Source organism: Chryseobacterium sp. CBSDS_008, from assembly GCF_049959325.1.
Taxonomy (GTDB): Bacteria; Bacteroidota; Bacteroidia; order Flavobacteriales; family Weeksellaceae; genus Chryseobacterium.
This window is the reverse complement of record NZ_CP188202.1, coordinates 4,264,923-4,380,265: the sequence shown is the minus strand read 5'-3', so window position 1 is coordinate 4,380,265 and position 115,343 is coordinate 4,264,923. Positions and strand designations below refer to the sequence as shown.

Below are 115,343 nucleotides of genomic sequence, written 5' to 3'. Positions count from 1 at the left end.
ACAAATTCCATTGGCTTTAGCCAAAACTTATTACAACCTCTGATTATTTTATTGAAATACAAGAAACTGTAAGTTTTGGCTAAAGCCCCAGAAACACGGTAAAAGAGAAAGCGGGCTAAAGCCCGCTCCTATTGAATTTTATTATCTAAGCTAGATTAAAATTGTTCTTTATCAAAAACATTAAACTCTAAACCTTGAACTTTAAATTTTAAATCTTATTATGGATTCGTAGAGAAAATAGAACCGTTGGCAATTAACGCTCTTCTGTTCATTTTCAGGATATCTCTTACCCATTCTGCAAAGTCTTCCGGCTGTAATACTTTATCAGGATTTCCGTCTGTAAGTCCACCCTGAATGCTCATATCAGAAGCAATGGTACTTGGAGTCAGAGTGATTACACGGATATTCTGTTTTCTCCATTCTGCCATCATCGATTGGGATAAAGATACAACTGCTGCTTTTGAAGCGGCATATGCGGACATATTCGGACCTCCTTTAAGACCTGCAGTAGATGCTACGTTTACAATATCCCCCTCTCCTTTAGCTTTCATAAATGGATGAGCTGCTTTGGCTGCGTAATACACTCCGAATAGGTTGGTTTTAATAACCTGCTCCCATGTTTCAGAAGGCATTTCTTCAATACTTCCGAAGTCTCCTATCCCTGCATTGTTGATCAGAATATCAATACCTCCCAATTGCTCTGCTAAAGATTCTATTCCAGCTTTTACCTGAATTTCATTGTCTACAGAAAAAACGGCGTATGCTGAGTTTACACCCAGTTTCTTGATCTCTTCAACCGTCATTTTAAGATTTTCCTCGTTTCTTCCTGTAATGGCAACGTTTACTCCTTCATTGGCTAAAGCCAGTGCTACAGCTTTCCCTAGTCCTCTTCCGCCACCTGTTACGATGGCATTTTTTCCGTTTATATTCATAGTAATGATACTTTTCTTGATACAAAGTTACGAAAGAACATTTTTACGAAACGGTGAAAACACAGATTTAATTTATCATATAAGATGAAAACGTGTATTTTTTTATAAAACTTAAGTGTACTTCTTATACTCAAATTTATAGCTTAAAAAAATTGAGTGCTTAAAACTTTTGTGACTTTTGTGGTTAATCTAGGCCTCAGCAAAAAATTAAAACCGGCTCATGAGAACCGGCTTCAAAATCTAAAAAAGGGTATAGTAAAAAAAATAAAATGCTTAAGGAATCTGAATGGCGTTCTGAACTTCAAATTCTTCTGAGGCTGAGAATTCGTTTCCATACATATCAACAGCCTTCACCTCAACGGTGTGCTTTCCTAATGATAATTTTTTAGGAAAATCTGCTTCCCAGATGTGTTTTGACATTTCAGGGTTGGAAGGCCTTCTTCCCGGAAAAATTGTCTCTGTGGCATCCCATTTGAAAACGGAAAGGGCAAAATTCGGATCTATGGTTTCATCATACTCCATTTCTTCCCATTTTCCACCATCTATTCTGTATTCTACCTTGTCTTTTTTGCTTCCCATAAAGAAGTTGGCCAATACTTTTGCAGAAGTTCTTGATGTAGGAATTACTTTCGGAACATATAGTTTGATCTGATAATCTTCCGGTTTTCCGGCTGTTCTGTATTTAACTTTATACTGATTGTCTGTAAAGCTGATGAAAGAATATCCTTTTGCAGTACCGTCTCTCATCGTGGAAGTAGGAAGTCCGGCATCATCCGGTGTTCCCGAGTACCAGTCGCCACAAGTAGTTCCTACGTTATATTCGTGCAGTTCTTTTATCCCGTTCCAGCCTGCTTTTTTGCCGTAGAAAATCTGCTGCTGGATGTGAGTATGTGCCGACAAAAGCAATACATTCCGGAAAGGATTCAGAAAATCAAATAATTTCTGACGGTCCGCATTTCTGAAGTTGTCTTCATTATTATGTTCCAATGGAATATGAAAAGAAATGACGATCAGTTTATTTTTATCAACCAGTTTCAGGTCGTTTTCAATGAACTGAAGCTGGTCTTCACGGAATCCGCCCCAATATCCTTTACCATCTCTCGGATCCGGATAAAGGATATCATCCAGAATGATGAAGTGCACGTTCCCATAATTGAAGGAATAATTGGCAGGGCCAAAATTGGATTCAAATGTTTCATCGGAAAGCCTGTCTTCTTTTGCATCATAGTTCATGTCATGATTTCCCATCACATTATACCAGGGAAGCCCCACTTCTTTCATAACGTCTGCATAAGGTTTCTGAAGGCTTAAGTTGTCTCCCACCAAATCTCCAAGACTGATTCCCAACACTGCATTTTTCTTTGTATTCTTCACTTCGTTTACAATTCCTCTTTTGAAATAATCCAGTTCTTTTTCTGTGTAAGGCTGCGGATCACCAAAAACAAGGATATCAAAGTTTTTATCTTCTTTTTGCGGGTAAAGCGGGAAGTTCAGCTCTTTGGGAAGATCTCCTGTGGCAGCTACTCCTTTGTATTTAAAATCTGCCGGCGAACCTTTTGGTTTATGATGATAATAAAACTGTGGAAGGTTGTTCGCATTTAAAGCAGTCTGATAACCTGAAGGTTTGATCACAAAAACAGTCTGATCTTCCTGAACCGGCAGGCTGTATCTTCCGTATTTATCGGTAAGAACCACCTGAACACCATTGGAAACAGATACACCTTCTATTCCTTTCTCGCGGTTTTCTTTCTTTTGGTTTTTGTTGCTGTCTTCGTAAACATATCCGGAAACAGAAGCTTGTGAGAATGCCATCGCTGATACCAGCATACAGGGCATTAAAAATTGTATATTGATACTCATTATCTTTTAATTTTTAAATTATTTTAATCTTTAAATTCCAACTTATTTATTCCACCACATTTTTACATTGATGTTGTCTCCTCCCATCGATTGTACGGCTGCATTATAATTATCTGTATTCATTACTTTTGTAGTGGTAGGATACATAAACCTTACAGGCATCTGCCCGCCGTTCTGAAGTCCGCCGTTATTGGGCAATACCGGCAGCTTTGTGCGTCTGTATTCGTACCATTGCTGATGGTCTACAAAAAACAGGGAAATGTATTTCTGAAGCATAATTTTTTCCAGGGAACCATCATATGCTACTTTAGGATTGCTGAAATAATTGGACGGAACTGTTGCTCCCCACTGCTCAATGATAGATTTCACTCCGGTTTCGTAGTAAGTTTGCTGGTTTCCTGCGATGATTCCTTTATTGGCTAATTCTGCCAGGATAAACTGAACTTCAGAATAAGTCATGATTAAAATCTTTAAAGGTGCTTTCGCCAGATTCTGATTAAGGTTGGAAGGCTGATAGTTGAAAGATGTTCCCAAGGCGTATCCTGAAGGAGCTCCTTTATAACCAAGATCTTCTCCTGTTCCTGCTTTCGCTTTCGTGAAAAATAGGCTCAGTCTTGGGTCATTATTGTCTTTCATGGCATTCACAAAGAATTCACCTGCAGCCCTGGAAGCTGTAAAATCCTGTGGACGGGCTATTGGCGGCAGATAGGGAGATATTCCGGAAAGCGGCAGCACCGCACTATCTGTATTATTCTGAAAAATGGGATATTGAGCCGGATTATTGATAATTTCCTGAATTCTTTCATACACATTTACTTCTCCGTTTCGGTTTAGAATTCTTGTTAATAATCTTAATGAAAGAGAATTACAGAATTTTTTCCATCCTAAAATCCCCGTCTGGCTGTTGGTGTTGGCATTATAAAACAGATCGGTTTCCGTTAATGTCTGATTGGTATTGAACAACGAGTTGGCTGTTTTCAGATCATTTAACAGCTGAATGTAGATCTCTTTCTGCTTATCATATTTTGGTCTTAAAATATTTTCTTCAACTTTAAGTGCTTCAGATAAAGGTATATCTCCGAAAGCATCGGTAAGGTTGGAGGCAATCCATGCGCTCAGGACCATTGAAATAGCGAGGTAATTATTATTCTGTTCTTTGTCTGCATATTTTCTGAGATCATTTACCTGCTTAAGCCATCTGTAAGAAGTATTCCAATAGCCATTGCCACTTTTTTCGTCCATGTAATATCTGCTGTAGGAATTTCCTTCATTGGGAAAGTCTAAAGCAATCTGCATCATATCAAAAGTGAAATCATCTGCCCTGTTGTAGCCGTAGCTCGCCATTTCATACTGGATGGGAGCAAGAAGGCTTCCTACTGACGGATCTTTGATCTTGCTGGTATCTGTATTGATTTCTTCAAATGTTCTGTCGCAGGACTGAAGCATGAAAACAGAAACTGCCAATGTCAGATTTATAATTATTTTTTTCATTTTTAAAATTTAGAATTTAAGATTTAACTGAAAACCAACTGTTCTTGCTGCCGGAAGTTGTCCCATTTCCACTCCGGGAGTAATGGTTGCATTATCCAACGTAGCCACTTCGGGATCAAACATTGGAAATTTGGTCCACATCCACAGGTTCTTTCCGAAAATGGCAATGGTAAGATCATCCAGACCTATAGATTGTATGGTTTTTTTCGGGAAAGAATAGGCAATTCTTGCGTCTCTCAGCTTAATAAAGTCTGTACTGAAGCTGTTGGTTTCCACATTGGCCCTTCTATAATAATCTCCGTAATAAGAAGATACCAGTACTCCTTTTGTATTGGTACTGAAGGATCCGTCAGGATTCTGAACTACTCCATCTCCTACAATCATTCCGCCAGGATTGTCTCTTCCCGGAAGGGTAGATTTCAGCTTACCCTGTTCAGACATTTTATGATGTGACTGAGAATAAGCAATACCACCATACTGACCGTCAAATGAGAAACTGATCGTAAAGTTTTTAATTCGGAAATCATTCTGAAGACCGGCTCTCCATTTCGGAAAAGCATTTCCTACTTTTTCAATATCTGCTGGTCTTGCAGGAAGTCCGTTATCGCCATAAATTACTTTTCCATCCGGAGTCCTTAGTAATTTAAAGCCATACATATCGCCCAATGAACCTCCTACTTCCATTTTATAGAATACTACATCTCCTACGTTGGAAACAATACCATCGAATCCTTCCGGTAAGGTCATCACCCTGTTTTCGTTGGTAGACCAGTTTCCGCCAACTTTCCATGAGAAGTCTTTACCTTTTATGGCTAAGATATCCGCTGAAAGTTCAAGACCTCTGTTTCGGATTTTTCCGGCATTGATGATCCTTTTGGAATATCCGCTTTCTGTAGGCATCGATACCGGAATAATCTGGTTTTCACTGAAATTCTGATAGGCAGTAAGATTAAGGTTCAATCGGTTTTTGAAAAGGCTGAAATCCATACCGGCTTCAATATTGGTATTTTTTTCAGGCTTAAGAGATGGATTATTAAAAGTTGTAGGCGCCACCACACTCCCTGTAATATTGCTTGCTGTATAATAGTTATCCAAAAGATAAGGATCACTGTCTATCCCTACTTTTGCCCATGAAGCTCGCAGTTTCCATAAGTTCAGATTATTGCTTTTCAGATTAAAAATATCTGAAAGAATGAAACTGGTACTCACCGAAGGATAAAAGAAAGATCTGTTTTGCTTTGGAAGTGTAGAGCTCCAGTCGTTTCTTCCGGTAACGTCCACAAATATTTTATTGTCATATCCCAGGGTAAGTAACCCGTACACACTGTCTACATGTTTATCTCTTGGCGCCGGATATTTAACAGGAATATTAAGCGCATTGGTAAGGCTGTATTCCCCTGCTGTTTTCAATCCGATGGCCTGATAATCATTCAGCAGGTATTCATTATAACGGATGCTTCCCCCTGCTGATGCTGAAATACTGAATTTATTCCAATCGGCTTTATAAGAAAATAAAAGGTCGTTATTATATTCCTGGTTTTTGATAAACTGTTCTCTGTAGAAACCTTTCAGGTAATTGGCAGAGCTCCAGGGTCTTTTGGTCGTTCTTTTTTCGTTCAGGATTTCAATACCGGACCTCAGCATTACACTGAAATTCTTATTAAACTGATAATCCGCTGTGATATTTCCTGTAATAGTCTTCTTTCTGACTCCATTCAGCATTTCATAAGCAATCATATATGGATTGTCAATATAGGAGCTGAACGGATGGATTTGGTCAACCTGCTCCTGCCCCGGCTTCCAGATCGGCTTATACCACTCCAGATCTACATTGGGATTCTGGAAGATCATGAAATAGGAAATCGACTGGTTGTTGTATCCTGTTGCAGGAAGGTTATCACTGGAAGTAGTGTTATAGGCAAATTTTGTTGATATTTTTAATTTTTGGGTAAGCTGATGGGCAAATGATAAAGCAAAATTGAATCTGTCGAAGCCTGTATTCGGCATCATCCATTCGTTATTAAGATAGGTAAGCGAAGATCTGAAACTTGTTTTCTCGTTGGAGCTTTCTACTGAAATACTGTTCGAGTAAGTAGAACCTGTTCTCCAGAAACCTTTGATATTATTTTCATAAGGTCTCCATAATTGTCTTTCCTTGCTCTGTCCCATTACAGTAGGATCGTATTGGAAATAATACTGCCCGGCAAATTTTGGTCCGAAAGCACTACTTGTGCCGCCCGTACTTGGTCCATCAGGAGAAAGACCATAGGAGTAATAAAAACTACCATTGTTTGTTGCCAGTGTTCCCTGTCCGTATTCATATTGCCAGTCCGGCCATTTCAAGACGGAATCAAAGCTTGAGGAAGAGTTAAAAGTTACTCTTAATTTTCCATTCTTTGTTTTTCCGGATTTTGTGGTGATCATTAAGGCACCATTGGCAGCACGGGAACCATATAATGCAGCTGCAGAAGCTCCTTTCAGTACAGTTACAGATTCAATATCATCAGGATTGATACTGTTTAATCCGTTTCCAAGGTCAATAGGAACATCACCTCCGGAACCGGCTCCATACGCTGCCGTACCGGAACCTGTGGTAGAATTTCCCAATGGCACTCCATCCACTACAATCAGAGCATAGTTATGATCCATCATAATGGATTTTTCTCCTCTTAATGTAATTCTGGAAGTTCCCAACGGCCCTGCTCCGGCCGTCTGGATTTTAAGACCAGCCACTTTTCCTTCCATCGACTGTGCCCAGTTATTATTCTGGGTTTCTTCAAATGTTTTGGCATCTACTTTCTCAGCAACATACCCTAAGGCTCTATCATGCCTCTTGATTCCCAAAGCAGTCACTACTACTTCATCAAGTCCTTTAATGGTATCTTTTTTAGCTTTCTGCTGAGCTGCCAGATTAACGCTGACAAATCCTAACAGTGACAAAACCAACAGTTTTTGTGTCTCTTTACGCATTTCCTTTTTGTTTGCGCAAAATTAAAACGACATTACAAGGATGGTCTTAACACAGTTTTAACGTTTCTTAAAAATTTATTAAACCATATGTTAATCAAGTCTTAATAATATTGGATAAAAACCTCAATAGTAAACACTTAAGCAATTAAGTATTTTTAATACGGTTCCAAAGATTCATTTATGTATCTTTATTGTCTTGCTTTGAGATAATACCATATAAAACACACAAAAAAATGATTTTCAGTAACATATACTACATTCAATTATACTCTATCTTTCGATATTATTAAAAAGATTTGGTTAACGTCAAAAAAGAAACAGTCTGCCCTTTTAAATAAGGCAGACTGTGTAAATTATGATTGTTATTGGTTTAACCGAGATGTCTTTTAAACCACCCCGTCAAAAATTCAAAGAATTTTTGCCACCCCTCCAAGGAAGGGGAATATTTCATCCTTCAGTTGTATTATTGGTGAAGGATATTCAATCGTTATTTATTCTTTAGCTGATCTGGAATATTGGTTGTTACAAACCCGATTCCCTGCTTTTTTAATTCATCATATACGGCAACGTCATTTACAGTCCATGAGTTGGTAATTAATCCTAAAGCTTTTGCATCAGCAATCCAGGTAGGATTTTTCTGGAAAACGCTGTAATGATAATCCATACCGTCTAAGCCTTCTTTTTTGATCTGCTCAGGAGACAGCTCACCGTTCAGATATTGAACTTTAAAGGCAGGAGCCAGCTTTTTAATCTCTTTACAGATATTAAGACTGAAAGAAATAAACTCACTCTGAGATTCCAGCCTCATATCTTTGATCATTTTGATGGTTTTCTGCGTAATCTCGTTTTCAATTTCCGGAGTCTTGGCCGGTTTGATTTCAACAATTAATTTCAGAGATTTGTCTTTTTTCCCCTGTTTCAAATAATCTTTTAATGTAGGAAAGCTTTCTCCGTTGGATAATTTCAATGCTTCTAATTCTTTGAAACTTGTTTCCGAAATTTCCATTTTACCATGGTGTTCATCATGGTTGATGACCAATACACCATCTTTGGTCATTCTTACATCAAATTCAGACCCATATATTTTTAATTTCTGGGCATTTTCCAATGATTGAAGTGAGTTCTCCGTGGTAGGAGGCTGAGTCTGGAAATATCCTCTATGGGCAATGATCCGCGTTTGTGCTTTCATCATAACTGTACTTAAAACTGCTAACCCTAAGATAAAATTTTTCATAATATAATTTAGATAATTAAAAATAAAGTCTTGGAACTTTCTGATAAAGGTAGTTATTAAAAAATTGAAACTACAAAGACATACAAGGTTTTTAGAGTAAAGCCAGGTCAAGAGCAGCTTACTTTCCTGTATGTCTTCTGTAGTTCAAAAAAGATATTAGAAGGAATACTTCGCTCCTATCTGGATCTGGTATGGATTTCCGGACATTGGAACCAAACCGCCACCGCTTACGTTTTTGGTGTATTCATACTGCATGGTATCTTTATTAAACTTGGTCACTTTGTACAGAGAGGTATTTCCGTATGAGTTGTTTACACCCCATTCTTTGTTTAGCAGGTTTGCAACGTTGAAGATATCTACAGAAAGTTCAAAAGCACCTACTTTATCAAATTTTATTTTCTTTGCCACACGCAGATCCCAAACTCCATAGAATCCGTTTTTACCTCCGTTACGTTCTGCAATTTTACCATTGTACTCGTTGATGTAATCTTTCAGAGCTTGTCCCACTTGCGGATCATCCAGAATAGATTTAGTGATATTCGGGAAGATAAAAGCAAGATCATTGGAGTCTACGAAGTCACCGTTGATGTTTCCGCCTGTGGTTGCAGAGAAACGAGTTCCTCCGATCCCTGAATATCTGATTCCTAAGGTAAATCCCGCAATGGTAGGAGAGTTCCCGTAGATCACTACTTTGTTACGGAACTGGTTATCAGAATAGGTCATTCTCAAATCTCTCGGATCACTTTGAATCATCGTAGACAATGTTGCAGAGTTGGCTACGTTTCCGTTGTACGAGGTATTATCTTTGATATCAGACCATGTATAACTTGCGGTGATCTCTCCGTCTTTCCAGTAACGGTAACTTGTATCTATGACAAATGAAAACTGGTTTACTTTACCATCACTCACCAGTTCCAATACTCTACCGAAATTATTATTGATTCTTCCCTGTTTCCAGTCGAAACTTACACTATTATTGGCATTATTGGTAATAGCACCTGTAGGGATAAACACGCCTCGTCCGCCTTCATTGGCTAAGGTAAAGAAAGGATTGGCCACCATGTTTCTGTCGTAGTAATAGTAATTATTTCTACCTAAAGCCATGTATCCTGCAATTCCTGCCCTGAATCTTTCATTGAAGAAATGGGTATAAGAGATATTCGCTTTATAAACGATTGGAATTTTTGCGTCCTTACCGGTATAGTTAATAGTTGGAATCTGATACTGAGAAAGTGAAGGAACTGAATTATAATCATTTCTATAACTGTTAAAATCAGGAGTAAGCCCAATTGCTGTAGGATTGACATCCACTGTAGCAAGATGTTTCCCGTCGAATACAAGGTTGTTAATGATCATATAATTGTTGATATCGGAAGAGAAAATTCCGGCACCGAACTTAAGGAAGTCTTTATTTCCTTCATTGATATTCCAGTCAAACTGGAATCTTGGCTGAATTACAAATGATTTGATCTGGTTATCGGTTCTTATTCCCATTTCATCAAACAGTTTCTGGTTGAATTCTGCTTTCGGGTAACCTCCGTAGTCTAATCTTAAACCGGCCATTAAATCAAGACCTTTTGCCACTTTGGTCTGGAATTGCCCATATAGACCGATGTTCCAGATGTTTGATCTTACAGACGGGTCTTCCATCAAAGGAACTTCCCTGTAGAACCGGTAAGGGGTCATCGCATCAAAGTTACCCATTCCCTGGAAATGGAATCTTCCGTTCACTTCACTTCCATACACAGATTTTGCTGTTGTATACATAAGATCTGCTCCGAAAGTATATTTTACTTTATCGGTATTGTAATATAAGTTATCTACGATCTGGAATACATTGTTCCTAAAGCTTTCCTGAGCAAAACGGTGTCCTCCGATCTGAATATTGGTAGACCCCACGCTTGAAGCCACTCCTTCCACAATAGCTCTTGGAACAGGTTTCCCCAATTGATTGTTCTGGTAACTGTCCTGGAAAGTGTAAAGATACTGAGCTTTTAATTCATTGGTTAAATTAGGCTTCAGATTTGATCTTAAAGTCAACAATAAACTGTTGTCAAGGTTTTTATCATTTCCATAGGATTCGAAGAAATTGATATTGGTATTATCCCCCAATCCGTTTTTATTAAGATCGTATGTAAAGTTATTTCTTAATGTCAGTAAGTGCTTCTCATTGATCTGCCAGTCTAAACGCAAGAATCCGGCATCCGAGTTTCTCACCTTATCAAACGTTCCAAATTGCGGGCTGCTACCTACCCCATATTTTGATCTTGCAATATCCAGAAACTGATTAAGGGTCTGCGTGGTAGTATTGAATCTCTTCTCATCATCCGGAGATTTGATATCTGCAATCACCAAAGGTCTTGAATCCAGCTGGTGGTCCCAAGCCACGAAGAAATGAAGTTTATTTTTAATAATAGGTCCACCCAAGGAAAATCCGAACTGGGAAGTGGAGAAATCATTATCTCTTTTGTTTCCCCTGATATCATACGGACTGGAAAGCCAGTTGGTTCTTAAATATTCCCAGGCGCTTCCTGAAAATTTATTGGTTCCTGATTTGGTAACGGCACTTACGGTTCCTCCACCGCTTCTTCCCAATGTTACATCATATTGGTTGGTTGTGATTTTGAATTCACGTACGGCTTCAATGGAGATTGAAAACGGTGCACCGCTCCGGCTGGTGGTAGATCCTGCAGAAGTTGGGTTTTTTGCAGTCATTCCGTCAATCGTAAAGTTGGTGGAAGATCCCAACTGCCCGGAAAGATTTCCTCCCTTTCCGCTAAGCGGAGATAGCTCGGTAAGATTGGTAAAGTTTCTTCCGTTTACGGGAAGCATACTGATATTTTTAGCAGAAATTGCTGTAGCAGCTCCCAGGTTTCCGATTTTGTTTTTAAGGTTTCCGGTAATCTTTACTTCTTCAATCTGTTTTTCATTCCCAAGATCCACATTGACTGTAACCTGATCACCAAAATTGACATTGTACCCTTCTTTTTTATCATCATTGACAATAACTGTATAAGGCCCTCCAAGAGGAATTTCCTTAAAAATATATTCCCCTTTTGAGTTGGTTTCCGTTTCGGTCCTGAATCCTGTGGACTCATTCACGATCGTTACTTTCACTTTTTCCTGAGCCGTACTTCCCGGCCCGGTAACTTTCCCTACAATAGAAGCCTGTGTGGTCTGTGCATACGCCATAGTCCCAAGCCCTAAAAACAATAATCCCAGTACAATCTTTACTTTTTTCATTCTTCCGAAGATCTATATTTATTAATTTTTTGATGATCACCAGGAAACCTCTTTGATTTTCATGTCACTAGATCATGTTGAGGTTTCTTTAATTGATGTGCAAAGGTATTTTGACTTTAATAGCAGGTGTTTAATAAAGTTTTAACATTTTTTTAATTAAATCAGAACGTTATGTTAAATTACTTTAAACACAGGATGTATTTCCTACAGAACCAACCTGTTAAAGCATATTACGGATTTTTAATTTTCCCATACTATTTAATTCTGTTATTTTTTAAATGCGATTACTTTAGTTATTTTTGCTTAAAAGATAGAAAAGCAATGTCTGAAAACATTCAACAAAAGATAGAACAGCTCCGCAAAGAGCTTCACCAGCATAACGAAAATTACTACCAGCTGGATACGCCCACTATTACAGATTACGAGTTCGACATGCTTTTGCAGGAGCTTCAGGATCTGGAAGTCAAGCACCCCGAATTTTATGATGAAAACTCTCCTTCAGTACGCGTAGGTGGTGGTATTACCAAGGTTTTCCCTACGATTCAGCATAAATTCAGAATGTATTCACTGGATAATTCCTATGATTTTGATGATCTGGAAGACTGGGAAAAAAGGATCATCAAAACGATTAATGATCCGGTAGAATTTGTTGCTGAACTGAAGTATGACGGTGCTTCTATTTCCATCCTTTATGAAAACGGAAAACTGTCACAGGCAGTTACCCGCGGTGATGGTTTCCAGGGAGACGAAATTACCCCGAACGTAAGAACCATTTCAGATATTCCCCTGACTTTAAAGGGTGATTTCCCGACTCACTTTTTCATGCGCGGAGAAATTTATCTGACCAGAAAAAACTTTGACAAAATCAATAAGCTTCGTGAAGAAGAAGGTCTTGATCCTTTCATGAATCCCAGAAATACAGCCAGCGGAAGTTTGAAAATGCAGGACAGCGCTGAGGTAAGAAAACGCGGACTTTCTTCTGTACTGTATCAGTTTATTTCTGATGAAGTTCCTACACAAACCCACTGGGAACTGCTTCAGAAAGCGCAGCGCTGGGGCTTCAAAACCTCACAGCAGGCCAAATTATGTAAAACAATGGCAGAGGTGAAGGAGTTTATCACGTTCTGGGATATGGAACGCCATAACCTTCCTTTTGAAATTGATGGTATTGTATTAAAGGTTAATTCATTGCAGCAGCAGAGGCAGCTTGGGTATACAGCCAAGTCTCCGCGTTGGGCAATGGCTTATAAATTTAAAGCAGAAAAGGTAGAAACAGAACTTCAGAGCGTGTCTTATCAGGTGGGAAGAACGGGTGCCATTACTCCTGTTGCCAACCTTAAGCCTGTTTTGCTGGCCGGAACTATTGTAAAAAGAGCTTCTCTTCATAATGAGGATATCATCAAGAAGCTGGATCTTCATGAACATGATTTTGTATATGTAGAAAAAGGAGGCGAAATTATTCCTAAGATTGTAGCCGTAAACACGGATAAAAGAACAGAAGAGAGCAAAGAAATAGAATACATCAAACATTGTCCTGAATGTGGTACCGAACTGGTAAAAATTGAAGACCAGGCAATTCATTTCTGTCCGAACGAACTTCACTGTCCGCCACAGGTAGTAGGAAGAATGATTCACTATGTTTCCAGAAAAGCATTGAATATTGACAACCTTGGAAGTGAAACTATTGAACAGCTGTACAGAGAAAAACTCATCGAAAATCCCGCTGATTTCTATGTTTTAACCAAAGAACAGCTTCTTCCGCTGGAAAGAATGGCTGAGAAATCTGCGCAGAATATCATCACAGGAATCGAAAAGTCTAAAGAAATTCCTTTTGAGAAAGTATTATATGGAATCGGGATCAAACACGTAGGAGAAACAGTTGCCAAGAAACTGGTGAAAAACTTCCCAACGATTGAAGAGTTGAAGAGTGCAACTGTAGAAGAACTTTGTCAGGTAGAAGATATCGGGGCTAAAATTGCAGTAAGTATTGTAGAGTTTTTCCAGAATTCTGAAAACGTTCTGATGATCGAGCGTTTAAAATCTTACGGAGTACAGCTTGAAAAAGGAGAAAGTACGAATGAAGTTTTATCTAATGTTTTAGAGGGAAAAACATTTCTTTTCACCGGAAAATTGTCTTTATTCACCAGAGAATCTGCTGAGGAGATGGTAGAAAAGCATGGCGGGAAAAATATTTCTGCGGTTTCGAAAAACCTTAATTATCTAGTAGTAGGTGAAAAAGCAGGAAGCAAACTGAAAAAAGCTCAGGATATCGGAACAATCCATATTTTAGATGAGCAACAGTTTCTGGATTTGATTGAGAAACAATAAGTTTTAACAATATTTTCACAAAAAAACCATTGATTTTTTCCAATGGTTTTTTTAATATTTTTTGACCGTACTCAATATTTTACTTGAAAACAATAATCGTATACGGATTTTTCTTCCCTGCTTTAGGCAGGATCAACCTGATATGTTCTTTATTCTTATAGTAATCTACATAAGGTTCTTTAGTAATGATCTTCCTTTTTCAGTTTCTTCATAGCCACCTGCCAAGATCAGTTTAAGATATTGATCATATTCTTTTTTATCTTTAAACTCAAATTCAATCCTGTCTTCTGATTTTTCTTCTGCATATTCAAATTTTCCGATTTTCGAGGTGTAATCGGGGAATCATAAACCGCCACAGCGGCCAAAGGGAGATAGATAAACTAATCCATTGATTTAAATGAACAGAATTACAAGTTTTTAATTAAGAAAATCATATATTTTCTTACATTACTGTCCGATAAAAAGTATAAATACATTGAAAATATCAATATTTACGGCATGTATTAACAGGTCGCTCCTCTGGAGCTATTTTTACGGGGATTTCATTTTTTTCTACTAACAGTAGATCCCGATGGGATCAAATCCAGCTCCAATGGGAGCTAACTGTTAATAGGACGTATTTGTTTTAAAATTATAGCTCCGGAGGAGCGACCTGTTAATTATGCTTTAATTTAATCGGTCAAGAATGATTTTCTTATTCAAAGATATAACAAATACTTATGAAACCGGCAGTCTGAAGTAAAACGTACTTCCGTTATTCAGGGAGCTTTTCACTCCTATTTCTCCGTGTTGTTTTTCAATAAAGTTTTTTGAAATGGCCAACCCTAATCCTGTCCCGTTCTGATGTTCTCCCGGAACCTGGAAATAGCGGTCAAAGATCTGACGGTGGTATTTTTCATCAATCCCGCTTCCGGTATCGATAATACTGAACTGAATGAATGAGTTCTGCTTTTCTACCACAATCTGTATTTTTTCATCCTGAAAAGAGTGCTTTACGGCATTGGTCAGGAAATTATTCATCACCCAGACTGTTTTATCAAAATCTGCAGTTACACCATCAGTTTCTTCCAGAAGATATTCTGTGCTGATGGAAATATTTTTCTGTTCGGCCAGTTTTTCAACATTCTTTACAGCCGTCTGTACAATTTCTTTAGGAGAACATTTATCTACGGTCAACCTGATATTTCCGGACTCTACCTGAGAAAGATTAAGCAATTCACCTGTGATATCCAGTAAACGCTGTCCGTCTTCATTGATGCTTTTTAACAATTCCTGCTGCTGCTCATTCAACTCCCCGAACTTTTGGTTTCCAAGAAGCTGAACTCCCATTTTGATAGCTGAAATTGGGGTTTTCAGTTCATGGGAAATGGTTGCAATGAAATTGGTTTTCGCAAAATCAAGTTCTTTAAAAGGGGTAATATTTCTCAGCAAAATTACCTTTCCGATATATTTCTTCTCTTTTTCTCCTGTTTTTACAATATTGATGGGAACAATATCCTGTTCAAAATAATTCTCTTTATTATCACGGACAATCTTAATCGGATCTTTTACCGGGTGGTCAACATTTTTTAGCAGTTCACGTATCAGATCGTTGTTGATTGCCACTTCATGAGCCGTTTTTCCAATAATATCTTCTTTATGAAGATTCGTGATTTTCAGAGCTTCATCATTAATCATGTAAATAAAATGATTCTCGTCCAGACCGATAACTGCATCATGCATATTGTTGACCAGTGTTTCGATTCGTTTTTTATCCATCAGCTGTTTAGAAAGCGTACTGCTTTCGTACTCCTGAAGTTTCTCCGCCATCGTATTGAATGAATCTGCCAGACTGCTGAACTCTTCACTTCCTTTGAAATGAACTCTTTCATTATAGTTTTTATCAGCAATCTGTTTGATACTGAAAGTAAGCTGATTGATGGGCTCTGCAATTGTTTGTGGTAAATTGAAAAGCAGAATAAAAGCAATCAGAAAGCATACGGTTCCTAAACTTACGATCCAAAAGGTGGCATTTTCTGCTGTAATAATCGCAATATCACTTTTCCGTTCTATGCCTTTCATATTCAAAGACATAATCTTGGCAAGATCCTCACGGATGAGTTTTTCTTTATGGATATCCGGTGTTTTCAGATAACTGCTGAAATGCATATTGAGGTTCTGAGTGGCTTCTCTTTCTCCAAATTCTGTAAGGTTTTTTTCCTGCAGCTTATTATTTTTTCGAAAATCTGCTATCGCAACAGTACTGTCTGTACTGATGTTATCCAGCGCCAGAAGCATATTTTTGGAAAATTCCAGACTGTTATAATTGGCAGTAAGGATCTTTTCAGTATCGGATTTTAATTTATTGATGTATACAGAACCTATCACTGAAAGCAGAACGATCAGCAGAAATAAAAGGCCAACGCCTAAGGTAAGTTTCGTTTTAAGTTTCATTATTTTTATGATAAAATAATAATATCTATCTGTCTTTCATTCAGCCTGTTCATAAGGGTATAAATCCAGCTGTATCCGAGCATTCGCTGCCAGAAACTGGCATGAGGCTTTCCAATGCAGACTGTTGTGATATTATGGGCAATCACAAATTCAAGAATTCCGTTGTGAACACTGCTTTCTTTGATCCGGACTACTTTGGCACCCAATTCCTGTGCTAAATTAAAATTATTAATTAAATACCGCTGTTTATCGAGTGCAATTTTTTCCGGATTTTCAGATGGCTTCTGAACGTACAAAACAGTCCATGGACTGTTATAATAGCTGGCTAATCTTGCTGTTTTCCGGATAATTGTTTTGGCAATTTTCTCGTTGCTGCTGATGCAGGCGAGGAATTTTATGGGTTTAAAATTTTCGGTTTTGATTTCTGTTTCTACCTTTTTTTCTACATGAGTGGCTACTTCTTTTAAAGCCAGCTCACGAAGCTGTAGAATATGCCCGCTTTGGAAGAAATTACTGAGTGCTGTCTGAATTTTTTCTTTTTTATAGATTTTCCCTTCTTTTAGACGGGTCAGCAGCTCATCAGTCGTTAAGTCAATATTGACTACTTCATCGGCGAGTGCCAATATTTTATCCGGAACACGCTCTGTTACTTCTACGCCAGTGATTTTCTTTACTTCTTCATTCAGGCTTTCGATGTGTTGGATATTCATGGCACTGATGACATTGATTCCATTATCAAGGATTTCCAGTACATCCTGCCATCTCTTTTTATTTTTGGAACCTTCTACATTGGTATGAGCCAGCTCATCTACCAAAACTACTTCAGGATGTTCATTAATAATGGCCTGAAGATCCATTTCCTCAAGGTTTTTTCCTTTGTAAAAAACCGATTTTCTTTCAATTTCAGGAAGACCTTCTGCAAGGGCTACGGTTTCTTCCCGGCCATGGGTTTCAATATAGCCAATTTTTACATCAATGCCATTTCGCAAAAGAGAATGCGCTTCCTGAAGCATACGGAAAGTTTTTCCTACGCCTGCACTCATCCCTATATAAATTTTGAATTTTCCTTTACGGGATTTTTGAATCAGTTCTAAAAAATCTTTTGCTGATGACATTGATTTTATTCTTTTTAATTTTACTTTAAACACTTTTAAATGTGGTTAAGCTGATCATTAAAACCAGGCTGCAAGACTTGTTGTAATGAAGAAATTTCCTTTTTTAAATTCATCATTTTTCGTAAAAATGGCATCTTTAGCTGTAAAACCTCTAGCTTCTGTACGAAAAACTACATTTTTAAAGATCGCATAATCTACATTGAGAGAATATCCGAAGGTCTGAAATCCATTAGAAGTTCCGGTATTGATAATCACTCCGTTTTTATCATTGTAATATTCTAATCTTCCTGCCAGTGCCCATTTGTTATCGAATTGGTATTTCATCAGAACATTCGGGCTGTACCAGATATTATACTGCTCACTTCCTTTTGATTTCTGCTCTGCTCCGATATCAAATCCCAATACCGCAGAAAACTGATCTGTCAGCTGAAAGCTTCCATACAAATCATGAAAATAGCGCATTCTTTTATCTTCTTTTGCTTTATCATTCCCGATAAATGAGCTGCTGTTCAGGGTAATTTTATCATTGGGTTTATAAGTCACCTGATGCCCAAAAGAAATACTCTGGTTTCCTTCAGGTTTGGCAATTCGCTGCCAGCCGTTTAATACCAGCCCGCTTAAAAACCATTTCCCGTTATCTGAGGTGTAGGAAATTTTAGCTCCGGTTTCAAAATATGGCGAGTTTTCAGCGGCTAAACTTCTTGTCAGATTGATATTATCTTTTCCTATAGCACTTTCCCAGCCGATATGAGACGGCATGATCCCTGCATCAATCCATAAATTTTTATTTTTTGATATTTTGATCCCAATATTAGCTTCATTTACATAGCATAAAGCATTTTGTTCAGCGGCCATATTATCCTGGGCATAAGTTCCGGCCATTAAAGCTACATTAGCACGAAGATTTTCATTCTGATAGTTGGCTTTAACCAGTCCCAGGTTAAGATTCACTTCATTGTGTCTGTTATATGAGTAGAGAAAATTCTGACGCATATGATTTCCAGGTTCATTAAAATCGTAGGTGTAAAAGAGTTCTGCATAAGCGGAAAATGTCACTTTATTTCCTGTTTTCAATGAATCTGATGATTGTGCTTTAGCTAAAAACAGCCCTGACAGCACACCTATAGCTAGATATTTTTTCACGTTAGTTTAAAGGTGTATTAATCCTGTCAAAATTTAAAATCCTGACATGATTATCGGTTATTAAATTTATTATTTTAATTGATCCAAAGCGATATTAAGCTTCAGAACATTTACTTTGGACGGCCCGAAAAGTCCTAGTAACGGCTTCTCAGTTTGAGTACTAATTAAGCTTTTGATCTGCTCTTCTGAAAGGTTTCTCACTTTTGCAATTCTCTTTGCCTGATACAACGCTCCTTCTTCAGAAATATCTGGATCCAGTCCGCTTCCACTGGCAGTTACCAATTCTACCGGGACTTTGATATTTCCCATTTCAGAATTATTCATTTTTAAAGTATCAATTCTTTTCTGTACAATTTCCAGATATTCCTTGTTACTTGGACCTTTGTTGCTTCCCCCACTTCCTGCTGCATTATAATTGACAGAGGAAGGACGGCCGTGAAAGTATTTTTCAGATTTAAATTCCTGTCCGATATTGGCATAGAACTTCTGCCCTTTATTGTAAACGATTTCTCCGTTTCCTTTGTTGGGAAGTATTTTAGAACCTGCATATACAACTGCCAGATAAATTCCTGTAACCACCAGCATTACAAGAGTTAATCTGAATGCTGAAACAATATGATTTTTCATTTTTTAAATTTTAATAGAATAAACTGATTGCCAGATCAATGATTTTGATCCCGATGAACGGAACAATCACCCCGCCAAGGCCATAAATCAAAAGGTTTCTTCTCAATAATGCACTTGCACCAATCGGTTTGTAAGCCACTCCTTTCAACGCCAGCGGAATCAGGAACGGAATAATAACCGCATTGAAAATAACTGCTGATAATATAGCCGTTTCAGGACTGTGAAGATTCATAATATTCAGCTTCTGAAGCGAAGGAATAAAAGTGATAAAGAGTGCCGGAATAATGGCAAAATACTTCGCCACATCGTTCGCAATACTGAAAGTGGTCAATGTCCCTCTTGTCATCAGTAGCTGCTTCCCGATTTCTACAATTTCGATCAGTTTTGTTGGGTCGTTATCAAGGTCTACCATGTTCCCGGCTTCTTTTGCAGCCTGTGTTCCACTGTTCATTGCTACACCTACATCTGCCTGAGCCAGCGCCGGAGCGTCATTGGTACCGTCACCCATCATCGCTACCAGCTTACCTTCCTGCTGTTCTTTTTTGATGTAATTCATCTTATCTTCAGGTTTAGCTTCAGCAATAAAATCGTCTACTCCTGCTTTTTCTGCGATAAATTTGGCAGTCAGAGGGTTATCTCCGGTTACCATTACTGTTTTCACACCCATTTTTCTCAGTCTTTGAAAACGTTCCTGGATTCCTGTTTTGATGATATCCTGAAGTTCAATAACACCCCATACTTTTTCATTAACCGATACTACCAGAGGCGTTCCTCCGTTTTCAGAAATTTTGGTCACCGCATCCTGGGTTTCCTGTGGGAAGATATTCCCGGCTTTTTCAGTCAGTTTTTTTATCGTATCATAAGCTCCTTTACGGATTCTTGTTTCGTCAAAATCAATCCCTGAAGTTCTCGTTTCCGCTGTAAAATCAATATACGTAGGATTGGCAACCAGCAAATCTTCAGATTTCAAAGCGCTCAGTTCAATGATGGATTTTCCTTCCGGTGTTTCATCCGCTACAGAACTTAATGCAGAAGCTTTAATGAATTCTTCAAGCTGAATTCCATTGGCAGGATGAAATTGAGTTGCTTTACGGTTTCCGATCGTGATTGTTCCGGTTTTATCAAGCAACAGAACATCAATATCTCCCGCTGTTTCTACGGCTTTACCACTTTTTGTAATTACATTTGCTCTCAAAGCTCTGTCCATCCCCGCAATCCCGATTGCAGAAAGCAGACCGCCGATGGTTGTCGGAATAAGACAAACGAAAAGAGATATAAATGCCGCAATAGTAATCGGAGTCTGCGCATAGTCTGCAAAAGGCTTTAAAGTGAGGGTAACAATAATAAATGTAAGGGTAAATCCTGCTAAAAGTATAGTTAATGCGATTTCGTTAGGTGTTTTCTGTCTTGATGCTCCTTCTACAAGGGCAATCATTTTATCTAAGAAGGATTCTCCGGGTTTTGTAGTTACCTTTACTTTAATTCTGTCTGACAGTACTTTTGTACCTCCTGTTACAGAGCTTTTATCGCCTCCTGCTTCACGGATTACAGGTGCACTTTCTCCGGTAATAGCAGATTCATCAATAGTTGCAAGACCTTCAATAATCTCACCATCCATAGGAATCTGATCTCCGGCTTCACAAAGGAAAATATCACCTAAAGTCATTTCAGCAGACATTTTCAGTCTTGTTTCTACCTGAAATCCCGGTTTATTATCAAGCACTAATTTAGCAGGAGTTTCTTCCCTTGTTTTTCTGAGGGTATCAGCCTGTGCTTTTCCTCTTGCCTCTGCAATAGCTTCTGCAAAATTGGCAAACAGAACGGTGAAAAATAAAATAATAAATACTAAAAAGTTATAGGAAAAGCTTCCCTGGGATTGATTACCAGTAAGGCTGAACATGCTTACGATAAACATGACAATGGTTCCGATCTCCACCAGGAACATTACCGGATTTTTAAACATAATTTTCGGATTCAGTTTTACGAAGGACTGTTTGATTGCTTCGTTGACCAAATCTCTTTGAAACAATGTTTGTGACTGATTTTTCATTTTTTGAAAGAGTTTATATCATTGTAAATCAATAATCACCATCAAGGTCTGCCAAATAATAAGGAGAGTTACGGATAATATAAGTGAACGTTTCAGTAAGTGTCAGACTAGCTTCCTCAAACTTTTCAGCTTTCTTAATGGTTGAATATTGATTCTAATTTTTAATGTTCACATTTATTTTGAGAAATACTGAATCTGCTCTGCAATTGGACCTAAGGTCAATGCTGGGAAGAAAGACAGTGCTGCAATCAGTAAAATCACCGCCAGGGTCATAAAGCCGAAAGTAGCCGTATCTGTTTTCAGTGTTCCGGAACTTTCCGGGATATATTTCTTCTGTGCCAACAGACCTGCAATGGCTACCGGTCCTATGATCGGGATAAATCTTGAGAGTAACAGTACAATCCCCGTTGAGATATTCCACCAGGGTGTATTGTCTCCCAATCCTTCAAATCCGGATCCGTTATTGGCTGCAGAAGAAGTAAACTCGTACAACATTTCACTGAAACCATGGAAACCTGGGTTATTCAATGTCTTTGCTCCGAATTCCGGTAAATAAGCCGTTAAAGCTGTTCCTGCAAGAATTAAAAAAGGGTGGAATAAAGCGACAATCATAGCAATCTTCATTTCCTTCGCTTCAATCTTTTTACCCATAAATTCCGGAGTTCGTCCCACCATAAGACCACTGATGAATACAGCCAGGATGATAAAGATGAAATAGTTCATAATTCCAACTCCACAGCCTCCGTAGAAGCAGTTGATCATCATGGCAAGCAGTTCATTCATCCCCGAAAGAGGCATAGTACTGTCATGCATAGAATTCACAGATCCTGTAGAAATAACAGTGGTTGCAATACTCCAGTAGCCGGACGCTGCACTTCCGAAACGGATTTCTTTACCTTCCATTGCTCCCAGGCTGCTTTCTGCTCCCATTTTTGTGATCAAAGGATTTCCTCCTGTCTCATTCACTATATTCGGAATGGTAAGTGCCAGAAAACCGACCGTCATTACCGTAAAGATTACCCATGAAAGTTTTCTTTTATTCAGATAAAATCCCAGTGCAAATACCAATGCAAACGGAATGATCATCTGAGCAATCATCTCTGTCATATTGGTTATATAATTGGGATTTTCAAGCGGGTGTGCTGAATTGGCTCCGAAAAATCCACCGCCATTAGTTCCCAGGTGTTTAATCGCAACAAATGCAGATACAGGACCTCTGGAAACATCTGCTTTCTGGCCTTCAAGTGTTATGACATAATCTTTACCTTCGAAAGTCATCGGACTTCCATTGATAGAAAGAATTAAAGCAACAATTACACTGATTGGCACCAGGATTCTGATCATTGATTTTGTGAAATAATCGTAGAAATTTCCTAGTTCTGTACTTGTTCTTTCTTTAAAAGCTTTGAAAAGAACCGCCATCGCAGCCATACCTGTTGCAGCCGTTACAAACTGTAAAAACATCAGATAAAGCTGGCTCAGATAGCTTACTCCTGTTTCTCCTGAATAATGCTGTAAATTACAGTTGACTAAAAATGAAATGGTAGTATTAAAAGCCAGATCAGGCGACATATTCGGATTTTCATCAGGATTTAAAGGAAGCCAGGCCTGATTCAGCAAAAGAAGAAAACCAATGATGAACCAAACCAGATTGATTGCCAGCATGGCATACATATTCTGTTTCCAGTTCATCTGGCGGGCAGGATTAATTCCCGAAACTTTATAAATTAACTTTTCAATAGGTTCGAAAACCGGATCCAGAAAAGTCTTTTTGTATCCATAAACATTAGCTATGTATTTACCTAAAAATATTCCGATAACTAATGTAATAGCAAACATTGCTATAATGCCTAAAATTTCTGTATTCATGACCAATTAAAATTTTTCAGGTTTAATTAAAACATAACAGATATACACAAAGGCAAGTATTGAGAGGAAAAATAAACTCCACATAATTTATATTCTATCAAAAAATTCAACTGATTTATATAAAAGCCAAAACAATACTGCAAAAAGCAGCATTAAACTGATGAGCATCATATCTTAATCATTAGGGTTAAAAGAGTCAACAATACGAACGATACAATCAGCAAACTAAAAATTGAGTGCCTCCGTTTTTTTAACATTTTTCTTGAAATTGTCATTTTTAAATATTTTATTCAGAGACTATATGCCAAAAGAAAGCCCACTTTGAACAATGAAGAATCAAACAACTGATAAACAACACATTACAAACAAAAAAATAATTGTTATAAAACAACAAAAGCCTATCAAAATGATAGGCTCTTTATTAAAATGATAAATAATTATTTTACTCCGTATTCTTCCAGTTTACGGTATAGCGTGGCAATACCAATCTCAAGTAACCGGGCTGCTTCTGCTTTATTTCCTTTGGTATACTGCAATACTTTTTGGATATGTATTTTTTCCAGCGATCGAATGCTTAATGAATCACTTTCTGGAACTGTTTTTTCAGAATAATGAGGAAGACTTTCAGCATCCAGGATATTGTTATCCATTAAAATTAAACTGCGTTCTACAGCGTTTCTGAGTTCACGTATATTTCCTTTCCAATCATTTTTTTCCAGGGCTTTATAATAGTCGGGATCTACCTGAACTGCTGTCAGATGAAGTTTATGGGAAAAAATATCTATAAAATGCCTGGCAATCGCCTTTAGATCTTCTTTTCTTTCTCTTAATGCCGGAAGAGTGATTTCAAATACATTCAGTCTGAAATAGAGGTCTTCCCTGAAGTTTCCCTGCTTTATTTCATCTTCCAAATCTCTGTTAGTTGCTGCAATCAATCTGAAATCAGACTTTGAAACCTTTGTTTCACCCATTTTGATAAATTCTCTGGTTTCCAAAACCCTGAGCAGCTTTGCCTGAAGTTCTATAGGCATCTCACCAATTTCATCCAGAAACAGCGTTCCTCCGTTAGCTTCTTCAATCAATCCTTTTTTATCTTTCACAGCACCGGTAAAAGCACCTTGCTTATGACCAAAAAGCTCACTTTCCAGGATCTCTTTACTGAATGCAGAACAGTTGATAGCTACAAAGCTGTTTTTCTTTCTGTCACTTCCCTCATGAATAGCGCTCGCAAAGACCTCTTTTCCGGTTCCTGTCTCACCGGTAAGAAGAACTGCAGCATCCGTTAAAGCCACTCTTTCTGCCAACTTTTTAGCCTGTAAAATTAAAGGTGATTTACCTATAATCTGATCAAAGCCTTTGGTAACAACCTGCTGATCCATTCTTGACTTGTTATCTTTCACCTTATCCAGAGCCTTATACACCAATGGAATAATTTTCTCATTATCGTCTCCTTTCACCAGGTAATCGTAAGCCCCGTTCTTCATGGCCTGCACAGCATCTGTAATATTACCAAAAGCTGTCATCAGGATAATTTCAAGCTGTGGATATTTACTTTTGATAGACTTTACCAGCTCTACTCCAAAAGCATCAGGCAGACGAACATCGCTCAGAACAACATCAAATTCATATTGCTCCAGCATCGTCATTGCTGAACGTGCCGTAGAAGCTTCTTTTACATTAAAATTTTCTTGGGAAAGGATCATTCCTAACAGTTTAAGGAGCTTGATCTCATCATCGATGATCAGAATATTTCCTGACATTATAATTATTTTTGGAAAACTGCTACAAACTTATTGAATTTATTCGAGTAAAATACGGTTATAGAAGGAAATAGTTTCGTCAACCTTTTGAAATTTCAGGAGCTTTATCCCGCTATTCATTCATACTCCTCGCGCCTGCGCTCTCCCAAACTCAAACCCACTAACCCTCCAACGCAAGCTGCGGGGTAACCATTTCTATCGGGGCTAGAGGATAATTGATAATTGATAATTGATGATTGATGATTGATGATTGATGATTGATGGTTGATGATTGATGAGATTCTGGTTTCGGACATGAATATTCACATTCTGTATCTTCAGCACATTATTATATGGAATGAGAACAAACCATACTCCTGCCTTTTAGCCGAAACCATCCTGTTTTATCAAACACATATTCATTATATGCATAATCATCTGTGTCAATCTGTACCATCTGTGGTTAAAAATAAAAACAATTCAACAGGAACGGGCTGTAGCCAAAACTTATAATTGTTAATCCTATTAACCGAAGAAAAATAATAAGTACAATAATGCCAGTAAAGAATGGAAGCTGGAGGCTGGAAGCGGGAAGCGGGAAGCTGGAAGAAGATGGATGTATGAGCCTGGATTACTCATTACTCATTACTCATTACCCATTGCCCATTAAGTTGAGCGGTTTGGGTTGGGTATAAGCCAAAAAAAATCCTTTATCACTTAAGATAAAGGATTTTAAAAATAAAATAAAAACTGGCGGCGGCCTACTCTCCCGCGTTAGCAGTACCATCGGCGCTGGTGGGCTTAACTTCTGTGTTCGGAATGGGAACAGGTGAGCCCCACCGCTAAAACCACCCTAAAGAAGGTATATAAGATATCAGAGGCTGGATTTCAGATTTCAGACTTTAAGTCTGCTATCTGAGGTCTTATACCTGACATCTGGTTTATCGATAAAAACTTTCACAAAGACAAAACCTTCAATGCACATAAAGCACCTGGTTTAATAGTAACCATAGACTATAAATCTACGGGTAATTAGTACTACTTGGCTATGACATTACTGTCTTTACACCTATAGCCTATCAACGTCGTCATCTACAACGACCCTTAAAAGATGTCTCATCTTGAGGCGAGTTTCGCACTTATATGCTTTCAGTGCTTATCTCTTCCAAACGTAGCTACTCAGCGGTGCACCTGGCGGTACAACTGATACACCAGAGGTTTGTTCAATTCGGTCCTCTCGTACTAGAATCAAGCCCTCTCAAACATCTAACGCCCGCAATAGATAGAGACCGAACTGTCTCACGACGTTCTGAACCCAGCTCGCGTGCCACTTTAATGGGCGAACAGCCCAACCCTTGGGACCTTCTCCAGCCCCAGGATGTGACGAGCCGACATCGAGGTGCCGAACCTCCCCGTCGATGTGAGCTCTTGGGGGAGACTAGCCTGTTATCCCCGGAGTACCTTTTATCCTATGAGCGATGGCCCTTCCATACGGAACCACCGGATCACTATGTCCTGCTTTCGCACCTGATCGACTTGTAGGTCTCACAGTCAAGCACCCTTATGCCATTACACTCTACGCACGGTTACCAAGCGTGCTGAGGGTACCTTTGAAAGCCTCCGTTACTCTTTTGGAGGCGACCACCCCAGTCAAACTACCCACCACGCAATGTCCTTCTGAAAGAAGTTAGGCTCCAAGTAAGTAAAGGGTGGTATTTCAACGTTGGCTCCACAAACACTAGCGTGCCTGCTTCAAAGCCTCCCACCTATCCTACACATTACTTACTCAAAGTCAATACGAAGTTATAGTAAAGGTTCACAGGGTCTTTTCGTCCCATTGCGGGTAATCGGCATCTTCACCGATACTACAATTTCACCGAGCTCGTGGCTGAGACAGTGCCCAGATCGTTACACCATTCGTGCAGGTCGGAACTTACCCGACAAGGAATTTCGCTACCTTAGGACCGTTATAGTTACGGCCGCCGTTTACTGGGGCTTCAGTCAATGCCTTCGATTTAACTCTAAGCACCTTCCTTAACCTTCCAGCACCGGGCAGGTGTCAGACCCTATACAGCATCTTTCGATTTAGCAGAGTCCTGTGTTTTTGATAAACAGTCGCCTGGGCCTCTTCACTGCGGCCACCATTGCTGATGGCGTCTCTTCTTCCGAAGTTACGAGACTATTTTGCCTAGTTCCTTAGCCACGACTCACTCGAGCACCTTAGGATTCTCTCCTCGACCACCTGTGTCGGTTTTGGTACGGGTTGCTTCACTTCGGCTTTTCTTGGATCAGATTACACTACAGCAGCTTCGCCCGAAGGCTAGGCCTTGACTATTCCGTCAGTCTTTAGCAGCTACATCCAACCGTCCCCTTTTTAGTGTGAGCAAGTATGGGAATATTAACCCATTGTCCATCCACTACCCCTCTCGGGTTCGCGTTAGGTCCCGACTAACCCTCAGCTGATTAGCATGGCTGAGGAAGCCTTGGTCTTTCGGTGAGCAGGTTTCTCGCCTGCTTTATCGTTACTTATGCCTACATTTTCTTTTCTATCCGCTCCACAATACCTCACGATACTGCTTCGGCGCAAATAGAATGCTCTCCTACCAGATATATTTTAAATATAAATCCATAGCTTCGGTAATATGTTTATGCCCGATTATTATCCATGCCGGACCGCTCGACTAGTGAGCTGTTACGCACTCTTTAAATGAATGGCTGCTTCCAAGCCAACATCCTAGCTGTCAATGCAGTCCAACCGCGTTGTTTCAACTTAACATATATTTTGGGACCTTAGCTGTTGGTCTGGGTTCTTTCCCTCTCGGACATGGACCTTAGCACCCATGCCCTCACTGCCGCAGAACATTTATTAGCATTCGGAGTTTGTCAGGAATTGGTAGGCGATGAAACCCCCGCATCCAATCAGTAGCTCTACCTCTAATAAACTTTGTTGCGACGCTGCACCTAAATGCATTTCGGAGAGTACGAGCTATCTCCCAGTTTGATTGGCCTTTCACCCCTACCCACAGGTCATCCGAAGACTTTTCAACGTCAACCGGTTCGGTCCTCCACTCTGTGTTACCAGAGCTTCAACCTGCCCATGGGTAGATCACAAGGTTTCGCGTCTAATCCTACTAACTATGCGCCCTATTCAGACTCGCTTTCGCTCCGGCTCCGGTACTTAATACCTTAACCTCGCTAGTAAAATTAACTCGTAGGCTCATTATGCAAAAGGCACGCCGTCACAGCTTTACGCTGCTCCGACCGCTTGTAGGCGTACGGTTTCAGGTTCTATTTCACCCTTCTATTCGAAGTGCTTTTCACCTTTCCTTCACAGTACTTGTTCACTATCGGTCTTTCAGGAGTATTTAGCCTTGGAGGATGGTCCCCCCATATTCAGACAGGATTTCACGTGTCCCGCCCTACTCATTTATCATCAAAATATGCCTTTCATATACAGGGCTATCACCTTCTACGGCTGTTCTTTCCAGAACATTCTATTAAACATATAACGACTTTTGGGCTAATCCGCTTTCGCTCGCCACTACTTACGGAATCTCTTCGATTTCTTTTCCTCCGGGTACTTAGATGTTTCAGTTCTCCGGGTTTGCTCCTCCTAAGAGGTGACATATCTTCAATATGCCGGGTTGCCCCATTCGGACATCTGCGGATCTATTCGTGTGTGCCAATCCCCGCAGCTTTTCGCAGCTTACCACGTCCTTCTTCGCCTCTGAAAGCCTAGGCATCCGCCATACGCCCTTAACGATTTCTTTCCTATTGGTTACTCAAGCGCTTTATGCGCTCGGTTTTCTCTTTGTGATGTCTTTACCGTTAATGTCAATGATCTTAATGTCTTTCTTTTGGTTTAGTAAACAATTGTTGTTTTTGGCTCCAATCGTCACTTTCAAACTAAACCTCCAAAACTGTGGAGAATAAGGGAGTCGAACCCTTGACCTCCTGCGTGCAAGGCAGGCGCTCTAGCCAGCTGAGCTAATTCCCCCTCTAGTTGAGTGGGTGAGTGAAGGTCTTAGAGCGTTTGAGCCTTAAACCCTTATACTCTAATACTATCAAACTCCTGTACTCAAAATTAGTAGTCTCGGGCAGGCTCGAACTGCCGACCTCTACATTATCAGTGTAGCGCTCTAACCAGCTGAGCTACGAGACTTCATTATTAATTTTAAATTTTAAATTGAAAATTTTAAATGATTATTTAAATCTAAAATCTATAATTTATAATCTAAAATCTCTCTATCCCTTTACTAATTTCTAGTGGGTTTTGTATTTTTTAATATAACCAACCAAACAAAAAACTAAAGCTTTACTTTAAGTAAGTACTTGTATCTTGCGATACTAATTTTGTTTATCGTCCTAAAAGACGCTCTAAAATGAGATGTTCCAGCCGCACCTTCCGGTACGGCTACCTTGTTACGACTTAGCCCTAGTTACCTGTTTTACCCTAGGCAGCTCCTGTTACGGTCACCGACTTCAGGTACCCCAGACTTCCATGGCTTGACGGGCGGTGTGTACAAGGCCCGGGAACGTATTCACCGCGCCATGGCTGATGCGCGATTACTAGCGATTCCAGCTTCATAGAGTCGAGTTGCAGACTCCAATCCGAACTGAGACCGGCTTTCGAGATTTGCATCACATCGCTGTGTAGCTGCCCTCTGTACCGGCCATTGTATTACGTGTGTGGCCCAAGGCGTAAGGGCCGTGATGATTTGACGTCATCCCCACCTTCCTCTCTACTTGCGTAGGCAGTCTCACTAGAGTCCCCAACTTAATGATGGCAACTAGTGACAGGGGTTGCGCTCGTTGCAGGACTTAACCTAACACCTCACGGCACGAGCTGACGACAACCATGCAGCACCTTGAAAAATGTCCGAAGAAAAGTCTATTTCTAAACCTGTCATTTCCCATTTAAGCCTTGGTAAGGTTCCTCGCGTATCATCGAATTAAACCACATAATCCACCGCTTGTGCGGGCCCCCGTCAATTCCTTTGAGTTTCATTCTTGCGAACGTACTCCCCAGGTGGCTAACTTATCACTTTCGCTTAGTCTCTGAACCATAAAGCCCAAAAACGAGTTAGCATCGTTTACGGCGTGGACTACCAGGGTATCTAATCCTGTTCGCTCCCCACGCTTTCGTCCATCAGCGTCAGTTGTTGCTTAGTAACCTGCCTTCGCAATTGGTGTTCTAAGTAATATCTATGCATTTCACCGCTACACTACTTATTCCAGCTACTTCAACAACACTCAAGACCCGCAGTATCAATGGCAGTTTCACAGTTAAGCTGTGAGATTTCACCACTGACTTACGAGTCCGCCTACGGACCCTTTAAACCCAATAAATCCGGATAACGCTTGCACCCTCCGTATTACCGCGGCTGCTGGCACGGAGTTAGCCGGTGCTTATTCGTATAGTACCTTCAGCCAGATACACGTATCTGGGTTTATCCCTATACAAAAGAAGTTTACAACCCATAGGGCCGTCGTCCTTCACGCGGGATGGCTGGATCAGGCTCGCACCCATTGTCCAATATTCCTCACTGCTGCCTCCCGTAGGAGTCTGGTCCGTGTCTCAGTACCAGTGTGGGGGATCACCCTCTCAGGCCCCCTAAAGATCGCAGACTTGGTGAGCCGTTACCTCACCAACTATCTAATCTTGCGCGTGCCCATCTCTATCCACCGGAGTTTTCAATATCAAGTGATGCCACTTAATATATTATGGGGTATTAATCTTCCTTTCGAAAGGCTATCCCCCTGATAAAGGCAGGTTGCACACGTGTTCCGCACCCGTACGCCGCTCTCAAGTCTCCGAAGAGACTCTACCGCTCGGCTTGCATGTGTTAGGCCTCCCGCTAGCGTTCATCCTGAGCCAGGATCAAACTCTCCATTGTATGTTTGTCTGACTCACTCAAAGTTTTTTAACGCTTTAGTTTTTCCTTACTTGGTTGTTATATTGTATGTCAATGATCTTTTTATCTTTCGCTTTTCAACGAAGCACTCTTCTCTGTCAGTGGCGCTCCGCATTTGCGAGTGCAAAAGTAAAACTTTATTTTGATTTGACCAAATGTCCTGAAAGAAAATTTTAAAGTTTTTTAAGTAACCTTAACCCCTTCCATAACCCTCAATCGCTCTCTACTCCTGCGCTCCCTGTTTGGGACTGCAAAGATACAAACTCTTTTTTAACCCGCAACTTTTTTTGTGAAAAGTTTTTGATGTTTTTTTCGTCTGTTTCTTTTTGGAAGTAATATCGTCTCTGCCTATCTAAAGGCTCTTCTGCGCTACCGAATCTCTCTCGTTTTTCAGTGGGGCAAAGATAGCAACTTCTTACAACGCAAAACAAATTTATTTAACTTAAATTTCATATTCCCTTCATATGGAACCCTAACCAGCTGAAATAAAGTGAGAAAAATTTTAAACATTTGTTTGGAATGGGAGGATGGTGGGTAACAGGGTATGAGAGTGGGAGCGTTGGAGAGGGGTTGGGTGGTATAGGTTATAGCTGACAGGTTATAGGTTATAGGTTATAGGTAACGATAATGGGTAATGGTAATTATATTATATTATATATATGAATATATGCTTAACAATATAGGGTTGGGGTAAAGCCTAGAGGGCGGGTGCTTCTGGGGGAGACCGGGCTTGCTTCGTAAACTGGCGTTTGCAACCTGGCTGGGTATGCCAAGAAGGGTAGCCCGCTCTTATTGGATGTTTTTGTTGTGATGGATATAGGATGATATGGGTTTCCCGCAGATCACACGGATTTTCACAGATATAATGTATATAATAGAGGTATATAAAAAGAGAAAGCCTTTTTGAGGAGAACCGGATGAAGCTTGCTCCTACTTGTTTTTAAACCACAGATTACACAGATGTTCACAGATGATGATGGATATTATATACAAGCTTTTTTAATGTAAAAGGATAAACCTCCTTATAAATATAAAAAACTGCTGATGATACAGAATGGGATATTCCGGAACCCGGAAACCGAACCCGGGAACTTCATCATTCATCAATTATCGTTCATCAATTATCATTCATCAATTATCATTTATCATTCATCAACAGCTTCTTCCCTAGCCCTGGTAATATATAAATAAGCCGGAGTGATCTATCTTAATGTACTTCTAACATTGGTTTTCTTTTTATAATTCAAGTTTTCAACTGTAATAATAGATGTAATAATGATAAAAAACAGTCAACAGTTTTTTTGATTCCTTACATTTGTAGTGCATTCCGGTTTCTAAGGAATGAAATGAGTTTTATATGACAGACAGAAAATATAAGGAAACGGTTCATACAGATAAAAACCACTACGAATATATTACGGTAACACACGACGAAAATAACGTCAGAATTTATACTTTAAAAAATGGATTAAAGGTTTTTCTTGCTCAGAATTTTGACGCTCCAAGGATACAGACTTTTATTCCCGTAAGAACAGGAAGCAATAATGATCCGGCTGATAATACCGGACTGGCGCATTATCTTGAGCATATGATGTTTAAAGGAACATCCAAAATCGGGACTCAGAACTGGGAAAAAGAGAAAAAGCTTCTTGACCAGATCTCCGAATTATATGAAGACCATAAGGCCGAACAGGATCCTGAAAAGAAAAAGGAGATCTATAAAAAGATAGATAAAATTTCCCAGGAAGCCAGTCAATATGCCATTGCCAATGAATATGACAAAGCGATCTCTTCTTTGGGAGCGAGTGGTACGAATGCACACACCTGGTTTGATGAAACAGTTTACAAAAACACGATCCCGAATAATGAACTTGAGAAATGGCTGAAAATAGAAAAGGAAAGGTTCTCTGAAATAGTACTTCGTCTTTTCCATACCGAGCTGGAATCAGTATATGAAGAGTTCAACAGAGCGCAGGACAATGACACCAGACTTGTAAATTACGAACTGATGGATGCTCTTTTTCCTACCCACCCTAACGGACAGCAAACGACACTGGGAAAACCGGAACACCTGAAGAATCCTTCAATGAAGGCTATTCATAAGTATTTTGATGAATATTATGTTCCTAATAATTATGCTATGGTATTGGTTGGAGATCTTGATTTTGAAAAGACTATTCAATTAATTGATCAGTATTTTGGTACTTTACCTTATAGAGAGCTTCCTGAGAAGACACCGGTTGTTGAACAGCCTATTACAGAAGTTGTAGTCAGAACGGTAAAAAGCCCTACTACTCCACGTACTCAGCTTGCATGGAGAACAGATAGCTATGGAACAAGAGAAGCAATGCTGGCTGATGTAGTTGCCAATATTCTCAGCAACAGAGGAGAAGCCGGATTATTGGATTTACATATTAACCAGACTCAGAAGATGCTTTGGGCTCAAGCCTTTTCTGTGGGATTAAGACAGTATGGATATTTTTCCATTGTTGCGGTTCCTAAGGAAACACAGACCTTGGAGGAAGCAAAGAATATGGTATTGGATGAAATTGAGCTGATCAAGAAAGGAGATTTTCCGGACTGGATGCTGCCAGCCATCATCAATGATTTCAAGCTCCAGAGGATGAAAGGTCTTGAAACAGCAGAGGGACTTGCCACTACCCTTTATGATTCTTATATCAAAGGAATAACCTGGGAACAGGAACTGAATGAAATGGATGAGTACGCTGCTTTCACGAAAGAGGATGTTGTGAATTTTGCCAATGATTTTTTCAAGGAAAATTATGTGGTTATCAATAAAGAAAAAGGAGTCAATGACAAGTTGATCAGGGTTGAGAACCCGGGGATCACTCCTGTTAAGATTAACCGTGATACGCAATCTGAGTTTTTACAGGGGATTTTAGCCGATAAAACTGCAGCCATTAAACCTGAGTTTATTGATTACCAGAAAGAAATTATCACTGATCAGATTAACGGAAAGAAAATAAGCTTTGTAAAGAACAAGTACAATGATATTGCCCAGCTGCATTTTATTTTTCCTCTGGGAAGTGATCATGACAGAGATTTAGGAATTTCTACCCAGCTTCTGCAGTATCTGGGAACAGATACATTTTCTCCTGAAGATTTAAAAAAAGAATTTTTCAAAATAGGAATCAGCAATGATTTTAAAACGACGAACGATCAGCTGACCATTTCCTTAAGCGGACTGGAAGAAAATATAGAAAAAGGAATTGCTCTTCTGAAGCACTGGATGCAAGATGTAAAACCGGACCAGGAAATCTACAGTCAGTTTGTGGGCACAGTATTGGAAAACCGTCAGGCCATTAAGAAAGATAAAAACCGGATTATCACAGCTTTGAACAACTACACGAAGCTGGGCAGCAACTCACGTTTTACGGATGTTATTTCTAAGGAAGAACTTGAAAGCAGCAATTCTGAGGTATTCACAGACAGAATAAAAAAACTTTTCAAATATCCGTACCAGGTATTTTTCTATGGTAAAAATTTTGAAACCTTTAAAGATTACATCGGTGAGTACATAGAACCTGCAAGTCTTCAGATACCGGAAGCTAAGCAATATCCTGAACCTGCAACGGGAGGAAGTGTCAATTTCATCAATTACGATATGGTTCAGATGGAAATGAGCAAGATTGGGAAAGGAAACGATGTGAATCCAAATCATTTTGGGAAGATCAATGTTTTCAATGAATATTTTGGAAGAGGGCTATCTTCTATTGTTTTCCAGGAAATGCGTGAAAGTAAAAGTCTTGCCTACTCGGCCTATGTTTCTTACGCCGCGAATGCTGAACTTAACCACCCTGACTATGTGACTACCTATATCGGAACACAGCCTGATAAGCTCATGATTGCCGTAGATACCCTGAATGAGCTGATGAATGAGCTTCCGGAAGTGCCTATTCAGTTTGAGAACGCCAAAAATGCAGCGTTGAAACAGATTGCTTCAACAAGAGTTACCCGAAATAATATATTTTTCAATACCTTAAGATTGCAGAAACTGAATATCTATCATGATTTCAGAAAAGATATCTATGAACAGATCCAGAGCCTGAAGTTTGAAGATATCAAACATTTTTATCAGACAGAAGTCAAATCAATACATTTTAATACAGCCATTATCGGTAAAAAAGAGAATCTTGATATGGATGCTGTCAATAAGATGGGAACATTTAAAGAAGTAAGTCTGAAAGACATTTTCGGACATTAAAAACAAACCGCCCGGATAGAATTATCGGGCGGTTTGTTTTTTTATAAGTGTCCCGTCCTGAAATAGCGATACACAAAAAAACAATCGTTATGGAAGAAAACTTAGAAACGCGCTATGTCAAGCGTACCCAGAAAGATTACAGTTTGAATTTGAAACTTCAAATTGTAAGAGAAATAGAAACGGGAAAATCAGGAATTACAGACAGTCGGAAAAAATATGGTATACAAGCACGCTCAACAATTGTTAGTTGGTTGAGAAAATATGGTACCTTTGATTGGGAATACCAAACACCATTTACCATGAAAAAGACTCCTGAACAGCGTATCATGGAATTAGAGGCAGAAGTTAAAGTGCTTGAAAAACAGAAAGCATTTTTAGAGAAACAGGCTTACATTGCTGATAAAAAAGCTATATTTTTTGATATGATGATAAATCTTGCTGAGAAAGAATATGATATTGATATCAGAAAAAACTCATCACCCGAACAATCACCAACTTCCGCAGTGAAGAAAAAGAAACCATAGTTTTTACCTGCGAATTGTTCGGGTTGGATAGACAAGTCTATTACAGAAGTATCCGAGGATATAAACGCTCACAAAGCAAAGCATTAAAAGTAATAACCCTCGTAGAAGATATCCGCATAAAAATGCCAAAATTAGGAGGTCGAAAGCTATATTTTATTTTGAGGGAACCTTTAAGATCTCTGAAAATAGGAAGGGATAAGTTCTTTGATATTTTGAGAGCTAATCATTTATTGATCACATCAAAGAGAAGCTATCATATCACAACCAATTCTCATCATAGATTCAGAAAACATAAAAATCTGATTTTGGAGTACTGTATCAACAAACCCAACCAGGTGTGGGTAGCAGATATTACCTATATTGGAAACAGGAAAAAACCGAGTTACTTAAGTCTGATAACTGATGCTTATTCTAAGAAAATTGTAGGTCACTATGTTGCAGATAATCTCAATACGGAAAGTAGCCTGATGGCATTGAAAAAGGCATTAAAGAACAATAAAACTGATAAAGAATCATTGATTCATCACTCTGACAGGGGATTGCAATATTGCTCAAATGAGTATCAGAAAATATTGATAAAGCATAAGATAAAATGCAGTATGACACAGAACTCTGATCCTTATGAAAATGCTATTGCAGAGAGAGTAAATGGTATTTTAAAACAGGAATTCGATATTGATAAATATGATATTGAGACTTCAATGAGAAGAAAAATTGTGGAGCAATCCATTAGCATCTATAATGAGTTCAGACCACATTTTTCAAATCATTATTTAACACCAAATCAAATGCATGAACAGTCCAAATTAAAAATGAAAACTTATAAAACAAAAAACCAAAGCAAAAGTAAATTTACTCTGGTTTAATTATTTATTTTTATCCTTTAATTTGTATCATTATTTCAGGACTAGTCAAAGTGATAAATGATAATTGATAATTGATCACGTGTAGCTCATCATTCATCATTCATCATTCATCATTTATAATTCTATTACGTCATCATACAATCTCCGTCCCCATCCTGATAGTCTGGGTTAAAATTATCAGGAAGTAATTCTAACAGGTTTTTATGAAACAGATACTCTCTATTGAAATCACGTTCGTAAATATGGGAAAATACCTTTGACTGTTGTATTGTCTTATTCAATCTGGTTTGATAAGAAGTAAAACCTTTTATTTTATGGGTGATTATGAAGTAATTTAAAACCCGGACCACCTCATCTGAGCCATCATTCGAAAAAAGATAAGGGATTTTAAGATATCCATCGCGGAGCTGCAGCAGGAAGCAGGCCTTAAGCTTATTATTCTGATCAAAAATTTTAATCCAAAAGAATTTAAAGCTATTGGCAAAGCTTGAAAAAAGATATTTTTCATCTTTTTTACCTTCCAACACCCAGGGATTGTCTATAAAAGTATTAATTTCTTCTGCATTCCTTCTGTTGGAAAATCCATTGACAAAACCCACGCTTTCTTTATCAATCCGATCCAGCACTTCATAGTTGAAATCCGGTTTCTGTATTGCTACATTCTTTATGGAGATCAATCCATTGGCAGCAGCATCCAGCATCTGAAAAAGAGGTTTCAAAGGTTGTGTTACCGGCTTTTTTTCAGGAATCATTTTCGCGGCATCGGTTCTGAAGTAATATCTTTTCCCTTTTTTAGGAAAGACATACTCAAAAACACCCATAATATTGTAAAGGGCTTCTGCTTCTTTGGTAAATTCTGTAATGGCGATTCTTCCTTCGTACGCTTCAAAAGCTTTTTTCAGTAATGTCTTCGCGGGCCTTTTTTTTCTATACTCAGGATTTACATACAGGGTACTGAGCCACGCATAACGGATTTCTTCACCATTCATAACAAAATTATCCGGGAAACATCCTACATAGCCGACCAGTTTTTCTTCATATAAAGCCAGAATAAGAAGTATGTCTTCCTCTGATGCTTTTGGATTCTGAATATGAGACAGCGCACGGTGCCTGGTAACAGGGAGGAAATCATATTGCTGAAAAGCTCCGGATGATATAAAATCTTCCAGCTCTTTCCTGTTGTATGTTTTCAGCGCTATCATTTTCTCTCAATGGTATTTTTATTAATCAGCTTTTTCAGTCTGAAATAAGCCATTTCCTTTTTCAATATCTGTTCTCCGCTCTCTCCCATTTCCATGGGAATTCTTTGAAAGTTTCTTTTCACACTATCCAGCTTTACACCAGCACATCCAAAGCTGCAGTAGATTTCTTTATTTTTATAGAGTTCATCAAAAAAATCTTTCCTCACTTCAAAATCAGTGAACGGAAATGCAAAACTTTCATACAGAAACCCATTTTCTTTTAAATAAGCAAATGTCTTATCTGTTGTTTCCATCTGTTCTTTCAAAGATAAATCTCCATATTTCGGGTGGTCCCAGCTGTGCGAAGAAATTCCGAAACCTTTTCGGGTAAGCTCTTTTAGCTGTTCTGTACTTAAGTAGGGGTTGAATTCTTTTGAATACGCTTTAAAATCTACCTCAAGTTTTTCTGCAAGCCGGTCCAGAATGTCTTTCTCCTGATAATTTATGGATAAAATTTTCTTTTGTAAAAAGCGTCTGTCAACATTCTTAAGTGATAAGACGAAATAAATTTCCGGATCTATTGTTTTGTTTTTCTCAACGGCATCTGCAAGCAGGCTTGCTTTACACCTGAACATCATTTCTTTATTATCTATGAAAGCAGGGTTAACAAAATTACAGGCATAAATTCCTTTCCGTTCCAAAATGGGAGCCACCACCTCATAAAATTCTCTGAAACCATCATCAAAAGTTAACAAAGCAATCTTTTTCTTAGGTTTACAATTCCCAGAAGTAAATTCTTTAAACTCCTGCCAGTTTACAAACTGAAAATTCCTGGCCATATGATCGAGATCGTCTTCAAACTGTTGAGTCGTCTTATAATGGATCACATGCTTTAAATGAGGAAGTTCTTTGTCGGAAACACTATGATAAAGAGGCAGACAGTAATCCAGCGGGAAAGACTTCCCGATATTCTCAGATTCAAACGCTGCCAGTACATTGATGATCCTGTCTTTCATCTTATTTAAAATAAAAAAGAATCTATTCAAAACTCAGTTCAAATAGATTCTTAAAGGTATAACTTTTAAAAATTATTTTATAATCTTCATTTCATCAACCAGCCACTTTGAATCAGCGAACTTTTCAATGATGAAAAGGATATATTTTGTGTCTACCATGATGTTTCGGCTGAAGCGGGGATCATAGTTGATATCACTCATTGTTCCCTCCCACTGTCTGTCGAAGTTTAATCCAACAAGGTTTCCGTTGGCATCAAGAGCGGGGCTTCCTGAGTTTCCTCCGGTTGTATGGTTGGTTGCAGTAAATCCTACAGGAACATCACCGGTTTTATCTTTATAGATTCCGAAGTCTTTTTTATTGTAAAGATCGATCAGTTTCTTTGGAACATCAAATTCATAATCTCCGGGAACATATTTTTCCATGACGCCGGCAAGGTGAGTCTGGTATCCGTAAGAAACGGCATCCCTGGGGGTAGAACCTTTTACTTTACCATACGTCACTCGAAGCGTAGAGTTGGCATCCGGGAAGAATTTTCTGTCTTTATCCGTCTGCATCTGCTGCGCCATGAATTTTTTCTGCAAAGCATCAATTTTTGCCTGCATTGAAGTATATTGAGGATCTGCAGTTTTCATATACGTTTCTTTCATAGAAACATACAGCTGGTAAACCGGGTCTTTCTTTAAAGTTCTTATTAATTTATCCTGGTTAGAAAATGCCTTATCAATATCGGTAGTCAGTGCTCCGCCATTTACAGCAGTTCTTCCTGTGATAATTGAATTTTTAGACATATCTTCAATGACAGGAATATTGGCATTCTCATCTTTATATTTGCTGAATCCGGCCGGTAAAAACTGGGGTGCAGTTTTATTAACATATAATGCCAGTAATTTTGCTGTTACTTTCGCATCAAGTTCTGCGCTGTAGTCTTTATAGAAAGAAGTTAATTTTGTTTTTAACTTTGAAAGTTCCTTCTCATCCATTCTTCCTGCTTCTACAGCAGCTACGAAGTCATAATAATCACCTGCAAGCTTCAAAGTTTCTGCATTTTTCACGACTTCTGTGTAATAAGCATTGTTTAATGCATAAGGAGCCTGCTCATTGTACAGTTTATTCAGCTGGTCCAGTGTATTTTTGATCTCAGGGTTTTTAGCCACCAAAGAACCTTCATACATTACTTTCTTTTCTACAGCATTGGATTTTTTCAAACCTTCTACTTCACCGATCCATTTTTTCCAGTAATTCGCTACCGAAGCATATTTCGAAGCATATTTAATACGTGTTTCGTTATCAACACGCATTTTTTCGTCTAATGTTTTCAGAGCCACATCACGTACGGCAATTCTTGCAGGGTCAATATCCTTCATGATCTTCTCTACACCAATTGCAGGAAGGTATTCTGTAGTTCTTCCCGGAAATCCGAATACAAAAGTAAAATCATTCTCATTTTTGTCTTTTATAGAAACCGGCAGATAATGTTTGGGTACGTAAGGTACATTATCTTTGGAGTATTCGGCAGGTTTGTTGTTTTTGTCTGCATAGATTCTGAACATAGAGAAATCCCCGGTGTGCCTAGGCCAAACCCAGTTGTCTGTATCACTTCCGAATTTTCCGATGCTTTGAGGCGGAGCTCCTACAAGGCGGATATCTTTATAGGTTTCGATCGTGTAAGCATAGTATTTGTTTCCATAATACATAGGTTTTACCATGATCGACTGGTAAGATTCAATTTTTTGAGAGTTTTTATAGACCTCGATATTATTGTTGATCTTTTTAGTAAGCTCAGGCTCTGTAAGGTTGTCTGTACCTTCTAAAATCTTATCAGTAACTTCTTTGATGTCGACAATAAAATCTACTTTTACTCCCGGATTAGGAAGCTCTCCATCTGTATTTTTTGCCCAGAACCCGTTTGAAAGAAGGTCGTTCTGAACAGTAGAATGCGCCTGAATCTGACCAAATCCACAGTGGTGGTTGGTTAATAACAGTCCTTTAGGTGAAATAATTTCTGCAGTACATCCGCCGTTAAACTGTACTACCGCATCCTTAATGCTTGGTTTCTGAGGGTTGAAAATATCTTTTGCAGAAATCTTCATTCCCAAATCCTTCATTTCCTTTTCATTCAGCTCTGTAGGAATCCACATTCCTCCATATTGTTGCGCAAATGCCATTGCAGCCGGCAAAAGAAATACAGATAAAAGTATCTTTTTTGTCATAATCATAATTTTGCCCGAATTTACGAAGAAAAATAAGAACAGGCTTTATAAAACGGGTGGAAAAATTGTTCTGAGCTTTTTTTTAAAAAGATTGATTGTGAATGGTCAATTTTGCTTCACAAGTGAAAGGTGAATTTCTATTATCAACTGAACTTCCAGATGGTTATAATTCATTAAAAATTAATACTAAAATAGACAACTGACAAGCGAAGCGGATTGGCTATTCACCATTCTTCGATCTTCTGTTTAATCCTTCTCTGGCTCAGTTTTTGTTTATTAGAAGAAACTTTATTATTAAAAACATCCTTAAATTAATTGTTATGATGAAAAGCAAAATGCTCATGTTGGGAATGGGAGCAGCTCTCTTCCTTGCTTCGTGTTCTAAAAAAGAAACTACTGAAACAACGGCTACCACAGATTCGGCAACAGCCATACAGCCTGCAGCAACTGACAGTATCACAAAAGCGACCCCTACTGCTGCCGGAGACACTTCTGAAAATGCACTGGACTGGGCGGGTACCTATGAAGCAACTGTTCCATGTGCTGACTGTCCGGGAATCAAAACTTCTTTAACATTGAACAATGATAAAACATTCAGCATTACTGAAGAATATCTTGAACGAAATTCAAAGCACCAGGATAAAGGATCTTTTGCATGGGATGCAACAGGAAGCATGATTACTTTAAAAGGGAAAACAGCCCAATATAAATATAAAGTGGGTGAGAATATTCTGATCCAGCTGGATATGGAAGGAAAAGAAATTGACGGTCCTAACAAGGATCTGTATGTATTCAGGAAAAAATAAAATAAAATAAAGGCTCAGGCCTTTATTTTTTTGCTCTTGCCTAAAACTGATAGGCTGTAATTTTCGGGTCATCCACCAGATTCCTGATTACTTCTTCGTGGTGGCTGTTTTTACCTGTAAGCCTCCAGATAACAGTAAAGCTTTCCTGGGAATATTGCTGTTTAAGCATATGGTATCTTAAATGATTTTCTTTAAATATATTTTCACAATATTTAATATCCTGCGAGTCTGTTACAGCAATTTTGTATTCCCTTACTTTATTATAATTATCAATAAAATTCTGAAGATAAGTCAGGGCACTCAAAACGATCAATACCAAGGCTGTTCCCAACAGAGAAATATAGACATATCCTGAACCTACTGCCATCCCAATGGAAGCTGTTGCCCAAATAGTGGTTGCTGTTGTAATTCCTTCAATTTTATTATCGCCCTTGAAAATCACGCCTGCTCCCAAAAATCCGATTCCTGTAATGATGTTGGCTGCCAGCCGGTCCGGATTAGCAACTCCTATTTTTATGGAAAGAATGGTAAAAAGACAGGCTCCGAAACACACCAGAATAAAGGTTCTGAGGCCGGCAGATTTATTACGGTATTCCCGTTCAGCACCAATAAACAATCCTAAAATAACAGAAATAAGGATCAGCAGTAATTCATTTTTAATGACATAATGGTCGTGAAGAAAATCCATTTTTTTAATTTAAACGCAGCATAAAATTACAATAAAAAAATCATCTGTAAGGCTGTCACCGGACTTTGTTCAGGGCAAGAAGATTTTATTGGACTAAAAAACTTTCGTAATATTACAGATTCAATGGAAAAGGCAATTACAAAAAGTATGAAACCTACATTTTTCCCGACAAAAGAAAAATTCAGAAAATGGCTTGAGAAACACCATGAGGATGAGAAAGAACTCTTAACGGGTTTCTATAAAACCGGTAGTGGGAAACCTTCTATGAGCTGGTCTGAATCTGTAGACCAGGCATTGTGCTTTGGATGGATAGACGGCGTAAGAAAATCAATAGATCACGAAAGTTATTCTATTCGTTTCACTCCAAGAAAGCCTTCCAGTATCTGGAGCAATATTAATATAAAAAAAGTGGAAGAGCTCACCAAAGCCGGATTGATGACTCCTGCCGGCCAGAAAGCTTTCGAACTTAGAAAAGAAGACAAATCCGGGATATATTCCCATGAAAAAACGGATGTTTCACTTGATCCGGTTTATGAGAAACTGTTTATGAATCATCAGGCGGCCTGGAATTTTTTTGAACATCAGGCTCCTTCCTATAAAAAGGTGATCATACATTGGATCATGAGTGCCAAACAGGAAAAAACAAGACTTTCACGGCTTGAAAGAGTCATTGAAATAAGTAAACAATCAAAAAGATTAGAATAAAAACAGTATTATGGATAAAGAAATTTCACACTTCTGGTTAGGGTATTTCAAAAATGAAGAAGACTTTTACAGTTTCGTAGAAGAGGATGAAAATTATTATATTGAAGAGGAAAGCGAAGACCAGTATGTGTCTAAGTTTGCAGAATCTCAGAACATCAAATGGTTTGATGATGATTTTATAGAATATGGCTTTGAGGATGAAAGTCTTAGTCTTTATGACAAGTTTGCAGAATATTCCTATGCTGACCAATGGCTTCCGGTTCTGGAAAGAAAACTGAATGAACTAAGCCTGGATACGCCTGTGAATGCCATCATTTTTGCCACAAGATTTGTAATTCCTAATCCTGTTTCTGTAGAAAATGATGATTATTCACTTCACTATGTGGGTGAAATAGAATATGATATTTAATAAGAAAATAAATCCAATAAAAGACTTCCGCCCAAAAGACAGAAGTTTTTTATTTAAGGTATGATTTGCAATATTGATTAATGCGCTTCCAGCCAGTTGTTTCCTACTCCAATCTCTACCAACAACGGAACCTGTGTTTTTAAAGCAGTTTCCATTTCAGTTTTGATCAGTTTGGAAGCAGATTCAATCTCATCAACCGGAGATTCGAACACCAGTTCGTCATGTACCTGAAGCAGCATTTTTGTTTTTAGCTGTTGTTCTTCAAGTTCCCGGTCTATTTTAATCATGGCAAGCTTTACAACATCTGCAGCACTTCCCTGAACCGGTGCATTTACTGCATTTCTTTCAGCATGGCCTCTTACCACAAAATTATTGGAATTGATATCTTTCAGATGGCGTTTTCTTCCTAATATGGTTTCTACATAGCCTAGCTGACGTGCTTTGTTCACCTGTTCAGCCATGTATTCCTTCAGTTTAGGGTAAGTTTCGAAGTATGCTTCAATCATCTGCTTGGCTTCTGTACGGGATAATCCGGTTTGCTCTGCCAAAGCAAAAGCTCCCTGTCCGTAGATGATCCCAAAGTTTACGGTCTTAGCCTGGCTTCTCTGGGTTTTGGAAACTTCTTCCAAAGGAATTTTAAAGAGTTTTGCGGCTGTGGAAGCATGAATATCTTCACCATCCTGGAAGGCTTTGATCATATTATCCTCTCCTGAAATTTCAGCAATTAAACGAAGTTCGATCTGAGAATAATCAGCAGAGATGATCTTTTTTCCTTCTCTTGAAACAAAAGCTCCACGAATCTGCTGTCCCCTCAATGTTCGGATCGGAATATTCTGCAGGTTTGGGTTTACACTTGCCAGACGGCCGGTAGCAGCTGTAGTTTGTGAGAAGTTGGTATGTACCCGTTTATCTTCTTTATCAATCTGTGAAGGCAGAGCATCTACATAGGTTGATTTTAATTTCTGATACGTTCTGTACTCCAGGATATGCTTGATGATCTCATGTTTTGAACTCAATTTTTGAAGAACATCTTCTGAGGTTGCATATTGCCCGGTCTTTGTTTTTTTTGCTTTCGGATCCAGCTGCATTTTTTCAAACAGAATTTCTCCCAGCTGTTTTGGTGAATTCATATTGAATTCTTCTCCTGAAAGTTCAAAAATTGTGGTTTCTAGCTGTTTCAGGTCATTTTCAAGATCTACACTTTCCTGTGCCAGCCATTTTTCATCCAGAGAAATACCGGCCAGCTCCATTTTTGCCAGTACTTCCATCAGAGGCATTTCAATATTGTAGAAAAGCTCTTCCAGGTTTTCTTTTTTCAGCTGTGGTGCAAAAAGTTCATACAGCTGGAAGGTAATATCGGCATCTTCTGCGGCATAATCGGTCTGCGTTCTCAGATCTGCATCTCTGAAGTTACCCTGTTTTTTTCCTTTCTTTCCAATAATGGTTTCAATAGATACCGGTTTATAGTTCAGGTATACTTCTGAAAGATAATCCATCCCGTGTCTTCCGTCCGGATTCAGCAGGTAGTGGGCAATCATGGTATCAAACATGGCACCTTTAACGGTGATGTCATATTGTTTTAAAACTTTATAATCGAATTTCAGATTGTGTGCAATTTTCAACAGGTCTTCTTTTTCAAAAAACGGTCTGAAAATTTCCAGTGTCTGCAGAACTTCTGCTCTGTCTTCAGAAAGTGGAATATAATAGGCAAGTCCTTTTTTATAGGAGAAGCTCATACCTACCAATTCAGCTTCAAGCTCATTCAATGAAGTAGTTTCTGTATCAAAACAAACCACTTTTTGCTGCAGCAGGTTATCAACCAGTTTTTTCTGTGCTTTCGGGTTATTGATAAACTGATACAGGTGGTCGTTGTGTTCGATGGTGGCTTTTGTAGAAGTAGCCTGGTCCAGCTCTTCGAAATTGGCGAAAAGGTCAAGCTGCATTACCTGTCCTTTCACTTCTGTTCCTGCCGGAGTCTGCTTCACTTCCACCTCAGTCACCACTAATGTTTCTGTAGGAGCAGGCGCAAAAGCCCTGTACAGGTTTTCATAAAGTCTTCTGAATTCTATTTCATCAAATACTTCTTTTACTTTTTCAAAATCCGGAGTTTCCAGGTCATATTGTTCCTGATGGAATTCCACAGGGGCATCACAGATAATGGTTGCCAGTTTTTTTGACAAAATACCACGTTCGGCAGAAGCTTCTACTTTTTCTTTCAGTTTTCCTTTTAACTGATCGGTATTGGCCAGTAAATTTTCAATGCTTCCGAATTCTTTAAGGAATTTCATTGCTGTTTTTTCTCCTACGCCTTCCAGTCCCGGAATATTATCTACGGCATCTCCCATCATGGCAAGGAAATCAATCACCTGCTTAGGGTCTTCAATCTCGTATTTTGCCTTTACTTCTTCTACTCCAAGAATTTCAATGTCACCGCCTTTCAGACCAGGTTTATAAATTTTAATTTTATCAGTAACCAGCTGTGCAAAGTCTTTATCCGGTGTTACCATAAAAGTGGTATATCCTTCTTTTTCGGCTTTGCATGCAATGGTACCTATCACATCATCTGCTTCATATCCTTCTACACCTAGAATCGGAATATGCATGGCTTCCAGAATTCTGTGGATGTATGGAACGGCAATCTTGATCGCTTCAGGAGTTTCGCTTCTGTTGGCTTTATAATCTGAGAAATCATCGGTTCTTACACTAGCCTGTCCCACGTCAAAAACCACTGCCAGGTGGGTAGGTTTCTCTCTTCTGATCAATTCGATCAAAGAATTCGTAAAACCAAAAATGGCAGAAGTATCCAGTCCTTTGCTGGTAAGTCTCGGATTCCTGATTAATGCGTAATATCCTCTGAAAATCATCGCATAGGCATCGATGAGAAACAGCCTTTTATCTTGTGTTGCGTCCATATTATCTATAATGAACAAATATAAGAAAATAGGAGTAAAAGTGGAGAGTCCGGGAAAGGGTTTCGGGATATCGTGTTGTGAGGTGCGGGTAAAAGGTTCGGGGTGCGGGATATGGAAATGACTTTTTAGCAGTAGCAGTTCCCCATTTTTTGTTGCTTCCTGCTAATTCTTCAAAAAACAGAACAGCATACAATGGCATACTGTTCATTTTTTATTTAAGTGATTGAATTATTTACCTGCTGAAGGCCATAGTCCGGCGTACTGAGAAGTACCGTAATCAATTGTCTCAGCACTTACTACAAAGCTGATCAGCATGCTGTTGCTGTCTATTGCGTCGAAGTCTACTTCGTGCTGGATAACATATCCGTTTTCCCATTTCAAAGTAATCAGTGTACCTTCTTCGTGAGATTTGTTGAAAGTAATTTCTCCTACAGTCGGCTTGTATTTACCGTTTAACAAGCTTTCAAGGATGTCTGATTTTTCAGTAGCTTCTACTGTTACTTTGATCAATGCATTGGAAGGATCTGATGCTACACGTCCTGAAACGTCTGTAGATCTCGAAACGCTGTAATTCATTTTTAACAGCTTCTGTCCTTCTCCGTTGTTGAATTTTAAGATTCCTCTTGAATTTCTTTCGGCCATGATTGTAAATTTTAATCGTTAGTAATAAATTGTTATTCAATAATTATATAACAAAGATAAAGCCCTTGTTTTTGATAAAAAAGCATTTGAATGGAAATCTGAAAAAGTGTAGTAGTTCTACGATTTGATGTCGTAATTCTACGATACCAGATTTAAAACTGAACTCAAAGCTCTAGAAATAAATATTTTAAGAATAATTCAAGATGATTAAAAAGTCACCATATATAACACTATACGGGGAAATAAAAATCATAAAAACTCTGTTTCCTGATAAAGAAACAGTCACTATTTATTCAATCATTTATACAGCGTGAGCTATAAAAAAAGAATAACTGAGGAGTTTATTTCCGGTTTGGATATAAAAAAACAGAACAGTATACTCAGATGAGTGTACTGTTCTGTACCAATTTTATTTTTACTAAGATGATGAATAGGCTTATTTACCTACTGAAGGCCATAGCCCGGCGTATTGAGAAGTACCGTAGTCAATTGTCTCAGCACTTACTACGAAGCTGATCAGCATGCTGTTGCTGTCTATTGCGTCGAAGTCTACTTCGTGCTGGATAACATATCCGTTTTCCCATTTCAAAGTAATCAGTGTACCTTCTTCATGAGATTTGTTGAAAGTAATTTCTCCTACAGTCGGCTTGTATTTACCGTTTAACAAGCTTTCAAGGATGTCTGATTTTTCAGTAGCTTCTACTGTTACTTTGATCAATGCATTGGAAGGATCTGAGGCTACACGTCCTGAAACGTCTGTAGATCTCGAAACGCTGTAATTCATTTTTAACAGCTTCTGTCCTTCTCCGTTGTTGAATTTTAAGATTCCTCTTGAATTTCTTTCGGCCATGATTGTAAATTTTAATCGTTAATATTTTGTGATTCGGTGATTGTGTTAGCAAATATAGAAGCTCTTTTCCGCTAAAAAAAGCTTTTGAATGGAAATCTGAAAATTTGTAGTAATTCTACGATTTATTGTCGTAATTCTACGACAATGGATTTAACAACACTCTAAAAACGAGCCCAGTAAAGGGTTTCGATTCATTGAAGGACAAGAATCAAAACAATAATTTTCCACATACGTGAGAAATAACATCCGGAATAGCCATACTATAAACCCTTTTAGTATGTCATTTTCCTTTCACTCTGTTTAAATCTTCCTGATAAAGGTTTTCTCCGTAATTTTTTTTGAAATTCACTGACAGCTTATCTTTAGAACTTAACGATTCATACTGTTTTATTCTAAGTTTTGCTTCTTCTAATGTGTCCTTCTTATAGGGGAACGCTACATTATATTTCTCAACCAGCTGTTTTTTAATTCCGAATAATTTTTCATAATAAGGAGAATCAGGCAGATTACGTTCATTTTTCTGCTTTTCCTTATACTGAATATAATCTGCGATTGGGCAAAGATCCGTTCCTTTTATTTTAGGCAGTCCTCCTTTAGCCAGAAAGTATTCAGCCATATCCAGATCGTCCCTGGCGGCACTTTCCATAATGTTGCTTCCATTATAAGAAACATTATTGATATCAGCTCCATTCTGAAGTAAGTAATCAATCATTTTCTTTTCGGTACTTTCATCACCTCCAAGGGTCATTGCATCAGATAACGGGGAATTTCCTAAAGCCGGGTTAGGATTAGCCTTATATTTGAAAAGCAATTGCAGCATTTCATAATTATTAAGTGCTACGGCATGATTCAAAGGAGACTCAAGACCTTCATGAGGCACTATGATATTGGGATCAGCCCCCAGTTCTAAAAGCTTTTCCATTGCTTTCAAATCTTCAATAAGGGAAGCATACATCAGCAAGGTATATCCTGTATTTTCCTGTAATTTATTGATATCAATATTTTTTTCCTTAATAAGCTCTTCCATGCCTTTAAGATCTCCATCAAACATTTTTTGAGCAGCTGATAAATCATCGCCCGTAAACATTCTTGAAGGAGGATATTGATTTCTATTTTCGTTTTTACGCGATCTGAGATTAAAATCTGAACAGGAAAAAAGTGTCATGATGGAAAGTATTATTAAAATAATTGGTTTCATATTATATATTATTAGCTACAACATCAGTATTTATAGTGGCCAGCATCGCCTGAAACGCATCATTATATGCGCTATGTCCGCTTCCAATGGTTTTGATCCCAAGCCCTTCATTATCATCAATGTACCCGAAGATTTCATTCTGTTCTCCCAAAGCCCGCGGAACACCTCCCGTAAGACCTCCAAAAATTGCAATTTTGTTAAGCCCAGGAATTCTGGATAAAGCCAAAGTAGAGAGCAAACCTTCCCTGTTATTTTGCAGCCCGTTAAGAATATCATTACTTGTACTGTAATTGACAATCCCTGAAGTTGATTTTACGGCTCCTTTTTTATCGAGATAATCAAGTGTATTACCATGTACTCCTCTTGCGTTGAAGGTATATCCCGGAAGCCCGGTATAATAGGAAGCCATGGCACTGTTTCCTCCGCCTAATGAGTGTCCGGTAAATTTCACTTTTCCTCCGGTAGCATTATCCATTTTTTCAGCAAGCATTCTCGTTTTTTCTATCTGAGGAGTTGCAAAACCAAGAGCCTGTCCCCCATCTTCAATGAGCCAGTCGTGGTAAAACTGCATTCCTTTAGGTTCTGATCCCCTGAATGCCACAAAATAATCTCCTGTTTCTTTATTATAATATAAAGAGGAAAAGAAACCGTTGTCTTTATTGGTGTTGAAATCTTTGCTGGTTAACACCCCTGGCCCGAACAGCTTATCCAGCTCAGCCTGATCATCTGTATTAATTCGTGCATACCCCTCAATATTGGTACTTTTTCCGTTATTATCCTCGTAAGAATCCTGGGCCATTCTACTGGCAATAGAGGCTTCCTGCAGCTGGGCAACGGGTAAATGAAATGTAATTTTACCTCCTATGAAACAGTGTAAACTGGAATTTTGCAACAGAGGTTTTTTATTTTCAATTTTTACTTTAGGATGGGTATTTTGCCAGTGGCTTCCTTTGCACAAAAATGAGCAGATATTGAGGCAGTCATCTATGAGGGCACTTCCTGCCCAGGCTGCTGCCGCTAAAACAAAAAGCCCACCGGAGAAAGCTGCCGCTACTGCTACACCTGCTAAAGCCCCTGCCATCATCATTTCAGGACAAATAAAATTATCTTTAAACCGATCTTCTTCGGTAGCCATCAGCTTAGCACCCTTTTTTAACTTTACTGAAGACTGGGAACTGACTCCAATTCCTATAAGTCTTCGGCCTTTACTACAAGTAAGCGGAGTATCCTGTGCGATATATAATTGACTCATAGTGATCGTATTAATTATTATTTTTTATGTAACCTTATATGGTATCTGCAAACATAGATCATCTTTTCATTCAGTTCTTCTTTCACATGGAATATGACTTCTGATAGTACAGAATCTTCATTATAAATATATTCTCCCTCAATGGCGTACTTATATTCCAGAGCATTTCCAAGCGTTTTCTGATATTTATCTTTATAAATACTTTCAAACCGGGGCTGATTCCCTTTACTTTTGCCATCCAGTTTAACAGTGAAACCTCCTTCTTTATTTTTTAAAATTCTGTATGAGGAAGTATACTCAAGTTCTTCTCCCAGAAAAAGGGTTGACAATGTTGTTCTTACAGGAATTTCATCTGTAAAACTTCCTCCGCTGAATACAGGTAAAGGATAAAACATGATCTGATATAAAAAATTTTGCCTGATATTACGATCTATATTGTTAAATTCTTTATCATAGATCTGAATAAATACCTTATAACTTTCTTTTACCAGCTCAAAAAAATGCAGATCCTTTTTTATCTCTTCCCACCTGCTTACAATTTCATTTTTATTGGTTACTTCATGAATACTTTTATCGGTATTTAAAGATAATTCAACAACCTCCGTCGCTTTATTTATTTTTTCAAGAATTTCATAAAACGGCTGCATCTGTCCGTCTGCCTGAATATATCGCTGGGTAGAAGACTGTATGCTAATATGGTTATATTCTCCCGGCATTACTACCCAGTCTTCTTCTATTTCCGTCTGGTTAGCTTTTCCAGTTCCTAAAGTAAGATAGGATTTGATATTGATATTATATTCTCCTTTTTTATACCAGGCATATTTAAATCCTGACAGCTGGTCATTTTTTTCAACTTTATTCGGTTCCAAAGTCATGTTTCAATACGTTTTAGAATACATTCGCGATATCAGTTGATATCAACATTACTTCCGGTAATAAATATGTCTCCTGCAGCATTCATTGAAGTCACTGCTTTACTGTGAATACTCAGGTTATCCTGTGTTACCAATAATGCGTTTTTCAATGAATTCAAATCCAGCATTCCTTCTTTTGCGGATATAGTAATCCCTTCTTTAGTAATTGTGATACTGTTTTCACCAACTCTCAATTCAATTTTTGTTTTTCCTTCCAGAGAAATATTTCCGCCTGCGTCCATTGTCAGGACTGAATTGGCAGCCTCACCTTCTTTTCCTCCAACATTAATAGAGCTTGTACTGCCGGCATTTACTGTATTATTATTTCCTACGTTAACCGTTTTATTGTTATTGGCATTAGTCTGGGCATTTCCTGCCCCATCAAACTTCATATTGGCTCCGCCCTGATCCGTTAGAAATACAGAGCCTTCACCATCATTTAATTCTAATTTATTTCCACTTCTGCTGCTTAGGCTTTTTATATTGTTACCGGCTCCGCCGCCGCCACCGATTCCACCATGGAACATGCCTCCCATCACAAACGGACGATCCGGGTGCTGATGTACAAAATTGACAATAACCTGGTCTCCCACTTCCGGAACAGCCATAAATCCTCTGTTCTTATTTACTTTATCACTACTTCCGGCATCCGGGGTCATTACGCGGACAAATTCGGTAGTATCGGGTCCGCTTTGCCAATCGAACTGCACCCGTACTCTTCCCTGATTTAAAGGATCTGTATTTGAAATTACTTTTCCAAACTGGGCTTCTGCTTTTGGCGTCTGAAATTCGGGACGTGGAATAAATCCTGTATCTGCTGCAATCGCTTCAAATTTACCGTCATAATAGCCTCGGGCATCTACTTCGTGAGTCACTTCAATAATCATCAGCTTTGTAAAATACGCGGTTTCACTACTCTCTGATTTACGCATTTCGATATCTGCGGTACATCCCGGGTATAAGAAAGGAACTGTTGTAGTTCCCGAGGTAACGAAAACTTCTGAAGCTTTGCTTCCTGCGGTTCCCTTCTGGGAGGCATCAATATCCATAAAGGAAGAAGCTTTAATAGGGGCAATTCTCAAAGAAGGAGTGGTAAAAGTTTTCTCTGATATTTCGTAAGCACGTCTTGCAATATCTGATGTATGGTTAATTTTCGAACTGCCAGCTGTCAGCTTTTCATTTTTACTGCTGTTATACCCATAAAAAGTAGGACTTACATGCTGGGCCTTCATTTTGATGGCAATATCACTTACGCTGCTTCCATAAGTAAGCCTGACAGGTTTCTCCTGAGGCGGCAGTTTTCCAAAGTGCAGAACTTCTCCATCATAATAAAACTGCTCTCCATAGGCCTCGGCCATTCTGGCGAGATAATTATAATGGGTTTCTTCATATTGTGAGCTGTACGATACATTTCCATGCTGGGCATCTACTCTGAAATCAAATTTATGCTGCCCCAGCCCCTCTTTAATTACCTGATCAGCAATACTGTTCAGACTTACAGGCTGGCTCCCTCCAAAGCTCTGAATATGAGGTGCAGCATCCAAAAGTACAGTTGGGCTGTAGCCTTTGATCATAATATTTCCAAGACTTCCTTTTTCCTGACTGAATCCTACTTCTGTAACAACTCCTACAAAATTACGTTCGGCTCCTTTCTCAATATCTTTATATTTGAAAACAACTGTGATTCTTTTCCCTAAAAATTTCTGAGCTTCTTCCAGATTGTAGTTTTCCGGTTTACCCAAAGTATCATGTGCCAGCATCAGGCTGAACTCATGGTGCCTGGTAGCACTCTGCACCAGCTTAAAATGCTTGAAATGATTAATGATCTCTCCTTCTATGATTACATCGAGCTTGATAACCCGATTTATTCCTGCTATATAACTCTGAGAGATAGCTTCTGCATTATGTATTTTTGAAGTAGGCTGCTTGGCCCATACTTTTGTCTCAACAACGGAAGGATCATTGGAAACCAGCGTTTGATTCAGAAATTTGCCTGTTTCTTGCACCGGGTTTAAATGCTGTGCGGCTTCTGCTGTTTTTTTTATTTTATTCCCTGCTTTATTTACCTTTTCCTCCGTTTTCGTAACCTCATTTTCCTGTGCAGTTTTTTTGATCGTCTCTGTATCCTGGCTGATAGGTTGCTGAGAATTCTTTACTCTGATTTTATCATCTTGAAACATAGTGTTACGTGTTTTTAAGTTAATAAATGTTGAATTGATGCTGTAGGTATTATTACAGGCTTTGTAAATTCCAGATATTGGTTTCTTTTAGTGATTATTTATCTGAAACTTATTGTAAAGCAGAAAACAGAACAGCAACTTTTACAAGGGCTGTTCTGTACCAATTTTATTTTTACTAAGATGATGAATAGGCTTATTTACCTGCTGAAGGCCATAGCCCGGCGTATTGAGAAGTACCGTAGTCAATTGTCTCAGCACTTACGACGAAGCTGATCAGCATGCTGTTGCTGTCTATTGCGTCGAAGTCTACTTCGTGCTGGATAACATATCCGTTTTCCCATTTCAAAGTAATCAGTGTACCTTCTTCGTGAGATTTGTTGAAAGTAATTTCTCCTACAGTCGGCTTGTATTTACCGTTTAACAAGCTTTCAAGGATGTCTGATTTTTCAGTAGCTTCTACTGTTACTTTGATCAATGCATTGGAAGGATCTGAGGCTACACGTCCTGAAACGTCTGTAGATCTCGAAACGCTGTAATTCATTTTTAACAGCTTCTGTCCTTCTCCGTTGTTGAATTTTAAGATTCCTCTTGAATTTCTTTCGGCCATGATTGTAAATTTTAATCGTTAATATTTTGTGATTCGGTGATTGTGTTAACAAATATAGAAGCTCTTTTTCGCTAAAAAAAGCTTTTGAATGGAAATTTGAAAATTTGTAGTAATTCTACGATTTATTGTCGTAATTCTACGATAATGGATTTAAAAAACCCATTCAAAACGAGACCAGTAAAGGATTTCACTCACCGAAAAACAAAAACTAAGGCAATAATTTTCCACATGAGTGAGAAATATTAAGATTCTTTTAATGAAAATTAGTATGGTTTTAACAGTTCGTCTTAATAAAAAAAGCAACCGGCCAAAACTGATTGCTTTATATTTACTTTATTAATGTTATTTTATTGTTGGGGCTTTCCTCCTTCTTTTATGGAGCGAACCAGTATTTTATTTTTTCTCAGCAGAAAATCAGGCATCAGGTCTACAGGAAGATAGAAAGTACTTTCACCTTTTTTCTGGAGTTCCTCTACAATGCCCGGATTCCAGGCCAGAATTTTATCTACTTCTATATTCAGTTCAGCAGCAACAACGTTCAGATTGAAACCGGCATTGATTTCTGTTTCAGAAAGAGCAGCCTGAGTTACTTTTCTGTTTCCGTCTTCAAAGAAAACCTTATTGATTCTTGAAGAATTATAGTTATTCAATACACTCTGAAGCTCTCCTGTGGCATAGCATGCGTTCAGATATTTCTTCACATGGTTGATGGTTTCCCCGGGAAGATATTTATAAAATTCATGGTATTGGGTAGAACCTGCGGCTTCCATCGCTTTGGCTATATTTCCTTCACCACAATTATAGGCGGCTACCACGGTCACCCAGTTGTTATACTTTTTATAAAGATTGCTTAAAGAAATAGCAGCTGTTTTGGTACTTTTATAAATGTCTGTACGCCCCTGCTCCGTAAGCCCATACTGGTTGGCATGCGAAGTCATAAACTGCCAGATCCCTACCGCTCCGGCTCCGGAAGTGATATTTCTGTCAAAATGAGACTCAATCAGAGCCAGGTTTCTCAAATGCTTGGGAAGCCCTTTCTGAAGGAGCAGCTGTTCTATAAATTCTACAAGATCTTTATTGGCATTAATGATCCCCTTATACTTTTTCACACTGCTTTCCGAAGTATCGGAAGCGGCAAGAAACTGTCCGTTTACAAAAACTACAGTTCCTATTAATAGTAAACCTGTAAAAATGTTTCTGACAATCGTTTTCATTTTAATTTTATTTATGAGCAAAAAGGCAAAAAGCGGTCTGCAGATTGCCTTTTTACTTAATAATTACTCTACGTTCCAGCTCAGTTTTTCTTCATCATTGTTCCAGTCTACATGGATCGTCTGCCCGGATTTTACTTCTTCTCTGACAATCATTTTAGAGATCGGCCTTGCGAGCTGTGCACGGATGACTCCAGAAATCTGTCTGGCGCCATATTTACTGCTGAATCCTCCTAATGCAAGGTTCCTTACAGCATCATCACTTATTTTTAACGCGATTCCCAATCTTGTTAATGAAGTATGAAGAGATTTCAGCTGAATATTAAAGATTCTTTCTGCAATGGATTCCGTGATCGGTGCAAAAGGAATGATCTCCGTAATTCTTGCCAGGAACTCTGGTCTGAACCGTCCGGAGTTTGACATAATCTGCATGAGTGAAGATGATTCCGGAATCTTTCCTTCCTCAAACTGTTTTACAATTTCTTCACTTCCGATATTGGAGGTAAACAGGATCAGCGCATTGCTGAAATCTCCTTCTTTACCTAATTTATCATGAACTTTCCCTTCATCCATAATCTGAAGAAACACGTCAAAAACCGAATGGTGGGCTTTTTCAATTTCATCAAATAAAACAACGGTATAAGGTTGTTGTCTGATCTTGTTCACAAGCATACCGCCTTCTTCATACCCTACATATCCAGGAGGCGCTCCATACAGTAATGCTGCAGAATGCTCTTCTTTAAATTCCGACATGTCAAAACGTACCATAGCCTTTTCATCGTTGAAAAGTAATTCTGCCATTGATTTCGCCAGCTCTGTTTTACCGGTTCCTGTAGGTCCCAGAAGGAAGAAAGACCCGATGGGCTGTCCCGGTTTATTCAATCCGCTTCGGTTTTCAACAATAGCGTCGGAAAGGATTTTTAATGCATGATCCTGTCCTACTACTCTGTTCAACAGAAGAGATTCCATGTTCAGGAGTTTTTCTTTTTCCTGAGCCTGAATTTTCCCGATTGGGATATTGGTTTTGGCAGCCATTACAGCAGCCAGCTCCAACCTGTCTACTTTTTCTCTTTTCCTTGCAGCATGCTGCAGGAGCTCTGCATAAGTATCTTCAATGATTTTCTGAATCTGGTCCACCGGCATCGAGTTATCAATTGACGGCTGCTCACTGAGTGATCCCCAAAGAATAGGGCTTATTTTATCCCTCAACAGATTGTAAGTCCAGATCAGTTCGTCTGCTTGGTCTTTACTGTCTGCATATTCTTCTTTTAAAATAGCCTCGTAGCTTTCTTTCCAGCTGTTCAGTTCTTTTTCGGAAAGCTCATCAAGCATTTTGATGGCAGCCATTGTTCTGTCTAATAAATCAATAGCTGCATCCGGCAGTTTTTTACCTTTTGCATATCTTTTCGCCAGACGTACACATTCCGGAAGGGCCGTTTTCTCCACTTCAATACCGTGGTGTTTTTTGTAGCCTTCAAGAAGTACATCAATCATTTTAACACAGGTTTTTTCATCCGGTTCATGAACGGTCAGAACTTCAAAACGACGGTTAAAAGCCTGTTCCGGCTCTATAATTTTTCTATATTCTTCCTGTGTGGTAGCGCCGATTACGGTGATTTCACCTCTGGCAAGCTCAGGTTTAAGGAGATTAGCAACGTTTCCGATGCTTCCTTTCGGGTCTAAAAGGGTATGAATTTCATCAATGAAGAGAATGGCTTTTTCAATTTTTTTACATTCATTGATTACTTTTTTCAGTCGGTCTTCAATTTCACCTTTATAGGAAGTTCCCGCCAGTAATGCTCCGGTGTCCAGTTCCAAAAGGGTACCGTTTTTAAGCATTTCAGGAACATTTCCTTTAATAATTTCAGTAGCAAAGCCTTCTACCAAAGCTGTTTTTCCTACTCCCGGCTCCCCGATGATGATCACATTCGGTTTGCTTCTGCGGCACAGAATCTCTACCAGCATTCTCAGTTCTTTATCTCTTCCGATAATATTTTCGATTTCTCCTTTTCTCGCCTGAGCAGTTCTGTCTACGCAGTAGCTTTTAATGGAGGGAAAAGAAGAGTCTGAATAGTCTGAACCATTTGAAAATAATGATGAGAAATTTCCATCTTCTGAAACAGTAAACGGAGTATCTTTCCTATACAGATTGAAGATCTCATGTTCCCTCAGCGGAAGTGATTTCAACTGCTGAAGAGAGAATACCACCTGCGGTTTTACGATGGCTGTAAGGATGCAAATCGGGGTAATCTCATCCAGTCCCAATTTTAAACGGATATCATCAGCTTCTTCAATAAGGGTATCCACGGCATCATCCTGGCCTACCTCATCCGGAAGATGGCTAGTTTTGGGATATTCTTCAATGCGGACATCTGCCCATTCATAGAAATAGCCGGGGTCTTTATCTATACTTTTCAGGAATTCATTAAGGCCGATATCTTTATGCATGAGAGCCTGCAGGATATGCGGGCCTCCGTAAGTTCCATTATAATTTTCCTTCGCTATCGACTGAGCAATGTGAAATAGTTGCTTTACTGTTTCGTTGGTTACTAGTACTCCCATTTATAATTTTCTTATATTAATATATTTGCGTTCTGTTTATTATGCAGATTTGATGGTTTTGATCTATATTTTTTATTCCTTTTACCAAGGCATAAAAAGTTGTTCTTTTGTGCAGCTAAAATTAAATATTTTATTCTAAACGAGATAAAGATAGTTAATTCTTCAATTAGAGAAGTAACAACGGTGTTTTTTTGCTCAGGTTTATTTGGGAAAGAACCAAAACAGATAAAAAAATCAAGGAAGTTTTTATTATTTTTTTATCATAGAATAAGCTATAAATTTAATTATTAGTTAATCTGATTTAGAAAAAAGTTATCCTTTTCAGAGCATTTTATTATTAACTGCTTATAAACGGAACCACTTTTTTCTCCAGCTCAGCACCTGATTGACCATCTAAAACAACTTTCTGAATATCTCCATCCGGGATAAGATATTCTATTATCCAGACTTTTTTACCATTAAGAACATCTTTTCTAACCCGGGTATAAAACCCGGATTCATGATACCCTTTTGGAAGCTCGATTTTATTCTTTTCACAATACTTTACTATCTTTTCAGGAGTAAAACGATACCCTTCATCTGTATTTTCTTCTTTTATAAGCTTACCTGATTCATCAAAATAATACCAGATACCAATTGGAGAACCTTCATTGAAAGCTATTCCTTTATTTTTAATATTTCTGGAAGGATAGTAATTTTTAACTATCATAAAATAGCTATCCTTATGATATTCCGTAAAACTAGAGCCAATTTTAGCAGAAATAAACGTTATTATTTTGTTATCATTAATAATAATATCTTTCAGCCCTTCTGTATTGATTATTTCAAATTCATTACTCATTTTTGGAATCATTGTCTCTTGTAATTCCTGAGATTGGAATTGAGTAAAAAAGCCCAACCCAACTAATATTATTATTTTATTCATAATATTCTTTTTGTAGATTGATTGTTTTTTTCCATTGCCAATAATACAGTGTGGTATGCTAATGACATTCAAAATGTAATTCCCGCTGTTGGTTCATAACTAAAAAATCAATTGTTTATAAATTCTGACTCTCTTCTTGAAATTACTTTACCGGAAATACCATCCAAAATTATATTTTCAACACGATTTGACTTCTTTAACCATTCTATTTCCCAAATAGGTTTTTCATTTTCTATTCTTCTTAAAATTATAGTATGAAAACCTGTACTTTGTAATACCGGACCTTTTGTAACGGGAATAACTTCTTTTTCACAGAATTTTAAAATATCTTCAAATGTATATTTGTAAGGCTTATCATAATCAACCTCTTTAATCAGCTTTCCATTTTCATCAAAACCATACCAAATTCCTTTTTGAAAAGGAGCTCCCCAAGGAACATTAAACATGATACCTTTATATTTTATATTTCCACTGGTGTAATACGATTTAGATATCATAAAATAAGAATCTTTATATGATTCGGTATAATATTTACCAGAGTTTGCCATACTCATTTCAATATAGTTTCCATTAGGCAGAAACTCTCTTACAACATCAGTTTCTTTTTTTGTTGATTTACTAAATTTGTCTATATCAAACTTTTCAAATTTGTTATCTATTGTAGGAATTATCATATTTCTTTTTTGAGATTTACATGAAAAAAGTATCAATAAGCTGAATAATAAAAATATTTTTTTCATAATTTATTTGGTATTTGTATTAGCTATCATCCACTGCCATTTCCAAAGGTTATAACGTGTTTCAGGAATGTGATGAGAATAATCCATAATATTTTCTGTTTTAGCATATTCATAAGTAAACTGCGCCTTTGCATCGGCTTCTGAATTAGTAAAACTGTGAGGTAATGCAAAGCTATGAAGAAACTCATGTGCAGCAGTTTGGACATTTTTACTTTTGAACATGAGAATATAGTTGCTCCGGGAGCTGAATACCCTGATACATGCCTTAACCTGAATTATAACCTTCTTCTGCAAAATAGAAAGCTTAAAATGCTTATTGTATTTACTTGATTTATCTTCTGGTATTAATGATTTCTGATAATCTTATAAAGAGCAAGGCTATAAATCATTAACTAACTGCTTACAAACTGAACCATTTTTCTCTCCAGCTCTGCACCTGATTGACCATCTAAAACAACCTTTTGAATATCTCCATCCGGGATAAGATATTCTATTATCCAGACTTTTTTACCATTAAGAACATCTTTTCTAACCCGGGTATAAAACCCGGATTCATGATACCCTTTTGGAAGCTCGATTTTATTCTTTTCACAATACTTCACTATCTTTTCAGGAGTAAAACGATACCCTTCATCTGTATTTTCTTCTTTTATAAGCTTACCTGATTCATCAAAATAATACCAGATACCAATTGGAGAACCTTCATTGAAGAGTAATCCTTTTTCTTTTAAATTATAATTATTATAAAATTTCTTTATAAGAACAAATTGATTTTCCTTATAAAATAGTCTATTAATAAAACCATAACTCTGTTTCTGTAATTGCTGAATACCGTCAGCACTTTTTAATAAAATAAATGATTCATCTGAGTTTATATTCTCATTGAAAGTTTTAATATCAAATTTTTCAAATTTATTGTCTATTTTGGGTATCATTTTATTTTGTAATTCCTGCGATTGAAATCGAGTAAACAGACCCAACAAGAATACTATAAATAGTTTTTCTATACTTATATCACTCATATATTATCATATATTATGGGTTATAAAATGGTACTGTTTTCTTTTGAAGCTCTTTTCCTGTTTTACTATCCAAAATGATTTCTTCTATCCTGTCACCTGCAATCTGATGAGAAATCCTCCATACTTTTTTACCTTCGAAATCCTGTTTTAATACTCTAGCCTGGTAACCAGAATCATGGTAGCCTTTGGGCAGCTCAATTTTATTCTTTTCGCAGTATACAATAATATTTTCAGGTTTAAAATCGTAGCCTTCATCCGTGTTTTCTTCTTTGATGAGCTTACCAGATTCATCATAGTAGAACCATATACCTATTTCAGTACCATTATTGAACGTAATTCCTTTTTCCTTAATTTTTCCAGTCGGGTAATATAGGACAGTATGACAAAAAATCTCATCTTTCTTGTATATCTGTTTTATAAATCCATACGATTGCTTATCCTCTACAACAGTAGCATTATTAGACTTTACAATCAAGGTTCCTCTTACTGATTTCTTTTGGAAATTTTCAATATCAAATTTTTCAAAACTATTATATACAGTTGGTATGTTCATATTTTCATTCTGAGATTTGCATGAACAAATTATCAACAAACTCAGCGATAAAAACAGCATTTTGCGAAACATGGATATAATGAAAACTTAATTATTAATATATTTTGCTTCTTTTCTAGAAATTACTTTATCAGAAATTCCATCTACAATTATCGTTTCTACAACATCAGGTTTCTTTAACCACTCAATCTCCCAAATAGGTTGTTGATTTTCAGCACTGCGTCTAATCATGGTATGAAACCCAGTACTTTGTATGACAGGACCTTTGGTAAGTGGGATATTTTCTTTTACACAAAACTTTACAATATCCTCAAAAGTGAATTTAAAAGGTTGGTCATAATCTGTTTTTTTAATAAGTTTTCCACTTTCATCAAATTCATACCAAATTCCTTTTTGGAATGCATCTCCATTGAACCCCATGCCTTTTGATTTGATATTACCATTTTTATAATATGCTTTATAGAGTTGTGAGTAGCTGTCTTTAAATGTTTCAATATAATATATTTTATCATTTGTTTTAGTAATGTTCAAATAATTACCGTTATCTAAAAAGAGTTTTACGTCTCCTAAACTATTCTTGGGATATTTATTCATGACAGAAAAGTCAAACTTTTCAAAACTATTATCTACAGTTGGTATGTTCATATTTTTATTTTGAGATTTACAAGAAATTAAGAATAAAAAACTGAGGAATAAAAATAACTTTTTCATTATTGTTTATTTTGTGTTGTTATTAGCTATTACCCACTGCCATTTCCAAAGGTTATAACGTGTTTCAGGAATGTGATGAGAATAATCCATAATATTTTCTGTTTTAGCATATTCATAAGTAAACTGCGCCTTGGCATCTGCTTCTGAGTTGGTAAAACTGTGAGGTAATGCAAAGCTATGAAGAAACTCATGTGCAGCAGTTTGGACATTTTTACTTTTGAACATGAGAATATAGTTGCTCCGGGAGCTGAATACCCTGATACATGCCTTAACCTGAATTATAACCTTCTTATGCAAAATAGAAAGCTTAAAATGCTTATTGTATTTACTTGATTTATCTTCTGGTATTAATGATTTCTGATAATCTTATAAAGAGCAAGGCTATATATAAATCATTAACTAACTGCTTACAAACGGAACCATTTTTCTCTCCAGCTCTGCACCTGATTGACCATCTAAAACAACTTTCTGAATATCTCCATCCGGGATAAGATATTCTATTATCCAGACTTTTTTACCATTAAGAACATCTTTTCTAACCCGGGTATAAAACCCGGATTCATGATACCCTTTTGGAAGTTCGATTTTATTCTTTTCACAATACTTCACTATCTTTTCAGGAGTAAAACGATACCCTTCATCTGTATTTTCTTCCTTAGTAAGTTTGCCTGATCCATCAAAATAATACCAGATGCCAATTGGAGAACCTTCATTAAAAAGTAGTCCTTTTTTTTCTACTCCACCACTTTCATAAAAAAATTTAGCTATTTTGAAATAAGATGATTTTACATATTCTAATTCTCTATATCCAGGGGATTGAAAATCTTGTATAAAAATATGATCTCCTTTATCAAGTCTAAAGTATCCTCTTACTGAAATATCATTAAATTTTTTAACATCAAATTTTTCAAATTTATTGTCTATTTTAGGTATCATTGTTTCTTGCAATTCCTGAGATCGGCATTGTAGAAAAATACCCAACAAGAATACTACAAATAATTTTTCTATAAATCTTTTATCAATCATATAATTATGGGTTATAAAATGGTATGGTCTTCTTTTGTAATCTTTCTGGTAATTAAAGATTTATGATAAACCTGTAAAGAGCCACACTATAACATTGGCTAACTGCTTACAAACGGAACCATTTTTCTCTCCAGCTCTGCACCTGATTGACCATCTAAAACAACCTTTTGAATATCTCCATCCGGGATAAGATATTCTATTATCCAGACTTTTTTACCATTAAGAACATCTTTTCTAACCCGGGTATAAAACCCGGATTCATGATACCCTTTTGGAAGTTCGATTTTATTCTTTTCACAATACTTTACTATCTTTTCAGGAGTAAAACGATACCCTTCATCTGTATTTTCTTCTTTTATAAGCTTGCCTGATCCATCAAAATAATACCAGATGCCAATTGGAGAACCTTCATTGAAAGCTATTCCTTTATTTTTAATATTTCTGGAAGGATAGTAATTTTTAACTATCATAAAATAGCTATCCTTATGATATTCCGTAAAACCAGAGCCAATTTTAGCAGAAATAAACGTTATTATTTTGTTATCATTAATAATAATATCTTTTCTTTCAGCCCTTCTGTATTGATTATTTCAAATTCATTACTCATTTTTGGAATCATTGTCTCTTGTAATTCCTGAGATTGGAATTGAGTAAAAAGGCCCAACCCAACTAATATTATTATTTTATTCATAATATTCTTTTTGTAGATTGATTGTTTTTTTCCATTGCCAATAATACAGTGTGGTATGCTAATGACATTCAAAATGTAATTCCCGCTGTTGGTTCATAACTAAAAAATCAATTGTTTATAAATTCTGACTCTCTTCTTGAAATTACTTTACCGGAAATACCATCCAAAATTATATTTTCAACACGATTTGACTTCTTTAACCATTCTATTTCCCAAATAGGTTTTTCATTTTCTATTCTTCTTGAAATTATAGTATGAAAACCTGTACTTTGTAATACCGGACCTTTTGTAACGGGAATAACTTCTTTTTCACAGAATTTTAAAATATCTTCAAATGTATATTTGTAAGGCTTATCATAATCAACCTCTTTAATCAGCTTTCCATTTTCATCAAAACCATACCAAATTCCTTTTTGAAAAGGAGCTCCCCAAGGAACATTAAACATGATACCTTTATATTTTATATTTCCACTGGTGTAATACGATTTAGATATCATAAAATAAGAATCTTTATATGATTCGGTATAATATTTACCAGAGTTTGCCATACTCATTTCAATATAGTTTCCATTAGGCAGAAACTCTCTTACAACATCAGTTTCTTTTTTTGTTGATTTACTAAATTTGTCTATATCAAACTTTTCAAATTTGTTATCTATTGTAGGAATTATCATATTTCTTTTTTGAGATTTACATGAAAAAAGTATCAATAAGCTGAATAATAAAAATATTTTTTTCATAATTTATTTGGTATTTGTATTAGCTATCATCCACTGCCATTTCCAAAGGTTATAACGTGTTTCAGGAATGTGATGAGAATAATCCATAATATTTTCTGTTTTAGCATATTCATAAGTAAACTGCGCCTTTGCATCGGCTTCTGAATTAGTAAAACTGTGAGGTAATGCAAAGCTATGAAGAAATTCGTGAGCTGCTGTTTGATTATTTTTTGTTGGAAATAGTACCACAAACCTGCCATTACTATATCCATTGAGTGCAATTACATGATTAGAGGCATCTACAAATCCCCCGCTTTCTCCGAGATAAATAGCAATGTAATGATTATCATATTTTGTTTCAGAAATTTTATTATTTTTCAACTGTGTTTTCAATTTATCGTATATATAATTTTGAAGAGTAACAAACCCCGATGGAGCATTACCTGATGGTTGATAGTAAGCAGCAATTTTACCTCCAATGACATACTTACCACCTGCTTTAAAATGGGAATCTGTAGATACATCTATAGTTTCCATTTCTACATCTGCTTCTATCAACGCCTGGCGTAAATAATTTTCAAACAATTCTTTCTGTCCAACAGAATTACCTGTTTTTGAAGTAGCTCCGGGTGTGAGCTCGGGGGTCTTTAATTCAATAATTAAAAACTTAGTTTTTTTCCTTTTGGCAGCATGATTTGCCCAAACCTTTAATCTCCCGGCGACTTCAGAGGTTTCAATACCCGCATTGTCTTTTTTTACTGCGATAACTTCTATAACCTGATCATTTGAAAACTCCTCCAAACATTCTATGGTTACAAAATCTTTAAGATTGTGTTTCCCTTTGGTTTTAGGTGAAATTTCCATAGGAGAAATTTTGAAAAATTTATTTTCTTTAAATTTTAAAATGTTCGGTTCTTCATCTACTTCAATATTAAGGCTTAAAACAGCTTTGGTATTTTTAAAATTAGATGCAGTAATCTGGTTTGTTTTACTATCTTTTATTTGGGACGGGTAAAGTGATAACCAGGAACAATAATAATTTTCAAGAGTACCATCTGCTTTTTTCTTCCACGGAATACTGTAAACCCCATATATTTGCTTAAGTTTAGAATATAAGACAGGCGCCTTTTTAAAGCTCCCATCATATTCATTGATATTCCTTTCCAATGTTGTATAAGTAGCATCCGTATATTGCTTTGCTATAATATTTTCATAATTAACATCACCAAAATTAGAGGTCTCCCCCAATCTCATCCAGTCAAAACCATAATCTTCTCCCTGCCAGCCATTTTTACTGCGAAAGTGAACAATACATTTTGCTTTTATTTCAGGAGGAGGAGGATCGCTTGGCATATTATGACTCACTCCTTTGGCATCACCCTTTTCAGAAATCCATTTCATGGCACGTGAAATAATACTCTCCTGGGAGTACATGTTGTGATCTTCCTGAGAGATTTTAGTATAAGTACCTTTTACAATTCTCGTTCTGCTCATGGCTAATGTGCTTTAGATTTCTCACCACTATTATTCTGAACTTCCTGTTGGGCATGTTTATTAATGGAAGCATTGGAAGTAATGTTAATTTCCTTTTCGGAAATCTCATTTCTTTCCTTCTTTGTTTCGCTGTGCACGTCTCCTTCAATAATCTCAGTAAGTTTACCCGTAATGAATGTGCTTACATTTCCGATGACCGAAGTAAGTTTCATAGCGCCTACTGTCTCGGTATTATTTAATCCGATACTGTCTGCTTTATTCATCCCCACCGTTGTTGTCATGTTCTCCCCTACATTGATGTTCATATTCCTGCAGTTGAGAGTCATGGTTTCCGGTGCTGTAATATTGATATTGCTTCCTGTAGTATCCAGATGGATCTCATTACCGCTTTTATCTGTAATAATGATACTTTCATCTTCTGTAAAAACGATTCTGTGTCCGCTTCTCGTCTGAATAGATTTTACCCGGTTGTCTGCTCCACCGCCAAGGCCTATTCCTCCATGGAACATTCCTCCCATTACAAATGGCCTGTCCGGGTGGCTGTGTACGAAATTAACCATTACCTGGTCCCCTACTTCCGGAATGGCTACATATCCACGGTTTTGGGTGATCTGATCTGTACCTCCGGCATCCGGACTCATTACCCTTACAAAATGCGTGGTATCATTCATTTGCCAGTCGAATCTCACCTGAACTCTTCCCTGACCTTCGGGATCTGTATTGGAAATTACCGTTGCAATCTGCGGCTGTGCGGCGGGTACGGTAAATGCAGGTTTAGGTAAGAAACCTGTATCTGCAGCTATAGCCTCGAAAGTACCTGAGTAATGCCCTATGGTATCAATTTCGTGAACAGCTTCAGTCACCATCACCTTTGTAAAATAGGAAGTTTCATTGCTATCCGGTTTTCTCATATGAATATCTGCAATGCATCCCGGATGCAAAAAAGGAACAGTGGTAGACCCTGATACCGAAAATACATTAACGGCTTCACTTCCTGCGGTACTTCTTTGGGAATGTTCTACATCCAGATGGGTTGTTGCCTTAATGGGAGCAACCTGCAGTGCCGGAGTTTTATATATTTTATCGTTATGGCTGTATGCCGTACGGGCAAGATCACTTATATGACTTACCGGAGTTTCCCCGGAAGTCAGTTTTTCATGTTTACTGCTGTTATAACCGTAATACTGAGGTTTTGTATGAACCGCTTTTAATTCTACTTTAATATTATCTGCATTGCTTCCATAGAGCAGTTTTATGGGTTTATTCTGTGGCGGAAGTTTTCCGAAGTGCAATACCTCACCATCATAATAGAATTGTTCTCCATAGGCTTCTGCCATTCTCGCCAGATAGTTGTAATGGGTTTCGTTGTATTGGCTGCTGTAAATGATCTGAGAGTAGTCATTGGTATCAATTCTGATATCGAATCGCTCTTTATCAATTCCCTGTTTGATTACTTCTTCAGCGATAATTCCCATATTAACAGGTTTTTCGCCCCCAAAACTCTGAATATGAGGAGCTCCGTCCAGTAAAATTGTAGGACTGTATCCGGAAAGCACAATATTTCCCAGGCTCATTTTTTCCTGGCTGAATCCTACTTTGGTAATGATACCAACGAAATTTCTTTCGGGGCTTTTCTCGATGTCTTTGTATGAAATAACAGCTGTAAGGCGCTTTCCAAGAAATTTATTAGCTTCTTCAAGGGTATGGCTTTGTCTGTCTCCCAGTGCATCATGAGCAAGGATAAGAGTAAATTCGTGGTGGTGACCTGCTTTTTGTTTAAGCGTGAGATGTTTATAGTACTTAATAATTTTGCCTTCTACAACCAGTGATAATTTAACCAGCCGGTTGATTCCTGCATGATGATTCTCAGATATTCCGTCTGCATTCTGTGACGGGCGGAATGAAGATCCTTTTGTCTTTGAGTCAGTTTTCATATGCTTTGTGTTTGTGTTGAGTATTAAAGATAACAATATTTTACATAACAGACATTATATAAGTATGTTGTAGAACAAAAACATGTTGAATAAGTTTTTATCCAGGCAAAAAAAGACCGCCTTAAATAGGGACAGTCTTTTTCTTATGAATGTTGATAATGTGTGTAAAAATTAGCTGGATGGCCATAACCCTGCATATTGAGAGGTACCATAGTCAATTGTTTCAGCACTTATTACGAAGCTGATCAGCATACTGTTGCTGTCTATTGCATCAAAATCAACCTGATGCTGGATTACATATCCATTTTGCCAGTTTAAGGTAATTAATGTTCCTTCTTCATGAGATTTGTTGAATGTAATCTCTCCTACAGTCGGCTTGTATTTACCATTTAATAAGCTTTCAAGGATGTCTGACTTTTCAGTAGCTTCTACTGTCACCTTGATTAATGCGTTGGAAGGATCTGATGCTACACGCCCTGACACGTCTGTAGATCTGGATACGCTGTAGTTCATTTTTAACAGCTTCTGTCCTTCACCATTGTTGAATTTTAAGATTCCTCTCGAATTTCTTTCGGCCATGATTAGTAAATTTAATCGTTAGTAATATTTTGTGATTCAGTGATTGTGTAGCAAATATAGAGGCTCTTTTCCGCTAAAAAAAACTTTTGGATATAAATCTGAGAAATTGTAGTAGTTCTACGATTTGTTGTCGTAATTCTACGACAATAGATTTAAGCACCATTCCACAACAACCATTAATACAAGGTTTTACATTATATCTCACTTTTTAGATAAAAAATAATTTTGCACAGTAAAGAGAATTAATGAAAAGATTCAGGATCTAAAGTGTAAGATTTAAAGTTTAAAGCATAACTGTAAAGCTTTAGTTTAAAAAATAAAAAAGCAGAAGTATGACTTCTGCTTTTGATATAATGAAAATAAATTTCTTAGTGCTTCGTATATTCCGGCTGTTCTGTTGGAATTCTTGTAGGGGTAAAGTATTCATTAAGCCAGTAGAAAGTCTGTCCGTTCTGCTGAATTTTTACAGCAGGATTATTTCTGTTAGCAAGCATTCTGTCTGCTAGGTTTTTATAATGAGAGAAATAATTCTTTACAGTCTCACCAGGAACGACTTTAGATTTTTTCCAGCCTTTCAGCTTATACTTGGCCATTAATTCTTCTTCAGAAAGATCAAATCCTGTACTCATTCCGATAGCGTAAGACATTGGCAGCTCGTAAAGCGCTCCTTTATCCAGGAATTTTATAGTAGGATTATATTTCTTCAGCAGCTTCACATATTCTTTCACAGCTTTTGCCTGGTTAAAGTCTGCACGGTCAGCCTGAGTATTTCTGTATACTTCGGTATAGAAAGCTTTTAAGTTATCGTATTCCGATTCAGAAATAAGGATTCCTTTTTCTATTGCCGGGGTAAAATCTTTCAGATCTTTTGGAATATATCCTTTTACCAGGAATGGGCTTCCATAGTTGATCAGCTGTGCAGCAATTCCTGCAGAAACGGGATTGGTAAGCCCCGGATACAGGTATTTATATTTTAAATCCACATCTGTTCTTCCTGCCCCTACTGATGAATGGAAGTATTCATTCAGCGATTTATCTATAGTCTGATTATCTAAAGTTACCTGAGCAATAAGACTGTCAACAGACTTTTTCAGGAATCCGGGAGTGGTAATATCTCCTTTTTTAGGAAAGATAACGAATCCCTGAGACATACTCTGTTTAGGATAAGCTAAAGAGAAGAATCCGGTATCACCTTCTACCAGGCTGAAATTATTCTTGGTAAGAACGTCATACTGATTGATGATCTTTTGCTTTTTAAGTTCAGCAATATTTTTCGCTGTGTTGGTGACCACATTTTCTGCCATCAATACAAAATCATTGTAGTTATCGGAGGATCTTGCATTGGTCTGGAACATAATCAATCTTGCCTGGGCCTGTGTCAATGAGCTGATTACACTGTACATATTTCCGCTTTGGCTGGCAGAAGTTCCTACTGTTACAACAATATTGGTTTCATCAGGAACATTGGAAAGAAGATTTCCTGCAGCAGTAAGCGCTTCTCCTACCGGCTGATAACCGTTATTGCTTGCACAGTTCATTTCATTTGTTTTCTGATCAATAAATGAAGAGATCTTACTGTAATCTGTACTCAGGCTGGATACGGAAACATTATCTCCGCAAGGATTGTTCTTATATAAAACCGCCCCATATTTAACATTGCTAAAATAGGATGGTTTTTCAAATCTGAGCTGAAGATCCTGCAGTAATGATTTTACAATAGGTGCATACGGTGCATTGGAAGCACTTACGTCTAATGCGAAAACAATATTGATATTTTTATCTTTTTCTGTGATCTCCCTGTAACGGTCAAAATAGATAGGCTCACCCAGTACATTGGATACAAAGTTTTTACTGTAATCTAAAATATTGGTGAAGTATTTTGTTTTGGAATCAGGCGTTGGGGTTTCTTCTAAGGGAAGATTTATCGGGAAAATATTTTCCAGCGGCGTTCTCTTGTTCACATCTGTAAGAAGAACAGCTGTTTTATTGTCCGCATCTGAAGCAGATCCGCCGGGATGCCCTTCATGGATTCCCAGCGTTGTATCGGTAATCCCTGTTGTATTTTTAAGCTTGATTGCAGAACGTTCTCCCCAGGTAGAAATAACATTTGAGCTTACCCATCCGTAAAGTCCCTTGTTGATACTGTCCATATCCACCGAAGGTTTTTTACCCACCAGGAAACGTTTGTTATTTTCAGCCATTTTGTATACATATACAATCTGTCCGTTGGGAATTTTTACATCAGCTGTTTCAATAAGACTTGGTGAGTTAAACACCATAATAGAGTCATTCTTGTAGTACCTTTCCGCATTTCGGATTACTTCGCTGTTGTTGGGTACTACGGCAACTCTTACAGGATACCCTGTTTTTTCGCTTTTGAGAGCATTATTCCACAGAAGGAGGTCGGATTCCTGGATCCAGCCGTAAGTTTTGACTGATTTTGGAGAAACTTTTTTCATTAAAGCATCGGGAACATACTCCGCTACTTTTACCATTCCGTCTCTATGTTTTAAAACCATTAAAGGTTCAAGGAATTTTACTTCTTTGTACGACTTCTCATCATCTTTATCCAAATAAGCCGTATTTCTTGATCGGTCTGAAATAACGATCCATGGAACTGATTTTTTTGGATAACCGTTAACGACAGGGGAAGCATCCACCTGCCCATACTGTGAAGGTTCCGGGGTTTTTTTTGACGGCAGTTTTACCTGGCAACTCGTCAATAATACTGATAACCCTATATAATATGCTGCTAGAGGAAATTTATTTTTCATCCTATTTAATCTTTTTATGATTGGCACATCCGTAAGACCGGACGAAATTATTTGCTTTGATTGATATCTACTTTAGTTACACAGTTCTGTGTGTCATCCAGGTTTACTTTTACAGTCTGGATCACCGTATTTTTGTCAAACTGAAGGCCTGCACAATACATGTAGAAGTTATTTACTTTACTGTCATTTACTTTTACAACTGTATTTTCGTTGTTACACAGATAAGTTTTCAACAGGTAATTGTAATGCATATTGAAACTGTTTCCGTTAGCAATCTGCTGCAGGTGATATTTAAAATCGCTGTCTACTTTTGCATAAGAGTCTTCTACCGAAACTTCATCTTCTGCAAGAGCGTCATAAGCAGGAAGAATTTTAATCCGGTGATAGATAGGATCCTGGCTTTCTTCTGTATAAAGCGTTACCAGATAATCTCCGGGTTTTTTATAGGAGTAGATGGTAAATTTATCCTTCGCATCTGTATTTCCTGACTCACCGAATTTCCATGCAAACTGTTTTGCATCAGAAACAGCCCGGAAAGTTACATTCTCATTTTGCATAGCCTGCGAAACGGCTTCGATAGTCGTTTTGAACTTTGCAGTATCTTTTGGTTTCTGAACGCTTCTTGCGCCTACCATTACAGGGAAAGATTTCGTGTACTTATTGTCAACGATCAAACTCACCTGATAATATCCCGGTTTATTATAGAAGTGAATACCACTGTTTTTATCTGAAGTTGTCCCGTCACCGAAATTCCATCTTTTGGTTTTGGCAAACTGGGTTTTATCTTCGAATAAAAGCGTGTCTCCTACCGCCAGTGAAGACGGATAAACTACCCCAACAATATCATCCGCTGAATGTATTACCTTTTTCTGCAGCCACAGAGCAACCAATGCTGCGATCAGCAACGTTGCAATAACACCGATAATAATGTTTTTCTTGTTCTTTTGAAAATAATTCATAGTTAGTAATTGTGATGTGTTTTATTTAAAGTTCCTAGTATTTATTTGCTTACTGCATTCTTGCTTTCAGATCCTGCTCACGCTGATAGAGCTTATTTTGCTTATCTTTAAATCCGATTCTGCACTCATCTACCTGCTTCTGGAAAATTTTGATGTCTTCAGAGGTTGTTGAAATGACTTTTTTATCATCAAAGTACATTTTATAGAATTTCGCGATCTGCGGATAGGCATCTTTACGGATATCCACAACGTCAGTACCGCTGAAATAGCTGTTAAGGTCATTAACTCCCAGCTGGATATTGTTTTCAATAAAAGGCTGTGGTCCGTCGTCGGTAAGTTTGGTGATCATGGTATACGTACTGTCCATGATGGGGAGAACAACTTTCTGGTGCTGTTCAAATGCGGCTTTTTGCTCAAGATTCTGAATACCTCTTACATCTTCGTCAGAAAAGGGAGATACAAATCCTTTTAAAAAGATTACGCCCAAAAATAACATAGCAGTCAATAGCATCAGTATTAAATAAAAAAACTGATAATGCCTTTCTTTCTTAGATAATGTGATTTGTCCTTGCATATCTTTTCTTTTTTATCTTCTTCGTCTACTTCCTGTAAAATTTCTTGTAGGGTCTTTTCTGAGCTCGTTATTGGTCACTTTTATCTTGCCCATGCATTCATCAAGATCCCTTATAACGGTTTTCTTCTGATATTCCAATTCTGTGATCTTAGCTTTTAAATTCATCATAGGTACAATCTGCTTCATCAGTACAGCATAATGTTTAAAGCTCTGCGCACTGTCTTTACCCATAATATTCTGGGCATCTCTCACATTATCCATAATACTGGTTCTGAGAAACACCTCATTATCCACCTTATTGATACTAAGCTGGTTCATTTTGTCGTAAATATCATCAATGTGATCTCTCAGCACGTCACTTCGGAGCATCAGTTCTTTATAGGCTTCGGCTTCCCGGCTAATTCCTTCACGCTGTATATCATAACTCTTAAAGAAGAGAAATAAGCAGGTAAAAGATACAGCCGATAAAACGGCAAATGACAGAATAAACTTCCAAATGCCCGTTCTGACGTCAGATTTGTTTAATTTTTTTTCCCTGTTAGAAGACATAATTTGCGATTTGTTTGGCCTGTGAAAATATAAAAAAAAAATTTTATGCACAATACGTAATTTCCCCAAGTCCGTTTCGTGAAAACCCTGATTAAATTAATATTAATTTTCACTTTGATAAGTTTTTCATAAATTAGACCTCTAAATTTTAAATATCATTCGCCAAATCGATATTAAGAATGAGCAAAATATTATCTAATACCGTACGTTTTTCCATTGCTGACAGTGATTTTTATTTTAAGAAAATAATGATCAAAACACTTATGGAAAACCCTTTCTATATGCTTCTGAATGATTGCAACAATGGACATGAGCTGGTAAACAGAATCTACAGAAGACAGGAAGATGTGTTCATTATTGAACTCTTTATGCCGGTATTAAGTGGAATTGAAGCCATCAAGTATATCAGAAAAAACAATAGTGAAACTCCTATTGTTACCTATTCCGGCACTTATCAGGAAGATATGGCAGAAATTCTTTCAAAGATTCCTAATATATTCTACTGCCAGAAAAAAAGCACTATTATAAAGGATATTATTAAAGGGAGTATTGCTTCCGAAGATTTCGACTATCAGGCTTATTCCAAAGAATGGGAACAGCAGCCGCTTGCCGTACAGGAATATATGGACAGGCAGAAGAAGGGGCAGGAAGAGCTTTCCTCATCTGAAATACAGCTCATGAGGTTCTGCTATGAAGGATTCAGCAATAAAGAAATTGCAGAAAAACTTAATCTGAGTACCAGAACTATTGACACGTATATCAACCGGCTTACAGAAAAGCTGGGACTGAAAACCAAACTTCATCTTATACGATTCTGCGTAGAAAACGGATATTATAATTCCAGTTTATAAAAAACTGATTTCAGTAAAAAAAAAAATTGAATTCCGGTTAACAGTAAGAACAGATAGGGCTTTATCAAAATAGCACATTGAGGATGATAAACCCCTCCAGAGCCTGTTATAATCAGCATTTATTAAATTTTGTTCATCAGGTTTCGGCAGCTTTATCCGCTTATATTATTTTATTGTTAAATTATCGCAACCCTGCCTTAATATAAAAATTCCAACTCTTTGAATAAAAATATTTTGCCACTAATTTGCTAGTATTCAATTTTTTTAACTAAATTTGCACACCTAAAATTTAAAATTAAAATAAGGAAATGACAAAGGCAGAATTGGTAAACACCATCTCAAATAAGTTGGGAACAGAAAAGAATGAAACACAGAAAGTTGTAGAAGCTTTTATGCAGGAGATCAGGACTTCTATGTATAATGGGGATAATGTTTATCTAAGAGGTTTTGGATCTTTTATCATTAAAACAAGAGCTGCTAAAACAGGAAGAAATATTTCTAAAAACACTGCAATTGAGATTCCTGCTCATAACATTCCTGCTTTCAAACCTTCAAAATCTTTTGTAGAGAAAGTAAAAACTAAAGTTGCAGTAAAATAAGAACATTAACTGAATATTAACTAGTTATTAAAAAATTAAAATTATGCCAAGCGGAAAGAAAAGAAAAAGACACAAGGTTGCAACTCACAAAAGAAAGAAAAGAAGAAGAGCAAACAGACATAAGAAAAAATAATCTCTTTTTCTCGAGATTTACAATATAATAATATAGTTGGTGGATTTAAATTTCTAAAGTTCACTAACTATATTTTTGTTTGCAACTATAAGATTCCGCGGAAAACGGAGGGTTTCAAATATTATTTTAACAAACATATAATGGTTTTCATTCAAAATTCTTATATTTAATAGATGAATTAATTGAAAAAACATCCACTTCCTATAATCTTAACAATTTTATCTTAATAAAAAATGAAGAAAGAACTAATAGTTTCGCATGAAGATGATCTTACAAAGATTGCCCTGCTGGAAGACGGAAGACTATGTGAACTTCATGAGCAAGAAGACAAAAGCGATTTTATAGTTGGAGATCTGTTTATAGGAAAAGTAAAAAAACTGGCACCCAATCTGAATGCGGCATTCGTCAATATCGGATATGACAAAGATGCATTTCTGCATTATCAGGACCTGGGGCCTCAGTATCTTACGTACAAAAAGTTTTTAAAAGATACTATTTCTAAAAAACAAAGCACTTCGAGCTTAAAAAATTTCGAGATACAACCCGAAATAGACAAAAACGGAACAGTAGACAAAGTCATCGCCAAAGATGATCTGGTACTGCTACAGATTACCAAAGAACCAATTTCTACTAAAGGTCCAAGAATTTCTACCCAGATTTCATTAACAGGACGCTTTCTGGTTTTAATTCCTTTCGACAATAAAGTTTCAATTTCTAAAAAGATCAGAAGCTTCGAGGAAAAAGAAAGACTGAGAACTCTTATCGACAGCATTAAGCCTGAAGGATTCGGAGTTATTATCAGGACTGTAGCCGAAGGAAAAAAAGTAGCCGACCTTCATAATGATATGAACCAACTGGTTCAGAAATGGGAAAGCACTTTCAAAAACATCCAGAGAAATAAAGTTCCGTCTAAAGTTTTAAGCGAAGAAGACAAAGCTTCAGCTATTTTAAGAGACAATTTTAACCAGGATTTCGTGAATATTTTCTGTGATGATGAACAGATGGTAAACGAAATGGAGAATTACATTGAAGTAATTGCCCCTGAAAAGAAAAATATTGTCCAGTTTTATGATTCCCATATTCCTCTTCTGGAATATTACAATGTTGAAAAACAGCTTAAACAGAGCTTTGGAAAACACGTAAACATTCCAAGTTCTAAAGGAGCCTATCTTGTTATTGAACACACAGAAGCACTTCACGTTGTTGATGTCAACTCCGGAAACAATATTACTACCGGAACAGCTGTCAACAAAGAGCATGCATTGAAAGTGAACAAAATGGCCGCTACAGAAATCGCCAGACAACTCCGCCTCCGTGATATGGGAGGCATCATCGTAATCGATTTCATAGACATGCCGAATTCTGATCACAGAAGAGATCTCTACGAGCATCTGAAAGAGGAAATGAAGCGCGACAAAGCACGCCACAAAATCCTTCCTCCAAGTAAATTTGGTCTGATCCAGATCACCAGACAAAGAAACCGTCCGGAAAAGCAGATCGAAACCAAAGAAGAAAACCCGAACAAAGACGGAGAAATTGTAGCTCCTATTGTTATCGTGGAAAGAATGGGTGAAACTTTAAGAAACATCCTGCAGAAAGAAAAAGGAAAAGTCTACCTGCATGTACACCCGTTTGTGGAAGCCTACCTTACAAAAGGCATCAAAAGTATCCAGATGAAATGGTTTATCAAATACAAAAAGTGGGTAACCATTGTTCCAAGGGATTCTTTTAAATATTTAGAATATAAAATCTACAATTCCAAGAAAGAAGAATTGATAGAATTTTCTAATTAAAGACAAAATTCAAACCTTCAGTTTTCTGAAGGTTTTTTGTTTTGCATTTATACATATAAAATACGATTTATAAGATTTATAATTTAAGTTTGGGCTAAAGCCACCCCTATTGAACTTTAACAATAACATCTTTTATCTTTCATCTTTTATCTTTTATTTCACCGTATCATTAACGGTATATTACTGACTTTATAAAGCAAAAATCAACTATTAAGATATAGGTTTTTCATAGGTTAATTAATGTTAAGGCATTTATTTCTTCAAGATATATTGCTAAATTTGAGCTATGGAAAATTTTGGAAAAGATTTATTGAGAAAAATAAAAAGCGTGGAACTTCCCGGTGAACACGCGCATGGAGTTTTTTCACCTCCCTCACGCCCCGTTTTCACTTATGATGAAGTACTGGCTAAGAATCCCAAATTTGCGGCCGTCAATATCGTTCTGTATCTGAAAGACAACGAGTGGTATTTTCCATTGATTCAAAGAACTATTAACGAACACGACAGGCACAGCGGGCAGATATCGCTGCCTGGAGGAAAGCGTGAGGAAATGGACAGTGATTTTGCTGAAACAGCAGTACGGGAAACCTCTGAAGAAATAGGGATAGACAAGCATTATATAAGAATTATCAGAGAAATGTCTCCTATTTATGTTCCGCCGAGCAATTTTTACGTATATCCCTATATTTCCTATACTATAAAAAACCCTGCTTTTGTTCTCCAGCAGACGGAAGCGGTGGAAACGATAGAATTTCCCATCACATCCTTTTTAAACCTGTCGGATATCCCCGAAATTATGGCGCTGCCAAGTGCTGGCGGGCATGAAGTTCCAGTCATTAATTTCAACGGATACATTATCTGGGGCGCTACAGCGATGATATTAAGTGAATTCAGCCAGTTGCTGAAAAAAATGTAACTTTGCACAACCGTGTTTAATTGAGAGATGGCGAAGAAAAATATTTTCACCGATGCATTCGGAACACCTTATTTTTTGAAAAGGTTTATTATTTTTATTTTAGGAGTTGTATCATACAGAAGATTCAACGGCTTTAATAAGTTAAAGATAACCGGAACAGAACACCTTGTGGATCTTCCGGATTCTAACGTACTTTTTGTATCCAACCATCAGACCTATTTTGCAGATGTGGCGGCTATGTATCATGCTTTCTGTGCTGTAAATAACGGATATTTAAATACGATAAAAAACCCGATCTATCTATTGAACCCAAAGATCGATTTTTACTATGTTGCTGCTGAGGAAACCATGAATAAAGGTATCCTTCCCAAGATCTTTAAGATTGCAGGAGCTGTAACGGTAAAAAGAACCTGGCGATCTGAAGGGAAAAATGTCAACAGAATGGTAGACATGAGCGAGGTAGACAATATTATGAAAGCATTGGACAATGGCTGGGTAGCAACTTTCCCTCAAGGAACTACATCAGCTTTTGCACAGGGACGAAGAGGAACAGCCAAACTGGTGAAAAATCAAAGGCCTATTGTAATTCCAATCAAAATAAACGGGTTCAGAAGAGCATTTGATAAAAAAGGGCTCCGCGTAAAGGTAACCGGTGTAAAACCTACGATGGAATTCAAGGCTCCTCTGGATATCGATTATGATAATGAAAAAGCACCGGAAATTTTGTTGAAAATAATGACTGCCATTGAGCAGACAGAAGATTTCAATCTATTACACAGTTATGATGAAGAACTTAAAGCTAAAAAATTAGAACAAAAGGACTCAAATAATTAAAGTAAAATTGAAAATTATGAACAAAATACTTGGAATCTTATTCGCAATCATAGTATTAGTTTCATGCAACAGCCAAAAGGTATATTCGGATTTTGATATCAGCTATTCGAAAAGCGGAGGCTTTGCTCCTGTATATGAAAATCTGCTTATAAAAGGAAATGATGCACACTACTCTTTTGAAGGACAGGGAAAGAAATATAAGCAGGATTTTAAAATTTCTAATGAAGATTTAAAGAACCTGGATCAGATTCTCTCTCAGAATAATTTCAGGAGGATACAGGAAGACCGTAAAAAATTGTACGACAATATATCGACTTCCATCAATGTCAAAAAAGGTCCTAATGAAGGCAGTAAGACGGATGCCAGCATGATCATTCCGAATTACCAGACCAACTGGAACAATATTCTTGAAGCTTTCCAGCAGATCATTAATACTAATGTTAAAAAACAGTAAATACAATTGAAAACCCACTTCATTGCCATTGGCGGAAGCGCCATGCATAATCTTGCAATCGCATTAAAAGACAAAGGATATCAGGTGACAGGTTCTGATGATGCTATTTTTGAACCTTCAAAAACCCGGTTGGAGAAGAAAGGAATCCTGCCTCAGGAAATGGGCTGGTTCCCGGAAAAGATCACTCCGGATATTGATGCCGTTATTCTTGGGATGCATGCCCATCAGGATAATCCTGAGCTGGCAAGAGCAAAAGAACTGGGTCTGAAAATATATTCCTATCCTGAATTCCTGTACGAGCAGTCCAAAAATAAGACAAGGGTTGTTATTGCAGGATCACATGGTAAAACCACCATTACTTCAATGATCCTTCATGTTTTGAATTTCCATCAAAAAGATGTGGATTTCATGGTAGGTGCCCAGCTTGAAGGTTTTGACTGCATGGTAAAGCTTACTCAGGATAATGATTTCATGGTGTTGGAAGGCGATGAATACCTTTCTTCCCCTATCGACCTTCGTTCCAAGTTTTTATTGTATCAGCCGAATATTGCATTGATGAGCGGTATTGCCTGGGACCATATCAATGTATTCAAAACATTTGATGATTATATTGATCAGTTCAGAAAATTTGTGGCAAGCATTACTGCAGGCGGTGTTCTGGTATACAATGAAGAAGATCCAGAAGTAGTGAACGTGGTGGAAAATGCAGAAAACTATTTCAGAAAAATCCCTTATAAAACTCCTGAATACGAAATCAATAATGGTAAAGTGTATTTAAAAACTGAAATGGGAGATGTTCCGCTTTCTGTTTTTGGAGCCCATAACCTGTTGAATATGGAAGGAGCAAGACATATCTGCCAGCAGCTTGGTATTATGGATGAAGACTTCTATGAGGCTATTATGAGCTTCAAAGGAGCCTCCAAACGCCTTGAAAAAGTAGAAAGAGAAGACAAAGGAACTCTTTATAAAGACTTCGCTCATGCACCAAGTAAAGTAAAGGCAGCAGTAAAAGCATTCACGGAGCAGTTTAAAAATGACAGGAAATATGGATTTCTGGAGCTTCATACCTACTCCAGTCTGAATCCTGCTTTTCTTGAGCAATATGACCATGCCATGGACGGTTTGGACGAAGCCATAGTTTTCTATTCTGAAGATGCTTTAAAACTCAAGCGAATGGAGCCTATATCGCCTGAGTTTATTAAGGAAAAATTCAAAAATGAAAAGCTGAAGGTGTTCACTAATGCGGAAGATCTTCATGCCTACTGGGATACCCTGGATAAAACAGAGGGTGTTTATTTAATGATGAGTTCCGGAAATTTCGGTGGTCTTGATTTAACACAATAAATAAAAAGCTTCAGAATATTTCTGAAGCTTTTTTGTTACTTATTGATCTGTTATCTTTCTTTCACATTCTTTGATCAGATTTTTCAAAATTTCTTCTGTGGAAAGTTCACTATACTGATGAATAGACTGTCCAACCCAGATTCCTACAAATTCGGGATTTTGCAGGGATTTTGCTGCTTTACGTAAAGCATTGGTCAGTTTATTCTGATAAGGATATGGTAAAATATACTCCGAATTCTCAACCGCTTCTATAAATTGATTTTTCACACCTCTGGCATACCGTCCTGAGAAACTCTTTGTTAAAACAATTTCTTCTTCTCTTACCTTTTTAAGTCTTTCTTTTTCAAAAGGCTGTAAAGCACTTTCCTGTGAAGCCAGTAAAAGATTACCTAGCTGGAAGCCACTTGCTCCCAAATCTTTAGCAGCCTGTAGTGTTCTTGCCCCATAGATCCCTCCTGCATAAATCAAAGGTACATGTACCTGATCATAGATCTGTGACAATAAAGACAGGCCCCCGATCTGCGGAATATGGTCAGCTTCAAAACTACCTCTATGTCCTCCCGCCTCTATTCCCTGGACACAGATGATATCAATACCCGACTTTTCAAGCAATAACGCTTCTTTCACAGAAGTGCAGGTTCCGATAAGAGTAACTCCGTTTTCCTTTAATTTCTGAATGCTCTCATTATCCAGGTTTCCGAATGTAAAACTTAAAATTTTACAGTTTTCTTCAATAACAGCATCTACCTGCTCATGGTAGCTGTGTACGCTGATTTCTTCAAGGTCCGGAAGATGTACTTCGATATTATGGTCTCCCGCCAGCTTTTCTATAAACTGCCTGGTTTTAATAAATTTCTCTTTTAAAGCCTCTGTCACTTCAGGAATATGATGGACAAAAATATTGGCAGCAAAAGGTTTATCTGTCAGTTTTTTCATTCCCCTGATCAATTCAACAGACTGATACTGATCTGCAGAAAGATCAGCTAATGCCAGAGATCCAAGGCAGCCAGCGTTTGAAGCTGCAGCAGCCATCTGTACCGTACTCACTCCAAACATCGGAGCCTGAATAAGAGGATATTGTATTCCTAATTTTTTACTGATTGTATCCGGCCAAAACATAAGAATTATTTTAACTAAAAGGTACAAAAAAATAGGAACACCTCATTTTTCAGCAGCCTATGACATTCCTCACCCCTAATGAAAATACAATTCCCACAGGTCTCACAGAAAACACAGATCGTAATTTGTGAACTAGTGAAAACTGCGGGAATATTTTGATTCTTTATTTTTATTAAATATCTGCTACGGAATTTAACATTTTCTGTTCCCATTCAGGGTCTTTAGGATCAAAGAACAGTCTTTTTCCTGTATCCAAAGAACGGACAATATTCATTTCATCTTCTGTCAGCTCAAAATCAAATACATTAAAGTTTTCTTCAATTCTTGATGGGGTCACAGATTTTGGAATCACAACAAATCCTTCCTGCAGGTGCCATCTCAGAATAACCTGTGCTGTCGTTTTTCCATATTTTTCTGCAATTGCGTTAAGATCAGGATTACTTAAAAGGTTGGCATTACCGTTTCCTAGCGGGCTCCAAGGTTGAGTTACAATATTATTTTCCCTGTCATATACCTGCAGTTCTTTCTGCTGGAATACAGGATGCAGTTCAATCTGATTGATAACCGGTAAAACAGTGGAATGAGCTTTCAATTCTTCCAGCTTCTCAACAGTAAAATTACAAACCCCAATAGCTTTGATCTTCCCCTCTTGATAAAGCTCTTCCAAAGCTTTCCACGTTCCCAGAAAATCACCATACGGCCAGTGGATAAGATACATATCAAGATAATCCATCTGCAGCCTGTTTAATGTTCGCTGAAACGCACTTTTCGCTTTCTCATACCCATGATCCTGAACCCATACTTTTGAGGTGATAAACAGCTCATCCCTGTCTATGCCGCTATTTTTTACCGCAGCGCCCACTGCTGTTTCGTTCTGATAAATAGCAGCAGTATCAATCATTCTATATCCTGTCTGAATAGCTTTGATTACTGCATTTTCACATTCTTTCAGGTCTTCCATCTGCCATACCCCAAAGCCTAAAGCAGGAATATCCACACCGTTATTTAAGGTGACCACAGGCTGCCCTGTATAGGTTTTCTTTTGCATAAATCTTTATTTTAGTTATTAATATAAAGTGATAAACAAATTTGCAATAAAAAATTGAAAATTCCGCTTACCAATTTTACTGTTCCTGTTAAAAAACAGTTATTTGATGGGAGATTAATAATGTGTGAAAATTTGTTCCGTTAAACTACCCCGTCTTTTTGCTTTGCAAAAATCCACCCCTTCAGAGAAGGGGAATAAGTGGTCATTAAAACCTACCATGCCCAGTTCTACCTTCCAGCTTCCAACCTCAAATCTTCACTAGCATCCCTTCTCAATTTTCTCTATTTTTGTTTAAATTTAAAAATCATGTCACAACAGATCAGATTGGCTACTGCAGAGGATTATCCGAGAATTATGGAAATATGGGAGTCAGCAGTACAGGCAACGCACGACTTTCTTGCTGAAGAAGATTTCAATTATTTTAAGGACGCCATTCCAAGGAACTATCTTCCCAATTTAGAAATTTATCTGCTTACTGCGGACAATAAGGCTCAGGGTTTTGCCTCTGTAGCAGAAGGCAATCTGGAAATGCTTTTCATTCATCATGACTTCCGCGGAAAAGGCTACGGAAAAACACTTTACCAGTTTATGAAAGAGAAAACGGGTCTTACCAAAGTGGACGTCAATGAACAGAATCCCCAGGCAATCGGATTTTACGAAAAGATGGGTTTCAAAAAATTGGAAGATCAGCAAAAGACGGCTCAGGAAAGGATTATCCACTTATTCATATGAGCCTGTAAAATGGAAAAATTTTCATTCAACCAATTAAGTCCAGATTCGGAAATACCCTATCATTTACTGCTCCTGGCAGATGAAACCAAAGAAGCTATTGATCAGTATATTTTCAAATCGGACCTCTATCTTTTACATAACGGTACCGAAAATATGGCTGTGATGGCATTATGCAAAATCAGCGATACAGAACTGGAGATTAAAAATATTGCAGTGACCGAAAATTACAGAAGTAAAGGAATCGGAAGTATCCTGATAAATAAAGCAAAGGAAATTGCCCGGAAAAACCATTATAAAACACTCGCTGTCGGGACGTCGGATACCGGGTTCCAACAGATCAGATTTTATGAAAAAAACGGGTTCATCAAAAGTGGAATTCTGAAGGACTTTTTTATTAAAAATTATCCATTTCCCATCTATGAAAACGGTTTACAGATGCGGGATATGGTTTTACTTACCCATTACCTGTCGGAATAATCCTTTAATATGTTCTATTTCGGTTTGATAATTCGTTTTCTTACGGCATCCGAAGTACAGCGTATTTTCGAGCTTTTTCTTCCCTTCCCAGATCAGCTTCACTTCACCGCTTTCAATATCTTTTTTGCACAGGAAATCAGGAACAACAGCCAATCCGGTTCCTCCTTTCAGGCATCGGATAATTGAGTTCAGATTAGGAACGATATAATTCGGGCGGAAATTGGGTTTATGCCCAAAATTTAACGTCCAGAACTGAAAAAGGTGCTCCATATCTCCGGTGGTGCCATACCATTTTTCATTTTTCAGCCATTCTTCAATCTGCTCTGCATCTTTTGTTTTTAACACTTTACTGAAAGCTGCAGTATCTACATCCTTCCCGCCTACCAGAATGATCTGTTCGGAAGAAAATGCTTCGTGCTCAATATTGGGTGAAGATCCCTTTTTCGGGGTGATAATAAGATCCAGAATTCCTTTATCCAGCTGATCCAGCATCTCAGGATATTCTCCAAAACTGATGATCAGATTAAAAGATAACGAAGAGACATATTGCTCCAAAGTCGTCTGGAAAGTCTCAAAACACATCCCGACACTAATCGTTGGAGTATGTTTTTCTGTAGACTTCTGAAAGTTTTTCTCTACATCTTCCAGCTTGGTAAGAGGTTCGGCAACGGCATTAAATAATACTTTCCCACGCTCTGTAGGGATCATCTTTCTACCGGTCCTGTCGAACAGTTTGTAACCTACATAAGCTTCCAATGAACTTAAATGCAGACTCACTCCCGGCTGTGATATGAATAAAGCATCCGCAGCCCCTGTTAAGGTACCGGTTTTATAGATCGCTTTAAAAGTACGGTACCATTCTAAATTGACCATGATCTAATTATTAATATTCTGATGCAAATTTACAAAATAATTATAATATTAATACATTTTCATTCTTCAGAAAGGAAGCATAATAATCAGGAATCCCACTTTCCCTTATCTGACGGACCGTTTCATCAATCGGATATGATAATTGTATAATTTCAGGGGTGATTTTTTCTTCATCTAAAGCCAGAACCAGATAAGAAGCCAGTCTGTTTTCTTCTTTAGAACGCCCTACAGAACCACAATTGATGGCCCATGTATTATTTTCAAACTGCTTTTTAAATGATAAATGAGTATGCCCCATTACCACCACATCAGCATCAGCACTTTCCAGCATTGTCCTGAAAACATCATCATTTTCTGATTCATACAGATAAGTATCATTGCTTTCAAGACTGGAATGAACCAACTGAATATTCCAGTGTTTCTTCCCTACTTTATAGTTTAACTTTAGATGAAAAGGAAGTTCAGAAAGAAACTTTTTATTCTGCTCTGTCATATGTTGTTTAGAATGATCAATAGCAATAAACCGGGCATTGGTTTCTTCTTCTGAATGCTTAGACAAAGGAACTACAGGCATATCAAAAGCAATTCTTTCATCATGATTTCCCATCAGGCAGGGAATATTCAGGCTTCTTATCTTTTCAATTACCTCATTTCCCCACGGGGCAAAATCCACCAGATCTCCCAGACAGAACTTCTGCGCGATTCCTCTTTGCTCTATATCTTTCAACACGACTTCCAACGCCGGAAGATTTCCATGCACATCACTAAAAACAGCTATCTGTATCATTATCCTTTGATTTGTCAGACAAATTTACACGTCAGAAGACCATTTCAGTTGAGATCTGATATGATATTTTACCATGAAAACGGAAATAGTCAATAGTCAATTTTTGCTGCGCAAAGTCAATCGTGAATGATCAACTGCTGATTAGAAATACCTGTATATATAAACCACTCGGTTGCCTTAACCACGAATCACATAACTCGGATCAGCAATAAACTCACAAGCAAAGCGGATTGGCATTTCACATATTCACTTATAAACTTTAAACCCAAAATTCGAACTTTTCGAACTATAATTTTAATAATACTTTACTATAATTTATATTATTTTTATTATACAAGTATCCATCCTAACTTTGCAGAGTAAAATTTAAACAATCATAAAAAAATGAAAAAAGTATTAATCATCAACGGAGGACAGAATTTCGGACATTCCGGAGGAAAATATAACCAGACTATTGCAGAAAATACATTAGCGGCTCTTAAAGAATTTGATAACGTAGAAGTAAAGATCACCAATGTAAGTGAAAACTACGATAAAAATGAAGAGGTACAGAAGTTTGTATGGGCAGATTATATCATTTACCACACGCCCATCTGGTGGTTCCAGCTTCCTAACGGATTAAAAAAATATATTGATGAAGTTTTCACGGCTGGTCATGCCAAAGGAATTTATATGAGTGACGGAAGAAATGCTGAGAATCCTGAAATCAACTACGGTACAGGAGGAATGCTTGGCGGCAGAAAATATATGCTTACGACAAGCTGGAATGCTCCTGCAACAGCGTTCACGCTTCCCGGAGAATTCTTTAATGAAAAAAGTGTGGATGAAGGTCCGCTATTTGGTTTCCATAGAATGAATGCCTTCGTTTCATTAGAAAAAATGGAAAGCTTTCACTTCCATGATGTGGAAAAAAATGCCAATATAGAGCGTGATATGAAATTGTACAGAGAGCACGTAAGAAACGTATTTGAAAAAGAATTAAAACCAGAACTGGTATCATGAAAAAAATACTGATCACAGGTATTACCGGCTATATAGGAGGTAGTATTGCTAAAAAACTGCTCGACAGGAATTATGAAGTAACTGGTTTAGTTCGTAATGAAGCCCATGTACAGGAGCTGGAATCATTGGGAATCAAAACCATTATCGGGAATATCCACAATGAAGATGTAATAAAAACAGCCGTTGCAGAGGTTGATGCCGTAATCCATAATGCAGATTCCGCAGATGATGCCTATGCTGTGGATAATTTTATCAAAGCAATGGAAGGAAGCCATAAAACATTCATATTTACTTCAGGATCTGCTATTTTCGGGGGTAAAGAAAATGGTAAAAGAAGTACCTTTGTTTATACGGAAGATTTCCCTTTGACTCCAAGACTGGAAATGGCCTCAAGAATACTGATTAACAATTATGTACTTCAATCTGTTCAGAAAGACATAAGAAGTATCGTTATTGTGCCTACCATGGTGTATGGAGAAGGCCTTGGAATAAAAAAAGACAGCATCCAGATTCCTGCTCTGGTTAATTTTTCCCAGAAAAAAGGATATGGTGTTTATTTTGGCGAGGGTGAAAACGTCTGGTCCAATTTGCACATTGAAGACCTGGCGGACCTTTATGTGCTGGCTTTAGAAAAAGCAAAAGAAGGATCCGTGTATTATGCGGAAAATGGTTCTTCCTCTTTAAAAAACATTGCAGAAGTTATCAGCAGAAAATATAATCTGAAACCGGCACAATCTTTAAGCATCCAGGATGCTGTTGATAATTTCGGACCTGCAGGCGGCTATTTCGGATTTGCTTCCAACAGTATATGCAGCGCAGAAAAGGCAAGAACAGAGCTCAGCTGGAAACCGGTCTATAACTCAATTGAAAATTTTATTTAATAATGAAAATTCATCTTACAGCGATTATAAAAGCCAGGCAAGAACACCAGGCAGAAGTACTGGAAGTTCTTCAGAATATGGTAAAAGAAACAAGGAAAGAAGAGGCTTGTGAACTTTACAGCCTTCATCAGGGAATTGAAGACAAAAACCAGTTTGTTTTCTATGAAATATGGAAAAGCGAAGAAGGTCTGGCTCAGCACAATCAACAGCCTTATATACAGGCTTTCGGAGCTTTGGTGGATGAAAAGCTTCAGGAAAAACCACAGATTTATACGACTCATATCATTTAATTAATTATGAAAAAATTAGCGTTATTAATGCTGGCAGTCTTTACAATAGGATTCGTACAGGCACAAACTAAAAAATCAAAAAATATGAAAAAGAAAATTTTATTCGTCGTAACAAGCCACGACAAAAAAGGAAGCACCGGTGAAGATACAGGATATTATCTTGGAGAAGTTTCCCACCCATGGGAAGTTCTTCACAGGGCAGGATATGAAATAGATTTTGTAAGCCCGAAAGGCGGAACACCTCCGGTAGACGGATTCGATCTGAAAGATCCTGTAAACAAAGAATTCTGGGAAAACGAAGAATACAAAAACAAAATTGATCATTCTTTGACACCCTCACAAGTTGATCCTAAAAAGTATTCAGCAATCTTTTATGCAGGAGGACACGGCGCCATGTGGGATTTTGCAGATAATAAAGAGCTGGCAGATATTGCTTCCAACATTTATGAAAACGGAGGTATTGTAGCCGGTGTATGTCATGGACCTGCAGGTTTGGTGAATATCAAACTGAACAACGGGAAATATCTTGTAGACGGTAAGAAGATCAATGCTTTTACCAATGAAGAGGAATCTGAAGTAAAGTTAACAAACTTTGTTCCGTTCTTACTGGAAGACAAGCTGAAAGAAAGAGGAGCAAAATTTGAAAAATCAGGGCTTTGGCAGAATCATGTGGTAACGGATCAGAGAGTGATTACAGGGCAGAATCCGCAGTCTGCAAAGAGCGTTGGAGAAGCTATTTTAAAAGAATTAAATAAGTAACAGACAATTTTTAACCACGAAAGTCTCGAAAATTTTCAGACACTTAAGTTCTTAAAGTGTCATTGAAACGGCGAGAGTTCCCCTCCTCTGGAGGGGTGGCGAAAATTCAAAGAATTTTTGACGGGGTGGTTTACAACAACAATTTTAAAACAGACAAAATGGAATATAGAAAACTAGGAAACACTGATTTGGAATTATCCGCAATCACCCATGGAGCTTTTGCGATCGGTGGAAATATGTGGGGTGGTAATGAAAAACAGGATTCTATTAATTCTATTCATGCCTCATTAGATTATGGGGTAACTTCTATCGACACCGCTCCCTTCTATGGTTTCGGACTGAGTGAAGAAATGATCGGCGAAGCCATCAAAGGAAAAGACCGTTCAAAAATCCAGCTTCTAACAAAATTCGGACTGGTATGGGACGGAAGCAACAATGGAAAGGGAGAGTTTTTCTTTGATGCAGAAGACGAAGGAAAAACCATTCCGGTATATAAATGGGCTTCTAAGGAAAACATAATCAAAGAAGTTGAAGAAAGTTTAAAAAGACTGGGAACAGATTATATTGATCTTTTACAGCTTCACTGGCCGGACAGCACTACGCCTGTCTGCGAAACAATGGAAGCAATGGAATTATTGATCCAGCAGGGAAAAATCCGTGCAGCCGGAGTAAGCAATTACAGCGTGGCTCAAATGCAAGAAGCGAACAGAACGTTAAAGCTTGCCAGCAACCAGGTTTCTTACAGCATGCTGAACCGTGCTATTGAAAACGATCTTGTACCTTATTCTTTGGAAAACAATTCAGGAATTATCGTATATAGTCCAATGGAAAGAGGTCTTTTAACAGGTAAATATTTCAAAGAAACCCAATTAAAAGATAATGACCACAGAAATGGATATTTCTCTCAGTTTGATTTGAATAAAGTGAAAATTTTTTTAGAAAAAATAGAACCTATCGCCAGCGAAAAAGGAGCAGGTCTTTCTCAATTGGTATTAAGATGGACTACACTGCAGCCGGCAATTACAGTAGTATTGGCAGGAGCAAGAAATGCACAGCAAGCCATTGAAAATGCAAAAACAATGTCTATTGACCTTTCACAGGAAGAATTGAATTTCATCAGTTCAGCATTGAGCGAAATTTAAGTAAATGTGGAAGATGGAAGTTGGAGGATGGAAATACTGTCAGTCTTTTGACTAATCAGATCTATCTGATTTAATAAAGATTTGATTTAAATAGAACCTCAGTGTTATCAAACATAACTCCCTCCTCCAGCTCCCCTTCATTAAAACCAAATCTCATAAAAATGATGATATTTTAAAAGAACAGAGAGACAATGTAATTCAGTTTAAAAAATAAAATTAACCTTTAGATTTATTTTTAGAATTAATATCCAAACTGTGTTACACTGTCACTTTGCTTCTCGCATCAAAACGGCCTTTCAAAGTTTGAAAGGCCGTTTTTTAAAATAAAGTAAACATCCGTAGATGATGCAGTCTCCATCAACTTCCATCACCCATCTTCATTGCTTCCCAATTACTTTGCAATCGGAAGATGAGTACTTACTGCAATCCTGTTCCAGGCATTGATGGTAATGATTGCCATGATGATCTGAGCAATCTGGCTATCATCAAAGAATGACTTAGCTTTTTGGTAAGTTTCCTCGGTTAATCCCTTATCGCTGATCAGCGTAATTTCTTCTGTCATCGCCAATAGCACCTGCTCTTCTTCAGTGAAAAATTCTTTTGCTTCTGTCCATCCGTTCAGAATAAAAATTCTCTGTGGTGTTTCACCGTATTTGATAGCATCTTTGGTATGCATATCAAGGCAGAAAGCACATTTATTGATTTGCGAAGCTCTGATTTTAATCAGCTCCTTCTGAATGTGTGTTAATGAAATAGCCTGTAAATACCCTTCCAATCCCAGCATTGCTTTATAGGCTGCTGAATCTACTGTTGCAATATTTAATCTTGCGCTCATAATATGTATTATTTTTTGGTTAATTGATCTATACTTAAAGAATAATGTTGTTGTACCGCGAGTAAAAATGCGGCAGCACTTCCCACCCATACGGAATAGTTCAGCGGGGCTTTTGGTCCTGATGCAATGGTCATTGATAGGGCAAAAATCAACAGCAGGACACTGCTTCCATAGGCAGCCATTTTTGTTTTAAATCCAAAAATCAGCATTAAAGGAAAAAGAATTTCTAAAAAAGTAGCGGCATACGCTGAAAATGTACTCAATGCTTCCGGAAGGAAAAATGTCAGCTGTCTTGTATATTCTTTAAAACTTTCCATATTTCTCCATGACGAATTTTCTTTGCTCCATAATCCGAACCGGTCTGCCACTGCAGAAAGCATCGTAACAGCAAGAGCCAGTCTTAAAAAAAGCTGCGGAAATTGATTTTTAGGATCTGTCATTGTATTGGCTTTAATCACATGACAAATTTCCGGTTTCTGAGCCGTAAAAATCTTAAACTGGTTTAAGAACGTAATTTCGCCCTGATTTCACTCAGGTATTCCGGAGTAAAGCCCAGGAAAGAAGCAATTAAATATTGTGGAATTCTCTGTATAAACCAAGGATATAACGTACTAAAGTGAACATAGTATTCTTCTTTTGTCATCTCATAAATATAGCGGATTCTTTTTTCAGCAGCAGCATAAGCCGTTTGATATACCATTCTGAAATAGCGCTCCATAACGGGGTGCTTTTTCAACAAAAGTTCCTGAGACTGGAAATCTATGGCCAAAATTTTGGAATTTTCTACAGACTGAATATTAAAGCTTGATTTCATCTGTTTTTCAAAAGCAAAAGTATCAGACATCCACCAGTTTTCTATAGCAAATTCTGTGGTTTGCTCTACTCCTTTTTCGTTAATAAAAAACTTTCTCAGGCATCCTTCCAGAACGAAATATTTAAACTTACAAACATCACCTTCAAGCATCAGGTTATCTTTCTTTTTTACCTTTAGAAGCTGAAAAAAAGAAATAATGGAAGCAAATTCTTCGTCATTGATTGTAATGAATTTATTTAAATGTGCTTTGAATGATTCCATCTTATAAATTAATACTCAAACTTAACTTTATTTTTTTAGTTTTACAATGAGAAAAATATTGAATCATGGAAATCGTTGCTAAAATTCTGATCGCTGTTGTTGCACTGGAACACCTTTATATTCTTTGGATGGAAATGTTTGCCTGGGAAACCAAAGGGAAAGAAGTTTTTAAAGCAGCTCTGCCTGCAGAAATGTTTAAACCTACCAAAGGATTGGCCGCCAATCAGGGGCTTTACAATGGTTTTCTCGCTGCCGGACTTATATGGTCTTTTCTGATTAAAGATCCGCAATGGCAGACGAATATAGCCCTGTTCTTTTTAGGATGTGTTGCTGTAGCCGGAATCTATGGAGCAATCTCTGCAACTAAAAAAATATTTTTCGTTCAGGCGCTGCCTGCTATCCTTGCGATTATTGCTGTTGCATTGAAATAGTCTCACCTGTTATATCATAAAGATTTCTTAATCACATCAAATATTCTCTTACCTTATGATAAGAGAAAAATTCTCGTGAAAACACTACTTATTAACCTTATTGGAAATCAACAGTTTACACGTATAAAAATCCATTTAATATAAAATTCGTAAATTTGCATCGCCATAAAAAATTGACAGACAGTTTTTGATGCTGGCCTGCATTTTGATGAAATGTAGCAATTCAAGTTGTTCAGTACACATATCTGTAATTACCTCATCAGTAATTTAATTGTACAATCTATGTAAAAGATGACTTCTTTACATAATACACTCTTTTTCTAGAGTATAATCTATTGACATATTTAAAATAAGCATAAAGCACAAGGTCTTTATGGTATTATTTTTTTTGTTAAAAGCTTTTATCACTAAAAGCTCAGCAAATTATTTTATCCTATCGTCATCTGCAGAACAACTAAAGCTAAAGGCATATAATAAATTGGTTTACAATTTTTTATATCATTTATTAATTTGAAAAATTCTGAATATGGAAAAAAATGAAAACACCAGAAAAGTAAAACTTAAAGTGGAAGATCTGACTATTATTTTTGGTAAAAACAAAGAAAAAGCACAGGAACTTCTGGACAAAGGTTTTTCCAAAAAGGAAATTCTTGAAAAAACAGGATGTACCATAGGGATCAACAAAGCCAGTTTTGAAATTTATGAAGGAGAATTTTTTGTTATCATGGGACTGTCGGGAAGCGGGAAATCTACCCTACTGCGCTGTCTTAACAGATTGAACGAGCCCACTTCCGGAAAAGTATACATCAATGATGATGATATTACCGGTAAAAACAACAAAGAGCTCCTGGAAGTAAGAAGAACGGAAATGAGCATGGTATTTCAGAAATTCGGATTACTGCCCCATCATACGATTTTAGACAACGCAGGTTTCGGACTGGAAATCAGAGGTGAAGATAAAGCTTCCCGTGATAAGAAGGCACAAAAAGCACTGGATATTGTAGGATTAACCGGCTTTGAAAATCAGTATCCTTCCCAGCTTTCAGGAGGAATGCAGCAGAGAGTAGGATTGGCAAGAGCCCTGGCAAACGATCCTGAAGTTTTGCTTATGGATGAAGCCTTTTCCGCATTAGATCCTTTGATAAAATCTGAAATGCAGGATCAGATGCTTGAACTGCAGAATACATTACAAAAAACCATTGTCTTTATTACCCATGACCTTGATGAAGCCATTAAAATAGGGGACCGTATCGTCATTATGAAAGACGGTGTCATAGAACAGATAGGAACGGCCGAAGATATTTTAACCAACCCTGCAAGCGACTATGTAAAAGCATTTGTAGAGAAAGTAGACCGTAAAACCATTATCACTGCAAGATCTTTAATGTTTGACAAAGCTACGGTGGTACGTTTCAGAAAAGACGGCCCTGAAGGCGCTTTAAGAAAAATGCGGGCTACAGGTCTGGAAAACTTACCTGTCGTGGATTTTCAGAATAAGTTTCTGGGTTTTGTAACCCTTACTGATGTGGTACGTATTGCAAAAAAGAAAGAACCTACGGTAGAATCTATTATCAACAGCAATGTTCCTTCGGTCTATCCTGAAGTGACTGTTGAAGAAATGTTACCGTTGATTTCCGGAAGTAAATCGGCCATCGCGGTAATAGATGAAGACAATAAATTTTTAGGTCTTGTTACCCAGCTATCTCTTGTCATAGAAGCTACCAAGTTTAACGAAGAAGAGATCATTGAATTAAAAGAAATCGCAAATAATCAATAAGATGAATAAAACTATAGATATAGGTCAATATGTAGAAACTGCAATCAATTGGCTCACAGAAAACGGAAAACCTGTATTTGATGTCATAAAACACCTGGGAAATGCCTCCATTATGGGGATCGAATGGGTTTTAACAAACACTCCTTTTTATGTAATCATTCTCTTTTTTACGCTGCTTGCATTATGGAAAGCCGGAAAAGCTATCGCAGTAGTCACCGCAGCCGGACTGAGCTTAATATTTTTAATGGGATTATGGAAAGAAACCATGGAAACCCTGGCGCTTATTTTTGTAGCCACCATTACCGCTCTTATTCTTTCTATTCCTTTGGGAATTTTGGCAGCAAAAAGCGCCATAGCGGAAAAAATTATTCGCCCTTTACTGGATTTGATGCAGACCATGCCTGCATTTGTCTACCTGATTCCTGCGGTACTGTTTTTCAGTATCGGTAAAGTTCCGGGAGCTTTCGCCACGATCATTTTTGCAATGCCGCCTGCGGTACGCTTAACGACGCTGGGAATTGAAGCCGTTCCGAAAGATATTGTAGAAGCCGCGAGGGCTTTTGGAGCTACCAACCGTCAAATACTTTTCAAAGTAGAGCTTCCTTTAGCCATGAAAACCATTTTGACCGGGATCAATCAAACCATATTGTTATCCTTATCCATGGTTGTTATTGCAGGAATGATTGCAGCAGGCGGTTTAGGAGAGAAAGTATTGGAAGGAATTAATAATCTGGATATCGGATTAGGATTTGAAAGCGGTTTATCCGTGGTGATTTTAGCCATTATCCTGGACCGAATTACTCAGGGATTTGTAAAGAAAAAGCAATAAGATGAAACAATTAAAATATCTGTTTTTACCCGTTTTAATGTTGATATTTACAGCATTAAGTTCGTGTGAAAACATAAAAAACTCTAAATACATCACCATAGGAATGGTAGACGGCTGGGCAGAAGATGTTGCGATGACGCACGTTGCGAAAGCCATTCTGGACAAGCAGGGATATCATGTCATTATTCAAAAAGCCTCTACGGATATGATCCTGGCTTCAATGAATAATGAAGATACAGACCTTTTCATGGGAGTATGGCTTCCTTACACCCACGCAAAAAAGCTGGCTAAATTTCCGGGATTGACTCATCTTGGAACCAATTATGATAATGGCCGTATAGGATTGGTTGTGCCGGAATACGTTACTATTAATTCCATTGAAGAACTCAGTCAGCATAAAGATCAATTCAATCACAGAATCATTGGAATTGAAAAAGGAGCCGGATTAACCACAGGAACAGATAAAGCAATTATAGATTATAAATTGGATTATCAGCAGATCAACTCCTCTACCATTGCCATGATCACCGAATTACAGAATGCCATACAGCGCAAACAATGGATTGTGGTAACAGGATGGCAGCCCCACTGGATGTTTGGAAAAATGAAGCTTAAGTTTCTTGATGATCCTAAAAAAATATTTGGTGAAGCGGAACAGATTAAAACCTATTCCAGAAAAAGCTTTGCTCAAGATCATCCGGAGCTGGCAAAATTCTTTTCCAGACTTCATTTTGATGATAAAAACATGTCTGATCTTTTAATGAAAATGGAACAGAGTAAAAATAAAGAAGCCACCGCCAAAGAATGGGTGGAAGATCATTCTGAGCTGATACAGTCATGGTTAGATAAAAATTAATAAACAATTTGGTATGATTTAAAATCCTCAACTCTACAAGAGTCTGAGGATTTTCTCATCTACATAGATTATTTGATCTTTTCTCTATGAAGCAATATTTATTAGTAATCGCAAAGGCACAAAGAAATTTAATAACATACTGCATTAAGGCGTAAGAACATTTCGACTTCGCTCAATGGGAGATTTTCAGCAAGTTTGTTTCAGTTAAATTCAACAGAATTAAATTTTATCAAAGATAAAATCCTTGCGCCTTAAGGCATATTTAAAGGAAAATTCTTGCGTCTTTGCGTTTTCTAATATCTCATAACTATCCCATTGATTCTTTAATTTTTTCCCGATGGATTATTCCCCAATTGACTAATGTTTCCGTCACAGGAAATACAGATTTCCCATATTCCGTCACAGCATACGTTACCGTAATCGGTTTTGTATCCTGAATGGTTCTTGTGACCAAAAGATTGGTTTCCAGTTCTTTTAATTCTTTGCTCAGCATTTTTGCAGAAATCCCCTCAATACTGCGTTCCAGCTTTTTAAAATGAATCATCTGATCCGGTCTGTTCGTCAGATACCGCAAAATCATCAGCTTCCATTTTCCTCCCAATACATCCAGACTGTCACGCATTGCGAATAACTCTTCTGTACAGCTGGCTTCTCTTTCGATACCGTTTTCAATGATTTTTGCCATAATAGTTTCATGAAGGTAACTAGTTACCATTAGTTAACTAGTAGCAAATATAAACTATTCCCTTTTTACATTTGTATATCAAATTAACAATAATGAAAGCAGTTATTTTAAATAAAAACGGAAAGCTGGAAGACGGATTTGTCGAACAGCCCCAGCCCAAAAGTAATGAAGTTTTAATCCGGATTAAAGCAAGCGGTTTCAATCCCATCGATTATCAGATGCTGGAAAATGAGTTTGAACGAAAGCTGATCAGTTCCCCGATATTAGGAAGAGAATTGTCGGGAATTGTAGTGGATAAAGGTTCAGAAGTTACAGAATTTAATATTGGAGATGAAGTCTACTGTGGCAGCGGCTCTATGGGAAGCAACGGTACTTACGCTGAATACATTGCGGTTCCTGAAGCCATTGTTTTCTTTAAACCAAAAAACATTTCTTTTGAACAGGCGGCGGCTATTCCTTCTGCAGGCCTTACTTCTTTGCAGATCTTTAACAGGCTAAAACTAAATCCAGAAAATACAGTTCTGGTAACGGGAGCAACCGGAGGCGTGGGTTCATTTCTGATTAAGCTTTTATTGGCGCATAATATCCGGCAGATCACAACAACTGTTGGGAGTGAAGAAAACAGACAGATTCTTCTCAAGTTAGGTTTAAAAGATTATCAGATCATCAATTATAAAGAAGAAAATCTTATTCAGAATATTGTAAAAGCCAATAATGACAAGCCTTTCGAATATGGAATTGATCTGGTTGGAAATTACATGTCAGAAGTCACTGCAGAAGTTTTAAAAATCAACGGAACGTATGTAGATGTAACAGCCTTGGTCACTAAAGATGCCCATGAAACCCTGTTTAATAAGGGAGCTTTAATCATGAATATCTCCAATTATACTTACGGAATGGTTAAAAAGTATGAATATTACAAGAACAGTTTACTTGAAATAAAGAAACTCATCGAAAATGAAAAGATCCTTCCTCCTCAACATAAAATAGTAGGAAATCTTTCTTTGGATACCGTTCTGCAGGCGCATTCTATTTTAAAGAACAATCAGACCCAAGGTCATAAACTGATCATGAAACATTAATCTATGAACAAAATACCAAGACGAATCGTAATAGGAAATAAAGACGGAAAATCTGTTATTATAGAAGACCAACAGGTAGAAAACGCTGTGGAACATTTCCCGGGACTGATCATTTCAGATGTATGGAATACTCAGATAATGCCGGCAAGCCTGATTTTTTGAAAACAGAGGAACGAATCATGCTTGGAGCAACCGATCTGATGAACCTGCATTCAGTTGGCGGTCTTGATCGATGCAGAGGTTTAATATCAAGAATTTCCCACTGATCTCACAAATAACACAGATAAAACTCACTCAGATAAAACAGATTCTGCACAAACATCTGTGTAATTGGTGTAATCTGTGGGAAATAAAATATAAACAGCATTCAATTTTATCGCAGATAAAAGCTTTGCGACTTAAAACGAATAAAAGACAAAAGCTTTGCGCCTTTGCATTTTCCAACAAACTCAGAAATATTTAAAAACTCACCTAGATTTACACAAACATCTGCGACATCCGTGTAATCTGTGGGAAATAAAATATAAACAGCATTCAATTTTATCGCAGATAAAAGCTTTGCGACTTAAAACGGATAAAAGACAAAAGCTTTGCGCCTTGCATTTTCCAACAAATTCAGAAATATTAAAAAAACTCACCTAGATTTACACAAACATCTGCGACATCCGTGTAATCTGTGGGAAATAAAATATAAACAATATTCAATTACAAAGCAGAAATCTCCAACAGCTTCTGCTTCATTTTTTCAGGCGTCATCTGCCCTTCCTGATAATACACCAGATTCTGATGCTTATCCAGAAATACCCACAAAGGATAAACAGGCTGATTTTTATTCTTTGATAAAGCCAGCGCCAACTCATGAATTCCGGAATTTCCATTCTGCAGATATTCAAACTCCTGATTCTGGAAATGAATTTTTTCCTTCGTTTTCTCCGCCTCGAAATTAACAAAATAAAAATGATCATTGATCATATCAACCAACTCTTTATCCTTACTCATACGAAAAGACTCAATCTTACAGACCGAGCACCAATCTGTATAAAGATGGATCACGATAGGCTTCGGATTTTCTTTCTGCTGAACCTCAAGATCAGAAAAAGTGCCTGTCTTCATCTGAGACAGATAAAAACAGGGCACTAACATTAAAAATAAAGTTATTTTTTTCATTTTAAAATATATTTTACGCCTAGGAAACCTCTGATCCCCTGCATCGGTGCATAGCCGTATGCCGTATCAAAAGTATAATGATTGGGATTGTTGACAGGATCATCAACATACTTATCAAAGGGATCAAATGGTCTCATCAAAGGATCTTTAGGCCTGAAATTAAAAAGGTTTTTCATTCCGCAATACACTTCAAATCCGGATTTGAAACTCTTGGACACCTGAATATTAGCCAGAGAATAAAAGGGTGAATATTCAGGACGGTAGTCATTCACTAAAACAGGAAGTCGCATTGGTCCGTAGAACTGTCCTGTAAAATCAATAGTCAGATTATTTGCAAACTTATAAGTCAGGTTGTACGTACCACTCCATTTCGGGGCATGCAGCTGTTGTGTTTTTTGATTTTCATTATCAAATTTCTGATAGACATCAAGATAGGTCACTCCAAGATTGACACTCAAAGGAAACTGAAAACTAAAATCCACATTCAGGGAAGCTCCTCTTGAAATTCCGTATCCGTGGAGATTATCATAAATAATTTTATTAGGATCGGAATCAAAATCCCCTACAATTTTATTGCTGAAATACGTATAGAAAGCAGAAGCATCAAGATTCACCATTCGGTTACCTACAGGAATTTTCCAGATATAATTCAGATTTCCGTTGACAGATCTTTCCGGCTTCAAATCTGATTTTACCACGACTTCCCTCGAACCTGTTAATGCCGCATGATCTTCCGTAAATAAATTAACCACTCTGAACCCTGTTCCAAAGTTGAAACGTAAAGTGTGATACGGATTGGGGTTGAATTTCCATGCAAACCTCGGTGAGTGTACGGAATGATGTACCTTATCATAATCATATCGGTAACCAAGCAACAACGTATTTTTATCATTGATTTCCCATTGATCCTGGATAAAGGCACCCCAGATAGGAGATTTCATAGGAGCATTCGTGATACCGTCTGCTGCTAATGTTCCGGGGGTATTGTCATCGTAAAACGTTCTTTTAAAAGTAAGTCCGGCAGTAATATCATGTTTCCCGAAACTTCTGTCCCAATACGTTTGTACAAAAGCCACCTTTTGTGTAGCATTGAACGGATTGGTTCCATAAAAGGAATTCTGGTCATGATAATTATAAGAAAACTGAGTCACGATATGTTCTTTCATGGGCCACTCGTACAACCCAAAAACCTCTGCTCTGTTGGTATAAATACTTTCTCCGTACACTTCGTCACTGCCGCGGAAAGATTTATTCCATTGCATTTCTCCCCCAAAACGGTCTTCATACAGATATCTCATGGCAAAACTTGCCTGTCTGTTTTCTTTTCTTTTAAAATTCCATTTGTTGAAAACTGAAATCCTGCTCTGTAAAGTGGCATCGGTGAAATTATCTTTATTCTGATCTATCCTTTCCTGAAAACTGAAATAATTTAAACTTAATAATGAAGCTGCATTCTTCCCGACATTGAACTTGGTAGAAAGATCCAGATTATTCTCATTCCACGTACTTGTCATCATATCAACACTCAATTTTGGAGCAGTCAACGCATTTTTGGTGATAATATTAATCACTCCTCCCATCGCTTCAGAACCATAAATGGATGATGCAGGGCCTTTCACGACCTCTATTCTGTCTACCAGACTGTTTGGAATTCCACTTAATCCATATACGGTGGAAAGTGAACTTACAATCGGCATTCCGTCAATCAGAATCATGGTATAGGGTCCTTCCAGTCCGTTAATGTGAATATCCCCTGTATTGCACACGGAACAGTTCAGCTGAGGTTTTACGCCATTTACCATCGCAATTGCCTCAAAAATGCTGGGAGTCGGATTTTTCTGAAAAAACTTCTGACTGTATATCTCTACTGCTACAGGACTTTTGGATCTGCTCATTGGTTTTATAGTACCGGTAACCACTACATCCTCTATAGTACTTATTTTGAATTCTTTTTTCGTCACTCTTACAGAATCCTGGTTTTTAGTCTGCTGTATACTCAAACTGTCTTTCTCCTGCGCAAAACAAAAGGTTGATAAAAAAGTAATAGAAAACAATATTCGCTTCATGAAATTAAAATTGTTAGGCAAATCTAACAATTATTTTTCAAATACAAAACTTAATCAAAAAAAATAGAAATCATTCAATTCATGAAAAATGATTAAATTTGAGAAACTACATATGAAAGTAAAATGAGATATCATCAATCGGGAAATATCCCACCAAAAAGACATACGATCTTTAAGTCTCCTGAAGATCAATTTTACTATGAGCAGCTTTTCGGTACAGAAGGCTTTCATGGTATTTCTTCTCTGTTGTATCATATCCACCGCCCTACACAGATCAAATCTATCGGTGAGCCGAAAGATGTTACTCCTAAAATCGCTGTGGAAAAAAATGTGGCTCCAAGAATGTTTAAGGGAATGAATGTAACTCCTGAAGACGATTTTATGGACAGCCGAAAGATCCTTTTAATGAACAACGACCTGAAAATGGGATTGGCCAAGCCAAGAAAATCGATGGATTATTTCTACAAAAATGCAGAATGTGATGAGCTTTTGTATGTTCATAACGGAACCGGAATTTTGAAAACATTTGTAGGAGATCTTGAATTCGTAACCGGAGATTACCTTATTATTCCGAGGGGAACGATCTATCAGGTGGAACTGAAGTCTGATGATACCGTTTTCTTTGTATTAGAAAGCCACTCTCCTATTTATACTCCGAAAAGATACAGAAACGAATTCGGGCAGCTATTGGAACATTCTCCGTTCTGTGAGAGAGATATGATTGCTCCTACTTACAAAGATCCTGTTGATGAAAAAGGAGAATTCCTAATCAAAGTAAAAAAAGAAAACCAGATTACAGATTTCATCTACGCTACACATCCGTTTGATGTCGTAGGCTGGGACGGATATTTTTATCCTTATAAATTCAATATTAAAAACTTCGAGCCGATTACCGGAAGAATTCATCAACCGCCACCGGTTCACCAGAATTTTGAAGGACACAATTTCGTAGTCTGCTCATTCTGTGCAAGAATGTATGATTATCATCCACAGGCTATTCCGGCACCTTACAATCACTCCAACATTGATTCTGATGAGGTATTATTCTACACAGAAGGTGATTTTATGAGCCGTAATCATATTGATATGATGGACTTTACCCTTCACCCGGGAGGAATTGTGCATGGGCCTCATCCAGGTGCTATGGAAAGAAGTATCGGAAAAAAATTCACAGAAGAATATGCCGTAATGGTAGATCCTTTCCGTCCTTTGAAAATTACAGAAGAAGCTTTAAAAGTAGAAGATCCTTCTTATAAAACTTCATGGTTGGAATAGTCTACTAAGAATTAAAACAATTTTAAACTTTATTATCAACCACAAAAGTCACAAAAGATCTAAATACTAAAGGTTTATAGGTGAGTCTTTATTAATTATAAAGAACACAAAAATTTTGAAAATCAAAGATTTTCCTCTAATGTGAACTTTATGCAGCACTAATACTGGCTTTTCTATTAAACCAAAGTGTTTACCCTAGCTTTTGTGACTTTTATGGTTAAAATTCAAATAGATTTATTTAATATTAAAAAAGTCTATAAGTTCATATTAAAAAAGTATTACTGAATACATACAAAAGAGGCTTTAAATCCTTTATTTAAAGCGTCTTTTTTCGTAAATTTGTGAAGTATGGTTAACATATTTAACCATCATTATTTTTCATGACGCATCCTAAGTAATGGTGGTTTAAAACAAAATCAATATTACATGTTAGAAAGAATCAGATTAGAAAGTCTACGCGAAAAAGTTACAACAGCTGAGAACGCTGTGAAAATAATTAAAGACGGTATGACCATCGGGTCCAGCGGCTTTACAAAAGCAGGTGACAGCAAAGCCATTTTACCGGCACTTGCAGAAAGAGGAAAAACAGAAAACCTGAAAGTCACTTTGATGACCGGAGCTTCATTGGGGCACGGTACCGACGGAAAGCTTGCAGAGGCCGATGTTTTGAAGAAAAGAATGCCATTTCAGGTAGATCCTATCTTAAGAAATAAGATCAATAACGGTGAAATTCTCTTCATCGACCAGCATTTAAGTGAAAGTGCCGAGCTTCTTCACACCAAAAATCTTCAGAGTATTGACGTAGCCATCATAGAAGCTGCGTATATTGAAAGAGACGGGAGCATTGTTCCAACCACTTCTGTAGGAAATTCAGTGACATTTGCAGCTTTGGCTAAAAAAGTGATTATTGAGATCAACACCGAAGTTCCTGAAGAGGTCTACGGAATTCATGATATATACCAGGCAGAAGATTATCCTTACAGAAATGTAATTCCTATTGTAGCTCCATGGAATAAAATCGGGAGAAAAAGTATTCCTGTTGATCCTGAAAAGATTGAAGCGATCGTTTTTACCAACCGTAAAGACAGCCCGGCAGATATTGCAGAACCGGACGAAAAAACAACAGCCATCGCCAAACACCTTCTTGCATTCTTTGAAAATGAAGTTCTTTTGGGGCGCCTTACTGACAGATTACTTCCGCTTCAGGCAGGCATTGGTAAGGTGGCGAATGCCGTTCTTACAGGATTCAAAGACAGTAATTTTTATGACCTGACGATGTTTTCCGAAGTTCTCCAGGACAGTACTTTTGACCTGATAGATTCCGGTAAGCTGAGCTTTGCTTCCGCATCTTCCATTACCGTTTCTCAGGAATGCTATGAAAGAGTCTTAGGAAACCTGTCAAAATATAAGGACAAATTTGTTTTAAGACCACAGAATATTTCCAATACTCCGGGATTGATCAGAAGATTAGGAGTAATTGCCATCAACACAGCCATTGAATTCGACATTTATGGAAACGTAAACTCTACCCATATCGGAGGAACAAAAATCATGAACGGAATCGGTGGTTCAGGAGATTTCGCAAGAAACGCCTATTTAAGTATTTTTGTAACTCAGGCAGCATCAAAAGGCAACAATATTTCCCACGTCCTTCCCATGGTTTCTCATACCGATCATACCGAACATGATGTAGACATTCTGGTAACGGATATCGGATTGGCAGACTTAAGAGGTTTAGCACCAAGAGAAAGAGCACAAAAGATTATTGACAACTGTGTTCACCCGGATTATAAAGAAGAATTGCAATCCTATTTCGACAGAGCATGCAAAAGAGGCGGCCACACTCCTCATTTGCTTGAAGAATCTTTCAGCTGGCATCTGAGATTCTCTGAAACCGGAAGCATGAAACAGAAAGCAGCTGTTGAAATCTGCTAAATCCTTCAAAATATAAATTAAAAGGACTGAATGCCAATGCATTTGGCCTTTTTCTTTTTAAATCACTTTTGCCTATTTATATGACAAAAGTCTGTACAATATCCATAAAATATTTATATGAAGATAAAATTATAAAGATTATCTTTGAAAGAAGAGAGGTATTTTATAAGGTGGAAAATACTCTTAACACCCTTTAAAAAAGATAAAATATGAATAATTATATCAGCGCAGAAGAAGCAATATATACGATAAAAAGCGGCAACCGTGTCTTTTTTCACGGCAGTGCCTGTACTCCGAATTATCTGATAGATGAACTGGCGAGACAGTCTAACCGGCTGCAAAATGTGGAAATGGTTTCCATTACCCAGCAGGGAAATGTGGAAATTGCAAAACCGGAGTACAAAGACAGTTTCTTCATCAATTCTTTATTTGTTTCCACTCCTGTGCGTGACGCGGTGAATTCTGACCGCGGAGACTTTGTTCCGGTATTTCTAAGTGAAATTCCCATCTTATTCAGAAAAAATATTTTACCTCTTGATGTCGCTATCGTCACCGTTTCTCCTCCGGACAGACATGGCTTCTGTACATTAGGAACCTCTGTAGATATTGCAAGAGCGGCTGTAGATACGGCGAAAATCATTGTTGCCATTGTCAATCCGAGAATGCCAAGAACCCATGGAGACGGAATGATCCACATCAGCAGAATCCATAAACTGGTATGGCATGAAGAGGAACTTCCCACAGTTGATTATGGATCCAAAGTAGGTACTGAAGAAATGTTGGTAGGAAAAAATGTAGCTGAGCTGATTGAAGACAGATCTACCCTTCAGATGGGAATCGGAACCATTCCGGATGCCGTTCTGAAATGCCTTACGAACCACAAAGATCTCGGAATTCATACTGAAATGCTGAGTGACGGTGTTATTGACCTGATTCAGAATGATGTGATCAACAACAAATACAAAGGCTATAACGATAATAAAACCATTACAAGCTTCTGCTTTGGTACGAGAAAACTTTATGATTATGTGGATGATAACACCGTATTTGCTTTCAGAGACGTGAGTGAAGTGAATTTCCCTATCAATATCATGAGAAACAAAAAAATGGTAGCCATCAATTCTGCCATTGAAATAGATCTTACAGGACAGGTATGTGCCGATTCTATAGGAACCATGCAATATAGCGGCATCGGGGGACAAATGGACTTTATGCGCGGGGCAGCGTTAAGTGACAACGGAAAACCTATCATTGCCATTACCGCCAGAACAAAAAAAGGAATCTCCAGAATTGTTCCTTTCCTTAAACAGGGTGCGGGTGTGGTAACAACAAGAGGACACATTCATTACGTAGTTACTGAATACGGAACGGCTTACCTGTACGGAAAAAACCTTCGCCAGCGGGCACAGGAGCTCATCAGCATAGCTCATCCGGACGACAGGGAAATGCTGGAGCGTGCTGCTTTTGAGAGGTTTAAACATTGAGAATCAAACCATAAAGGTCTCAAAACTGTTTATCAGACTAATGCTTAAAAACAAATTTTGAACTTATCACCATAGAATGATAAAAAAACATTAATATTTTGGCAGTATATTTGATAAAACTCATTCAAAAACAAGGAAATTGAAAACTATATATAATTCGATACGAGAAGAAGTTGTAAAGCATTCGAAAGTAAGGAATTCTGTTTTGGGGAATGTGAATGAATGGAAGAGAAGCCATTATATTATTCTATCCGAAATTATTAAAGAGGAACTTTCCGGAGCAGAGGAACTGAAAGGGGGGAAAAAATTTGAAATTGGAAATACTATTTCCCATGTTACCCTGCAGCGATTCTTTGAAAATGATTACCAGGACAAAACCCACAATGATCTCAGATTTTTAAAGACGTTGGATAAAATCTGCATCTTCTTAGGATATAAAGACCTTAATGATTACATCCTTACAGTCAGATACAGGAAAGAGGATGATGAAGAAACTGATGGTCACTCCTATCTTACTCAAATGGTGTATGATTACTGTGCTGCAGCTTTTGAATTTTATAAGCTGTTCCCTACCCATAATACTGAACTTTTAAAAGGTCTGGTATTCGAGGATTCCCCTTTTCTGGAACGAGCCTCATTATTCAGTAAAGAGTTGTGTGATAAAGATTTTCACCTGGTTACTAAAAATAACAGATCCAATTATGAGGTTTTTGATATTCATGTCGTTACCGATGAACCGGATAAAAAAATCCTGGAATCCCAGGAGTTCTGGAATCTTCTGTTTAAGGTAGGCGAAACCGGAGAAGAACATTTTGTGAATCAGCTGAGTACTCAGATCTATTTTATCCGAAAAATAAATGATACCTGGAAGATATGGGACAATTACAATCCCGATGCCGGAATGCTCAACAGAAAAATTGAAACCGTATAACCCATAAGAAAGCCGCAGACAGTATCTGCGGCTTTCATGTTTCGAAATATTTCTTTCTTCACTTGTCTTTTGTATTACAAATGTATGCAGACGATTTTAACCGCAGGAAACTTAAATATACTTAAGTAAACTCTTCTTTAACCTTGTGTTAAATATATTCAATGAATCGGGCGTAATATTTTTGCAATGTCTAAGTTTTTTGTAATTTGCATACCAATAAAATAAAAGTAAAAGAGAAAATATGTCAACACTTACATTTGCCGAGAAAATAGCTCAAGCAGAAAATTTCTTGCCGATTAACGGTACAGATTACATTGAGTTTTATGTAGGAAATGCAAAACAGGCTGCCCACTATTACAAAACCGCTTTCGGTTTTCAGTCTGTAGCTTATGCGGGTCCTGAAACAGGAGTGAGAGACCGTGCATCTTATGTGCTTCAACAAGGAAAAATCAGATTGGTATTAACAACAGGCCTTAAGTCTGATTCTCCTATCAGCGAACACGTAAAAAAACATGGTGACGGAGTAAAAATTTTGGCACTTTGGGTAGATGACGCTTATGCAGCTTTCGAAGAAACAACTAAAAGAGGTGGAAAGCCCTATTTAGAGCCTGTAACATTAACTGATGAACAAGGTGAAGTAAGAATGTCCGGTATCTATACCTATGGGGAAACCGTTCACATGTTTGTAGAAAGAAAAAATTATAACGGAGCTTTCATGCCTGGTTATGAAAAGTGGGAAAGTGATTATAAGCCTGAAGAAGCAGGTTTATTATATGTAGACCACTGTGTAGGAAATGTTGACTGGAACAGAATGATCCCGACAGTAGAATGGTATGAGAAGGTAATGGGATTTGTAAACATCCTTTCTTTTGATGATAAGCAGATCAACACAGAATATTCTGCATTGATGTCTAAAGTAATGTCAAACGGAAACGGATATGCAAAATTCCCTATTAACGAGCCTGCAGAAGGCAAAAAGAAATCTCAGGTAGAAGAATATCTTGATTTCTACGAAGGAGAAGGAGTACAGCATATCGCTGTGGCTACGAAAGATATTGTCCACACCGTAACTGAATTAAAAAAACGTGGTGTAGAGTTCCTTTCTGCTCCACCGGAAGCATATTACGACATGGTTCCTGAAAGAGTAGGCCATATTGATGAAGATCTTAAAAAACTTCAGGAGTTAGGTATACTTATTGATCATGATGAAGAAGGCTACTTATTACAGATCTTTACAAAGCCTGTAGAAGACCGCCCTACTCTATTCTTCGAAATCATTGAAAGACACGGTGCACAGAGTTTTGGTGCCGGAAATTTCAAAGCGTTGTTCGAAGCATTAGAAAGAGAGCAGGAAAGAAGAGGTAATCTTTAATTTTACACTAAAATATAAGTTTTGTCAGAATCAGTATTCTGGCAAAACTTTTTTATAAAACACAGTATATGAGAAAACTTTTAATCGGGTTTTTCCTTCTGGGAACATTAGGGCTGAAAGCTCAGTATGGAGCTTTGAATGAAATCCTTAACCGACTTGAACAAAGAAAAGGCATCAATCAGCATCTTGAGAATGTAAATATTGACAACAAAAAGTTCATTTTCATTAAAGATGAAGCCGATCATACAGAGAGGGACTTTATTATTATCAAAGGAAATAATGCCACTTATGTAGAAGTTTTCGATGATAAAGCTACAGGAGAAAGCAGTTCCAATGTTTTTACCGGTGATATCATCAGGAAAAAAAATATTATTTCTTTACGGGCAGATATGCTTGAAAATAAAAAAATCCCAATGCCTGTCACAAAGACCTTATTGCTGACCCAGCAGGATAATATTCTGTACCTCATTGATGTCAATACCAGAGACAGATGGATAGATGAAACATCCTACTCAAAAAAGGCAAAATAAATGTTCCGGGGAAATTCTCCGGATGATATTAAATCTAACTAAAATCTAAACTTATGAAATCATTTGTAGACTATTCCTCAAATTCAGATTTTTCTATACACAATATTCCTTTCGGAGTCGCAGTTTTTAACAAAGAATACATCGGATGCTGTACAAGAATCGGAGATCAGGTAATTGATCTTGCAACATTGTATGATCTTGGATATTTTGAAGATATTGAAGGATTGGACGACAATGTTTTTGAAGCATATACCATCAACGAATTTATTGAACTGGGAAAACCGGTTACCAACGCTGTTCGTACCAGAATCCAGGCTTTATTGCAGGAAGGCTCTATTTTATCAAAAGATCAGAAAACGATTGAAGATGCTTTTTATGACCTGGATAAGGTAAAAATGATGATGCCCGTTCACATCCCGAACTACACAGACTTCTACAGCAGTATCGAACATGCTACCAACGTAGGAAAAATGTTCCGTGATCCTGAAAACGCTTTGTTACCCAACTGGAAACATTTACCGGTAGGTTACCACGGAAGAGCTTCTTCAATTGTAGTATCCGGAACAGAAATCAACCGCCCGAAAGGCCAGATGAAACCTGCAGATGCAGATAAGCCTGTTTTCGGTCCATGCAAACAACTGGATTTCGAACTGGAAATGGCTTTCATCATCAACAAAAATACGGAGATGGGCGAAAGTATCTCTACTAAAGACGCTGAAGATGCCATCTTCGGAATGGTAGTATTCAACGACTGGTCTGCAAGAGATATCCAATCCTGGGAATATGTTCCGCTAGGACCATTCCTTGCGAAGAACTTCGGCTCATCCATTTCTCCATGGGTAGTTACCCTTGAAGCTCTGGAACCATTCAGAACCGCTTCTCCTGTACAGGATCCTGAAGTTTTGGATTATTTAAAATTTGAAGGTGATAAAAACTATGATATCAACCTTGAAGTATATATCCAGCCTGAAAACGGAGATCAAAACCTCATCTGCGAAAGCAATTACAAGCACATGTACTGGAATATGACCCAGCAACTGGCTCACCACACCGTAAACGGCTGTAACTTGGAGGTTGGTGATATGTACGCCAGCGGTACCATTTCAGGAAGTGATCCCAAATCTTTTGGTTCTATGCTTGAGCTTACATGGAGAGGACAAAATCCTTTATCATTAAGCAACGGCGAAGAGAGAAAATTCATTGAAGATAATGATACGGTAACTATGAAGGCTTGGGCTGAAAAAGATGGAGTAAGGGTAGGTTTCGGAGAAGTTTCCGGCAAAATTATTCCAACGCTTTAATAATTATTTAAACACTTTAGTTTTTAAAGTTATATGATAATGGTAAAATTAAGTTCACTTTAGCTTTTGAAAATCTACGATTTTCGTTTTCTTGTATTATGATAACTCAAAAATTGGTTAATGACCTATCTTACAAAATCGTTGGAGCTTGTATAGAAGTACATAAACTGGCAGGTCCTGGCCTGTATGAAGAGATTTATCATCAATGTTTAGAAAGAGAGTTTGATCTATTAGGTTTAAATTATCGAAGTGAGCTTGAAATACCATTTTTATATAAAGGAAGTCATATAGACTGTAAAGTAAAATGTGATTTTTTGATTGAAGAATTAATTGTTCTTGAATTAAAGTCAGTTACTGAAATTCATCAGATCCATAAAGCTCAGACTATGAATTATATGAATCTTTTAAAAGTACCCCGTTCAATCTTGGTTAATTTCAATGTCACAAACCTCTATCATGAAGGCTGTGAATTCTTTGCTTCTAAAATATTTAAAGCGCTCCCAAAAGAATGAAAATCGTAGATTTTCAAACTTAAGTGCTCTTCGTTAAACAGCATTAGAAATAACTAAAATAACTTAAGTGTTAAAAAGAAAATATGAAAACAGTAATCCCCTCTGAAATAACCTCCGTACAGCTGCAGACCATTATGCAAACGGCCGTTTCACCACGCCCCATTGCTTTGGCTTCTACAGTGGATAAAGACGGTAATAATAACTTATCTCCGTTCAGTTTTTTTAATATGTTCAGTACAGTTCCTCCGATTCTGATCTTTTCACCATCGAGGAGGGTACGTGACAATACCACAAAACATACCCTGGAAAATGTTCTTGAAATACCTGAAGTGGTGATCGGAACAGTAAATTTTCCGATTGTACAGCAGATCTCTTTGGCTTCTACAGAATACGAAACCGGAGTGAATGAATTTATCAAATCCGGTCTTACCATGAAAGATGCAGATCTTGTACAGCCGAAACTGATTGAAGAATGCCCTGTTAATTTTGAATGTAAAGTGTTAGAGGTAAAATCATTGGGAGATCAGGGTGGTGCCGGAAATCTCGTGATCTGTGAGGTTCAGAAAATCCATATCAGGGAAGAATATCTGAATGAAGCCGGTAACCTGGATCAGAAAAAACTGGATATGGTAGCCCGTTTAGGCAGCAACTGGTATTCCAGAAGTAATGAAAACAGTCTTTTTGAAGTGCCGAAACCTTTGGTCACAAAAGGAATAGGCTTTGATTTGTTACCGGATGCCATAAAATACAGCAGAGTATTTACAGGAAATGACCTCGGAATGCTTGCCAATACGGAAGTATTACCTGCCGGAGACTTTCATGCCGATGAAAATATCCATCTTGATGCCCAGAAATTACTTCTGGAAAGCAAAATTGAAGAAGCCTGGAAGATTTTAATTAAATAGACTGAATTTATTGATGAAAAAATACATCTTCTTCCTTTTTCTCTAATCACATTACAATCATGTTATTATCCTGTAAAAAAAGATTATGGGATTTACAGCAAGTCATTGGTATTTTCGAAGGACAAAAAGTGGCTGATTAACAACATCAAAACCGATGTAGATTCGCATCACCGGGAAATGATGAGCAAAGAAGCATTTCAACTATTCCAGGATTTAAGCAATGGTAAAGCCTTTGACTTAAAAATGGCAAAAGCAGAAAATCTCATTCAGAATAGCATTCCTTTTGAGCCAGAAATTGAAGATCTTGAAACACTGAAAAACAACTCTGATTTTAATTTTCTGGTAAACATTTACACCATGAAAGTGCGAAACGGTTTAGACAGCTCAATTGGAACGCAGTATGAATATAAGAAAAATGAAACTTTTGCAATGATGGATGTTTATGATATCAGCACTATGAAGAAAATATATTCACTCAAAGCATATTCAGAAGTTTCGGTGGAGAAAGATCAAAAGGTGACTATCTTCGATCCTTCAACAGAAATGATGACTATGAAAAACTTTCGAAGTCTTTTAAAGGCTGTTAAAAAAAACGCTGTTAAAACGAACTAAAGATATCTATTGATAACCAATAATAAAAGGAGTGATACTTTCACTCCTTTTTTATTATTTGGATTTAAGCGATTCTGAAACCGCAATTTTTCCTTTTTCAGCAAATTCTGTTGCTTTACCGTTTTTATCAATAGAAACGTTTAGATATCATTTTTAGCATCGTAGTAAATGCTTGTAGCATATCCCGGGCAATCGTGCTGTTTGCATCCAGTCAGTTTATAGATTCCGTTTTCTGATGCAACAGGACTTTCTACGTTGAAATTCTTTACCATTTCATCATACTGAGCACCAGTAAGTTTTTTCAGCCTTTCTGAAATACCTTTATCTTCAAAGAATTTGATATCATGAGGATATTTCCCAACGTTTTTGGTAATAACATTATCCGGAGCAGAAGGAACTGCAGTTGCTGCTGAATCTGTTTTTGGAGTTGTTACGGAATCCTTAGGCATTACGGTTGCCAAAGTATCACTGCTTACAGAAGATTCTGTTTTTGCTTCTTTTTTACATGAAACAACACATAGTGAAAGCGCAAATGCGCCTGCAATAATCTTTTTCATACTTATACGGTTATGGTGGTTAATGTATAATAACGTAGTTTTAAACGTTTTATTTCAATTTTTCTTTGATAAAATCAATACATTTTTCAGTTACAGCATGCAGATCTTTTGGCAAATCATCTTCTGTCCAGGGCTCTTTTGCTCCGAAAGTATGGTTGGCATTTTCAATCAGAAACAGTTCAGAATTCGGGTGCAGAACATGAAGATGTTCCGCCTGTTTTACTTCTACCGCTTCATCCTCAGTTCCATGAATAATGAGCATATGTGCCTTAGCCATTTCCGTAGCCCGCTCTACATCAAAACGGAGGATATTTTGTTCATAATCTTCATAAAACTGGTAATAATGAGGCATTTCCTGGTGGGTACGTCCGTTCAAAGCATAATATACTCCACTTCCCTTCCAGTTCTCAAAAGCTTCTCCTTTGGGAAAACGGTCTAAAGTATCTACGCTTGCCAAGGTAATCAGTCCATTGATTCTTTCGTCTTCAAAAGTTTTGATAATAGAAATTCCTCCTCCCCTGCTGTGTCCTATCAGAACTATCTTTTCAGCATCTACCTGCGGATCTTTACTAAAGTGATCTATCACCACTCCAAGATCAGAAATCTCTTTGGAATAATTATTATGGCCAAAAGCTTCAAGGTCTTTAAAGTTGGACGGATTCTCAATCGTAGTTCCGTTATGCGAAAAATTAAATTTGACGAATAAAAAACCTGCTTCAGCAAACTTTTCAGCCATCAGATTCCATGCTCCCCAATCTTTATAGCCTTTATAGCCGTGAACAAATATCACTAAAGGAAGTTTCTGCTTACCATCCTGATAAAAAGCATCGGCAAGAAAACTTTTGGTTTCTTTATTTTCTAAGAGTATATTTTTTTCACTAATCAGGTTCATAAATAGATATTCTTTGTATTTGAGGTATTATTTGAAATGGAAATTTATGAAAAAAACTCTGTTTTCCAGTTCTTCATTCCCTATTTCTTTTATCAAAGCCACGCTGAAGTTTATAAAAATAGCCTTATTTTTGCTTCATGCAGAATTTAAGAACGGTAACCGTGATGCGTTACATTCTGCCCCTGAGAGAAGGAGGATCTCTTCCGGCGCTGGCAGAAGCTGATGATGATTTCAAATATGTATTAAAATTCCGTGGTGCAGGCCATGGAGTGAAAATGCTGATCTCTGAACTTTTGGGCGGAAAGATTACTGAGGCATTGGGACTTAAAATTCCTGAACTTGTTTTTGTTAATCTCGATGCTGATTTCGGAAGAACGGAAGCCGATGAGGAAATTCAGGATCTTCTGAAGTTTTCTGAAGGCCTGAATCTGGGACTGCATTATCTTTCCGGTTCCATTACATATGATCCGGGCGTAAGCGTTGATCCTCTTCTGGCTTCAAAAATAGTATGGCTGGATGCATTTATTACCAATATTGACCGTACTTTTAAAAATACAAATATGCTGATGTGGCATAAGGAACTTTGGATCATTGACAATGGGGCTTCCTTCTATTTCCACCACTCATGGCAGAATTTTGATGCGGCAGCAAAGACACCTTTCAAATATGTGAAAGACCATGTTCTTCTTCCAAAAGCAAAAATGATTGACGAAGCAGATCAGTTTGCCCATGAAGTACTGAATGAAACCTTATTCAGGGAAATTGTCAATATGATTCCTGAAGACTGGTTACAGTGGAATGATGCTGATGAAACGCCTGATGAAATCCGTGAGATCTATTTTCAGTTTCTGAAAACCAGATTAGAACATTCTCAAATCTTTGTAAACGAAGCCAAAAATGCAAGAGGATAAAATATATGAATATGCGGTAATACGCCTGGTGCCTAAAGTTGAAAGAGAAGAATTTTTCAATATCGGGCTGGTGATGTTTTCTAAAAAAGAAAAATTCATCAGGGTGGAATTTTATTTGTGTCCGGATAAATTCAAACTGATGCACAGCAAGCTGGATTATGATGATATTATCCAAAACCTGGAAAGTTTTCAGAAGATTGCCAACGGTGATAAAGAAGGCGGCCCTATTGCTTTTCTGGATATTCCGGAACGCTTCCGGTGGCTTACAGCGGTAAGAAGTTCTGTGGTACAGACTTCGAGACCTCATCCCGGAAAATCAAAGGATCTGAATGCTACTTTTGGTAAGCTTTTTGAGGAGTTAGTAAAATAACACCTTAAATTTTTACTATGAATTCACACATCAACAATATATCAATACACAGGTTTTTTACAAGCCTGTTTTTTGTTTCATTATTAAGCTTTATCAATTTATTTTATTCACAAGACTTAGCCCAAATTCCGGTAAAAGCTCCACGTGTAAAAAGTACATTACTTCCTGAAATGGCCAATATATCAGAAGATATCGTATACAAAGCCAACAGAAAAGGGAAACCCCTTGTTCTTGATCTGTATACTCCTAAAGATATTACTGTTGAAAAGCTTCCGGTATTGATCTACGTCCACGGTGGCGGATGGATAGAAGGTGACAAGATTGTGAGTGCCGATAATTATCTTGAAACGACCATTGTAAAATTGTTGGCAAAACAATATGCTGTCATTAGTATCAACTATACGCTTCTGAGTGACAGTATCCATTTTCCGCTGCCTTTGGAAGACACCAAAGATGCGGTAAGATGGGTAAGAAAAAATGCAGTAAAATATCATTTTGACACCGATAATATTGGTCTGTTCGGGGCTTCAGCCGGAGCTCATCTTTCTCTGCTGGCTGCCTACACTCCGGATAGCTCCTACGTAGGAAGTCCGGAACTTTCGTCTTATTCTGCGAAGGTAAATTATGTAATTGATCATTATGGACCTGCAGACCTCAACAAGCTTTTTCATACAAGATTAGGAACAATACCGGTATCCATGATCGGATTAATGTCCAAAAAAATTGTCGGCTTACAGGAAAATCTTGTAAAGGGAATTTCCGGATATGACATCAGAAAAGATCAGGACAGGTCTATAGAATATCTTAAAACTCTATCGCCGGTATATTTTGTTTCGGGAGGAGTTCCTACTTTAATTATGCAGGGAAATAAAGATAAAGTTGTTCCTTTAAGCCAGTCGAAAAAGCTTCACAGAAAATTAAACAGGGCCAACATACAGAACTCCCTGATTATCGTTGACGGTGGTGTACATGGTTTTGGCACTACGGATAAAGCTTATCTGGACCAACTTACGAATCAGATGGTGGATTTCGTTCTTTCACAGAAGAAATAATACATAGCAAGCTATTTAAAATAACACAAAACACTATAAACCAATACAATAAAACATATAACAATAAGAAATTTGCTAGATTGATATATATATTGGTATTTTTTATTTGAGAATTAATTACCTTGACTATTGTTTAAATTATCGACAATAAAAACACCAATAATTTAATTTTATATCAATAAAAACAAGCAATATGGATTCACTAAACAATATCAATGCGCTTACCCTCATATTTGCATCTGTTCTTATTTTTGCAATAGCTTACCGGTTCTATGGTATTTTCATTGCTAATAAAGTTCTCCGGCTTAATGATCAAAATGTGACTCCTGCTGTAGAATTTGCAGATGGAAAAGATTATGTCGCTACCAATAAAAATGTGCTGTTCGGGCATCACTTTGCGGCTATTGCGGCTGCCGGTCCATTGGTGGGGCCTGTTCTTGCCGCACAGTTCGGATATCTTCCCGGCGCCTTATGGATTCTCATAGGATGTGTATTAGGCGGCGGAGTCCATGATATGGTCGTACTTTTTGCTTCAGTAAGACATAAAGGGCAGAGTCTTGCGACTATTGCTTCTAAAGAAATCGGAAAAACAACAGGAACGGTAGCAGGATTTGCCATCCTTTTTATTTTGATTCTCACTTTGGCAGGGTTGTCTCTGGCCTGTATTAATGCGATGCACGAAGCTTCGTGGTCTCTTTTTACCGTTGTG

General features: G+C 37.5%; 100 protein-coding genes, 2 tRNA genes and 3 rRNA genes (1 of these 105 only partly in view). 42 read left to right on the top strand and 63 right to left on the bottom strand.

The window, feature by feature from the left end:
• Window positions 1-218: 218 nt before the first annotated feature.
• The 6 genes from ACP3T3_RS19875 to ACP3T3_RS19850 all read right to left on the bottom strand — a co-directional run bounded on the left by ACP3T3_RS19875 (window position 219) and on the right by ACP3T3_RS19850 (window position 11,730).
• Window positions 219-932: a 3-ketoacyl-ACP reductase gene (locus tag ACP3T3_RS19875; protein ID WP_077415804.1), complete on the bottom strand. Its 714-nt coding sequence runs from the start codon at window positions 930-932 to the stop codon at window positions 219-221.
• 273 nt (window positions 933-1,205) lie between these two features.
• On the bottom strand, window positions 1,206-2,768 hold the full coding sequence (locus ACP3T3_RS19870) for a calcineurin-like phosphoesterase C-terminal domain-containing protein (protein ID WP_426479993.1): 1,563 nt from the start codon (window positions 2,766-2,768) through the stop codon (window positions 1,206-1,208).
• Window positions 2,769-2,834: 66 nt separating this feature from the next.
• Window positions 2,835-4,283, bottom strand: coding sequence for a SusD/RagB family nutrient-binding outer membrane lipoprotein (locus ACP3T3_RS19865; RefSeq protein WP_426477456.1), 1,449 nt, complete (start codon window positions 4,281-4,283; stop codon window positions 2,835-2,837).
• A 9-nt stretch (window positions 4,284-4,292) separates the two neighbouring features.
• Window positions 4,293-7,253 carry a SusC/RagA family TonB-linked outer membrane protein gene (locus ACP3T3_RS19860; RefSeq protein WP_426477455.1) on the bottom strand — a complete coding sequence of 987 codons (2,961 nt, stop codon included), beginning with the start codon at window positions 7,251-7,253 and terminating at the stop codon, window positions 4,293-4,295.
• Window positions 7,254-7,740: 487 nt separating this feature from the next.
• The gene (locus ACP3T3_RS19855) at window positions 7,741-8,487 is read right to left on the bottom strand and encodes a glycerophosphodiester phosphodiesterase family protein (RefSeq protein WP_426477454.1); all 747 of its coding nucleotides are present in this window, start codon (window positions 8,485-8,487) and stop codon (window positions 7,741-7,743) included.
• A 156-nt stretch (window positions 8,488-8,643) separates the two neighbouring features.
• Window positions 8,644-11,730 carry a carboxypeptidase regulatory-like domain-containing protein gene (locus ACP3T3_RS19850; protein WP_426477453.1) on the bottom strand — a complete coding sequence of 1,029 codons (3,087 nt, stop codon included), beginning with the start codon at window positions 11,728-11,730 and terminating at the stop codon, window positions 8,644-8,646.
• 321 nt (window positions 11,731-12,051) lie between these two features.
• Here ACP3T3_RS19850 and ligA point away from each other — a divergent pair, with 321 nt between their 5' ends.
• Window positions 12,052-14,058, top strand: a complete 2,007-nt coding sequence (gene ligA, locus ACP3T3_RS19845) for an NAD-dependent DNA ligase LigA (RefSeq protein WP_426477452.1) — start codon at window positions 12,052-12,054, stop codon at window positions 14,056-14,058.
• A gap of 717 nt (window positions 14,059-14,775) precedes the next feature.
• Here ligA and ACP3T3_RS19840 read toward each other — a convergent pair.
• The 8 genes from ACP3T3_RS19840 to ACP3T3_RS19805 all read right to left on the bottom strand — a co-directional run bounded on the left by ACP3T3_RS19840 (window position 14,776) and on the right by ACP3T3_RS19805 (window position 25,055).
• Complete coding sequence (locus ACP3T3_RS19840) at window positions 14,776-16,491, bottom strand: ATP-binding protein (RefSeq protein ID WP_426477451.1); 1,716 nt, start codon at window positions 16,489-16,491, stop codon at window positions 14,776-14,778.
• Between the two features lie 5 nt (window positions 16,492-16,496).
• Window positions 16,497-17,606, bottom strand: a complete 1,110-nt coding sequence (locus tag ACP3T3_RS19835) for a sensor protein KdpD (RefSeq protein WP_426477450.1) — start codon at window positions 17,604-17,606, stop codon at window positions 16,497-16,499.
• A gap of 57 nt (window positions 17,607-17,663) precedes the next feature.
• Window positions 17,664-18,749 carry a porin gene (locus tag ACP3T3_RS19830; protein WP_426477449.1) on the bottom strand — a complete coding sequence of 362 codons (1,086 nt, stop codon included), beginning with the start codon at window positions 18,747-18,749 and terminating at the stop codon, window positions 17,664-17,666.
• A gap of 69 nt (window positions 18,750-18,818) precedes the next feature.
• Window positions 18,819-19,376, bottom strand: a complete 558-nt coding sequence (gene kdpC / locus ACP3T3_RS19825) for a potassium-transporting ATPase subunit KdpC (RefSeq protein ID WP_426477448.1) — start codon at window positions 19,374-19,376, stop codon at window positions 18,819-18,821.
• Between the two features lie 10 nt (window positions 19,377-19,386).
• Window positions 19,387-21,426 (bottom strand): potassium-transporting ATPase subunit KdpB, encoded by a 2,040-nt coding sequence (gene kdpB, locus ACP3T3_RS19820; protein ID WP_426477447.1) that lies wholly within the window; start codon window positions 21,424-21,426, stop codon window positions 19,387-19,389.
• Between the two features lie 174 nt (window positions 21,427-21,600).
• Complete coding sequence (gene kdpA, locus ACP3T3_RS19815; RefSeq protein ID WP_426477446.1) at window positions 21,601-23,295, bottom strand: potassium-transporting ATPase subunit KdpA; 1,695 nt, start codon at window positions 23,293-23,295, stop codon at window positions 21,601-21,603.
• 6 nt (window positions 23,296-23,301) lie between these two features.
• Window positions 23,302-23,379: a potassium-transporting ATPase subunit F gene (locus ACP3T3_RS19810; protein ID WP_077415921.1), complete on the bottom strand. Its 78-nt coding sequence runs from the start codon at window positions 23,377-23,379 to the stop codon at window positions 23,302-23,304.
• Window positions 23,380-23,732: 353 nt separating this feature from the next.
• Window positions 23,733-25,055: a sigma-54-dependent transcriptional regulator gene (locus ACP3T3_RS19805; protein WP_426477445.1), complete on the bottom strand. Its 1,323-nt coding sequence runs from the start codon at window positions 25,053-25,055 to the stop codon at window positions 23,733-23,735.
• 533 nt (window positions 25,056-25,588) lie between these two features.
• Between ACP3T3_RS19805 and ACP3T3_RS19800 the strand changes: the two genes are divergently transcribed.
• On the top strand, window positions 25,589-25,729 hold the full coding sequence (locus tag ACP3T3_RS19800; protein WP_426477444.1) for a hypothetical protein: 141 nt from the start codon (window positions 25,589-25,591) through the stop codon (window positions 25,727-25,729).
• A 53-nt stretch (window positions 25,730-25,782) separates the two neighbouring features.
• On the opposite strand, the gene rrf is transcribed toward ACP3T3_RS19800, so the two are convergent.
• From rrf to ACP3T3_RS19775, 5 genes are all read right to left on the bottom strand, one after another.
• A 5S ribosomal RNA gene (rrf, locus tag ACP3T3_RS19795) occupies window positions 25,783-25,890 on the bottom strand.
• A gap of 156 nt (window positions 25,891-26,046) precedes the next feature.
• Window positions 26,047-28,804 (bottom strand): 23S ribosomal RNA (locus tag ACP3T3_RS19790).
• A 153-nt stretch (window positions 28,805-28,957) separates the two neighbouring features.
• Window positions 28,958-29,031: transfer RNA gene (locus ACP3T3_RS19785), tRNA-Ala, on the bottom strand.
• 91 nt (window positions 29,032-29,122) lie between these two features.
• Window positions 29,123-29,196 (bottom strand) — tRNA-Ile (locus tag ACP3T3_RS19780).
• A 218-nt stretch (window positions 29,197-29,414) separates the two neighbouring features.
• Window positions 29,415-30,931, bottom strand: a 16S ribosomal RNA gene (locus ACP3T3_RS19775).
• Together the 16S, 23S and 5S rRNA genes with 2 tRNA genes alongside form the textbook arrangement of a ribosomal RNA operon.
• A 1,375-nt stretch (window positions 30,932-32,306) precedes the next feature.
• Between ACP3T3_RS19775 and ACP3T3_RS19770 the strand changes: the two genes are divergently transcribed.
• The 3 genes from ACP3T3_RS19770 (at window position 32,307) to ACP3T3_RS19760 (ending at window position 36,564) form a co-directional block, all read left to right on the top strand.
• Window positions 32,307-35,174 carry a M16 family metallopeptidase gene (locus ACP3T3_RS19770; protein ID WP_426477443.1) on the top strand — a complete coding sequence of 956 codons (2,868 nt, stop codon included), beginning with the start codon at window positions 32,307-32,309 and terminating at the stop codon, window positions 35,172-35,174.
• Between the two features lie 89 nt (window positions 35,175-35,263).
• Entirely contained in the window at window positions 35,264-35,698 is a 435-nt protein-coding gene (locus ACP3T3_RS19765) for a transposase (RefSeq protein ID WP_426476642.1), read from the top strand.
• A gap of 14 nt (window positions 35,699-35,712) precedes the next feature.
• Window positions 35,713-36,564: an IS3 family transposase gene (locus ACP3T3_RS19760; protein WP_426477442.1), complete on the top strand. Its 852-nt coding sequence runs from the start codon at window positions 35,713-35,715 to the stop codon at window positions 36,562-36,564.
• Between the two features lie 125 nt (window positions 36,565-36,689).
• Here ACP3T3_RS19760 and ACP3T3_RS19755 read toward each other — a convergent pair whose 3' ends face one another.
• The 3 genes from ACP3T3_RS19755 to ACP3T3_RS19745 form a co-directional block, all read right to left on the bottom strand.
• Window positions 36,690-37,766: a GNAT family N-acetyltransferase gene (locus ACP3T3_RS19755; protein WP_426477441.1), complete on the bottom strand. Its 1,077-nt coding sequence runs from the start codon at window positions 37,764-37,766 to the stop codon at window positions 36,690-36,692.
• Complete coding sequence (locus tag ACP3T3_RS19750) at window positions 37,763-38,761, bottom strand: polysaccharide deacetylase family protein (protein ID WP_426477440.1); 999 nt, start codon at window positions 38,759-38,761, stop codon at window positions 37,763-37,765. Before ACP3T3_RS19750 ends, ACP3T3_RS19755 begins: the two co-directional genes overlap by 4 nt.
• Window positions 38,762-38,833: 72 nt before the next feature.
• The gene (locus ACP3T3_RS19745) at window positions 38,834-40,972 is read right to left on the bottom strand and encodes a S46 family peptidase (RefSeq protein WP_426477439.1); all 2,139 of its coding nucleotides are present in this window, start codon (window positions 40,970-40,972) and stop codon (window positions 38,834-38,836) included.
• Window positions 40,973-41,292: 320 nt separating this feature from the next.
• Between ACP3T3_RS19745 and ACP3T3_RS19740 the strand changes: the two genes are divergently transcribed.
• Window positions 41,293-41,778 (top strand): copper resistance protein NlpE, encoded by a 486-nt coding sequence (locus ACP3T3_RS19740; RefSeq protein ID WP_426477438.1) that lies wholly within the window; start codon window positions 41,293-41,295, stop codon window positions 41,776-41,778.
• Window positions 41,779-41,818: 40 nt separating this feature from the next.
• Here ACP3T3_RS19740 and ACP3T3_RS19735 read toward each other — a convergent pair whose 3' ends face one another.
• The gene (locus tag ACP3T3_RS19735) at window positions 41,819-42,466 is read right to left on the bottom strand and encodes an MgtC/SapB family protein (RefSeq protein WP_426477437.1); all 648 of its coding nucleotides are present in this window, start codon (window positions 42,464-42,466) and stop codon (window positions 41,819-41,821) included.
• Window positions 42,467-42,613: 147 nt separating this feature from the next.
• Here ACP3T3_RS19735 and ACP3T3_RS19730 point away from each other — a divergent pair, with 147 nt between their 5' ends.
• Together ACP3T3_RS19730 and ACP3T3_RS19725 are read left to right on the top strand one after the other, a co-directional pair.
• Window positions 42,614-43,171, top strand: coding sequence for a YdeI/OmpD-associated family protein (locus tag ACP3T3_RS19730; protein WP_426479992.1), 558 nt, complete (start codon window positions 42,614-42,616; stop codon window positions 43,169-43,171).
• A 10-nt stretch (window positions 43,172-43,181) separates the two neighbouring features.
• A complete protein-coding gene (locus ACP3T3_RS19725; protein ID WP_426477436.1) occupies window positions 43,182-43,580 on the top strand; it encodes an immunity 22 family protein in 399 nt (132 codons plus the stop codon).
• A gap of 77 nt (window positions 43,581-43,657) precedes the next feature.
• Here ACP3T3_RS19725 and polA read toward each other — a convergent pair whose 3' ends face one another.
• The 28 genes from polA to tssO all read right to left on the bottom strand — a co-directional run bounded on the left by polA (window position 43,658) and on the right by tssO (window position 73,158).
• The gene (gene polA / locus ACP3T3_RS19720) at window positions 43,658-46,492 is read right to left on the bottom strand and encodes a DNA polymerase I (protein WP_426477435.1); all 2,835 of its coding nucleotides are present in this window, start codon (window positions 46,490-46,492) and stop codon (window positions 43,658-43,660) included.
• Between the two features lie 228 nt (window positions 46,493-46,720).
• Window positions 46,721-47,134, bottom strand: coding sequence for a type VI secretion system tube protein TssD (tssD, locus tag ACP3T3_RS19715; RefSeq protein ID WP_053328223.1), 414 nt, complete (start codon window positions 47,132-47,134; stop codon window positions 46,721-46,723).
• A 436-nt stretch (window positions 47,135-47,570) separates the two neighbouring features.
• A complete protein-coding gene (tssD, locus tag ACP3T3_RS19710) occupies window positions 47,571-47,984 on the bottom strand; it encodes a type VI secretion system tube protein TssD (RefSeq protein WP_426477434.1) in 414 nt (137 codons plus the stop codon).
• A 280-nt stretch (window positions 47,985-48,264) separates the two neighbouring features.
• Window positions 48,265-49,182 (bottom strand): ankyrin repeat domain-containing protein, encoded by a 918-nt coding sequence (locus tag ACP3T3_RS19705; protein ID WP_426477433.1) that lies wholly within the window; start codon window positions 49,180-49,182, stop codon window positions 48,265-48,267.
• A gap of 1 nt (window position 49,183) precedes the next feature.
• Entirely contained in the window at window positions 49,184-50,434 is a 1,251-nt protein-coding gene (locus tag ACP3T3_RS19700) for a PAAR-like protein (RefSeq protein WP_426477432.1), read from the bottom strand.
• Window positions 50,435-50,451: 17 nt separating this feature from the next.
• Window positions 50,452-51,309, bottom strand: a complete 858-nt coding sequence (locus tag ACP3T3_RS19695; RefSeq protein WP_426477431.1) for a hypothetical protein — start codon at window positions 51,307-51,309, stop codon at window positions 50,452-50,454.
• Between the two features lie 32 nt (window positions 51,310-51,341).
• Window positions 51,342-53,528, bottom strand: coding sequence for a type VI secretion system Vgr family protein (locus ACP3T3_RS19690; protein ID WP_426477430.1), 2,187 nt, complete (start codon window positions 53,526-53,528; stop codon window positions 51,342-51,344).
• A gap of 193 nt (window positions 53,529-53,721) precedes the next feature.
• Window positions 53,722-54,135 carry a type VI secretion system tube protein TssD gene (tssD, locus tag ACP3T3_RS19685; protein WP_053328223.1) on the bottom strand — a complete coding sequence of 138 codons (414 nt, stop codon included), beginning with the start codon at window positions 54,133-54,135 and terminating at the stop codon, window positions 53,722-53,724.
• A gap of 347 nt (window positions 54,136-54,482) precedes the next feature.
• Window positions 54,483-55,349 carry a lytic transglycosylase domain-containing protein gene (locus ACP3T3_RS19680; protein ID WP_426477429.1) on the bottom strand — a complete coding sequence of 289 codons (867 nt, stop codon included), beginning with the start codon at window positions 55,347-55,349 and terminating at the stop codon, window positions 54,483-54,485.
• 63 nt (window positions 55,350-55,412) lie between these two features.
• Entirely contained in the window at window positions 55,413-57,908 is a 2,496-nt protein-coding gene (locus ACP3T3_RS19675; RefSeq protein ID WP_426477428.1) for an ATP-dependent Clp protease ATP-binding subunit, read from the bottom strand.
• A gap of 337 nt (window positions 57,909-58,245) precedes the next feature.
• The gene (locus ACP3T3_RS19670) at window positions 58,246-58,833 is read right to left on the bottom strand and encodes a hypothetical protein (protein WP_426477427.1); all 588 of its coding nucleotides are present in this window, start codon (window positions 58,831-58,833) and stop codon (window positions 58,246-58,248) included.
• 107 nt (window positions 58,834-58,940) lie between these two features.
• Window positions 58,941-59,573, bottom strand: a complete 633-nt coding sequence (locus ACP3T3_RS19665) for a hypothetical protein (RefSeq protein WP_426477426.1) — start codon at window positions 59,571-59,573, stop codon at window positions 58,941-58,943.
• A 3-nt stretch (window positions 59,574-59,576) separates the two neighbouring features.
• The gene (locus tag ACP3T3_RS19660; protein WP_426477425.1) at window positions 59,577-59,795 is read right to left on the bottom strand and encodes a hypothetical protein; all 219 of its coding nucleotides are present in this window, start codon (window positions 59,793-59,795) and stop codon (window positions 59,577-59,579) included.
• 170 nt (window positions 59,796-59,965) lie between these two features.
• Complete coding sequence (locus tag ACP3T3_RS19655) at window positions 59,966-60,595, bottom strand: hypothetical protein (protein WP_426477424.1); 630 nt, start codon at window positions 60,593-60,595, stop codon at window positions 59,966-59,968.
• 13 nt (window positions 60,596-60,608) lie between these two features.
• Window positions 60,609-61,148: a hypothetical protein gene (locus ACP3T3_RS19650; protein WP_426477423.1), complete on the bottom strand. Its 540-nt coding sequence runs from the start codon at window positions 61,146-61,148 to the stop codon at window positions 60,609-60,611.
• A gap of 87 nt (window positions 61,149-61,235) precedes the next feature.
• Window positions 61,236-61,859, bottom strand: coding sequence for a hypothetical protein (locus ACP3T3_RS19645; RefSeq protein ID WP_426477422.1), 624 nt, complete (start codon window positions 61,857-61,859; stop codon window positions 61,236-61,238).
• Between the two features lie 6 nt (window positions 61,860-61,865).
• Entirely contained in the window at window positions 61,866-62,084 is a 219-nt protein-coding gene (locus ACP3T3_RS19640) for a hypothetical protein (RefSeq protein ID WP_426477421.1), read from the bottom strand.
• Window positions 62,085-62,258: 174 nt separating this feature from the next.
• Window positions 62,259-62,885 carry a hypothetical protein gene (locus ACP3T3_RS19635; RefSeq protein ID WP_426477420.1) on the bottom strand — a complete coding sequence of 209 codons (627 nt, stop codon included), beginning with the start codon at window positions 62,883-62,885 and terminating at the stop codon, window positions 62,259-62,261.
• Between the two features lie 98 nt (window positions 62,886-62,983).
• Window positions 62,984-63,355, bottom strand: a complete 372-nt coding sequence (locus ACP3T3_RS19630) for a hypothetical protein (RefSeq protein ID WP_426477419.1) — start codon at window positions 63,353-63,355, stop codon at window positions 62,984-62,986.
• A gap of 62 nt (window positions 63,356-63,417) precedes the next feature.
• Window positions 63,418-63,576: a hypothetical protein gene (locus ACP3T3_RS19625; protein ID WP_426477418.1), complete on the bottom strand. Its 159-nt coding sequence runs from the start codon at window positions 63,574-63,576 to the stop codon at window positions 63,418-63,420.
• A 107-nt stretch (window positions 63,577-63,683) separates the two neighbouring features.
• Complete coding sequence (locus ACP3T3_RS19620; protein ID WP_426477417.1) at window positions 63,684-64,316, bottom strand: PepSY domain-containing protein; 633 nt, start codon at window positions 64,314-64,316, stop codon at window positions 63,684-63,686.
• A gap of 3 nt (window positions 64,317-64,319) precedes the next feature.
• Window positions 64,320-65,789, bottom strand: a complete 1,470-nt coding sequence (locus ACP3T3_RS19615) for a hypothetical protein (RefSeq protein WP_426477416.1) — start codon at window positions 65,787-65,789, stop codon at window positions 64,320-64,322.
• Window positions 65,790-65,791: 2 nt separating this feature from the next.
• Window positions 65,792-67,723 carry a type VI secretion system Vgr family protein gene (locus ACP3T3_RS19610; protein WP_426477415.1) on the bottom strand — a complete coding sequence of 644 codons (1,932 nt, stop codon included), beginning with the start codon at window positions 67,721-67,723 and terminating at the stop codon, window positions 65,792-65,794.
• 171 nt (window positions 67,724-67,894) lie between these two features.
• On the bottom strand, window positions 67,895-68,302 hold the full coding sequence (tssD, locus tag ACP3T3_RS19605; protein WP_034697144.1) for a type VI secretion system tube protein TssD: 408 nt from the start codon (window positions 68,300-68,302) through the stop codon (window positions 67,895-67,897).
• A gap of 368 nt (window positions 68,303-68,670) precedes the next feature.
• The gene (gene tssR, locus ACP3T3_RS19600) at window positions 68,671-71,076 is read right to left on the bottom strand and encodes a type VI secretion system protein TssR domain-containing protein (RefSeq protein ID WP_426477414.1); all 2,406 of its coding nucleotides are present in this window, start codon (window positions 71,074-71,076) and stop codon (window positions 68,671-68,673) included.
• 47 nt (window positions 71,077-71,123) lie between these two features.
• Window positions 71,124-72,035, bottom strand: coding sequence for a PKD domain-containing protein (locus ACP3T3_RS19595; protein ID WP_426477413.1), 912 nt, complete (start codon window positions 72,033-72,035; stop codon window positions 71,124-71,126).
• Window positions 72,036-72,084: 49 nt separating this feature from the next.
• Window positions 72,085-72,609: a type VI secretion system transmembrane protein TssO gene (locus tag ACP3T3_RS19590; RefSeq protein ID WP_426477412.1), complete on the bottom strand. Its 525-nt coding sequence runs from the start codon at window positions 72,607-72,609 to the stop codon at window positions 72,085-72,087.
• Window positions 72,610-72,621: 12 nt separating this feature from the next.
• The gene (gene tssO / locus ACP3T3_RS19585) at window positions 72,622-73,158 is read right to left on the bottom strand and encodes a type VI secretion system TssO (protein WP_426477411.1); all 537 of its coding nucleotides are present in this window, start codon (window positions 73,156-73,158) and stop codon (window positions 72,622-72,624) included.
• Window positions 73,159-73,337: 179 nt separating this feature from the next.
• Between tssO and ACP3T3_RS19580 the strand changes: the two genes are divergently transcribed.
• The 7 genes from ACP3T3_RS19580 to ACP3T3_RS19550 all read left to right on the top strand — a co-directional run bounded on the left by ACP3T3_RS19580 (window position 73,338) and on the right by ACP3T3_RS19550 (window position 80,082).
• A complete protein-coding gene (locus ACP3T3_RS19580) occupies window positions 73,338-74,009 on the top strand; it encodes a LuxR C-terminal-related transcriptional regulator (protein WP_426477410.1) in 672 nt (223 codons plus the stop codon).
• Between the two features lie 308 nt (window positions 74,010-74,317).
• A complete protein-coding gene (locus ACP3T3_RS19575) occupies window positions 74,318-74,608 on the top strand; it encodes an HU family DNA-binding protein (RefSeq protein ID WP_002984212.1) in 291 nt (96 codons plus the stop codon).
• A gap of 366 nt (window positions 74,609-74,974) precedes the next feature.
• Complete coding sequence (locus ACP3T3_RS19570) at window positions 74,975-76,534, top strand: Rne/Rng family ribonuclease (RefSeq protein ID WP_426477409.1); 1,560 nt, start codon at window positions 74,975-74,977, stop codon at window positions 76,532-76,534.
• A gap of 286 nt (window positions 76,535-76,820) precedes the next feature.
• Window positions 76,821-77,450, top strand: coding sequence for an NUDIX hydrolase (locus ACP3T3_RS19565; protein ID WP_426477408.1), 630 nt, complete (start codon window positions 76,821-76,823; stop codon window positions 77,448-77,450).
• Window positions 77,451-77,477: 27 nt separating this feature from the next.
• Complete coding sequence (locus tag ACP3T3_RS19560; protein ID WP_426477407.1) at window positions 77,478-78,284, top strand: lysophospholipid acyltransferase family protein; 807 nt, start codon at window positions 77,478-77,480, stop codon at window positions 78,282-78,284.
• A gap of 16 nt (window positions 78,285-78,300) precedes the next feature.
• Complete coding sequence (locus ACP3T3_RS19555; RefSeq protein WP_426477406.1) at window positions 78,301-78,738, top strand: hypothetical protein; 438 nt, start codon at window positions 78,301-78,303, stop codon at window positions 78,736-78,738.
• Between the two features lie 6 nt (window positions 78,739-78,744).
• A complete protein-coding gene (locus ACP3T3_RS19550; RefSeq protein ID WP_426477405.1) occupies window positions 78,745-80,082 on the top strand; it encodes a UDP-N-acetylmuramate--L-alanine ligase in 1,338 nt (445 codons plus the stop codon).
• Between the two features lie 39 nt (window positions 80,083-80,121).
• On the opposite strand, the gene ACP3T3_RS19545 is transcribed toward ACP3T3_RS19550, so the two are convergent.
• Entirely contained in the window at window positions 80,122-81,201 is a 1,080-nt protein-coding gene (locus ACP3T3_RS19545; RefSeq protein ID WP_426477404.1) for an NAD(P)H-dependent flavin oxidoreductase, read from the bottom strand.
• Between the two features lie 172 nt (window positions 81,202-81,373).
• Window positions 81,374-82,249, bottom strand: coding sequence for an aldo/keto reductase (locus ACP3T3_RS19540; RefSeq protein ID WP_426477403.1), 876 nt, complete (start codon window positions 82,247-82,249; stop codon window positions 81,374-81,376).
• 306 nt (window positions 82,250-82,555) lie between these two features.
• Between ACP3T3_RS19540 and ACP3T3_RS19535 the strand changes: the two genes are divergently transcribed.
• Window positions 82,556-82,981: a GNAT family N-acetyltransferase gene (locus tag ACP3T3_RS19535; protein WP_426477402.1), complete on the top strand. Its 426-nt coding sequence runs from the start codon at window positions 82,556-82,558 to the stop codon at window positions 82,979-82,981.
• A 9-nt stretch (window positions 82,982-82,990) separates the two neighbouring features.
• Window positions 82,991-83,458: a GNAT family N-acetyltransferase gene (locus tag ACP3T3_RS19530; RefSeq protein WP_426477401.1), complete on the top strand. Its 468-nt coding sequence runs from the start codon at window positions 82,991-82,993 to the stop codon at window positions 83,456-83,458.
• On the opposite strand, the gene ACP3T3_RS19525 is transcribed toward ACP3T3_RS19530, so the two are convergent.
• Window positions 83,432-84,331, bottom strand: coding sequence for a LysR family transcriptional regulator (locus tag ACP3T3_RS19525; protein ID WP_426477400.1), 900 nt, complete (start codon window positions 84,329-84,331; stop codon window positions 83,432-83,434). The genes ACP3T3_RS19530 and ACP3T3_RS19525 overlap by 27 nt on opposite strands.
• A 40-nt stretch (window positions 84,332-84,371) precedes the next feature.
• Entirely contained in the window at window positions 84,372-85,118 is a 747-nt protein-coding gene (locus tag ACP3T3_RS19520) for a metallophosphoesterase family protein (RefSeq protein WP_426477399.1), read from the bottom strand.
• A gap of 384 nt (window positions 85,119-85,502) precedes the next feature.
• Here ACP3T3_RS19520 and ACP3T3_RS19515 point away from each other — a divergent pair, with 384 nt between their 5' ends.
• The 5 genes from ACP3T3_RS19515 to ACP3T3_RS19495 all read left to right on the top strand — a co-directional run bounded on the left by ACP3T3_RS19515 (window position 85,503) and on the right by ACP3T3_RS19495 (window position 89,192).
• On the top strand, window positions 85,503-86,120 hold the full coding sequence (locus ACP3T3_RS19515) for an NAD(P)H-dependent oxidoreductase (RefSeq protein ID WP_426477398.1): 618 nt from the start codon (window positions 85,503-85,505) through the stop codon (window positions 86,118-86,120).
• Window positions 86,117-87,001 carry an NAD-dependent epimerase/dehydratase family protein gene (locus tag ACP3T3_RS19510; RefSeq protein WP_426477397.1) on the top strand — a complete coding sequence of 295 codons (885 nt, stop codon included), beginning with the start codon at window positions 86,117-86,119 and terminating at the stop codon, window positions 86,999-87,001. The genes ACP3T3_RS19515 and ACP3T3_RS19510 overlap by 4 nt, the downstream gene beginning before the upstream one ends.
• A 2-nt stretch (window positions 87,002-87,003) precedes the next feature.
• Complete coding sequence (locus ACP3T3_RS19505) at window positions 87,004-87,291, top strand: putative quinol monooxygenase (RefSeq protein WP_426477396.1); 288 nt, start codon at window positions 87,004-87,006, stop codon at window positions 87,289-87,291.
• Window positions 87,292-87,297: 6 nt separating this feature from the next.
• Window positions 87,298-88,050, top strand: coding sequence for a type 1 glutamine amidotransferase domain-containing protein (locus ACP3T3_RS19500; protein WP_426477395.1), 753 nt, complete (start codon window positions 87,298-87,300; stop codon window positions 88,048-88,050).
• Window positions 88,051-88,208: 158 nt separating this feature from the next.
• Window positions 88,209-89,192 (top strand): aldo/keto reductase, encoded by a 984-nt coding sequence (locus tag ACP3T3_RS19495; RefSeq protein WP_426477394.1) that lies wholly within the window; start codon window positions 88,209-88,211, stop codon window positions 89,190-89,192.
• A 391-nt stretch (window positions 89,193-89,583) separates the two neighbouring features.
• Here ACP3T3_RS19495 and ACP3T3_RS19490 read toward each other — a convergent pair whose 3' ends face one another.
• From ACP3T3_RS19490 to ACP3T3_RS19480, 3 genes are all read right to left on the bottom strand, one after another.
• Window positions 89,584-90,027: a carboxymuconolactone decarboxylase family protein gene (locus ACP3T3_RS19490; RefSeq protein ID WP_426477393.1), complete on the bottom strand. Its 444-nt coding sequence runs from the start codon at window positions 90,025-90,027 to the stop codon at window positions 89,584-89,586.
• A gap of 8 nt (window positions 90,028-90,035) precedes the next feature.
• Entirely contained in the window at window positions 90,036-90,467 is a 432-nt protein-coding gene (locus ACP3T3_RS19485; RefSeq protein ID WP_426477392.1) for a DoxX family membrane protein, read from the bottom strand.
• A 62-nt stretch (window positions 90,468-90,529) separates the two neighbouring features.
• Window positions 90,530-91,102 carry a Crp/Fnr family transcriptional regulator gene (locus tag ACP3T3_RS19480; RefSeq protein WP_426477391.1) on the bottom strand — a complete coding sequence of 191 codons (573 nt, stop codon included), beginning with the start codon at window positions 91,100-91,102 and terminating at the stop codon, window positions 90,530-90,532.
• 65 nt (window positions 91,103-91,167) lie between these two features.
• Here ACP3T3_RS19480 and ACP3T3_RS19475 point away from each other — a divergent pair, with 65 nt between their 5' ends.
• The 4 genes from ACP3T3_RS19475 to ACP3T3_RS19460 all read left to right on the top strand — a co-directional run bounded on the left by ACP3T3_RS19475 (window position 91,168) and on the right by ACP3T3_RS19460 (window position 94,995).
• Window positions 91,168-91,533 carry a DUF1304 domain-containing protein gene (locus ACP3T3_RS19475; RefSeq protein WP_426477390.1) on the top strand — a complete coding sequence of 122 codons (366 nt, stop codon included), beginning with the start codon at window positions 91,168-91,170 and terminating at the stop codon, window positions 91,531-91,533.
• A gap of 526 nt (window positions 91,534-92,059) precedes the next feature.
• The gene (locus ACP3T3_RS19470; protein ID WP_426477389.1) at window positions 92,060-93,310 is read left to right on the top strand and encodes a quaternary amine ABC transporter ATP-binding protein; all 1,251 of its coding nucleotides are present in this window, start codon (window positions 92,060-92,062) and stop codon (window positions 93,308-93,310) included.
• Window position 93,311: 1 nt separating this feature from the next.
• Window positions 93,312-94,139 (top strand): ABC transporter permease, encoded by an 828-nt coding sequence (locus tag ACP3T3_RS19465; protein ID WP_426477388.1) that lies wholly within the window; start codon window positions 93,312-93,314, stop codon window positions 94,137-94,139.
• A 1-nt stretch (window position 94,140) separates the two neighbouring features.
• Window positions 94,141-94,995 (top strand): glycine betaine ABC transporter substrate-binding protein, encoded by an 855-nt coding sequence (locus ACP3T3_RS19460; protein WP_426477387.1) that lies wholly within the window; start codon window positions 94,141-94,143, stop codon window positions 94,993-94,995.
• Window positions 94,996-95,302: 307 nt separating this feature from the next.
• Here ACP3T3_RS19460 and ACP3T3_RS19455 read toward each other — a convergent pair whose 3' ends face one another.
• Window positions 95,303-95,680 (bottom strand): winged helix-turn-helix transcriptional regulator, encoded by a 378-nt coding sequence (locus ACP3T3_RS19455; RefSeq protein ID WP_264519037.1) that lies wholly within the window; start codon window positions 95,678-95,680, stop codon window positions 95,303-95,305.
• 92 nt (window positions 95,681-95,772) lie between these two features.
• Between ACP3T3_RS19455 and ACP3T3_RS19450 the strand changes: the two genes are divergently transcribed.
• Together ACP3T3_RS19450 and ACP3T3_RS19445 are read left to right on the top strand one after the other, a co-directional pair.
• Complete coding sequence (locus ACP3T3_RS19450; RefSeq protein ID WP_426477386.1) at window positions 95,773-96,762, top strand: NADP-dependent oxidoreductase; 990 nt, start codon at window positions 95,773-95,775, stop codon at window positions 96,760-96,762.
• 3 nt (window positions 96,763-96,765) lie between these two features.
• Window positions 96,766-96,924 (top strand): hypothetical protein, encoded by a 159-nt coding sequence (locus ACP3T3_RS19445; RefSeq protein WP_426477385.1) that lies wholly within the window; start codon window positions 96,766-96,768, stop codon window positions 96,922-96,924.
• Window positions 96,925-97,467: 543 nt separating this feature from the next.
• Here the strand turns inward: ACP3T3_RS19445 and ACP3T3_RS19440 are convergent.
• Window positions 97,468-97,929, bottom strand: coding sequence for a thioredoxin family protein (locus ACP3T3_RS19440; RefSeq protein WP_426477384.1), 462 nt, complete (start codon window positions 97,927-97,929; stop codon window positions 97,468-97,470).
• Window positions 97,926-99,995 carry a TonB-dependent receptor plug domain-containing protein gene (locus ACP3T3_RS19435; RefSeq protein WP_426477383.1) on the bottom strand — a complete coding sequence of 690 codons (2,070 nt, stop codon included), beginning with the start codon at window positions 99,993-99,995 and terminating at the stop codon, window positions 97,926-97,928. The genes ACP3T3_RS19440 and ACP3T3_RS19435 overlap by 4 nt, the downstream gene beginning before the upstream one ends.
• Before the next feature lie 123 nt (window positions 99,996-100,118).
• Between ACP3T3_RS19435 and ACP3T3_RS19430 the strand changes: the two genes are divergently transcribed.
• The 10 genes from ACP3T3_RS19430 to ACP3T3_RS19385 all read left to right on the top strand — a co-directional run bounded on the left by ACP3T3_RS19430 (window position 100,119) and on the right by ACP3T3_RS19385 (window position 110,852).
• Window positions 100,119-101,270, top strand: coding sequence for a homogentisate 1,2-dioxygenase (locus tag ACP3T3_RS19430; protein WP_426477382.1), 1,152 nt, complete (start codon window positions 100,119-100,121; stop codon window positions 101,268-101,270).
• A 426-nt stretch (window positions 101,271-101,696) separates the two neighbouring features.
• Window positions 101,697-103,205: a succinate CoA transferase gene (locus ACP3T3_RS19425; RefSeq protein WP_426477381.1), complete on the top strand. Its 1,509-nt coding sequence runs from the start codon at window positions 101,697-101,699 to the stop codon at window positions 103,203-103,205.
• Between the two features lie 209 nt (window positions 103,206-103,414).
• Entirely contained in the window at window positions 103,415-104,689 is a 1,275-nt protein-coding gene (locus ACP3T3_RS19420) for an acetyl-CoA hydrolase/transferase family protein (RefSeq protein ID WP_426477380.1), read from the top strand.
• Window positions 104,690-104,828: 139 nt separating this feature from the next.
• Window positions 104,829-105,620 carry a hypothetical protein gene (locus tag ACP3T3_RS19415; protein WP_426477379.1) on the top strand — a complete coding sequence of 264 codons (792 nt, stop codon included), beginning with the start codon at window positions 104,829-104,831 and terminating at the stop codon, window positions 105,618-105,620.
• Between the two features lie 241 nt (window positions 105,621-105,861).
• A complete protein-coding gene (gene hppD, locus ACP3T3_RS19410) occupies window positions 105,862-106,992 on the top strand; it encodes a 4-hydroxyphenylpyruvate dioxygenase (RefSeq protein ID WP_426477378.1) in 1,131 nt (376 codons plus the stop codon).
• A 68-nt stretch (window positions 106,993-107,060) separates the two neighbouring features.
• A complete protein-coding gene (locus tag ACP3T3_RS19405; protein WP_426477377.1) occupies window positions 107,061-107,522 on the top strand; it encodes a hypothetical protein in 462 nt (153 codons plus the stop codon).
• A 53-nt stretch (window positions 107,523-107,575) separates the two neighbouring features.
• On the top strand, window positions 107,576-108,823 hold the full coding sequence (gene fahA, locus ACP3T3_RS19400; RefSeq protein ID WP_426477376.1) for a fumarylacetoacetase: 1,248 nt from the start codon (window positions 107,576-107,578) through the stop codon (window positions 108,821-108,823).
• Window positions 108,824-108,921: 98 nt separating this feature from the next.
• Window positions 108,922-109,335 (top strand): GxxExxY protein, encoded by a 414-nt coding sequence (locus tag ACP3T3_RS19395; protein WP_426477375.1) that lies wholly within the window; start codon window positions 108,922-108,924, stop codon window positions 109,333-109,335.
• A gap of 83 nt (window positions 109,336-109,418) precedes the next feature.
• A complete protein-coding gene (locus tag ACP3T3_RS19390; protein WP_426477374.1) occupies window positions 109,419-110,240 on the top strand; it encodes a flavin reductase family protein in 822 nt (273 codons plus the stop codon).
• A 105-nt stretch (window positions 110,241-110,345) separates the two neighbouring features.
• On the top strand, window positions 110,346-110,852 hold the full coding sequence (locus ACP3T3_RS19385) for a hypothetical protein (protein WP_426477373.1): 507 nt from the start codon (window positions 110,346-110,348) through the stop codon (window positions 110,850-110,852).
• A 140-nt stretch (window positions 110,853-110,992) separates the two neighbouring features.
• Here the strand turns inward: ACP3T3_RS19385 and ACP3T3_RS19380 are convergent, their stop codons facing one another.
• Entirely contained in the window at window positions 110,993-111,409 is a 417-nt protein-coding gene (locus tag ACP3T3_RS19380) for a hypothetical protein (protein ID WP_426477372.1), read from the bottom strand.
• Between the two features lie 49 nt (window positions 111,410-111,458).
• The gene (locus ACP3T3_RS19375; RefSeq protein WP_426477371.1) at window positions 111,459-112,301 is read right to left on the bottom strand and encodes an alpha/beta hydrolase family protein; all 843 of its coding nucleotides are present in this window, start codon (window positions 112,299-112,301) and stop codon (window positions 111,459-111,461) included.
• Between the two features lie 137 nt (window positions 112,302-112,438).
• Between ACP3T3_RS19375 and ACP3T3_RS19370 the strand changes: the two genes are divergently transcribed.
• From ACP3T3_RS19370 to ACP3T3_RS19355, 4 genes are all read left to right on the top strand, one after another.
• Window positions 112,439-113,212 (top strand): HipA family kinase, encoded by a 774-nt coding sequence (locus ACP3T3_RS19370; protein WP_426477370.1) that lies wholly within the window; start codon window positions 112,439-112,441, stop codon window positions 113,210-113,212.
• Window positions 113,199-113,582: a DUF3037 domain-containing protein gene (locus ACP3T3_RS19365; protein ID WP_426477369.1), complete on the top strand. Its 384-nt coding sequence runs from the start codon at window positions 113,199-113,201 to the stop codon at window positions 113,580-113,582. The genes ACP3T3_RS19370 and ACP3T3_RS19365 overlap by 14 nt, the downstream gene beginning before the upstream one ends.
• 17 nt (window positions 113,583-113,599) lie before the next feature.
• Window positions 113,600-114,634 carry an alpha/beta hydrolase fold domain-containing protein gene (locus ACP3T3_RS19360; RefSeq protein WP_426477368.1) on the top strand — a complete coding sequence of 345 codons (1,035 nt, stop codon included), beginning with the start codon at window positions 113,600-113,602 and terminating at the stop codon, window positions 114,632-114,634.
• Between the two features lie 193 nt (window positions 114,635-114,827).
• On the top strand, window positions 114,828-115,343 hold the 5' portion of the coding sequence (locus tag ACP3T3_RS19355; protein ID WP_426477367.1) for a carbon starvation CstA family protein. The gene runs 1,326 nt beyond the window's last position; only the first 516 of its 1,842 coding nucleotides appear in the window; it begins with the start codon at window positions 114,828-114,830; its stop codon lies off the right edge, out of view.

What these genes read in the sequence shown, in the direction of transcription:
- ACP3T3_RS19875 (WP_077415804.1), bottom strand. Translation starts at nt 932, where the DNA reads ATGAATATAAACGGAAAAAATGCCATCGTAACAGGTGGCGGAAGAGGA.
- ACP3T3_RS19870 (WP_426479993.1), bottom strand. Translation starts at nt 2,768, where the DNA reads ATGCCCTGTATGCTGGTATCAGCGATGGCATTCTCACAAGCTTCTGTT.
- ACP3T3_RS19865 (WP_426477456.1), bottom strand. Translation starts at nt 4,283, where the DNA reads ATGAAAAAAATAATTATAAATCTGACATTGGCAGTTTCTGTTTTCATG.
- ACP3T3_RS19860 (WP_426477455.1), bottom strand. Translation starts at nt 7,253, where the DNA reads ATGCGTAAAGAGACACAAAAACTGTTGGTTTTGTCACTGTTAGGATTT.
- ACP3T3_RS19855 (WP_426477454.1), bottom strand. Translation starts at nt 8,487, where the DNA reads ATGAAAAATTTTATCTTAGGGTTAGCAGTTTTAAGTACAGTTATGATG.
- ACP3T3_RS19850 (WP_426477453.1), bottom strand. Translation starts at nt 11,730, where the DNA reads ATGAAAAAAGTAAAGATTGTACTGGGATTATTGTTTTTAGGGCTTGGG.
- ligA (WP_426477452.1), top strand. Translation starts at nt 12,052, where the DNA reads ATGTCTGAAAACATTCAACAAAAGATAGAACAGCTCCGCAAAGAGCTT.
- ACP3T3_RS19840 (WP_426477451.1), bottom strand. Translation starts at nt 16,491, where the DNA reads ATGAAACTTAAAACGAAACTTACCTTAGGCGTTGGCCTTTTATTTCTG.
- ACP3T3_RS19835 (WP_426477450.1), bottom strand. Translation starts at nt 17,606, where the DNA reads ATGTCATCAGCAAAAGATTTTTTAGAACTGATTCAAAAATCCCGTAAA.
- kdpC (WP_426477448.1), bottom strand. Translation starts at nt 19,376, where the DNA reads ATGAAAAATCATATTGTTTCAGCATTCAGATTAACTCTTGTAATGCTG.
- kdpB (WP_426477447.1), bottom strand. Translation starts at nt 21,426, where the DNA reads ATGAAAAATCAGTCACAAACATTGTTTCAAAGAGATTTGGTCAACGAA.
- kdpA (WP_426477446.1), bottom strand. Translation starts at nt 23,295, where the DNA reads ATGAATACAGAAATTTTAGGCATTATAGCAATGTTTGCTATTACATTA.
- ACP3T3_RS19810 (WP_077415921.1), bottom strand. Translation starts at nt 23,379, where the DNA reads ATGTGGAGTTTATTTTTCCTCTCAATACTTGCCTTTGTGTATATCTGT.
- ACP3T3_RS19805 (WP_426477445.1), bottom strand. Translation starts at nt 25,055, where the DNA reads ATGTCAGGAAATATTCTGATCATCGATGATGAGATCAAGCTCCTTAAA.
- ACP3T3_RS19800 (WP_426477444.1), top strand. Translation starts at nt 25,589, where the DNA reads ATGCCAGTAAAGAATGGAAGCTGGAGGCTGGAAGCGGGAAGCGGGAAG.
- ACP3T3_RS19770 (WP_426477443.1), top strand. Translation starts at nt 32,307, where the DNA reads ATGACAGACAGAAAATATAAGGAAACGGTTCATACAGATAAAAACCAC.
- ACP3T3_RS19765 (WP_426476642.1), top strand. Translation starts at nt 35,264, where the DNA reads ATGGAAGAAAACTTAGAAACGCGCTATGTCAAGCGTACCCAGAAAGAT.
- ACP3T3_RS19755 (WP_426477441.1), bottom strand. Translation starts at nt 37,766, where the DNA reads ATGATAGCGCTGAAAACATACAACAGGAAAGAGCTGGAAGATTTTATA.
- ACP3T3_RS19750 (WP_426477440.1), bottom strand. Translation starts at nt 38,761, where the DNA reads ATGAAAGACAGGATCATCAATGTACTGGCAGCGTTTGAATCTGAGAAT.
- ACP3T3_RS19745 (WP_426477439.1), bottom strand. Translation starts at nt 40,972, where the DNA reads ATGACAAAAAAGATACTTTTATCTGTATTTCTTTTGCCGGCTGCAATG.
- ACP3T3_RS19740 (WP_426477438.1), top strand. Translation starts at nt 41,293, where the DNA reads ATGATGAAAAGCAAAATGCTCATGTTGGGAATGGGAGCAGCTCTCTTC.
- ACP3T3_RS19735 (WP_426477437.1), bottom strand. Translation starts at nt 42,466, where the DNA reads ATGGATTTTCTTCACGACCATTATGTCATTAAAAATGAATTACTGCTG.
- ACP3T3_RS19730 (WP_426479992.1), top strand. Translation starts at nt 42,614, where the DNA reads ATGAAACCTACATTTTTCCCGACAAAAGAAAAATTCAGAAAATGGCTT.
- ACP3T3_RS19725 (WP_426477436.1), top strand. Translation starts at nt 43,182, where the DNA reads ATGGATAAAGAAATTTCACACTTCTGGTTAGGGTATTTCAAAAATGAA.
- polA (WP_426477435.1), bottom strand. Translation starts at nt 46,492, where the DNA reads ATGGACGCAACACAAGATAAAAGGCTGTTTCTCATCGATGCCTATGCG.
- tssD (WP_053328223.1), bottom strand. Translation starts at nt 47,134, where the DNA reads ATGGCCGAAAGAAATTCAAGAGGAATCTTAAAATTCAACAACGGAGAA.
- tssD (WP_426477434.1), bottom strand. Translation starts at nt 47,984, where the DNA reads ATGGCCGAAAGAAATTCAAGAGGAATCTTAAAATTCAACAACGGAGAA.
- ACP3T3_RS19705 (WP_426477433.1), bottom strand. Translation starts at nt 49,182, where the DNA reads ATGAAACCAATTATTTTAATAATACTTTCCATCATGACACTTTTTTCC.
- ACP3T3_RS19700 (WP_426477432.1), bottom strand. Translation starts at nt 50,434, where the DNA reads ATGAGTCAATTATATATCGCACAGGATACTCCGCTTACTTGTAGTAAA.
- ACP3T3_RS19695 (WP_426477431.1), bottom strand. Translation starts at nt 51,309, where the DNA reads ATGACTTTGGAACCGAATAAAGTTGAAAAAAATGACCAGCTGTCAGGA.
- ACP3T3_RS19690 (WP_426477430.1), bottom strand. Translation starts at nt 53,528, where the DNA reads ATGTTTCAAGATGATAAAATCAGAGTAAAGAATTCTCAGCAACCTATC.
- tssD (WP_053328223.1), bottom strand. Translation starts at nt 54,135, where the DNA reads ATGGCCGAAAGAAATTCAAGAGGAATCTTAAAATTCAACAACGGAGAA.
- ACP3T3_RS19680 (WP_426477429.1), bottom strand. Translation starts at nt 55,349, where the DNA reads ATGAAAACGATTGTCAGAAACATTTTTACAGGTTTACTATTAATAGGA.
- ACP3T3_RS19675 (WP_426477428.1), bottom strand. Translation starts at nt 57,908, where the DNA reads ATGGGAGTACTAGTAACCAACGAAACAGTAAAGCAACTATTTCACATT.
- ACP3T3_RS19670 (WP_426477427.1), bottom strand. Translation starts at nt 58,833, where the DNA reads ATGAATAAAATAATAATATTAGTTGGGTTGGGCTTTTTTACTCAATTC.
- ACP3T3_RS19665 (WP_426477426.1), bottom strand. Translation starts at nt 59,573, where the DNA reads ATGAAAAAAATATTTTTATTATTCAGCTTATTGATACTTTTTTCATGT.
- ACP3T3_RS19660 (WP_426477425.1), bottom strand. Translation starts at nt 59,795, where the DNA reads ATGTTCAAAAGTAAAAATGTCCAAACTGCTGCACATGAGTTTCTTCAT.
- ACP3T3_RS19655 (WP_426477424.1), bottom strand. Translation starts at nt 60,595, where the DNA reads ATGAGTGATATAAGTATAGAAAAACTATTTATAGTATTCTTGTTGGGT.
- ACP3T3_RS19650 (WP_426477423.1), bottom strand. Translation starts at nt 61,148, where the DNA reads ATGAACATACCAACTGTATATAATAGTTTTGAAAAATTTGATATTGAA.
- ACP3T3_RS19645 (WP_426477422.1), bottom strand. Translation starts at nt 61,859, where the DNA reads ATGAAAAAGTTATTTTTATTCCTCAGTTTTTTATTCTTAATTTCTTGT.
- ACP3T3_RS19640 (WP_426477421.1), bottom strand. Translation starts at nt 62,084, where the DNA reads ATGTTCAAAAGTAAAAATGTCCAAACTGCTGCACATGAGTTTCTTCAT.
- ACP3T3_RS19635 (WP_426477420.1), bottom strand. Translation starts at nt 62,885, where the DNA reads ATGATTGATAAAAGATTTATAGAAAAATTATTTGTAGTATTCTTGTTG.
- ACP3T3_RS19630 (WP_426477419.1), bottom strand. Translation starts at nt 63,355, where the DNA reads ATGATAGTTAAAAATTACTATCCTTCCAGAAATATTAAAAATAAAGGA.
- ACP3T3_RS19625 (WP_426477418.1), bottom strand. Translation starts at nt 63,576, where the DNA reads ATGAATAAAATAATAATATTAGTTGGGTTGGGCCTTTTTACTCAATTC.
- ACP3T3_RS19620 (WP_426477417.1), bottom strand. Translation starts at nt 64,316, where the DNA reads ATGAAAAAAATATTTTTATTATTCAGCTTATTGATACTTTTTTCATGT.
- ACP3T3_RS19615 (WP_426477416.1), bottom strand. Translation starts at nt 65,789, where the DNA reads ATGAGCAGAACGAGAATTGTAAAAGGTACTTATACTAAAATCTCTCAG.
- ACP3T3_RS19610 (WP_426477415.1), bottom strand. Translation starts at nt 67,723, where the DNA reads ATGAAAACTGACTCAAAGACAAAAGGATCTTCATTCCGCCCGTCACAG.
- tssD (WP_034697144.1), bottom strand. Translation starts at nt 68,302, where the DNA reads ATGGCCGAAAGAAATTCGAGAGGAATCTTAAAATTCAACAATGGTGAA.
- tssR (WP_426477414.1), bottom strand. Translation starts at nt 71,076, where the DNA reads ATGAAAAATAAATTTCCTCTAGCAGCATATTATATAGGGTTATCAGTA.
- ACP3T3_RS19595 (WP_426477413.1), bottom strand. Translation starts at nt 72,035, where the DNA reads ATGAATTATTTTCAAAAGAACAAGAAAAACATTATTATCGGTGTTATT.
- ACP3T3_RS19590 (WP_426477412.1), bottom strand. Translation starts at nt 72,609, where the DNA reads ATGCAAGGACAAATCACATTATCTAAGAAAGAAAGGCATTATCAGTTT.
- tssO (WP_426477411.1), bottom strand. Translation starts at nt 73,158, where the DNA reads ATGTCTTCTAACAGGGAAAAAAAATTAAACAAATCTGACGTCAGAACG.
- ACP3T3_RS19580 (WP_426477410.1), top strand. Translation starts at nt 73,338, where the DNA reads ATGAGCAAAATATTATCTAATACCGTACGTTTTTCCATTGCTGACAGT.
- ACP3T3_RS19575 (WP_002984212.1), top strand. Translation starts at nt 74,318, where the DNA reads ATGACAAAGGCAGAATTGGTAAACACCATCTCAAATAAGTTGGGAACA.
- ACP3T3_RS19570 (WP_426477409.1), top strand. Translation starts at nt 74,975, where the DNA reads ATGAAGAAAGAACTAATAGTTTCGCATGAAGATGATCTTACAAAGATT.
- ACP3T3_RS19565 (WP_426477408.1), top strand. Translation starts at nt 76,821, where the DNA reads ATGGAAAATTTTGGAAAAGATTTATTGAGAAAAATAAAAAGCGTGGAA.
- ACP3T3_RS19560 (WP_426477407.1), top strand. Translation starts at nt 77,478, where the DNA reads ATGGCGAAGAAAAATATTTTCACCGATGCATTCGGAACACCTTATTTT.
- ACP3T3_RS19555 (WP_426477406.1), top strand. Translation starts at nt 78,301, where the DNA reads ATGAACAAAATACTTGGAATCTTATTCGCAATCATAGTATTAGTTTCA.
- ACP3T3_RS19545 (WP_426477404.1), bottom strand. Translation starts at nt 81,201, where the DNA reads ATGTTTTGGCCGGATACAATCAGTAAAAAATTAGGAATACAATATCCT.
- ACP3T3_RS19540 (WP_426477403.1), bottom strand. Translation starts at nt 82,249, where the DNA reads ATGCAAAAGAAAACCTATACAGGGCAGCCTGTGGTCACCTTAAATAAC.
- ACP3T3_RS19535 (WP_426477402.1), top strand. Translation starts at nt 82,556, where the DNA reads ATGTCACAACAGATCAGATTGGCTACTGCAGAGGATTATCCGAGAATT.
- ACP3T3_RS19530 (WP_426477401.1), top strand. Translation starts at nt 82,991, where the DNA reads ATGGAAAAATTTTCATTCAACCAATTAAGTCCAGATTCGGAAATACCC.
- ACP3T3_RS19525 (WP_426477400.1), bottom strand. Translation starts at nt 84,331, where the DNA reads ATGGTCAATTTAGAATGGTACCGTACTTTTAAAGCGATCTATAAAACC.
- ACP3T3_RS19520 (WP_426477399.1), bottom strand. Translation starts at nt 85,118, where the DNA reads ATGATACAGATAGCTGTTTTTAGTGATGTGCATGGAAATCTTCCGGCG.
- ACP3T3_RS19515 (WP_426477398.1), top strand. Translation starts at nt 85,503, where the DNA reads ATGAAAAAAGTATTAATCATCAACGGAGGACAGAATTTCGGACATTCC.
- ACP3T3_RS19510 (WP_426477397.1), top strand. Translation starts at nt 86,117, where the DNA reads ATGAAAAAAATACTGATCACAGGTATTACCGGCTATATAGGAGGTAGT.
- ACP3T3_RS19505 (WP_426477396.1), top strand. Translation starts at nt 87,004, where the DNA reads ATGAAAATTCATCTTACAGCGATTATAAAAGCCAGGCAAGAACACCAG.
- ACP3T3_RS19500 (WP_426477395.1), top strand. Translation starts at nt 87,298, where the DNA reads ATGAAAAAATTAGCGTTATTAATGCTGGCAGTCTTTACAATAGGATTC.
- ACP3T3_RS19495 (WP_426477394.1), top strand. Translation starts at nt 88,209, where the DNA reads ATGGAATATAGAAAACTAGGAAACACTGATTTGGAATTATCCGCAATC.
- ACP3T3_RS19490 (WP_426477393.1), bottom strand. Translation starts at nt 90,027, where the DNA reads ATGAGCGCAAGATTAAATATTGCAACAGTAGATTCAGCAGCCTATAAA.
- ACP3T3_RS19485 (WP_426477392.1), bottom strand. Translation starts at nt 90,467, where the DNA reads ATGACAGATCCTAAAAATCAATTTCCGCAGCTTTTTTTAAGACTGGCT.
- ACP3T3_RS19480 (WP_426477391.1), bottom strand. Translation starts at nt 91,102, where the DNA reads ATGGAATCATTCAAAGCACATTTAAATAAATTCATTACAATCAATGAC.
- ACP3T3_RS19475 (WP_426477390.1), top strand. Translation starts at nt 91,168, where the DNA reads ATGGAAATCGTTGCTAAAATTCTGATCGCTGTTGTTGCACTGGAACAC.
- ACP3T3_RS19470 (WP_426477389.1), top strand. Translation starts at nt 92,060, where the DNA reads ATGGAAAAAAATGAAAACACCAGAAAAGTAAAACTTAAAGTGGAAGAT.
- ACP3T3_RS19465 (WP_426477388.1), top strand. Translation starts at nt 93,312, where the DNA reads ATGAATAAAACTATAGATATAGGTCAATATGTAGAAACTGCAATCAAT.
- ACP3T3_RS19460 (WP_426477387.1), top strand. Translation starts at nt 94,141, where the DNA reads ATGAAACAATTAAAATATCTGTTTTTACCCGTTTTAATGTTGATATTT.
- ACP3T3_RS19455 (WP_264519037.1), bottom strand. Translation starts at nt 95,680, where the DNA reads ATGGCAAAAATCATTGAAAACGGTATCGAAAGAGAAGCCAGCTGTACA.
- ACP3T3_RS19450 (WP_426477386.1), top strand. Translation starts at nt 95,773, where the DNA reads ATGAAAGCAGTTATTTTAAATAAAAACGGAAAGCTGGAAGACGGATTT.
- ACP3T3_RS19445 (WP_426477385.1), top strand. Translation starts at nt 96,766, where the DNA reads ATGAACAAAATACCAAGACGAATCGTAATAGGAAATAAAGACGGAAAA.
- ACP3T3_RS19440 (WP_426477384.1), bottom strand. Translation starts at nt 97,929, where the DNA reads ATGAAAAAAATAACTTTATTTTTAATGTTAGTGCCCTGTTTTTATCTG.
- ACP3T3_RS19435 (WP_426477383.1), bottom strand. Translation starts at nt 99,995, where the DNA reads ATGAAGCGAATATTGTTTTCTATTACTTTTTTATCAACCTTTTGTTTT.
- ACP3T3_RS19430 (WP_426477382.1), top strand. Translation starts at nt 100,119, where the DNA reads ATGAGATATCATCAATCGGGAAATATCCCACCAAAAAGACATACGATC.
- ACP3T3_RS19425 (WP_426477381.1), top strand. Translation starts at nt 101,697, where the DNA reads ATGTTAGAAAGAATCAGATTAGAAAGTCTACGCGAAAAAGTTACAACA.
- ACP3T3_RS19420 (WP_426477380.1), top strand. Translation starts at nt 103,415, where the DNA reads ATGAATAATTATATCAGCGCAGAAGAAGCAATATATACGATAAAAAGC.
- hppD (WP_426477378.1), top strand. Translation starts at nt 105,862, where the DNA reads ATGTCAACACTTACATTTGCCGAGAAAATAGCTCAAGCAGAAAATTTC.
- ACP3T3_RS19405 (WP_426477377.1), top strand. Translation starts at nt 107,061, where the DNA reads ATGAGAAAACTTTTAATCGGGTTTTTCCTTCTGGGAACATTAGGGCTG.
- fahA (WP_426477376.1), top strand. Translation starts at nt 107,576, where the DNA reads ATGAAATCATTTGTAGACTATTCCTCAAATTCAGATTTTTCTATACAC.
- ACP3T3_RS19395 (WP_426477375.1), top strand. Translation starts at nt 108,922, where the DNA reads ATGATAACTCAAAAATTGGTTAATGACCTATCTTACAAAATCGTTGGA.
- ACP3T3_RS19390 (WP_426477374.1), top strand. Translation starts at nt 109,419, where the DNA reads ATGAAAACAGTAATCCCCTCTGAAATAACCTCCGTACAGCTGCAGACC.
- ACP3T3_RS19380 (WP_426477372.1), bottom strand. Translation starts at nt 111,409, where the DNA reads ATGAAAAAGATTATTGCAGGCGCATTTGCGCTTTCACTATGTGTTGTT.
- ACP3T3_RS19375 (WP_426477371.1), bottom strand. Translation starts at nt 112,301, where the DNA reads ATGAACCTGATTAGTGAAAAAAATATACTCTTAGAAAATAAAGAAACC.
- ACP3T3_RS19370 (WP_426477370.1), top strand. Translation starts at nt 112,439, where the DNA reads ATGCAGAATTTAAGAACGGTAACCGTGATGCGTTACATTCTGCCCCTG.
- ACP3T3_RS19365 (WP_426477369.1), top strand. Translation starts at nt 113,199, where the DNA reads ATGCAAGAGGATAAAATATATGAATATGCGGTAATACGCCTGGTGCCT.
- ACP3T3_RS19360 (WP_426477368.1), top strand. Translation starts at nt 113,600, where the DNA reads ATGAATTCACACATCAACAATATATCAATACACAGGTTTTTTACAAGC.